106 protein-coding genes and 3 tRNA genes (2 of these 109 cut by a window edge) are annotated in these 112,716 nt (G+C 70.9%); 74 read left to right on the top strand and 35 right to left on the bottom strand.

Annotation, left to right across the window (positions count from 1 at the left end; genetic code table 11):
- From G407_RS0107325 to G407_RS0107295, 7 genes are all read right to left on the bottom strand, one after another.
- Window positions 1-438, bottom strand: the start of a protein-coding gene (locus G407_RS0107325) for a histone deacetylase family protein (RefSeq protein ID WP_245259043.1). Its footprint begins 558 nt before the window's first position; only the first 438 of its 996 coding nucleotides appear in the window; the start codon lies at window positions 436-438; the stop codon falls past the left edge of the window.
- Between the two features lie 96 nt (window positions 439-534).
- Window positions 535-2,163 (bottom strand): ABC transporter ATP-binding protein, encoded by a 1,629-nt coding sequence (locus tag G407_RS0107320; RefSeq protein WP_210163088.1) that lies wholly within the window; start codon window positions 2,161-2,163, stop codon window positions 535-537.
- Between the two features lie 11 nt (window positions 2,164-2,174).
- Entirely contained in the window at window positions 2,175-3,011 is an 837-nt protein-coding gene (locus G407_RS0107315) for an ABC transporter permease (RefSeq protein ID WP_029030292.1), read from the bottom strand.
- A 4-nt stretch (window positions 3,012-3,015) separates the two neighbouring features.
- The gene (locus G407_RS0107310; RefSeq protein WP_029030291.1) at window positions 3,016-3,993 is read right to left on the bottom strand and encodes an ABC transporter permease; all 978 of its coding nucleotides are present in this window, start codon (window positions 3,991-3,993) and stop codon (window positions 3,016-3,018) included.
- A 93-nt stretch (window positions 3,994-4,086) separates the two neighbouring features.
- A complete protein-coding gene (locus tag G407_RS0107305; RefSeq protein WP_029030290.1) occupies window positions 4,087-5,670 on the bottom strand; it encodes an ABC transporter substrate-binding protein in 1,584 nt (527 codons plus the stop codon).
- Window positions 5,671-5,792: 122 nt separating this feature from the next.
- Window positions 5,793-7,349: an acetolactate synthase large subunit gene (locus G407_RS0107300; protein WP_029030289.1), complete on the bottom strand. Its 1,557-nt coding sequence runs from the start codon at window positions 7,347-7,349 to the stop codon at window positions 5,793-5,795.
- Window positions 7,350-7,382: 33 nt separating this feature from the next.
- Window positions 7,383-8,816 (bottom strand): aldehyde dehydrogenase family protein, encoded by a 1,434-nt coding sequence (locus tag G407_RS0107295; RefSeq protein WP_029030288.1) that lies wholly within the window; start codon window positions 8,814-8,816, stop codon window positions 7,383-7,385.
- A 428-nt stretch (window positions 8,817-9,244) separates the two neighbouring features.
- Here G407_RS0107295 and G407_RS0107290 point away from each other — a divergent pair, with 428 nt between their 5' ends.
- The 4 genes from G407_RS0107290 (at window position 9,245) to G407_RS26275 (ending at window position 13,127) form a co-directional block, all read left to right on the top strand.
- Window positions 9,245-10,174, top strand: coding sequence for a dihydrodipicolinate synthase family protein (locus tag G407_RS0107290; protein WP_029030287.1), 930 nt, complete (start codon window positions 9,245-9,247; stop codon window positions 10,172-10,174).
- Between the two features lie 13 nt (window positions 10,175-10,187).
- Complete coding sequence (locus G407_RS0107285) at window positions 10,188-11,207, top strand: 4-hydroxyproline epimerase (protein WP_029030286.1); 1,020 nt, start codon at window positions 10,188-10,190, stop codon at window positions 11,205-11,207.
- Window positions 11,208-11,263: 56 nt separating this feature from the next.
- Window positions 11,264-12,301 (top strand): Ldh family oxidoreductase, encoded by a 1,038-nt coding sequence (locus G407_RS0107280; RefSeq protein ID WP_029030285.1) that lies wholly within the window; start codon window positions 11,264-11,266, stop codon window positions 12,299-12,301.
- 91 nt (window positions 12,302-12,392) lie between these two features.
- A complete protein-coding gene (locus G407_RS26275; RefSeq protein WP_052341060.1) occupies window positions 12,393-13,127 on the top strand; it encodes a GntR family transcriptional regulator in 735 nt (244 codons plus the stop codon).
- A 61-nt stretch (window positions 13,128-13,188) separates the two neighbouring features.
- Here G407_RS26275 and G407_RS26270 read toward each other — a convergent pair whose 3' ends face one another.
- On the bottom strand, window positions 13,189-14,673 hold the full coding sequence (locus G407_RS26270) for an aldehyde dehydrogenase family protein (RefSeq protein WP_043539160.1): 1,485 nt from the start codon (window positions 14,671-14,673) through the stop codon (window positions 13,189-13,191).
- A gap of 201 nt (window positions 14,674-14,874) precedes the next feature.
- Between G407_RS26270 and G407_RS0107265 the strand changes: the two genes are divergently transcribed.
- The 32 genes from G407_RS0107265 to G407_RS26250 all read left to right on the top strand — a co-directional run bounded on the left by G407_RS0107265 (window position 14,875) and on the right by G407_RS26250 (window position 51,872).
- Entirely contained in the window at window positions 14,875-15,690 is an 816-nt protein-coding gene (locus tag G407_RS0107265; RefSeq protein ID WP_029030284.1) for an ABC transporter substrate-binding protein, read from the top strand.
- A 57-nt stretch (window positions 15,691-15,747) separates the two neighbouring features.
- Window positions 15,748-16,413, top strand: coding sequence for an amino acid ABC transporter permease (locus G407_RS0107260; RefSeq protein ID WP_029030283.1), 666 nt, complete (start codon window positions 15,748-15,750; stop codon window positions 16,411-16,413).
- A gap of 10 nt (window positions 16,414-16,423) precedes the next feature.
- Window positions 16,424-17,077: an amino acid ABC transporter permease gene (locus G407_RS0107255; RefSeq protein ID WP_029030282.1), complete on the top strand. Its 654-nt coding sequence runs from the start codon at window positions 16,424-16,426 to the stop codon at window positions 17,075-17,077.
- Window positions 17,070-17,792: an amino acid ABC transporter ATP-binding protein gene (locus tag G407_RS0107250; RefSeq protein ID WP_029030281.1), complete on the top strand. Its 723-nt coding sequence runs from the start codon at window positions 17,070-17,072 to the stop codon at window positions 17,790-17,792. The genes G407_RS0107255 and G407_RS0107250 overlap by 8 nt, the downstream gene beginning before the upstream one ends.
- Before the next feature lie 25 nt (window positions 17,793-17,817).
- On the top strand, window positions 17,818-18,924 hold the full coding sequence (locus tag G407_RS0107245) for a cis-3-hydroxy-L-proline dehydratase (RefSeq protein WP_029030280.1): 1,107 nt from the start codon (window positions 17,818-17,820) through the stop codon (window positions 18,922-18,924).
- A gap of 8 nt (window positions 18,925-18,932) precedes the next feature.
- Complete coding sequence (locus tag G407_RS0107240; RefSeq protein ID WP_029030279.1) at window positions 18,933-19,967, top strand: trans-3-hydroxy-L-proline dehydratase; 1,035 nt, start codon at window positions 18,933-18,935, stop codon at window positions 19,965-19,967.
- 15 nt (window positions 19,968-19,982) lie between these two features.
- A complete protein-coding gene (locus G407_RS0107235; RefSeq protein ID WP_029030278.1) occupies window positions 19,983-21,221 on the top strand; it encodes an NAD(P)/FAD-dependent oxidoreductase in 1,239 nt (412 codons plus the stop codon).
- Window positions 21,222-21,625: 404 nt separating this feature from the next.
- A complete protein-coding gene (locus G407_RS0107230) occupies window positions 21,626-22,858 on the top strand; it encodes a metal-dependent hydrolase family protein (RefSeq protein WP_029030277.1) in 1,233 nt (410 codons plus the stop codon).
- An 87-nt stretch (window positions 22,859-22,945) separates the two neighbouring features.
- A complete protein-coding gene (locus G407_RS0107225; protein WP_029030276.1) occupies window positions 22,946-23,770 on the top strand; it encodes an ABC transporter permease in 825 nt (274 codons plus the stop codon).
- 1 nt (window position 23,771) lies between these two features.
- Window positions 23,772-24,845, top strand: a complete 1,074-nt coding sequence (locus tag G407_RS0107220; protein WP_029030275.1) for an ABC transporter ATP-binding protein — start codon at window positions 23,772-23,774, stop codon at window positions 24,843-24,845.
- Window positions 24,846-24,871: 26 nt separating this feature from the next.
- Window positions 24,872-25,915, top strand: coding sequence for an ABC transporter substrate-binding protein (locus G407_RS26265; protein ID WP_052341059.1), 1,044 nt, complete (start codon window positions 24,872-24,874; stop codon window positions 25,913-25,915).
- A gap of 22 nt (window positions 25,916-25,937) precedes the next feature.
- On the top strand, window positions 25,938-26,792 hold the full coding sequence (locus tag G407_RS26260; RefSeq protein ID WP_043539159.1) for an ABC transporter permease: 855 nt from the start codon (window positions 25,938-25,940) through the stop codon (window positions 26,790-26,792).
- A 27-nt stretch (window positions 26,793-26,819) separates the two neighbouring features.
- On the top strand, window positions 26,820-27,446 hold the full coding sequence (locus G407_RS0107205) for an isochorismatase family protein (RefSeq protein WP_029030274.1): 627 nt from the start codon (window positions 26,820-26,822) through the stop codon (window positions 27,444-27,446).
- Window positions 27,447-27,607: 161 nt separating this feature from the next.
- A complete protein-coding gene (locus tag G407_RS0107200; RefSeq protein ID WP_029030273.1) occupies window positions 27,608-29,440 on the top strand; it encodes a gamma-glutamyltransferase family protein in 1,833 nt (610 codons plus the stop codon).
- A gap of 31 nt (window positions 29,441-29,471) precedes the next feature.
- Entirely contained in the window at window positions 29,472-30,992 is a 1,521-nt protein-coding gene (locus G407_RS0107195) for an ABC transporter substrate-binding protein (protein ID WP_029030272.1), read from the top strand.
- Window positions 30,993-31,504: 512 nt separating this feature from the next.
- Window positions 31,505-32,440 (top strand): sugar ABC transporter substrate-binding protein, encoded by a 936-nt coding sequence (locus tag G407_RS0107190; protein WP_029030271.1) that lies wholly within the window; start codon window positions 31,505-31,507, stop codon window positions 32,438-32,440.
- Between the two features lie 167 nt (window positions 32,441-32,607).
- Window positions 32,608-33,624, top strand: a complete 1,017-nt coding sequence (locus G407_RS0107185) for an ABC transporter permease (RefSeq protein ID WP_029030270.1) — start codon at window positions 32,608-32,610, stop codon at window positions 33,622-33,624.
- Window positions 33,625-33,635: 11 nt separating this feature from the next.
- Window positions 33,636-34,592, top strand: a complete 957-nt coding sequence (locus G407_RS0107180) for an ABC transporter permease (protein ID WP_029030269.1) — start codon at window positions 33,636-33,638, stop codon at window positions 34,590-34,592.
- The gene (locus G407_RS0107175) at window positions 34,589-36,124 is read left to right on the top strand and encodes a sugar ABC transporter ATP-binding protein (protein WP_052341058.1); all 1,536 of its coding nucleotides are present in this window, start codon (window positions 34,589-34,591) and stop codon (window positions 36,122-36,124) included. Before G407_RS0107180 ends, G407_RS0107175 begins: the two co-directional genes overlap by 4 nt.
- Complete coding sequence (locus G407_RS0107170; RefSeq protein WP_245259037.1) at window positions 36,121-37,011, top strand: NAD(P)-dependent oxidoreductase; 891 nt, start codon at window positions 36,121-36,123, stop codon at window positions 37,009-37,011. Before G407_RS0107175 ends, G407_RS0107170 begins: the two co-directional genes overlap by 4 nt.
- On the top strand, window positions 37,008-37,739 hold the full coding sequence (locus tag G407_RS0107165) for a ThuA domain-containing protein (RefSeq protein ID WP_029030266.1): 732 nt from the start codon (window positions 37,008-37,010) through the stop codon (window positions 37,737-37,739). The genes G407_RS0107170 and G407_RS0107165 overlap by 4 nt, the downstream gene beginning before the upstream one ends.
- Window positions 37,736-39,541, top strand: coding sequence for an extracellular solute-binding protein (locus G407_RS0107160; protein ID WP_245259036.1), 1,806 nt, complete (start codon window positions 37,736-37,738; stop codon window positions 39,539-39,541). The genes G407_RS0107165 and G407_RS0107160 overlap by 4 nt, the downstream gene beginning before the upstream one ends.
- A 26-nt stretch (window positions 39,542-39,567) precedes the next feature.
- Window positions 39,568-40,374: an SDR family NAD(P)-dependent oxidoreductase gene (locus G407_RS0107155; protein WP_029030264.1), complete on the top strand. Its 807-nt coding sequence runs from the start codon at window positions 39,568-39,570 to the stop codon at window positions 40,372-40,374.
- A gap of 111 nt (window positions 40,375-40,485) precedes the next feature.
- A complete protein-coding gene (locus tag G407_RS0107150) occupies window positions 40,486-41,790 on the top strand; it encodes a M24 family metallopeptidase (RefSeq protein ID WP_043539158.1) in 1,305 nt (434 codons plus the stop codon).
- A gap of 33 nt (window positions 41,791-41,823) precedes the next feature.
- The gene (locus G407_RS0107145; RefSeq protein WP_029030262.1) at window positions 41,824-42,840 is read left to right on the top strand and encodes a thiamine pyrophosphate-dependent dehydrogenase E1 component subunit alpha; all 1,017 of its coding nucleotides are present in this window, start codon (window positions 41,824-41,826) and stop codon (window positions 42,838-42,840) included.
- Window positions 42,833-43,828 carry an alpha-ketoacid dehydrogenase subunit beta gene (locus G407_RS0107140; RefSeq protein WP_029030261.1) on the top strand — a complete coding sequence of 332 codons (996 nt, stop codon included), beginning with the start codon at window positions 42,833-42,835 and terminating at the stop codon, window positions 43,826-43,828. The genes G407_RS0107145 and G407_RS0107140 overlap by 8 nt, the downstream gene beginning before the upstream one ends.
- Complete coding sequence (locus G407_RS0107135; RefSeq protein WP_029030260.1) at window positions 43,818-45,146, top strand: biotin/lipoyl-containing protein; 1,329 nt, start codon at window positions 43,818-43,820, stop codon at window positions 45,144-45,146. The genes G407_RS0107140 and G407_RS0107135 overlap by 11 nt, the downstream gene beginning before the upstream one ends.
- Window positions 45,147-45,162: 16 nt before the next feature.
- Window positions 45,163-46,593: an NAD-dependent succinate-semialdehyde dehydrogenase gene (locus tag G407_RS0107130; protein WP_029030259.1), complete on the top strand. Its 1,431-nt coding sequence runs from the start codon at window positions 45,163-45,165 to the stop codon at window positions 46,591-46,593.
- A gap of 11 nt (window positions 46,594-46,604) precedes the next feature.
- A complete protein-coding gene (locus tag G407_RS26255) occupies window positions 46,605-47,510 on the top strand; it encodes a 2-oxo acid dehydrogenase subunit E2 (protein WP_052341057.1) in 906 nt (301 codons plus the stop codon).
- Between the two features lie 30 nt (window positions 47,511-47,540).
- Window positions 47,541-48,311, top strand: a complete 771-nt coding sequence (locus G407_RS0107120) for an SDR family NAD(P)-dependent oxidoreductase (protein WP_029030258.1) — start codon at window positions 47,541-47,543, stop codon at window positions 48,309-48,311.
- A gap of 211 nt (window positions 48,312-48,522) precedes the next feature.
- Window positions 48,523-49,698 carry a cation:proton antiporter gene (locus tag G407_RS0107115; RefSeq protein ID WP_029030257.1) on the top strand — a complete coding sequence of 392 codons (1,176 nt, stop codon included), beginning with the start codon at window positions 48,523-48,525 and terminating at the stop codon, window positions 49,696-49,698.
- A gap of 350 nt (window positions 49,699-50,048) precedes the next feature.
- Entirely contained in the window at window positions 50,049-51,872 is a 1,824-nt protein-coding gene (locus tag G407_RS26250; protein WP_245259035.1) for a metallophosphoesterase family protein, read from the top strand.
- A gap of 445 nt (window positions 51,873-52,317) precedes the next feature.
- Here G407_RS26250 and G407_RS0107105 read toward each other — a convergent pair.
- The 3 genes from G407_RS0107105 to G407_RS0107095 all read right to left on the bottom strand — a co-directional run bounded on the left by G407_RS0107105 (window position 52,318) and on the right by G407_RS0107095 (window position 54,358).
- A tRNA-Ser gene (locus tag G407_RS0107105) sits at window positions 52,318-52,407 on the bottom strand.
- Between the two features lie 119 nt (window positions 52,408-52,526).
- Window positions 52,527-53,498: a class I SAM-dependent DNA methyltransferase gene (locus G407_RS0107100; RefSeq protein ID WP_084327370.1), complete on the bottom strand. Its 972-nt coding sequence runs from the start codon at window positions 53,496-53,498 to the stop codon at window positions 52,527-52,529.
- Window positions 53,495-54,358 carry a type 1 glutamine amidotransferase gene (locus G407_RS0107095; RefSeq protein WP_029030255.1) on the bottom strand — a complete coding sequence of 288 codons (864 nt, stop codon included), beginning with the start codon at window positions 54,356-54,358 and terminating at the stop codon, window positions 53,495-53,497. The genes G407_RS0107100 and G407_RS0107095 overlap by 4 nt, the downstream gene beginning before the upstream one ends.
- Before the next feature lie 41 nt (window positions 54,359-54,399).
- On the opposite strand from G407_RS0107095, the gene G407_RS26245 reads away from it, so the two are divergent.
- The gene (locus G407_RS26245; protein ID WP_084327369.1) at window positions 54,400-55,350 is read left to right on the top strand and encodes a DMT family transporter; all 951 of its coding nucleotides are present in this window, start codon (window positions 54,400-54,402) and stop codon (window positions 55,348-55,350) included.
- 13 nt (window positions 55,351-55,363) lie between these two features.
- Here the strand turns inward: G407_RS26245 and G407_RS0107085 are convergent, their stop codons facing one another.
- The 5 genes from G407_RS0107085 to G407_RS0107065 all read right to left on the bottom strand — a co-directional run bounded on the left by G407_RS0107085 (window position 55,364) and on the right by G407_RS0107065 (window position 58,349).
- Complete coding sequence (locus G407_RS0107085) at window positions 55,364-55,648, bottom strand: hypothetical protein (RefSeq protein ID WP_029030254.1); 285 nt, start codon at window positions 55,646-55,648, stop codon at window positions 55,364-55,366.
- Window positions 55,649-55,742: 94 nt separating this feature from the next.
- A complete protein-coding gene (locus tag G407_RS26240; RefSeq protein ID WP_043539197.1) occupies window positions 55,743-55,952 on the bottom strand; it encodes a Trm112 family protein in 210 nt (69 codons plus the stop codon).
- 40 nt (window positions 55,953-55,992) lie between these two features.
- Window positions 55,993-56,667, bottom strand: coding sequence for an LON peptidase substrate-binding domain-containing protein (locus G407_RS0107075; protein WP_029030253.1), 675 nt, complete (start codon window positions 56,665-56,667; stop codon window positions 55,993-55,995).
- An 89-nt stretch (window positions 56,668-56,756) separates the two neighbouring features.
- Window positions 56,757-57,689: a thioredoxin family protein gene (locus G407_RS0107070; RefSeq protein ID WP_029030252.1), complete on the bottom strand. Its 933-nt coding sequence runs from the start codon at window positions 57,687-57,689 to the stop codon at window positions 56,757-56,759.
- Window positions 57,690-57,791: 102 nt separating this feature from the next.
- Window positions 57,792-58,349 (bottom strand): prolyl-tRNA synthetase associated domain-containing protein, encoded by a 558-nt coding sequence (locus G407_RS0107065; RefSeq protein ID WP_084327368.1) that lies wholly within the window; start codon window positions 58,347-58,349, stop codon window positions 57,792-57,794.
- 180 nt (window positions 58,350-58,529) lie between these two features.
- On the opposite strand from G407_RS0107065, the gene G407_RS0107060 reads away from it, so the two are divergent.
- Window positions 58,530-58,604, top strand: a tRNA-Gly gene (locus tag G407_RS0107060).
- Window positions 58,605-58,798: 194 nt separating this feature from the next.
- Here G407_RS0107060 and G407_RS0107055 read toward each other — a convergent pair.
- Complete coding sequence (locus G407_RS0107055) at window positions 58,799-59,932, bottom strand: aminotransferase class V-fold PLP-dependent enzyme (RefSeq protein WP_425337487.1); 1,134 nt, start codon at window positions 59,930-59,932, stop codon at window positions 58,799-58,801.
- Between the two features lie 220 nt (window positions 59,933-60,152).
- On the opposite strand from G407_RS0107055, the gene G407_RS0107050 reads away from it, so the two are divergent.
- Window positions 60,153-60,923 carry an IclR family transcriptional regulator gene (locus G407_RS0107050; protein WP_029030249.1) on the top strand — a complete coding sequence of 257 codons (771 nt, stop codon included), beginning with the start codon at window positions 60,153-60,155 and terminating at the stop codon, window positions 60,921-60,923.
- 5 nt (window positions 60,924-60,928) lie between these two features.
- Here G407_RS0107050 and G407_RS0107045 read toward each other — a convergent pair whose 3' ends face one another.
- From G407_RS0107045 to G407_RS0107015, 7 genes are all read right to left on the bottom strand, one after another.
- The gene (locus G407_RS0107045) at window positions 60,929-61,441 is read right to left on the bottom strand and encodes a RidA family protein (protein ID WP_052341056.1); all 513 of its coding nucleotides are present in this window, start codon (window positions 61,439-61,441) and stop codon (window positions 60,929-60,931) included.
- Window positions 61,428-62,393, bottom strand: a complete 966-nt coding sequence (locus G407_RS26235) for an ABC transporter ATP-binding protein (protein ID WP_043539156.1) — start codon at window positions 62,391-62,393, stop codon at window positions 61,428-61,430. The genes G407_RS0107045 and G407_RS26235 overlap by 14 nt, the downstream gene beginning before the upstream one ends.
- Entirely contained in the window at window positions 62,386-63,408 is a 1,023-nt protein-coding gene (locus G407_RS26230) for an ABC transporter ATP-binding protein (RefSeq protein ID WP_043539155.1), read from the bottom strand. The genes G407_RS26235 and G407_RS26230 overlap by 8 nt, the downstream gene beginning before the upstream one ends.
- Entirely contained in the window at window positions 63,405-64,535 is a 1,131-nt protein-coding gene (locus tag G407_RS26225) for an amidohydrolase family protein (protein WP_043539154.1), read from the bottom strand. The genes G407_RS26230 and G407_RS26225 overlap by 4 nt, the downstream gene beginning before the upstream one ends.
- Window position 64,536: 1 nt before the next feature.
- On the bottom strand, window positions 64,537-65,394 hold the full coding sequence (locus tag G407_RS0107025; RefSeq protein WP_029030247.1) for an ABC transporter permease: 858 nt from the start codon (window positions 65,392-65,394) through the stop codon (window positions 64,537-64,539).
- A gap of 4 nt (window positions 65,395-65,398) precedes the next feature.
- Window positions 65,399-66,340: an ABC transporter permease gene (locus G407_RS0107020; RefSeq protein WP_029030246.1), complete on the bottom strand. Its 942-nt coding sequence runs from the start codon at window positions 66,338-66,340 to the stop codon at window positions 65,399-65,401.
- Between the two features lie 64 nt (window positions 66,341-66,404).
- Window positions 66,405-67,943, bottom strand: a complete 1,539-nt coding sequence (locus G407_RS0107015) for an ABC transporter substrate-binding protein (protein WP_052341055.1) — start codon at window positions 67,941-67,943, stop codon at window positions 66,405-66,407.
- A 244-nt stretch (window positions 67,944-68,187) separates the two neighbouring features.
- On the opposite strand from G407_RS0107015, the gene G407_RS0107010 reads away from it, so the two are divergent.
- The 3 genes from G407_RS0107010 (at window position 68,188) to G407_RS0107000 (ending at window position 73,598) form a co-directional block, all read left to right on the top strand.
- Window positions 68,188-69,087 (top strand): S49 family peptidase, encoded by a 900-nt coding sequence (locus G407_RS0107010; RefSeq protein ID WP_029030244.1) that lies wholly within the window; start codon window positions 68,188-68,190, stop codon window positions 69,085-69,087.
- Complete coding sequence (locus tag G407_RS0107005; protein WP_029030243.1) at window positions 69,084-70,793, top strand: glycoside hydrolase family 13 protein; 1,710 nt, start codon at window positions 69,084-69,086, stop codon at window positions 70,791-70,793. The genes G407_RS0107010 and G407_RS0107005 overlap by 4 nt, the downstream gene beginning before the upstream one ends.
- Before the next feature lie 105 nt (window positions 70,794-70,898).
- Window positions 70,899-73,598: a TIGR02302 family protein gene (locus G407_RS0107000; protein ID WP_084327367.1), complete on the top strand. Its 2,700-nt coding sequence runs from the start codon at window positions 70,899-70,901 to the stop codon at window positions 73,596-73,598.
- 27 nt (window positions 73,599-73,625) lie between these two features.
- Here G407_RS0107000 and G407_RS0106995 read toward each other — a convergent pair whose 3' ends face one another.
- From G407_RS0106995 to G407_RS0106970, 6 genes are all read right to left on the bottom strand, one after another.
- Complete coding sequence (locus tag G407_RS0106995) at window positions 73,626-74,234, bottom strand: HD domain-containing protein (RefSeq protein ID WP_029030241.1); 609 nt, start codon at window positions 74,232-74,234, stop codon at window positions 73,626-73,628.
- A 4-nt stretch (window positions 74,235-74,238) separates the two neighbouring features.
- A complete protein-coding gene (locus tag G407_RS0106990; protein WP_029030240.1) occupies window positions 74,239-74,856 on the bottom strand; it encodes a DNA-3-methyladenine glycosylase I in 618 nt (205 codons plus the stop codon).
- Window positions 74,853-75,680 carry a MipA/OmpV family protein gene (locus G407_RS0106985; protein ID WP_029030239.1) on the bottom strand — a complete coding sequence of 276 codons (828 nt, stop codon included), beginning with the start codon at window positions 75,678-75,680 and terminating at the stop codon, window positions 74,853-74,855. The genes G407_RS0106990 and G407_RS0106985 overlap by 4 nt, the downstream gene beginning before the upstream one ends.
- Before the next feature lie 70 nt (window positions 75,681-75,750).
- The gene (gene ygfZ, locus G407_RS0106980; RefSeq protein WP_029030238.1) at window positions 75,751-76,641 is read right to left on the bottom strand and encodes a CAF17-like 4Fe-4S cluster assembly/insertion protein YgfZ; all 891 of its coding nucleotides are present in this window, start codon (window positions 76,639-76,641) and stop codon (window positions 75,751-75,753) included.
- An 85-nt stretch (window positions 76,642-76,726) separates the two neighbouring features.
- Window positions 76,727-77,617, bottom strand: coding sequence for a 3-hydroxyisobutyrate dehydrogenase (gene mmsB / locus G407_RS0106975; protein WP_029030237.1), 891 nt, complete (start codon window positions 77,615-77,617; stop codon window positions 76,727-76,729).
- The gene (locus tag G407_RS0106970; protein WP_029030236.1) at window positions 77,614-77,997 is read right to left on the bottom strand and encodes a DUF5367 family protein; all 384 of its coding nucleotides are present in this window, start codon (window positions 77,995-77,997) and stop codon (window positions 77,614-77,616) included. The genes mmsB and G407_RS0106970 overlap by 4 nt, the downstream gene beginning before the upstream one ends.
- 221 nt (window positions 77,998-78,218) lie before the next feature.
- On the opposite strand from G407_RS0106970, the gene G407_RS0106965 reads away from it, so the two are divergent.
- Together G407_RS0106965 and G407_RS0106960 are read left to right on the top strand one after the other, a co-directional pair.
- The gene (locus G407_RS0106965; RefSeq protein WP_029030235.1) at window positions 78,219-78,605 is read left to right on the top strand and encodes a type II toxin-antitoxin system RelE/ParE family toxin; all 387 of its coding nucleotides are present in this window, start codon (window positions 78,219-78,221) and stop codon (window positions 78,603-78,605) included.
- A gap of 25 nt (window positions 78,606-78,630) precedes the next feature.
- A complete protein-coding gene (locus tag G407_RS0106960; protein WP_245259033.1) occupies window positions 78,631-78,900 on the top strand; it encodes a helix-turn-helix domain-containing protein in 270 nt (89 codons plus the stop codon).
- Here the strand turns inward: G407_RS0106960 and murA are convergent, their stop codons facing one another.
- Window positions 78,901-80,190, bottom strand: coding sequence for a UDP-N-acetylglucosamine 1-carboxyvinyltransferase (gene murA, locus G407_RS0106955; protein ID WP_029030233.1), 1,290 nt, complete (start codon window positions 80,188-80,190; stop codon window positions 78,901-78,903). It lies immediately after the preceding gene.
- Window positions 80,191-80,275: 85 nt separating this feature from the next.
- Entirely contained in the window at window positions 80,276-80,446 is a 171-nt protein-coding gene (locus tag G407_RS32025) for a hypothetical protein (protein WP_169728768.1), read from the bottom strand.
- 200 nt (window positions 80,447-80,646) lie between these two features.
- Between G407_RS32025 and hemA the strand changes: the two genes are divergently transcribed.
- The 8 genes from hemA to G407_RS0106910 all read left to right on the top strand — a co-directional run bounded on the left by hemA (window position 80,647) and on the right by G407_RS0106910 (window position 89,279).
- Window positions 80,647-81,876, top strand: a complete 1,230-nt coding sequence (gene hemA / locus G407_RS0106945; protein WP_029030232.1) for a 5-aminolevulinate synthase — start codon at window positions 80,647-80,649, stop codon at window positions 81,874-81,876.
- 133 nt (window positions 81,877-82,009) lie between these two features.
- Window positions 82,010-82,084, top strand: a tRNA-Thr gene (locus tag G407_RS0106940).
- 398 nt (window positions 82,085-82,482) lie between these two features.
- A complete protein-coding gene (locus G407_RS0106935) occupies window positions 82,483-83,769 on the top strand; it encodes a 3-phosphoshikimate 1-carboxyvinyltransferase (RefSeq protein WP_052341054.1) in 1,287 nt (428 codons plus the stop codon).
- Window positions 83,770-83,971: 202 nt separating this feature from the next.
- Window positions 83,972-85,072, top strand: a complete 1,101-nt coding sequence (locus G407_RS0106930) for a TRAP transporter substrate-binding protein (RefSeq protein ID WP_052341053.1) — start codon at window positions 83,972-83,974, stop codon at window positions 85,070-85,072.
- A gap of 33 nt (window positions 85,073-85,105) precedes the next feature.
- Entirely contained in the window at window positions 85,106-85,702 is a 597-nt protein-coding gene (locus G407_RS26220) for a TRAP transporter small permease subunit (RefSeq protein WP_052341052.1), read from the top strand.
- 45 nt (window positions 85,703-85,747) lie between these two features.
- Window positions 85,748-87,112 (top strand): TRAP transporter large permease, encoded by a 1,365-nt coding sequence (locus tag G407_RS0106920; RefSeq protein ID WP_029030229.1) that lies wholly within the window; start codon window positions 85,748-85,750, stop codon window positions 87,110-87,112.
- A gap of 217 nt (window positions 87,113-87,329) precedes the next feature.
- Window positions 87,330-87,881 (top strand): TRAP transporter small permease subunit, encoded by a 552-nt coding sequence (locus G407_RS0106915; RefSeq protein ID WP_043539152.1) that lies wholly within the window; start codon window positions 87,330-87,332, stop codon window positions 87,879-87,881.
- Between the two features lie 6 nt (window positions 87,882-87,887).
- Window positions 87,888-89,279 carry a TRAP transporter large permease gene (locus G407_RS0106910; protein ID WP_029030227.1) on the top strand — a complete coding sequence of 464 codons (1,392 nt, stop codon included), beginning with the start codon at window positions 87,888-87,890 and terminating at the stop codon, window positions 89,277-89,279.
- A 422-nt stretch (window positions 89,280-89,701) separates the two neighbouring features.
- Here the strand turns inward: G407_RS0106910 and G407_RS0106905 are convergent, their stop codons facing one another.
- A complete protein-coding gene (locus tag G407_RS0106905; RefSeq protein ID WP_029030226.1) occupies window positions 89,702-91,078 on the bottom strand; it encodes a PleD family two-component system response regulator in 1,377 nt (458 codons plus the stop codon).
- Between the two features lie 15 nt (window positions 91,079-91,093).
- Entirely contained in the window at window positions 91,094-91,465 is a 372-nt protein-coding gene (locus G407_RS0106900; protein WP_029030225.1) for a response regulator, read from the bottom strand.
- Window positions 91,466-91,604: 139 nt separating this feature from the next.
- On the opposite strand from G407_RS0106900, the gene G407_RS0106895 reads away from it, so the two are divergent.
- Both G407_RS0106895 and G407_RS0106890 read left to right on the top strand, forming a co-directional pair.
- Window positions 91,605-91,877: a DUF3572 family protein gene (locus G407_RS0106895; RefSeq protein WP_029030224.1), complete on the top strand. Its 273-nt coding sequence runs from the start codon at window positions 91,605-91,607 to the stop codon at window positions 91,875-91,877.
- Between the two features lie 13 nt (window positions 91,878-91,890).
- Complete coding sequence (locus G407_RS0106890) at window positions 91,891-93,171, top strand: DNA polymerase IV (protein ID WP_052341051.1); 1,281 nt, start codon at window positions 91,891-91,893, stop codon at window positions 93,169-93,171.
- Window positions 93,172-93,199: 28 nt separating this feature from the next.
- Here G407_RS0106890 and G407_RS0106885 read toward each other — a convergent pair whose 3' ends face one another.
- Window positions 93,200-93,646 (bottom strand): Fur family transcriptional regulator, encoded by a 447-nt coding sequence (locus G407_RS0106885; RefSeq protein ID WP_043539150.1) that lies wholly within the window; start codon window positions 93,644-93,646, stop codon window positions 93,200-93,202.
- A 145-nt stretch (window positions 93,647-93,791) separates the two neighbouring features.
- On the opposite strand from G407_RS0106885, the gene G407_RS0106880 reads away from it, so the two are divergent.
- From G407_RS0106880 to nuoN, 20 genes are all read left to right on the top strand, one after another.
- The gene (locus G407_RS0106880; RefSeq protein ID WP_029030221.1) at window positions 93,792-94,787 is read left to right on the top strand and encodes a metal ABC transporter solute-binding protein, Zn/Mn family; all 996 of its coding nucleotides are present in this window, start codon (window positions 93,792-93,794) and stop codon (window positions 94,785-94,787) included.
- An 8-nt stretch (window positions 94,788-94,795) separates the two neighbouring features.
- On the top strand, window positions 94,796-95,617 hold the full coding sequence (locus G407_RS0106875) for a metal ABC transporter ATP-binding protein (protein ID WP_029030220.1): 822 nt from the start codon (window positions 94,796-94,798) through the stop codon (window positions 95,615-95,617).
- 1 nt (window position 95,618) lies between these two features.
- Entirely contained in the window at window positions 95,619-96,866 is a 1,248-nt protein-coding gene (locus G407_RS0106870; protein ID WP_029030219.1) for a metal ABC transporter permease, read from the top strand.
- Window positions 96,863-97,786 carry a metal ABC transporter permease gene (locus tag G407_RS0106865; protein WP_029030218.1) on the top strand — a complete coding sequence of 308 codons (924 nt, stop codon included), beginning with the start codon at window positions 96,863-96,865 and terminating at the stop codon, window positions 97,784-97,786. The genes G407_RS0106870 and G407_RS0106865 overlap by 4 nt, the downstream gene beginning before the upstream one ends.
- Before the next feature lie 392 nt (window positions 97,787-98,178).
- The gene (locus G407_RS0106860) at window positions 98,179-98,544 is read left to right on the top strand and encodes an NADH-quinone oxidoreductase subunit A (protein WP_029030217.1); all 366 of its coding nucleotides are present in this window, start codon (window positions 98,179-98,181) and stop codon (window positions 98,542-98,544) included.
- Complete coding sequence (locus G407_RS0106855) at window positions 98,535-99,116, top strand: NuoB/complex I 20 kDa subunit family protein (protein ID WP_029030216.1); 582 nt, start codon at window positions 98,535-98,537, stop codon at window positions 99,114-99,116. The genes G407_RS0106860 and G407_RS0106855 overlap by 10 nt, the downstream gene beginning before the upstream one ends.
- 19 nt (window positions 99,117-99,135) lie before the next feature.
- Entirely contained in the window at window positions 99,136-99,762 is a 627-nt protein-coding gene (locus tag G407_RS0106850; protein WP_043539148.1) for an NADH-quinone oxidoreductase subunit C, read from the top strand.
- Window positions 99,763-99,776: 14 nt separating this feature from the next.
- Window positions 99,777-100,967, top strand: a complete 1,191-nt coding sequence (locus tag G407_RS0106845; protein WP_029030214.1) for an NADH-quinone oxidoreductase subunit D — start codon at window positions 99,777-99,779, stop codon at window positions 100,965-100,967.
- 94 nt (window positions 100,968-101,061) lie between these two features.
- The gene (nuoE, locus tag G407_RS0106840; RefSeq protein WP_029030213.1) at window positions 101,062-102,291 is read left to right on the top strand and encodes an NADH-quinone oxidoreductase subunit NuoE; all 1,230 of its coding nucleotides are present in this window, start codon (window positions 101,062-101,064) and stop codon (window positions 102,289-102,291) included.
- A gap of 15 nt (window positions 102,292-102,306) precedes the next feature.
- Window positions 102,307-103,608, top strand: coding sequence for an NADH-quinone oxidoreductase subunit NuoF (nuoF, locus tag G407_RS0106835; protein WP_029030212.1), 1,302 nt, complete (start codon window positions 102,307-102,309; stop codon window positions 103,606-103,608).
- 10 nt (window positions 103,609-103,618) lie between these two features.
- A complete protein-coding gene (locus G407_RS0106830; protein WP_342418131.1) occupies window positions 103,619-103,846 on the top strand; it encodes a hypothetical protein in 228 nt (75 codons plus the stop codon).
- 9 nt (window positions 103,847-103,855) lie between these two features.
- Window positions 103,856-105,937, top strand: a complete 2,082-nt coding sequence (gene nuoG, locus G407_RS0106825; protein WP_029030210.1) for an NADH-quinone oxidoreductase subunit NuoG — start codon at window positions 103,856-103,858, stop codon at window positions 105,935-105,937.
- A 16-nt stretch (window positions 105,938-105,953) separates the two neighbouring features.
- A complete protein-coding gene (nuoH, locus tag G407_RS0106820) occupies window positions 105,954-106,982 on the top strand; it encodes an NADH-quinone oxidoreductase subunit NuoH (RefSeq protein WP_029030209.1) in 1,029 nt (342 codons plus the stop codon).
- A 5-nt stretch (window positions 106,983-106,987) separates the two neighbouring features.
- Window positions 106,988-107,233, top strand: a complete 246-nt coding sequence (locus tag G407_RS0106815) for a hypothetical protein (protein WP_029030208.1) — start codon at window positions 106,988-106,990, stop codon at window positions 107,231-107,233.
- 40 nt (window positions 107,234-107,273) lie between these two features.
- Complete coding sequence (gene nuoI / locus G407_RS0106810) at window positions 107,274-107,762, top strand: NADH-quinone oxidoreductase subunit NuoI (RefSeq protein WP_029030207.1); 489 nt, start codon at window positions 107,274-107,276, stop codon at window positions 107,760-107,762.
- Between the two features lie 159 nt (window positions 107,763-107,921).
- Complete coding sequence (locus tag G407_RS26215; RefSeq protein WP_084327365.1) at window positions 107,922-108,611, top strand: NADH-quinone oxidoreductase subunit J; 690 nt, start codon at window positions 107,922-107,924, stop codon at window positions 108,609-108,611.
- A gap of 12 nt (window positions 108,612-108,623) precedes the next feature.
- On the top strand, window positions 108,624-108,929 hold the full coding sequence (nuoK, locus tag G407_RS0106800; RefSeq protein WP_029030206.1) for an NADH-quinone oxidoreductase subunit NuoK: 306 nt from the start codon (window positions 108,624-108,626) through the stop codon (window positions 108,927-108,929).
- 10 nt (window positions 108,930-108,939) lie between these two features.
- Window positions 108,940-110,997 (top strand): NADH-quinone oxidoreductase subunit L, encoded by a 2,058-nt coding sequence (gene nuoL / locus G407_RS0106795; RefSeq protein ID WP_029030205.1) that lies wholly within the window; start codon window positions 108,940-108,942, stop codon window positions 110,995-110,997.
- Entirely contained in the window at window positions 110,997-112,508 is a 1,512-nt protein-coding gene (locus tag G407_RS0106790) for an NADH-quinone oxidoreductase subunit M (RefSeq protein WP_029030204.1), read from the top strand. The genes nuoL and G407_RS0106790 overlap by 1 nt, the downstream gene beginning before the upstream one ends.
- A 9-nt stretch (window positions 112,509-112,517) precedes the next feature.
- Window positions 112,518-112,716: the beginning of an NADH-quinone oxidoreductase subunit NuoN gene (gene nuoN, locus G407_RS0106785; RefSeq protein WP_029030203.1), read on the top strand. Its footprint extends 1,265 nt past the window's final position; only the first 199 of its 1,464 coding nucleotides appear in the window; its start codon is at window positions 112,518-112,520; its stop codon lies beyond the right edge, outside the window.

The following is a 112,716-nucleotide window of genomic DNA, read 5'->3' as shown; positions in this document are numbered from 1 at the left end:
CGACGGGCGGCAGAGTGCATAGGCACACTTGTCGCCCGCGATCACGGCGTCCGCAGCCGCCCAGGCGCTGTGGCTCGAGGCGAGCGCGGACTGCCAGGTGTCGGGGCCGATCGGGACGGCTAGATCGCCCAGGTAGTAGCAGGCCTCGGCAACCACGGACGGGGACCGGCAGCCCGGACGCGCGTCTCGCTCCGGAGATCCGTTCCAGTAGGGAGCGGCGTTCGGAAGCACTTCCGGCCCCGCGCCCGGAATGCAGGCCCACCGCTCGTATGCGCTCTCCAGGAACCCGAGGTATCGCGCGTCGTGCACGGACGCCGCCGGCTCGAGGCCCGCCTCCGCCGGCACCTCGGGGTCCACCCCTCGGGTCCGCAACGCGCCGACGAGGGCTGCGGTCCGCGTGGGCAGGTCGTTGGGGCCGCAGATCCGGCCGACCCGCATGAATTGCTTGGGATCGTGCAGCTGCTGGTCAGGATGAAAGAACGCACGCATGGCGTCGGTGTCTCCACGGGTTTCGCGTCGGAGCGGTCTTGTCGGTCACGCGACCGCGGCGCGCGGATCCCAGTGCAGTCCGGGGATCGCGTCGACCAGCCGACGGGTGTAGGCGTGCTCGGGGGCGTCGAAGACCTGCGCGGGCGTGCCGCTCTCGACGATCCTGCCGTTCTGCATGACGGCGATCCGGTCGCAGATCTGGGCGGCAACCCGCAGATCGTGCGTGATGAAGATGATCCCGATGTCGAGGCGCACCTGCAGCTCCTTCAGCAGCTCGAGGACCTGAGCCTGCACCGAGACGTCGAGCGCGGAGACGCTCTCGTCCGCGACGAGGAGGGAGGGGTCGAGCGCCAGTGCGCGGGCGATGCCGATGCGCTGGCGCTGGCCGCCCGAGAACTCCCCGGGGTACCGGTCGATCGCCGAGGCATCCAGCCCGACCAGCTCCAGGAGCTCTCGCGCGCGTGCGACGGCTGCCGTCGCCGACACGCCGTTGGCGCGCGGCCCGTCGCTGAGGATGCGGCCGACGGTCTGTCGCGGGTTGAGCGAGGCGAACGGGTCCTGGAAGACCATCTGGAGATGACGCCGCAGCGGGCGAAACTGCCTCGGGCTCAGCGGGACGATGTCGCGCCCCTGGAACCGGATCTCGCCGGCGTCGGCCGAAAGCAGCTTGAGGATGCAGCGGCCCAGCGTCGATTTTCCCGACCCGGATTCGCCCACGACGCCGAGCGTCTCGCCGCGACGGAGCGTGAAGCTGACGTCGTCGAGCGCGCGGACGACGCGCGGCCGCGTGAAGAGGCCGCCGCCGGGCCTGTAGGTCTTCGACAGGTTGCGGACCTCCAGCAGGCTCGGTCCGGACGGAGGCGCCTTCGTCGCCGCGTCCTCGCGGTGAGGAACCGCGGCGATCAGCCGGCGTGTATAGGGATGACGGGGGCGATCGAGCACGTCCGCGGCGCGGCCTTGCTCCACCACGCGGCCCTTCTCCATGACCGCGACCCGATCGGCGATGTCCGCCACGACGCCGAAGTCGTGGGTGATGAACAGCACTCCCATCCCCTTCGCGCGCTGGATGCGGCGGATCAGCTCGAGGATCTGCGCCTGCGTGGTCACGTCGAGAGCCGTCGTCGGCTCGTCGGCGACGAGGATCGCCGGCTCCAGCGCGAGCGCCATGGCGATCATCACCCGCTGGCGCTGCCCGCCGGACAGGCGGAAAGGGTACGCGTCCCGCAGCAGGGCGGGATCGGGCAGCCCGACGAAGTCGAGCAGCTCCGCGACCCGGCGCTCACGCGTCGCCCTGTCCCCTTCGCCGTGCACCTCCAGAACCTCGGCGATCTGGTCGCCGATCCGCATCAACGGGTTGAGAGCGGACAGGGGCTCCTGGAAGATCATCGCGATCGACCGCCCGCGCTCGCGAGACAGCTCCGCTTCGGACAGCGTGAGCAGGTCGCGCCCGCGAAACAGGATGCGGCCGCGCGTCGGGGTCAGGTGCTCGGGGAGCAGCCCCATGATGGCGTTCGCCGTCATGGACTTGCCGGAGCCCGACTCCCCGACGAGGCACAGGATCTCCCCGTTCGCGAGGGTGTAGGAGGCGTCCTCGACCGCATACGTGCGCTCGGATCCGCCGGGGAGCGGGATGTGCAGGCCCTCCACCTGCAGCAGCGGCGCGTCTGTCGGCATGTGCGGTTCCCTCATGCTCGCCGGCCGCGCAGGTGCGGGTTCATCGCGTCGTTCAGCCCCTCGCCGACGAGGTTGATCGCGAGCACCGTCAGGAGGATCGCCAGCCCGGGAAACACGCTCATCCACCAGGCGTCGCGCAGCATCGTGCGAGCCGCCCCGATCATGAATCCCCAGCTCATCATGTTCCGGTCCCCGAGACCGAGGAAGGAGAGGGAGCTCTCCGTCAGGATGGCGGTGGCGACCATCAGCGATCCGGCGACGATGATCGGCGACATGGCGTTCGGCAGGATCTGCGAGAACATGATCCGCGGACCGCTCTGCCCGATCACCACGGCGGCCTGCACGAACTCGCGCGACCTCAAGGTGAGGAACTCGCCGCGGACGAGGCGCGCGACCGGTGGCCAGGAGACGACGGCGATGGCGAGGATGATCGAGGCGATGCTCGGCGTGAAGATCGCGACGAGGAGGATCGCCATCGCGAAGGCCGGGATGGTCTGGAAGAACTCGGTGAAGCGCATCAGCAGGTCGTCCAGCCGCCCTCCGAGGAAGCCGGCGACGGCACCCAGCCCGACCCCGATCAGGACCGCCACGCTCGTCGAGACGAGCCCGATGAGCAGCGAGACCCGCGCGCCGTGGGCGATGCCCGCGGCGATATCGCGCCCGAGCATGTCGGTCCCGAGCGGGAAGCGCAGGTTCTCGAACGGCGGGAGCAGGGGACGACCGACGCTCCTCCACGGGTCCTCCGGGTAGAGGAGCGGGGCAGCCGCAGCGATCGCAACGACCGTGCCGAGGATGACGAGGCCGATCACGGCCCCCTTGTTTCGGGCGAAAAGCCGGAGAAAGGACATGTCGCTATGCCGCCGTTTCGATTCGCGGATCGACGATCCTGTAGAGGAGATCGGCCGCGAGATTGACGAGGACGACCATGATCGCCGTGACGAGGAAGACGCCGAGCAGCACCGGGTAGTCGCGCTGGAACAGGGCATCGAACATCAGCCGTCCGATGCCCGGCCACGCGAATACCGTCTCCGTCAGCACCGCTCCGCCGACGAGCTGGCCGGCCTGGACGCTCGCGAGCGTGAATACCGGCAGGATCGCGTTCCGGAGCACGTGCCTGCGGATGATCCGTCCCTGCTGGACGCCCTTCGCCCGGGCGGTCTTGACGAAGTCGAGGCTCATCACCTCCAGCATCGAGGCGCGCGTGATGCGGGCGTAGGTCGCCGTGAAGAAGAGCCCCAGCGTGACGGTCGGCAGGACGAGGTGATGTGCGATGTCGAGCGCACGTCGCCAGCCCGTGTAGCCGGCGCCGATGGTCTCCATGTCGAAGGGCGGCAGCCACGGCAGGTAGATCGAGAAGACCAGCACGGCCATCAGGGCGATCCAGAAGAGAGGGGTCGCGTAGAAGACCAGTGCACCGGTCATGATGACCGTGTCGGCGGCAGTCCCGCGACGGCTGGCCGCGAGAATCCCGAGCAGCACGCCGAGCACCAGGGAGAACACGAAGGCGCTGCCGGTCAGGAGCAGGGTGGCGGGAAGCCGGTCGGCGATCAGCTCGAGCACGGGCACCTGGTTCCGGTAGGAATACCCGAGGTCCCCGGACAGGACGTTGCCGAGGTAGCTCAGCAGCTGCACGTGGAGCGGGCGATCGAGCCCGAACTGTTCGCGCAGCTGCGCCAGGTAGAGCTCGTCCCCGGCTCCGGCCTCGCCCGCGAGGACCGCGGCGGGATCGCCCGGTGCGAGCTGGATGAGCAGGAAGTTGAGGACGACGACGCCGATCACGACGAGCACCGCCTTTCCCAGCCGCGACGCCAGGAACTCGAGTGTTCTCACCCGTACCTCCAGCCGAATCTCGAGTGAGGAGGGAAGGGCCGGCCGGATCGCCGGCCGGCCGGCGGAGCGCCTGCGTCGGCGCTCGAGGACGCCTCAGCGGTCGAGCCAGACCTCGTCCATCGCCTCGTTGACGCCGATCCCGGTTCGAACCAGGTTCCGAACGTCGTCGCGCATGATCGTCACGTTGCGCATCTCGAAGAGCCACCCGAGCGCCACCTCGTCGGTGAGGATCGTCTGCGCCTCGGCATAGGCGTCCGCCGCCTCCTGGAGATCGACGGCCCCGGCCGCCTCCAGGAAGAGCTCGTCCACCCTCGGATTGTCGTAGCCCTGGTTGTTGCCGAAGGGCGTCCCCTTGATGATGTTCGACGACAGGTAATGGCGCGCGACGCCGAGCGCGGGATCGCCGTACTGGTAGGTGAAGTTGAAGGTGACGTCGAAATCCCATTCCGAGAGCGCCTGGGACCAGCCGCCGGGATCGACGCCTCGGATGTCGACGACCAGCCCGATGTCCTCGAGCTGCTGCTTCACGTACTCGGCCAGGCGATCCCATTGGGATCCGTAGGGCAGCGGCATGAGCCGGACCGGATGGGCCTGGGCGTCGAGGCCCGCTTCCTCGACGAGGCGCTTGGCCTCGTCGAGATCGTAGGGATAGGCGACGGTGTCTTCGCTGTGGAAGCGGGTCGTCGAGGCGATCGGGCTCGTCGCCGGCTCGCCGAGGCCGAAGAAGACGTTCTCGACGATGAAGTCGCGATCGAGCGCGTGCATCACCGCCTTGCGGATGCGCACGTCGTCGAACGGAGGCTCCCGGAGGTTCATCTGCAGGAAGACGACGGGCGAGTACATCTCCCAGCCCTCGGTCGTCGTCTGCGCATCCGGCAGGCCGGACAGCCGTCGCACCTCGAATCCCTCGACGTCGCCGCCCCGCAGCACGTCCACGCTCCCGCGCTCGAACGCGACGGCGCGGGAGGCCGAATCGGGAATGATCCGGAAGTAGAGCTCGTCGAGAAGCGGCAGCCCCTCCTTCCAGTAGTCCTCGTTGCGCACGAGGTGGATATACGAGCCGCGACGCCATTCCTGCAGCTTGAACGGGCCGGTCCCGATCGGGGTCTGGTTGGCCGGATTGGTCCGATAGTCCGTGCCCTCGTAGATGTGGCGCGGCACGACCGGGAACGAGCTCAGCTCGAACGCATAGATGAACGCGGAAAACGGTTTGCTCAGCCGGAAGACGACGGTCTGCTCGTCCGGAGCCTCGATCGAGTCGACGTAGGTCGTCGCGATATGCCGCCAGCGGGGATGGGCCTCACGAAGGAACGCGTCGGCCGTGAACACCACGTCGGCCGAGGTGAAGGGCTCTCCGTCGTGCCAGCGAACGTCGTCCTCCAGCGTGAACGTGTAGGTGAGACCGTCGTCGGACACGGTCCAGGCCTTCGCCAGGGAGGGCAGCACCTCGAGGTTCTGCCCGTAGGTGAGCAGGCTCTGGTAGATCTGGCCGCCGACATACAGCGTGGGGCCCTGCGTGTTCAGCCCGACCATCAGCATGGGCGGTTCGGGCTGGGCGATCATGTTGAGCACCCCGCCGGCCCGCGGCTCCTCCGCGGACCCCTGTGCGGCGGCCGGCACCAGGCCGAGCGCGAGGATCGCGGTTGCGGCGAGCAACCTTTTGGTGGTATCCCTCATGGCTTCCTTCCCGTCGTTGCCGTGTCCGCCTTGTTGGCGGCCGTATTTGTTGTTTGATGCATCATACGCTGAGAGCGTAGGCCGATGCGGCGCCCTCCGTCAAGACCATCTCGGCGGAGGCGTCAGATCCGTGCCTCGATGAGGAACGGGCCCCTGCCTCCGACGGCGGTGCTCAGGAGATCGGCGAACCGCTCCGTCGTGTCGGCACGTGCGGCCTCGACGCCCATGCCGTTCGCGAGCGACACCCAATCCAGCGCGGGGTCGTCGATGTTCAGCATGCGCGTGGCATTCCGCCCGAACTGCTCGACGCCGACATTCGTCATCTCGCCATGGAGGATGCCGTAGGTGCGGTTCGCGAAGACGATCGTCACGACGTCGAGGCGTTCGCGCGCCTGCGTCCACAAGCCCTGGACCGTGTACATCCCGCTGCCGTCGGCCTGCAGCGAGATCACCTTGCGGTCCGGGCATGCGATGGCCGCGCCGGTGGCGAGCGGGATGCCGATGCCGATGGCTCCACCCGTGATCCGAAGGTAGTCGTGAGGCGCCGATGTGCGGGACTGCTCGAAGAACCGGGCGCCGGCCGAGATCGTCTCGTCTGCGACGATCGCGGCATCGGGCAGCGCTCGTGCGGTCATCCAGGTGACGGCATCGGCCGTCAGGCGTCCCCGAGGCATCGCCGTGTCGGCCCCCTGCGTCCTCGCGACCCCTGCAGGGCGGCGGGTCGAGACCCCGAGCTCCTCGGCGAGCGCGTCGAGAGCGCCGTCGAGATCGGCGCCGTGGCGGGCGAGCTCGATGATCTCGCAGCCCGGGGGAAGAAGAACGCCCGGCTTGCCGGGATAGGCGAAGAACGCCACGGGGACCTTCGCGCCCACCACGATCACGGCATCGATGTCCGCCAGCGCCGCGACCGCGGCGTCGACCGCGTAGGGTACCGGGTCGATCTCGACCCGTCCGGCTCCGCGCTCGACCCGGCCGTTGGACGTCTGCATCAGCAGGCGCGCGCCCATGGCGTCCCCGATCCGCCCGGCCGTCGCCAGCGGCCCGGCCCTCAGGGCCGATCCGGTGAGGAGAAGGGCGACACGGGCTTCGGACCGCAGGCGTGCGGCCGCCTCCCGCACCCGATGCGGCTCGACCGGACGCAAGGGGGGCAGGACCACCGGGGCGGGCGCGGCCGCAGGCGCCAGCTCGCCCCAGGCCGCATCGGCCGACAGGACGAGCGTCGAGACCCCGGGCAGGCGCATGGACGCCGCATAGGCCTCTTCCGTCAGGCGCTGCACGTCGCCGGCCGCCCCGGCGCGCCCGAGCCAGTCCGACATCGGCCGGGCGAGGCTGTCGATGTCGCTCGTGAGCGGCGCATCGTGATGGAGGAAGTAGGTCGCATGATCGCCGACGACGTTGACCATCGGGGTCCGCGCGCGCCTGGCGTTGTGGAGGTTGGCCAGCCCGTTGGCGAGCCCGGGTCCCAGGTGCAGCAGCGTTGCCGCGGGCCGGTCGGTCATCCGTGCGTAGCCGTCCGCGGCGCCGGTGACGACCCCCTCGAAGAGCCCCAGCACGCAGCGCATCTGCGGGCGCTCGTCCAGCGCCGCGACGAAATGCATCTCCGACGTTCCCGGGTTGGCGAAGCAGACGTCCACCCCGTTGGCCAGGAGCGTGTCGCAGAGCCTGTCTGCACCGTTCATCGATCGTGTCCTCCTCGACGCATGCGATCGCATCTAGCCGGCCGGACGGAAGCCGAAGATGGACTTCGTCTCGAGATAGTCTTCCAGGCCGAAGCGGCCCCATTCGCGGCCGTTGCCCGACTGCTTGTAGCCGCCGAAGGGAGCCGGCAGCTCGGCCGGGGCGCCGTCGAGGTGGACCATTCCGGACCGCAGGCGTCGTGCGACCCGTCGCGCCCGGTCGAGGTCGCCGGAGCTGACGTAGCTCGCGAGGCCGTAGATCGTGTCGTTGGCGATCGCGATCGCCTCTTCCTCGTCGCCGTACGGGATCATCGCCAGCACAGGACCGAAGATCTCCTCGCGGGCGATCGTCATGTCGTTGTGGACGTCCGCGAAGATGGTCGGTCGGACGTAGTATCCCCGGTTCAGCCCGTCCGGCTGGCCGGGCCCCCCCGCCACCAGGCGTGCGCCTTCCGCGATGCCGATCTCGATCAGGGACTGGATCCTGTCGAACTGGCGCCGGCTGACGACCGGCCCGATCGTGGTCGCAGGAGAGCGCGGATCGCCGACACGCGTTTCCTCCGCGACCCGGCGGGCGATCGCGATGGCCTCCTCCTGGCGATCGCGCGGGACCAGCATCCGGGTGGGCGCGTTGCACGACTGACCGCTGTTCGAGAAGCACTGGCGCGCTCCATGCGAAACGGCGCGCGCCAGATCGGCGTCGGGCAGGAGGATGTTCGCCGACTTCCCGCCGAGTTCCTGCGCCACGCGCTTGACCGTCGGTGCGGCGGTCAGGGCGACCGCGATCCCGCCGCGGGTGGATCCGGTGAACGAGACCATGTCCACGTCGCGGTGGCCGGCCAGAGCCTGCCCGACGGTCTCGCCGTCGCCGTGGATCATGTTGTAGACGCCCGCCGGAACACCCGCCTCGTGCAGCACCTCGCTGAAGACGATCGCCGAGATCGGCGCGATCTCGCTGGGCTTCAGCACCATCGTGCAGCCTGCAGCGAGAGCGGGCCCGACCTTGCAGGCGATCTGGTTCATGGGCCAGTTCCAGGGCGTGATCAGGGCGCACACGCCGATCGGCTCGCGCGCGACCAGCGTATCGCCGATGGCCTCATCGAAACGGTAGGCACGCAGCGCCTCCAGAGCTTGCCCGAGGTGCCCGAGGCCCGCAGCGGCCTGAGCCTCCCGGGAAAACGAAAGGGGCGCTCCCATCTCGCGCGTGATCGCCTCGACGATGTCGTCGTAACGGCGTTCGTAGGTCGCGACGACGCTCTCCAGAAGGTCTTCGCGCTCCCGGCGGCTGCTGCGCATCTGCCCGGCGAAGGCATGCTTCGCCGCGGCGACGGCCGCGTCGACATCGATCGAGTCGCCCATGGCGATGCGGGCGAACGATTCCTCGCTGGCCGGATCGACGACCTCGAGCATGGTCCGTCCGTGGGCCGGCGTCCAGGCACCGTTCACGTAGAAGTTGGGAAAGTCCCGCATCGCTGCCTCCGAGCTCGCGCTTGGCTCCATGGTTCCGCGGACGGTATACTTTCGGCAAAGCGCAACCGCGTCGACGGTGGATCCAGGGAGGGCAGGCCGAACACCTATGGGGATTCGGGCGCGGGAGCCGTTCGGAAGTTCGTGCTGCGTTCCTCTTGCGGACCGATGCGGCCATGGTCGCTCGCCGCGTCCAGGCGGGACCGGGACCTCTATCCTCCGCCTCGTCCCGTGAGCGAGCGTGGTCGCGCCGTCGGCGACGCCCGGAATGCGCCGCGCGGCGCGGGAGGCTCCGTCGGGCGCTCCGCCGGTCGCAGGGGCATATGTCGCAGGTCGGGTATGCGGGCACGGCGATCCTGCACGCTTGACAATGTAGATTTTATACAATCATTGTCGGCTCATCCGCCGACACCGAGAAAGGCTCGCAGATCATGGCGAAGACGGTAAGCTGGCAGGGCGTGTTCCCCGCCGTGACCACCCAGTTCCACGAGGATCTCTCGCTCGACCGGGACGGCACGCACCGCGTCGTCGACGCGCTCGTGAACGACGGCGTCTCGGGGCTGATCATCGGCGGGACCGTGGGCGAGAACTGCTCCCTCACCTTCGCCGAGAAGCGCGAGATCATGGAGATCGCCAAGGACGCGGCGCGCGGTCGCGTTCCGGTCGTCGCCGGCGTCGCCGAGTTCACGACGCCGTTCGCGGTCGAGGTCGCCCGTGAAGCGCAGCGCATCGGCGTCGACGGCATCATGGTCATGCCGGCGCTCGTGTACTCGTCGAAGCCGCACGAGACTGCGGCGCATTTCCGCGGCGTGGCGACCGCCGTCGACCTGCCGGTGATGGTCTACAACAACCCGCCGATCTACAAGAACGACGTCACGCCGGAAATCCTGGCATCGCTCGCGGATTGCGAGACCATCGTCTGCTTCAAGGAATCGTCCGGCGACACGCGCCGCTTCGTCGACGTGCGCAACCTCGTCGGCGACCGCTTCACGCTCTTCGCGGGGCTCGACGACACGGTGCTCGAGAGCGTCATGCTCGGCGCGGCGGGCTGGGTCTCGGGCATGTCGAATGCTTTCCCACGCGAGGGAGAGACGCTGTTCCGCCTCGCGCGCGACGGCCGTTACGAGGAGGCCATGCCGATCTACGAGTGGTTCATGCCGCTCCTTCACCTCGACGCGCGGCCGGATCTCGTCCAGTGCATCAAGCTCTGCGAGCATCTCGTGGGCCGCGGCACTCATCGTACGCGGCCGCCGCGCCTGGCGCTGTCGGACGCCGAGCGCGCCGAGGTCGAGAGCATGATGAAGAAGGCCCTGGCCAACCGTCCGACCCTGCCGGACGTCGGTCTCGGCGCAGCGGCCTGACCGGAGGAAGGCGATGGCGCGGCACACCTTCTACTGCATCGACGGGCATACCTGCGGCAATCCCGTGCGGGTCGTCGCCGGCGGCAGCGTGCCGCGCCTCGAGGGCGCCACGATGTTCGAACGCCGCCGGCACTTCCTGGCGGAGTTCGACTTCATCCGCACCGGGCTGATGTTCGAGCCGCGCGGGCACGACATGATGTCGGGCGCGATCCTCTACCCGCCGACGCGGGCGGATTGCGACGTCGGCATCCTCTTCATCGAGACCTCCGGCTGCCTGCCGATGTGCGGCCACGGCACGATCGGCACCGTGACGACCATCGTCGAGCACGGGCTCGTGACGCCCCGCGAGCCCGGTGTGCTGCGGCTCGACACGCCCGCCGGCCTGGTCGAGGCCCGCTACACGATGGACGGGCCCTTCGTCGCCTCGGTGCGGCTGACGAACATCCCGTCGTTCCTGCTCGGGCGTGACTACGAGGTGGAGGTCGAGGGATTCGGGACGATCCGCGTCGATGTCGCCTACGGCGGCAACTTCTACGCCATCGTCGAGCCGCAGCCCGGCTACGGCGACCTCTCCGATCTCCAGCCCTCCGACATCCTTCGGCTGAGCCCGCGCCTGCGCACGGCCTTCAACGCCCGCCATGCCATCGCCCATCCCGAGAACCCGGCGATCGACCGGCTCACCCACGTGCTCTGGACCGGGGCGGCGCGCACGCCGGAAGGCAGCGCGCGCAATGCCGTCTTCTACGGCGACAAGGCGATCGACCGCTCGCCCTGCGGCACCGGTACCTCGGCGCGCATGGCGCAACTCGCCGCGACGGGGCGGCTCGCCGAGGGCGAGGACTTCGTCCACGAGAGCATCATCGGCTCGACCTTCGTGGGCCGGATCGAGGGGCGCACCCGCGTCGGCGATCTCGAGGCGATCGTGCCCTCGATCGAGGGCTGGGCGCGGGTGACGGGGCAGAACGCGATCACGCTCGACGACCGCGACCCGTTCGTCGCGGGCTTCTCCGTCGCCGACGCGCAGCCGGAATAGCGGTTCGGCCGTGCCGCGTCGGCGGCGGCCTCTTCGAGTCTACTGCAGGAAAACCGATGAACGCCCCCGACGACAGGATCAGGCTCTCCCTCGACGAGGTCCTGGCGCTTTGCCACGAGGTGCTGCGCGCGGCGGGCCTCTCCCCGGAGCAGACCGAGAGCGTGGCCCGTGTCGTCTGGGCCGCGCAGCGCGACGAGTGCCAGTCGCACGGCGTCTGGCGCCTGCTCGGCTGCGTGCGAACGATCCGGTCCGGCAAGCTCGACGCCGACGCGAGGCCGGAGGTCTTCGACCATTCCCCCGCCATCGTCCGGGTCGATGCGAAGAGGGCCTTCTCCAACCTCGCCTTCGATCGGGGCCTCCCGCTGCTCGTGAGCAAGGCCAGGAGCGTCGGCATCGCGGCGATGGCCATCAACAACTGCTTCCACTTCGCCGCGCTCTGGCCGGAGGTCGAGGCCCTCGCGGAACAGGGGCTCGCCGCGATCGCGATGTCCCCGAGCCATTCCTGGGTCGCGCCCGCGGGTGGTGCGAAGCCGGTCTTCGGCACCAACCCCTTCGCCTTCGCCTGGCCGCGGCCCTCCGGCGAACCGTTCGTGTTCGATTTCGCGACGAGCGTCGTCGCGCGTGGGGAGATCCAGCTCGCGGAACGCAACGGGCAGCCGATCCCGGAGGGGTGGGCGCTCGACCACGCTGGCCACCCGACCACCGATCCGTCGGCGGCTCTGGAGGGAGCGATGCTCACGTTCGGCGGACACAAGGGATCCGCGCTGTCGGCGATGATCGAGCTGATGGCGGGTCCTCTCGTCGGCGACCTGATGAGCAGCGAGTCGATGGCCTTCGACGGCGGTGCAGGTGCCGCGCCGTTCCACGGCGAGCTCGTCGTCGCCTTCGATCCGCGGACCTTCCTGGGAGGCTCGGTGGACGACCACCTGGCGCGTACGGAGGCGCTCTTCGAGCGCATCGTCGACTCGGGCGCGCGCCTGCCGTCGCAACGGCGCTTCGAGGCGCGCGCCCGCAGCGAGCGGGAGGGCGTCCTCGTCCCGCGCAGCCTGTACGCCGAGCTCGACGCCCTGCGCGCGGGAGAGATCGGCAGGTGACCTGCGCACTGGCGTACGAGCCGGATCGTCGCTACCTTCCGAACTGCGTTTCCGGTGCGGCGATGGCTCCGGCACCGGGTGAGGAAGGTCTATGGACGTGAAGGAACGCGGGTCGCAGCTGGTCGCCCGGCGCAAGGTGCTCGGTCACCGCACGATCGCCTTGAGCGCCGCCGAGGAACTGCGGCGGCGGATCCTCGAAGGCGAGTTCCCGGGCGGCTTCCAGCTCAGGCAGGACGCCCTGGCGAGCGAGTTCGGCGTGAGCCGCATCCCGATCCGCGAGGCTCTGGTCCAGCTCGAAAGCGAGGGTCTCGTCAAGATCCATCCGCATCGCGGTGCGGTCGTCTCCGAGCTGTCGGTCTCGGAGGTCGAGGAGCTCTTCGACCTGCGCGCACTGCTCGAGCCGAGGCTGCTCAAGCTCTCCGCACCGCGGCTGACCCAGGCCGACTTCGCCGACCTCGACGCCATCCTCTCGGAATACAGCGCGGAGATGCGGGCCGAGAACCCGAGCCGCTGGGGAGCGCTGAACACCGAGCTCCACATGCTCCTCTACAAGCACGCCGACCAGCCTCGAACGGCGGTCATCGTGGCGACGCTCCTGCAGAACACCGATCGCTACACAAGGATCCAGCTGGCGTTCACGGACGGCCGCGTGCGCGCGGAGGAGGAGCACGCCGTTCTCGTCGATCTCTGCAGGCAGCGGGACATACGGGGAGCTTGTGCGCTCCTGAAGGAGCACATTCAGAACGTGCGACGCACGCTCGTCTCGTTCCTCTCCGATACGCGCTCCGCGCGGACGGAGGGCGGCGGGGGCGCCGGGCGCGCGTAGCGCAGAGCCGTCCGGTGGGCCGCAACGCTGTTGCGGCCCACGCGTGCTCATTCGCTCGCGCTCATTCGCTCGCGACGGTCCCGGGGACCGGCGGCGCGACGTCGTCGAAGGAGTAGGCGGTCTTCACCGTGGTATAGAACTCCACGGCATAGCGTCCCTGCTCGCGTGGTCCGTAGCTGGAGCCCTTCCGTCCGCCGAACGGCACGTGATAGTCCACGCCCGCAGTCGGAAGATTGACCATCACCATTCCCGCTTCGACGTTCCGCTTGTAGTGTGACGCATACTTCAGGCTGCTCGTGCAGATCCCGGCGGAGAGGCCGAACTCCGTTTCGTTGGCGATCGAGAGCGCCTCCTCGTAGTCCGCGGCCACGGTGACCGTCGCGACCGGCCCGAAGATCTCCTCCCGCGCGATCCGCATGCGGTTGTCGACGTCGGCGAACAAGGCGGGCGACAGGAAGAAGCCGGGCGTCCCGCGCTCGAGGCGCTCTCCACCGAGGACGAGCCGGGCTCCCTCGTCGCGACCGAGGGCGACATAGGAGAGATCCTGCTCGAGCTGACGGCCATCGACCACGGGCCCGATCTGCGTCGCCGGGTCGAGGGCGTCGCCGACCACCAGCGTCCGCATGCGCTCGGCCATCGCGTCGACGAAGCGATCGTGGACGCCCTTCGTGACGATCAGGCGCGACGAGGCGGTGCAGCGCTGTCCCGTCGAGTAGAAGGCGCCGTTGATCGCGCACTCGACGGCGACGGACAGGTCGGCGTCGTCGAGGACGACGAGCGGGTTCTTCCCGCCCATCTCGATCTGCGCCTTCTTCATCGGGTCTGCCGCGACGCACGCCGCGGCGACCCGCCGGCCGGTGGCGACGGAGCCGGTGAACGAGACCGCATCGACCCCGTTCGAGCGCAGGATGGCCTCGCCGACGACGCGCCCGGGGCCCATGACCAGATTGAAGACCCCGGCCGGAAGCCCGGCGCGGGACAGGACGTCGGCGATCATCCAGGCGGTGCCGGGAACCAGCTCCGCGGGCTTGAACACGACGCAATTGCCGTACGCCAGGGCCGGCGCGATCTTCCAGGCGGGGATCGCCGCGGGGAAGTTCCACGGCGCGATCAGGCCGACGACGCCGATCGGCTCGCGCGTGACCTCGACGCCGACGCCGGGCCTGACCGACGGGATCAGCTCGCCGGCGGACCGCAGGCACTCTCCGGCGAAGAACCCGAAGATCTGGCCGGCGCGCGCCGTCTCGGCGATGCCCTCGGCGAGCGTCTTGCCCTCCTCGCGGGAGAGCATGCGGCCGATCTCCTCCTTCCGGGCCAGGATCTCGTCGCCGACGCGCCTCAGCACGTCGTGCCGCTGCTGCGGCGTGGTCCGCGACCAGCGAGGGAAGGCGTCGCGTGCCGCCGCGACGGCGCTCGCGACATCGGCCTCGGTCGAGACCGCGAACGACCCGATCACGTCCTCGGTGTTGGACGGGTTGATGTTCGGGGCGCTGTCGGCACCGTCGCGCCACTCGCCGCCGATGTAGTTCTTGCCGGTGATCTGCATGCATCCTCCGTGAGAGCAGGCGCGCGCCGATGGCGCGAGGTCCGGATTGTATACGATCGATCGGCGGATCCGTGAACCCGGCGGGGGCCTCACCTCGGCTGAAAAAAGCCGATTGCAAACTTTATACAATCCGCTACGGTCGCCTGGCCGTCGCTCGAGGCGTCCCCTCGCGGCGGCCACAAAGGCCAGAGGAGAGACTGGATGATCAAGCCCACCGCCCTCGTCGCCGGCATGGCGATCGCACTGACCAGCTTCGGCAGCACGGCCCAGGCCGACAAGCTCGACGACATCATCGCGTCCGGCACGCTCAAGTGTGCGGTCACGCTCGACTTCCCGCCCATGGGCTTCCGCGACGAGAGCAATCAGCCCGCCGGCTTCGACGTCGACACCTGCCGCGATCTCGCCGCCGCGCTCGGTGTCGAAGCCGAGATCGTCGAGACGCCCTTCCCCGACCGCATCCCCGCGCTGGTTTCCGGTCGCGCGGACGTCGGCGTCGCCTCGACGTCGGACACGCTCGAGCGCGCCAAGACGATCGGGTTCTCCATCCCCTACTTCGCCTTCCAGATGGTGGTCCTCACCCGCGAGGACACGGGCATCGACGCCTACGAGGATCTCGCCGACAAGCGCGTGGGCTCCGTCGCCGGCACCTACGAGGCGATCGCGCTCGAGGACGACATCGACGAGTGGGACGCCGGCGGCTCCTTCCGGCCGTATCAGACGCAGGCCGACGTGTTCCTGGCCCTGTCCCAGGGGCAGATCGACGCGACCGTCGTGACCAACACCGTCGCCCAGGCGACGATCGACACCGGCAATTTCGACGGGTTCGTCGTCCAGGGTGACGCCCCCTACATCACGGACTACGTGTCCCTGATCGCCCCGCGCATGGAGCAGGGGCTGATCAACTACCTGAACCTCTTCGTCAATCAGCAGGTCCGCACCGGCCGCTACGAGGAGCTGTTCGAGAAGTGGGTCGGCGGCGAGGCGCCGAAGCTCTCCGTCAACGGCGTCTACTACTGATGCTCCGAGGGGCCGGAGAGGTTCTCCGGCCCTGCATCACGCCAGGGAACGGGGCCCATGCTCGACTACACTTTCCACTGGCGACCAGCGCTGCGGGCGTTGCCCGAGATGCTGTCCGGCGCGCTGGTCACCCTCGAGATCGCCGTGCTCTCGATGATCCTCGGCACGATCGCCGGCGTGCTCCTCGCGCTCGCCAGGCAATCCGGCAACCGGCTGCTCTCGGGCTTCGCGACCGGCTGGATCGAGCTCGCCCGCAACACGCCGGCGCTGCTGCAGGTCTACATGGCCTATTTCGGGCTGGGCTCGATCGGGATCTTCCTCGATTCCTACCTGTCGGTCCTTCTCGGCATCGCCTTCAACAATGCGGGCTACCTCGCCGAGACCTTCCGCGGTGCCATGCGGGCGATACCGCACACGCAGGTGAGAGCAGCCCGCTCGCTCGGCATGGGCAGCGCCAAGGCGTTCCGGCTGATCGTTCTCCCGCAGATGTTCCGGATCGCCTTCTATCCCATGACCAATCAGATGGTCTGGGCGATCCTCATGACCTCCATCGGCGTCATCGTGGGCCTCGATACGGATCTGACCGGTGTCACCCAGGAACTGAACGTGCGGACGTTCCGTACCTTCGAGTACTTCGCCATAGCCGCAGTGCTGTACTATCTGATCGCGAAGCTCGTCACCGTCTCGGCCCGGCTGATGGCCTGGCGTCTGTTCCGGTACTGAGGGCGGCGCAATGTTGGAAACCAATCTTTCCTGGAACGACATCCTGTTCCTCCTGGAGGGGACCGGCGTCACGCTTGCGATCACCTTCTGGGCCGTGCTCGGCGGCACGGTGTTGGGAATAGGTCTCGGCCTTCTCCGAGCCACGGCGCCCTGGTGGCTCAACGCACCGCTCGGCGCAGTGCTCGACGTGCTCAGATCGGTCCCCCTCATCATCCAGCTGGTGCTGGCGAACTCGTTCAAGTCGATCATCGGGATTCAGGCGTCCCCGTTCGTCGTCGCCTGCGTGGTCCTGTCGCTCTACACGTGCGCCTACTGCACGGAGATCGTCCGCGGCGGAATCCTCGCGGTCCCGTCCACCACGCGTCGCGCCGCGCGTTCCCTCGGCATGACCTACGGTCAGGACCTCGCCAACGTGGTCTTCCCGATCGCGCTGCGGGTCTCCCTGCCGAGCTGGATCGGCCTCACCCTCGGCGTCATGAAGGACACGGCGCTGGTTCTCTGGATCGGCATCATCGAGCTTCTTCGCGCCTCGCAGATCATCGTGACCCGCATCCAGGAACCGCTGTTCGTGCTCGCGGTCGCGGGGCTGATCTACTTCATCATCGGCTTTCCAATCTCGCGGCTCGGCGCCCGGCTCGAGCGGAAGTGGCGTGAACATGATTGAGATCGAGAACGTTCGAAAGAGCTTCGGCTCGCTCGAGATCCTCAAGGGCGTGAGCCTGAACGTGGAGAAAGGCGAGGTCGTCTCGGTGATCGGGGGATCCGGCTCCGGGAAATCCACGCTGCTGATGTGCATCAACGGGCTGGAGCCCATACAGGGCGGGCGGATCGTGGTCGACGGCGTCGACGTCCACGATCGCCGGACCGACATCAACAAGCTCCGGCAGAAGATCGGCATCGTCTTCCAGCAGTGGAACGCCTTCCCGCACCTGACCGTGCTCGAGAACGTGACCCTCGCGCCGCGCAAGGTCCTCGGCATCGGTCGCCGGGAGGCGGAGGAGGTCGCGGTTCGGCACCTCGCGCATGTGGGGCTCGGCGACAAGCTCGGCGTCTTTCCGTCGAAGCTCTCGGGTGGGCAGCAGCAGCGCATGGCCATCGCCCGGGCGCTCGCGATGTCGCCGGACTACATGCTGTTCGACGAGGTGACGTCCGCGCTGGATCCGCAGCTCGTCGGCGAGGTGCTGGCCACGCTGCGGATGCTGTCGGAGGAGGGTATGACCATGATCATCGTCACGCACGAGATCCGGTTCGCCCGGGACGTGTCGGACCGCGTCGCCTTCTTCCGCGAAGGCGTGATCCACGAGATCGGCCCACCGGAGCAGGTGATCGGCAACCCGCAACGGCCGGAGACCGTGGAGTTCCTGAACTCGGTTCTCTGAGACACGAAACGCAGAGGAGCTGCACATGCGGATCACTCGGATCCTCGCCTACGCCGTCCGCCTTCCGCTCGCGGAGGGGCGATACGGCTGGTCGAACGACAACTACATGGAAGTGTTCGACTCGACGGTCGTCGCCGTCGAGACGGATGCGGGATACACCGGCTATGCGGAATGCTGCCCGCTCGGCTCCGCCTATCTTCCGGCCTACGCCAACGGCGTCAGAGCCGGAATCGCGGAGATCGGTCCCGAGCTCATCGGCCTCGATCCTCGTGATCTCGCCTCGGTCAACCGCCGCATGGACGCGGCCCTGCGGGGCCATCCGTACGTGAAGGCGCCGCTCGATATCGCCTGCTGGGACATTCTGGGGAAGGCGACCGGTCTGCCGGTCTACCGCCTGCTCGGCGGCGCCGAGCAGGACGAGGTCGCGCTGTACCGGGCCATCTCTCAGGACACGCCCGAGGCCATGGCCAGCTCGATCGCGGCCTACCGGTCCCAGGGCTACACCAAGTTCCAGCTGAAGGTGGGCGGGGACGTGGACGCGGACATCGCGCGCATCCGGGCCTGCCGCGACGCCGCCGCGAGCGGGGAGCTTCTCGTGGCCGATGCCAATACCGGCTGGACGAGACCGGAGGCGGCGCGGGTCGTCGCCGCGGTCGCGGACCTGGACGTCGCGATCGAGCAGCCCTGCGCGACCTACGAGGACTGCCTGTCGATCCGGCGGCGGACCGCTCGCCCGTTCGTGCTCGACGAGGTCGTCACCGGCTTCGACACCCTCGTGCGTCTCCTCGCCGACGACGCCGCGGATGCGATCAACCTGAAGATCTCGAAGGTCGGCGGCCTCACGCGCGCGCGGCTCATCCGCGATGCCTGCGTCGCCGCGAACATGCCGATGACGATCGAGGACACGTGGGGCGGCGACATCGTCACCGCGACGATCGCGCATCTCGCCCGCTCGACGCCGGCCGAGTTCACCTACTCCGCGACGGACTTCAACAGCTACGTCACCGTCTCGATCGCGGAGGGTGCCCCGCAGCGCACGGGCGGCGTCATGACCGCCCCGGACCGGCCCGGTCTCGGCATAGAGCCGCGGTTCGACGTTCTGGGCGCCCCCTGCCTCGAGATCGACGGATAGGTGACGTCGTGCGCACATCGAAGCTCGTTCACGTCGTCCACTGCCACGCCGAGGGCGAGGTCGGCGACGTCATCGTCGGCGGTGTCGCGCCGCCTCCCGGGCAGACGGTCTGGGAGCAGTCGCGCTTCATCGCGCAGGACGACGCGCTTCGGCGCTTCGTCCTCAACGAGCCGCGCGGCGGTGTCTTCCGCCACGTCAGCCTGCTCGTGCCCGCGAAGGACGCGCGTGCGGCGAGCGGCTGGATCGTGATGGAGCCCGAGGACACACCGCCGATGTCGGGGTCGAACTCGATGTGCGTCGCGACGGTGCTCCTGGACACGGGCCTCGTGCCGATGGAGGAGCCGATCACGCGCCTCGCCATCGAGGCACCGGGCGGCCTCGTCGAGGTCGAGGCGGAGTGCCGCGCGGGCAAGGCGGAGCGGGTGACGGTCCGCAACCTCCCGTCCTTCGTCGACCGGCTCGACGCACCGCTCGAGGTGGAGGGGCTCGGCACGCTGACGGTGGACGTCGCGTACGGCGGCGACAGCTTCGTCATCGCCGACGCGCGGGCGCTCGGCTTCGCGATCACGCCGGACGAGGCACGCGACCTCGCCGTCGCCGGCATTCGGATCACGAAGGCGGCGAACGAGCAGCTCGGCTTTCGGCACCCGGGCGAAACCGGTTGGGACCACGTGTCCTTCTGCCAGATCGCGGCGCCGGTCGAAGCGCGAGACGGCGTGCTCACCGGCCTCAACACCGTCGCGATCCAGCCGGGCAAGCTCGATCGCTCCCCGTGCGGGACCGGGTGCTCGGCGCGCATGGCCACCCTTCACGCACGCGGCCTGCTGAAGGTCGGCGACCGGTTCGTCGGCCTCTCGATCATCGGGTCGCGGTTCGACTGCCGCGTCGAGGCCGAGACGGAGGTCGCCGGACGCGCAGCGATCGTCCCCTCGATCTCCGGGCGTGCCTGGATCACCGGCACCTCGCAGCTGATGCTCGATCCGTCGGACCCGTACCCCGACGGCTATCGGCTGTCCGACACCTGGCCGCGCCTGACGACCTGAGCCGAAGGGCCTCCCATGCGAATCGTCATCATCGGAGCCGGCGTCGTCGGCGTGGCGGCCGCGCACGCGCTGCTCGCGGAGGGGCATTCGGTCACCTTCGTGGATCCCGCAGGGTTCGGAGAGGGCGCTTCGAAAGGCAACGCCGGCTGGATCGCGCACATGGACGTGATGCCGCTCGCCTCGCCGAAAGCCTGGCGCAACCTCCCGCGCTGGCTCGTCGATCCGCTCGGCCCCCTCGCGATCCGTCCCGGCTATCTTCCGCGGCTCGCGCCCTGGTTCCTGCGCTTCGCGCTCGCCAGCCGCCCGGCGCGCATCCGGGCGAGCATCGAGGCGATCGGGGCCCTGAACTGCGCCGCGCTGCCGGCCTGGCATCGGCTGCTGACGGCGGTCGGCGAGCAGGGCCGGCTGAGGCCGTCCGGCATCCTGTCGGTGTTCGGAAGCGAGCGCGCCCTCGCCGCCGCGGCGCCGGTTCTCGCGACGCAGGAGCGCTTCGGCATTCCGCACGAGAGGCTCGACCGGGCCCGCCTCGCCGCCCTGGAGCCCGCTCTCGGCGAGGCGGCGCAGGCCGGGGTGCTCTATCCGACCGGCTGCCACGTGGACGACCCGTTCGGGCTGGCGACGGCGCTCGGGGAGGCGGCGCTGGCGCGCGGGGCCCGGCTGACCCGGGGCGAGGCGGTGGCGATCTCGACCGCCGGGAGCCTCGGCGTCCGGCTGGCGGGCGGCGATACGCTCCCGGCCGATCGCGTCGTCCTCGCCGCCGGGGCCTGGTCGCGCGGGCTCGCCCTCCAGGCCGGAGACGCGGTGCCGCTGGACACGGAACGGGGCTACAACGTCACGTTCGCGCCGGGCGCCCTCGGGCTGTCGAGGCCCGTGATGTTCGAGGGCGAGGGCTTCGTCACGAGCCCGCTGTCGGGCGGCGATCGCGTGGGCGGCGCGGTCGAGTTCGCCGGCTTGGCGGCGGCGCCGAACTACGCCCGCGTCGACGCGATCCTGTCTCGGCTCGCCCGTTTCCTGCCCGAGGCCGACCTCGCCGGCGGGACGCGCTGGATGGGCTTTCGTCCGTCGATCCCCGATTCGCTCCCCGTCATCGGTCCCGCCCGGCGCGACGCGCGCATTCTCTACGCCTTCGGCCACGGCCATCACGGCCTGACGCAGGCCGCGGTCACGGCCGAGATCCTGGCCGCCCTCGTCGCGGAGCGCGCTCACGCCGTCTCCGCGAAGCCGTTCTCGGCGCAGCGCTTCGGCAGATCGTAGGGGCGACCGCCGACCGGATGGAGCCGGCGGACTCCGGCTCGGGACGGTGAGAGCAGTCCGCGACGCGATGGAATCGCGAGAAGCATCCCTCGCCGAACCGGCTCGGAATGCGCTCGAAACCGCTCGTGGACGTCGACCGGGACTGGACGAGCGGGTCGCACCGTGCGCAAACGCCGATGCCGGATAACGTGCGTCGCCGGTGCATCGTATAAAATCTACATTGACAGCCCCACCGGCGCGACGGACGATCGGCCTCGGGCGAGCCCTCCCAGACCGCCCCCACTTCGGAAGTCGCCCCGCACGGCGGTGGCCGAGCTCGGAGCCGTGCACGGTCCTTGCTCGGCTCCCGGGCCCTGCTCGCGCCGGGGCGTGGCGGCACGGTGCAGAACGAAACGAGGGGTGCGATGACCAGCTATCTCTTCACCGGCGGCAGGTTTCTCGATCCGCGCCATGACCGGCTCCGCGGCGGCGTGGACGTCCTCGTCGAGGACGGGCGCGTCAAGGAGGTCTCCGAGACGCCGATCCGCGCGAGCGCGGCCCAGACGATCGACCTCGGTGGACGCACCCTGATGCCGGGCCTCGTCGATGCCCATGTCCACGTGATCGCGTCCCTCGTCGACGTCGCGGCGAACGCGGCCCTCCCGTCCTCGCTCGCGGCGCTCCGCGCGGCGCGGATCATGAACGCGATGCTCATGCGGGGCTTCACGACGGTTCGCGATGTCGGCGGAGCGGACTACGGGCTGGTGCGCGCGGTCGATGAGGGGCTGATCGACGGCCCCCGCCTCGTGATCTCGGGCAAGGCGCTGGGCCAGACCGGCGGGCACTCGGATTTCAGGATCCGCTCGGACGACCGACCCTCGGTGTTCGCCGACCGCGTCGGGGCGCTGGGCCGGCTCTGCGACGGCGTCACCGAAGTGCGGCGCGCGGCTCGCGAGGAGATCAAGGCGGGGGCCCACTTCATCAAGATCATGGCCAATGGCGGCGTCGCGTCGCCCAACGACCCGATCCACGCGCTCGGCTTCTCACGCGAGGAAATCTCCGCCGTGGTCGAGGAGGCGCGCAACGCCGGCACCTACGTCGCAGCCCATCTCTACACCGACGAGGCCATCCGCAGGGCGGTCGAGCTCGGCGTCCACTCGCTCGAGCACTGCAACCTCATCCAGACGGAAACGGCGGAGCTGGCCGCTCGCGCGGGCGCTGTCGCTGTACCCACGCTCGTCGCCTACGAAGGGCTCGCGCTGGAAGGCTCGGCTTTCGGCCTGTCCGCCGAGTCCCAGGCCAAGATCGATACGGTACGCCGCGCCGGCCTCGAGTCGCTCGACATCATGCGCCGGGCGGGCTTGCCCATGGCGTTCGGGTCGGACCTTCTCGGCCAGCTGCAGAAGTACCAGTCGATGGAGTTCGCCATCCGCGAGCGCGTGCTGCCGCGCAACGAGATCATCGCGTCGGCGACGACCGTGGCGGCGGATCTGTGCATGCTCGGCGGCCAGGTCGGCGAGCTCTCGCCGGGGGCGCATGCCGACCTGCTGGTCGTCGACGGCGATCCCTACGCCGACCTCGGTGTCCTCCAGAACGACGGCGCTCGCATTCTCGCGATCATGAAGGACGGCCGGTTCCACAAGAACCAGCTCGCGTGAGGACCGCGGCGACCCCGCTCCCGCCCGCTTCGTCTTGCCCTCGCACCGCCCCCGGCCTGGATCGGGGGCGAACGAAGGAGCGCCTGCATGGTGAAAGGCAACTCCCCCTCCGAGCTCGTCGGGCGCATCGCGTTCCATGCGCTCGTGATCGGCGGCTTCGCCGTGATCGTGCTGCCGCTGGTGCTGGTGGTGTGGTTGTCGTTCGTGTCGGACGCGATCCTCACCGTTCCGCCGGACGGCTACTCGTTCCGCTGGTACGCGGAGATGTTCCGGCAGCCGCAGTTCATGGATGGGTTCGCGACGAGCCTGATCGTCGCCCTGGTGGCCACGCTCGCCGGACTGGCACTGACGATCCCGGCCAGCTTCGTTCTCGCCCGCATGGCGTTTCGCGGGCGCGACGCGATCCTGCATCTGCTCATGTCGCCGCTGATCGTGCCCGCGATCGTCATCGGCTCGGCGCTGTACATGATGTTCGTCGAGGTCGAGATCCGGACCGGCCTGCCGATCACCGGATCGGTCTGGGGACTCGCCGCGGGGCACGTCCTGCTCACGATCCCCTGGAGCATCCGCCTCGTGAGCGCGAACCTCGTCGGCGTGAACCCGTCGGTCGAGGAAGCGGCGCTCAGCCTCGGGGCGACGCCCCTCGCGACGGCCCTGCGGATCACCCTCCCCATCGTCTGGCCCGGCGTCGTCGCGGCGGCTCTGTTCAGCTTCGTCGTCAGCTTCGGCAACCTCGAGGTTTCGCTGTTCCTCGTCTCCGCCGGCGAGACGACCCTCCCGATCGCGGTGCTGCAGTACCTGCAATGGAAGATCAACCCGACGGTCGCTGCGGTGTCGGTGCTGCAGATCGTCGTGGTGGGCACCGGCCTGCTGCTCACAAGCCGCTTCGTGAACCTGGCGAGGACCGTCTGACATGGCATCCGTGACGCTGACCTCCGTGACGAAGGCCTACGGCACGTTCAAGGCCGTCGACGACGTGACGCTCACCGTGGAAGACGGCGAGTTCCTGGTCCTGCTGGGACCGTCGGGGTGCGGAAAGACGACGACGTTGCGCATCGTCGCGGGGTTCGTCGAGGCTACGGGAGGCCGGGTTTCCATCGCCGGCCGTGACGTGACGCGGGAGCCTCCGTACCGGCGCAATCTCGGGCTCGTCTTCCAGAACTACGCTCTTTTTCCTCACTTGAGCGTCTTCGAGAACGTCGCATTCGGCCTGCGCCGGCGCCGGATCGCCGCCAGCGAGATCGGGCCGCGGGTCGAGCGGGCGCTGGGCCTCGTCAAGCTGTCGGATCTCGCCGGGCGCCTGCCGAAGCAGCTCTCCGGCGGCCAGCAGCAGCGCGTGGCGATCGCGCGGGCCATCGCGATCGAGCCGGACGTCCTGCTGCTCGACGAGCCGCTGTCGAACCTCGACGCGAAGCTCCGGGTCGACGTCCGGCGCGAACTGAAGCGGCTCCAGGCGGAGCTGGGGATCACCACGATCATGGTGACCCACGACCAGGACGAGGCGATGAGCATGGGCGACCGGCTCGTCGTCATGAACCAGGGGCGTGTCCAGCAGATCGGCGAGCCGAAGGAGCTCTACCGGTCGCCCGCCAATCGCTTCGTCGGGTCCTTCATCGGCCAGGCGAACGCCCTCCAGGGCCGGATGGTCGACGGCTTCTTCCATACCGATTGCGGGCTGCGGTTCGCCTGCGAGCGGGCGGTCCCGGGTGCGGATCTGCTGATGATCCGGCCCGAGGCGATCGACATCGCCCTCGAGCCGCCGGAGCAGGACGCATCCCATCATGCGGGCGTGGTCGACGGCCTCGTCTATCTCGGCCCGCACTACGAACTCAGCGTGCAGCTTCCCGGCGGCCAGGCCCTGTCGGTCCAGCTGCCGCAGAGCTCGGCGGCGGTATCGGCGCTGCGCCGCGGCGCACCCGTCTATCTGTCCGTCGATCCGCGGAACGCGATCGGCATCCGCGACGGCGACGCCGTGCTGCCGGCCTGACAGAAACCAAACCAGAGGAGAGGACAATGCCCATCGAACTCGACAGACGCCTATTCACCCTCGGGCTCGGCACGTCGCTGGTGGCGGGTGCCGCCGGAATGGGTCGCGCGCGGGCCGCATCGGGCCGTGTGGTGGTCGGTACCTGGGGCGGAGACTACCAGGGGCTCCAGCAGCGCCATATCGTCGATCCGCTGCTCACGCCGCAGGGCGTGGACGTCGTCTTCGACACGGCGAACGACACGGTCCGTCGCACGAAGCTCATGTCCGAGCGGCGCCTGCCGCGAGGATCGATGGACGTCGCCTGCCTGACCAACGCCGGTTCGTACCAGATGGCGGCGAACGGGGTCTTCGACGAGATCGACGAGGATCGCGTTCCGAACCTGAAGCACGTGCTGCCCAAGCTCCGGACGTCTTACTCTGCGCCGCACATCTACACCGGTCGCGTGATTCTCTACAATCCGGAGATCATCACCAAGGCCCCGACCTCGTACGCCGACCTCTGGAACCCCGAATACGCCGGCAAGGTCGGCGTGATCGACATCCAGTACCAGACCACGATCGAATCCGCCGCCATGATCGCCGGAGGCAGCCTTTCCGACTACGAGCCGGGCAAGGACAAGCTGCTCGAGCTGAAGGAGATGGGCGTTCGGATCTACCCGACCAACGAGGCGATGGCGCAGGCGCTCGCCTCGGGCGAGTGCGCCATGTGCATCATGTGGCAGGCCCGCGGCAACATGTGGAAGCGGGCCGGTCTCCCGATCGAGATCGCGATCCCCGAGGAAGGCGTCGTCCTCTACGTCTCGGACATGTCCGTTCCGAAGAACGCCCGGAACAAGGACGCCGCCTACGCCTACCTGAACGCGATGCTGGACCCCGGTCCGCAGCGCGCCTTCGCGGAGGCGATGGGCTACGCGCCGACGATCGACAACGCCGATCTGCCGCCCGAGCTCGCCAAGGAAGTCGCCCTGCCGCCCGAGGTGCAGGACAGCTTCCTCGTGCAGGACCAGGAATACCTCCTGGAGAACGATGCGCAGCTCCAGGATTGGTGGAACCGCGTCTTCAAGGCGTGAGGCAAGGGGAGGTACGGACCCGATGATCAGCAGCCAGAAGCAAGCTGGAGCCCTCATTCTCCCGGCCACGGCGATGGTCGTCCTGTTCCTGTGCCTCCCCCTGGTTCTCCTGTTCAGGTTCAGCCTGAACAGGTTCGTTCCGGGCGAGTTCATGGTCGAGGCGCTCACGCTCGAGAACTATGCTCGCTTCGTCAGCGATCCCTACTACACGTCCGCCCTGCTCACCACGGTCGTCATGGCGATCGGCGTGACGGCGCTGTGCCTCGTCCTGACGTTCCCCATCGCGATGTACATGAAACGGGCGAGCGCCCGGACGAAGTCGCTGCTCGTCCTGCTCGTCTTCCTCCCGCTCTTCGTCGGAAACGCCGTGCGTGCGGCCGGCTGGATGGTGGCGTTCGGCCAGCAGGGCGTCGTCAACTACGTCCTCGTCGGCCTCGGGATCGTCGACGCTCCGTTGACGATCATGTACTCGCCCACGGCGGTGTTCTTCGGCATTCTGTCGATCAACCTGCCGTTCGCGGTCCTGACGCTCCAGAGCGTGCTGGAAGGGATCGACGACAACGCGTCGGACGCCGCGATGTCGCTCGGCGCGACGCCGTTCGAGGCCTGGCGCCTCGTCGTCCTCCCGTTGGCCATGCCGGGCGTCCTGGCGGCCGGCGTCCTGTCGTTCATCTTGACCATGAACGCCTACGCGACACCCGTTCTCCTCGGCGGCCCGCAGTTCCGAATGATGGCCCCGATCGTGGCATCCGAGGTTCTCGACCAGGCGAACTGGCCGTCGGGCGCCGCAGTATCGTTCAGCCTGATGGGAACGACGCTCATCCTGACAATCCTGATCAACGGCTACGTTGCGCGGCGGTACGCCTACCAGCGTTGATCGATTCCCCGAGAAGAGGAGTTCACAATGGACGAGTACGCCCAGGCCGGCTACGGCGATGTGGAGATCGGCTTCGGATCGAAGCCCGCAATCCTCGTTATCGACTTCCAGCTGTCGCATACCTCCGGGGATTATCCCTTCGGCGGCCGCCCGCTCGCCCTGCGCGCGCTCGACAACACGCTGCGGCTGCTCGAGCGGGCTCGGCCGATGGGGGTTCCCGTGGCGGTCTGCTACACCTCCTATCAGAACCCGAGCGAGATGCCGTACTGGAAGATCAAGGCCGTCCGCGAACACTACCTGCCAGGCGACCCCGCGGGAGATCTCGATCCCCGGGTGGCGGATCCGGCGCACGACCTCGTCGTCCGCAAGACCGGTCCGAGCATGTTCTTCGAGACGAAGGTGCAGCCGTATCTGGTCAAGCACGCCGTCGACACCGTCATCGTGACGGGCGTCAACACGAGCGGGTGCGTTCGCGCGACGGTGATCGACAGTTTCCAGCGCGGCTACCGCACGATCGTGCCGGAGGATTGCGTCGGGGACGTAGAGGACGGTCCGCACCGCGACAACCTTCGCGACGTCGGGCGCCGCTACGCCGACATCGTCGACGCCGATCGCGTGCTCGCCTACCTCGCGCGGAACCGGGCCGTCGCCTGACGGAGGTCCGCGCCACCTGTGCGGAATTACCAAGAGCCCCTGCAACACCGCGCCGTTGTCCAACGCTTCGAACCCGCGCATCCTCGTATACGGTATCCACGGCCGCCCGCCGGCGGAGACCGGTGGCGAGCCTGCATGTGCGCGTAGGAAGGGCCGACAGGTTGAGCGAGTTCACGACCCGCCCGGAGCTGCGCGGCACGTTCGGAGCCGTCTCCTCGACACATTGGCTCGCCTCCAGCGCCGGCATGGCGCTGCTCGAGGCCGGACATACGGCGTTCGATGCGGCGGTCGCCGCGGGCTTCGTGCTTCAGGTCGTCGAGCCACACCTCAACGGCCCGGGAGGCGAGGTTCCGATCATGGTCACGCCGGCCGGTGCCGACGAGCCGGTCGTGATCTGCGGCCAGGGGGGCTCCCCGCGACGGGCGACGCCGGAGGCCATGCGCGCCCTCGGCATCGATGCGATTCCGGGAACCGGCCTCCTCCCCGCGTGCGTACCGGGCGCGTTCGGCGCCTGGCTGACGCTGCTGCGGGATTACGGGACTGCGGAGCTCGACGAGGTGCTCGCGCCCGCGATCCACTACGCCGAGCTCGGTCATCCCATCGTGCCCCGCATCGCGCGCACGATCGAGACGATGCGCGACCTCTTCACCACGCGCTGGCACAGCTCGGCGGAGGTCTACCTGCCGGGCGGCTCGGCCCCGGAAGCCGGTCGGCTGCTGCGCAACCCCCAGATCGCCGCCCTGTACCGCGAGATCGTGCGCGTGGCCGGCACGGCCGAGACCCGCGAACAGCGCATCGAGGCCGCTCTCGGCTACTGGTACGAGGGGCCGGTCGCGGAGCGCATCGGCGCCTTCTGCGCGAACGAGGCGGTGTGGGACGTGTCCGGTCGGCACCATCGGGGCTTTCTCGACGCCGACGACCTGGCCGGCTGGCGGCCGGCGATCGAGCGCCCCGTCTCGGCCAGCTTCGCCGGGCACGTGATCCACAAATGCGGACCCTGGTCGCAGGGACCGGCGCTGCTCCAGGCCCTCCAGATCCTCGAGGGCACCGATGTGGCATCCTGTGAGCCCGCGGGGGAGCGTGTCGTCCATCTGGCCGTGGAGGCGTCCAAGCTCGCGCTGGCCGATCGCGACGCCTGGTACGGCGACGATCCGCACGTTCCGCTCGAAGAGCTTCTCGACGCGGATTATGCCGAGCGGCGGCGCGCGCTGATCGGCGAGAGTGCATCCCTGGAGCTTCGTCCCGGTGGGCTGCCCGACCGGCCGACCCGCTTTCCGTCCTGGGCCGGATCGGGCTCGCGGCCGTCGCCGCAGGCCGGCATCGGCGAGCCGACGGCGCCGCGCAGTCCCCTCGCCGCCGATCCCGCCGGCGAGCCCCGTCTCGATGCGAGCGGCACCCAGCGCGGGGACACGTGCCAGGTGAGCGCCGTGGACAGGTTCGGGAACATGGTGACCGCGACGCCTTCAGGCGGCTGGTTCCAGTCGTCTCCGGTCATCCCCGGTCTCGGCTTCTCGTTGACCACCCGCGGCCAGATGTTCTGGCTGGAGCCGGGGCTGGCATCGTCGCTGCGTCCGGGCACGCGACCGCGCACGACGCTGACGCCGACCACCGTCTTCCGCGACGGCACGCCGTATCTCGCGCTCGGCACGCCGGGAGGTGACCAGCAGGAGCAATGGCAGCTCCTCTTCCTGCTGCGGCACCTGCACCATGGCATCGACCTTCAGGCGGCCATCGACATGCCGGCCTTCCACACGGACCACCTCGTGAGCTCCTTCTGGCCGCGCGAGGTCGCGCTCGGGTCCGTCACCGTCGAGGGCCGGTTCGCGCCGGACGCCATCGACGCGCTGCGGCGCAGAGGGCACGAGATCACGATCGCCGACCCCTGGTCGGAGGGGCGGCTCTCGGTCGTCGGCAGGAGACTGGACGGCGGAACGCAGGTCGTCATGGCGGCCGCCAACCCGAGAGGCATGCAGGGCTACGCCGTAGCCCGCTGATGCGCGAACGAGAAGAACGAGAGGAACGCCGATGAACACGCTTCGAAGCCTGCTGCTGGCCGGAATCGCGACCGCAGCCCTGATCTCGGCGCCTGCTGCGGCTCAGGACCGGCAGGTTCTCAGCATCGGCCTGCAGGACTACCCCGATACGCTCGATCCCGCGACGAACTGGAGCTTCGTGGGCCGCCACGTGCTGCAGCAGCTCTGCGACAAGCTGGTCGACATCGACGGTGAGGGCGAGATCGTGCCCATGCTCGCCGAGAGCTGGACGTTCGACGAGACCGGCACCGTGCTGACGATGACGTTGCGCGGCGACGCGGTCTTCCATGACGGCACGCCGGTCGATGCCGAGGCGGTCGCGTACAATCTCGAGCGTGCGCTCACCATGCCGACGTCCCGGCGGGCCGCCGAGATCAAGGCCATCGACACCGTCGAGGCCGTCGACACGCGGACGGTGCGCATCACGCTTACGGAGCCTTCGGTGCCTCTCCTCGCGGCGCTCGCCGACAGGGCCGGCATGATCGTCAGCCCTGCGGCTGCCGAAGAGCTCGGCGACCGGTTCACGAGCGAGCCCGTCTGCTCGGGGCCGTATCGCTTCGTCGAGCACGTGGCGCAGGACCGCATCGTGCTCGAGAAGTTCGCCGACCATTACGATGCCGGTCGGTACGCCTTCGACGAGGTCGTCTTCCGAGGCGCCCCCGACAGCAGCGTCCGCCTCCTGAACCTGCGCTCGGGCCAGCTCGATCTCATCGAGCGCCTGTCGGCCACCGATGTCGCCTCGGTGGAGGCGGATCCCGCATTGACCGTCGCCCCCGTGATCGGTCTGGGCTACTACGGGCTCACCGTGAGCATCGGCGGAGACGGCGCGCACCCGACGCTGAGCCAGCAGCAGGCGGTGCGGGAGGCGATCAGCCTCGCCATCGATCGCGAGGTCCTGAACCAGGTCGTCTTCGACGGCCAGTTCGCCGCCGGCAATCAGCCGTTTCCCCCGACCAGCCCCTTCTACAGCGACGAAAAGCCGGTGCAGGGGCGCGACGTCGAGGCGGCGCGGGCGAAGCTGGCGGAGGCCGGAGTCGAGAATCTCGGCTTCGAGCTCCTGGTGCCCACGGACGCCGAACGCCAGCAGGTCGCGCAGATCATCCAGTCGATGCTCTCCGAGATCGGGATCACGATGGAGATCCGCCCGACCGAGCTGATGACGCTTCTCGACGTCGCGCGCCAGGGCGACTTCCAGATGCACCTCGTCGGCTGGTCGGGGCGGGTCGATCCGGACCTGAACATCACGCCGATGCTCGCCTGCGGTGCGGCCGGCAACGACGCGCAGTATTGCAGCGAGGAGCTCGACGCCGTTCTCGCCGATGCGCGCGCGACCTCGGACCTGGCGACGCGTCGGGCCGCCTACGAGGACGCCGTGGACATCCTTCTGCACGATCTGCCGATCATCTACCTCTATCACGCCCAGTGGATCTTCGCACACGATGCCGATCTGCAGGGGTTCGATCCCTTCCCCGACGGGATCATCCGGCTCGGCGGCGTGACGCGAGCCCCGTGAAGCGGCCGGCACGACGGACGTGCGAGCCGCTGCCCGCGGCGCTCCTCGAGCGCCGCGGGCAGCACCTCGTGATCTGCCGGAGCCGAGGCGGCGAGATCGCCTTCCGGCCGGCATCGGAGGCGCCCGGCCGGATCTCGGCCCGACGCCGATAGATCCCGTCCGCGAGAACGCCCGACAGGACCTCGGCCGTGAGCGCTTTCGCGGCCGCCCGAGTTCGTGGCGATGCGAGGGCCCGGCCACGAAGCCGGGGAAGACGAACGATCGTCGATTCCTGCGTGGCGGCGAGGATCGCGATCCGGTGCGCCGGGCGCGGCGACGCAGTCGCGAGCCCCGCAGGCGCCACGGGAACGAACGGGCGTTCTCCGCGATCGCCTCCCCCGCGCTGCGTCCGGATGTCCACAATGGATAAACCAGTCGAACGCGCCGGACCGCATTCCTGTATCGTCCTCCCATCGGCCCACGCGGATCGCCAGACGAAGACCGCACGAGGCATCGATCAGGGAGGAAACAACATGAAACGTGCTCTCATCACGTCGCTCGTCGGCTCCGTCGCGCTCGTCGGCGCCGCCGCCGCGCAGGAGCCCATCCGCATCGGCATCACCCAGAACAACGTCGGCGTCGACAGCTACCAGACCACCTACGAGAAGGCCTTCATCGAGGCGGCCGAGGCCGATCCGCAGGTCGAGGCCGTCGTGCTCGACGCCGGCGGCGACGTCGCGCGCCAGATCGGACAGATGCAGGACCTCATCCAGCAGGGCGTCGACGCGATCATCATCTGGCCGACCAACGGCCAGGCCGTAGTGCCGGTCGTGCGCCAGGCCCACCAGGCGGGGATCCCGGTCGTCGTCACCAACAGCCAGATCGCCGAGGCGGGCTTCGACTTCATCGCCTCCTTCTCCGGACCGGACAACATCACCCAGGGCCGGTACGCCGCCGAGATGATGTGCGATGCGCTCGACGACGCGGGCCGCGTCGTGCAGATCGCCGGCCAGCCCGGCTACACGACCGCCATCGAGCGCCAGAAGGGCTTCGAGGACGCGCTCGCCGAGCAGTGCCCCGACGTCGAGATCGTCGAGACGCAGCCGGGCGACTGGAACCGCGAGAAGGCCCAGCGGGTGATGGAGAACTTCCTCACCAAGTACGACGACATCGACGGCGTCTATTCGGGCGACGACAACATGGGCGTCGGCGCGCTGAACGCCGCCAAGGCGGCCGGCCGCGACGACCTCGTCTTCATCGGCGCCACCAACTTCGCGGTCGGCTACGAGGCGATGGGCCGGGGCGAATACTGGGGCTCGGTCTACCAGTCCCCGGTCGAGGACGCGCGCAACGCGCTCGCCACCGCCAAGGCCGTGGTGATGGGCGAGGAAGTTCCGTTCCTGAACTACTTCGATACGCCCAAGATCACCCAGGACAACATGGGCGAGTTCGACAAGCCGGTCTTCTGATCGAACTCCGGGGCGCGATGCGGACGCCGGCCGGGCCGGCGTCCGCCACGGATCCATATCGGATATCATCGCTGATCGAGCGGCGGGACGGGGCGCAGATCCCGGTCGTCGCGAGGCGCGCCGCCGGGCCGGATCCTCGGCCGGCCGCGCGCCGGAGGAAACGCATCATGGCGAAGACAGACGTCGAGCTCGCCGTCCCCGTACGGCGCGACCCCTGGATCACGCGCGACAAGGTCGTGCATCTCCTGCAGACGAAGGGCCTGCTCATCGCCTTCGCGCTGTTCCTCGTCGCCTTCTCGCTGGCGAGCGATCGCTTCGCGAGCGTGGACAACATCTCCACCGTGCTGCGCCAGGTGGCGATCGTCGGCACGATCGCGGTGGGCGTGACCATCGTCGTCATCGGCGGCAACCTCGATCTCTCGGTCGGCTCGCTGCTCTCGTTCTCGACGGTGCTCGTCGTCGACCTGCACGACAAGATCGGCCCCGGGCCGGCCATCCTGATCATGTTCGCCGCCGCGCTCGCGGTGGGCTGCGTCAACGGCCTGCTGGTCGGCTTCGCACGGCTCAACTCGCTGATCGTCACGCTGGGCATGCTGTCGGCCATCCAGGGGCTGACGCTGATCTATTCCGGCGGGCAGAACGTCGACATCGCCGACCAGGAGGGCACCTGGTTCGCCTTCTTCGGGCGCGACTTCCTGCTCGGCGTCGCCGTGCCGACCTGGATCTTCCTCGGGCTCGCGGTGATCCTCCACGTCGTGCTGACGCGCACCACCTTCGGGCGCAAGGTCTTCGCGGTCGGCGGAAACCCGACCGCGGCGGCCTTCTCCGGCGTCCGCCGGGCCCGGGTCGTGTTCTCGACGTACCTGATCTCCGCCTTCTGCACCGCCTGCGCGGCGGTGATCCTGGGCAGCCGTGTGATGGGCAGCCAGAACAATGTCGGGCAAGGCTACGAGCTCGTCGTGCTCGCCGGCGTGATCCTGGGCGGCACCTCGCTGCTCGGCGGCTCGGGCTCGATCCCCAAGACCGTGGTGGGCGTGCTGATCCTGGGCTTCATCCAGAACGGCCTCCTGCTGCTCGGCTATCCCTACTACGCGCAGTGGCTCGTCACCTGGGTCGTCATCATCCTCGCGGTCTGGCTCGACGTGGCGTCGAAGCGCGGCCGCCTGTTCACCACCACGAGCTGAGGGAGGCCGAGATGACCAAGAGCCCGCTCCGCCACCTCTCCCGCATCCCGCCGATCTGGATGATCCTGATCGCCTGCGTGGCCTTCTTCTCGGTCTTCGCCGACAGCTTCTTCGCCATCGGCAACTTCACCAACATCCTGATCCAGACCTCGACCATCGGGCTGATCGCGCTCGGCATGACGGTGGTGATGATCAACGGCAACATCGACCTCTCCGTCGGCGCCGTGGTGGCGCTCGCGGCGAGCCTCGCGGTGGGGCTCCAGGCGGATCTCGGCATCGTCCCCGCCGTGCTGGTGGGGCTCGGCGCGGGAGTCGCGCTCGGCTTCCTCAACGGCATGGTGGTGTGGAAGACCGGCGTCGACGCCTTCATCGTCACGCTCGGCGCGATGATGGGCGTGCGCGGGCTGGTGTTCCTCTACACCGGCGAGCAGTCCTTCTTCTCGATGAACTTCGCCTATGCCGACTTCGGCATGTCCTCGATCGCGGGCGTGCCGACGCTGGCCTGGGTCTTCCTCGCGCTCACGGTGATCATGCACGTCGTGATGACGCGCACGACCCACGGCCGCAACGCCTATGCGGTGGGCGGCAATCGCGAGGCGGCGGAGAACGCCGGCATCCGCGTCGGCCGCCACATGGTCGCGAACTTCATGCTGGTCGGCTTCTTCGCGGCGCTCGCGGGGATCACGCTCTCGACCCAGATGGGCGCCTCGACGCCCAATCTCGGCACGAACTACGAGCTGTGGGTCATCACCGCGGTCGTGCTCGGCGGCACCAAGCTCACCGGCGGGGTGGGCACGATCCTCGGCACGCTCGGCGGCGTGCTCACCATCGGCGTGCTGCGCAACGGCATGAACCTGATGCAGGTGCCCGCCTTCTACGTCCTCGTCGTGATGGGCGCGATCCTGATCGCGGTCCTGCTCGTCGACGCGCGCGTCAACCGCCGTGTGGCGGGGGAGGTGAAGCTGTGAGAACGCTCGCGCACCACACCGCCGCCGAGCTCGCGGAGCTCGCCCCGCGCGCCCCGCTGCTCCACATCGACGGCGTCACCAAGACGTTCCCCGGCGTGAAGGCGCTCGACGACGTCTCGCTCGAGGTGCGCGCCGGCGAGGTCCACGCGCTGCTGGGCGAGAACGGGGCCGGCAAGTCGACCCTGATGAAGGTGCTCGCCGGCAACCACCAGGCCGATCGCGGCCAGATCCATCTCGAGGGCGAGCCGATCCGGGTGTCCGGCCCGCACGAGGCCAAGCACCTCGGCATCGTGCTGATCCACCAGGAGCTCTCGCTCGCGCCCGAGATGACGGTGGCGGAGAACATCTTCCTCGGATCGCTGCCGCGGCGTGCGCTCGGCTTCGTCGACTTCCGCAAGCTCTACGCCGACGCCGGGCGCATCCTCGACCGGCTCGGCTGCCGCTTCGCGGCTTCCGACAAGGTGGAGACGCTCTCGATCGCCAACCGGCAGATGGTCGAGATCGGACGCGCGCTCGTGTTCACGCCCAAGATCGTCGTGTTCGACGAGCCGACCGCCTCGCTCACCGACGCCGAGAAGGTGGTGCTCTTCGACGTGATCCGCTCGCTCCAGGACGAGAACGTCGGCATCGTCTACATCTCGCACCGGATGGACGAGATCTTCACGCTGTCGGACCGCATCACGGTCCTGCGCGACGGCGCCGTGCGCGGCACGCTCGAGACGGCACGGACCAACGAGGACGAGGTCACCCGCCTGATGATCGGCCGCGCGCTGGAGCCGCGCAGCCACGCGCGGGCCCGCGAGCCGGGCCCGGTCGCGCTCGAGGTGAAGGGCCTCTCCTGCGCCGACCTGTTCCGCGACGTGTCCTTCAGCGTGCGCGCCGGCGAGGTGGTGGGCATGTACGGCCTGATCGGCGCCGGGCGCACCGAGATCGCCGAGACGATCTTCGGCCTGCGCGCGCCCGACGCCGGCGAGATCCGCCGCGACGGTGAAGTCGTCTCGATCACGTCCCCGCCGGACGCCATCGCCCACGGCATCGCCCTCGCCCCCGAGAGCCGCAAGGAGCAGGGCCTCGTGCTCGGCATGAGCTGCCGGGACAACATGTCCCTCTCCCAGCTCGGCGAGGTCTCCCGCGTGGGCTGGCTCGACCGCTCCGCCGAGCAGGCGATCTACGACCGCTACGCCGTGCGGCTCTCGCTGAAGTCGCCGAGCTGGCGCACGCCCGTGGTCAATCTCTCCGGCGGCAACCAGCAGAAGGTCGTGCTCGGCAAGTGGCTCGGCACCGCGCCGAAGGTGCTGATAATCGACGAGCCCACGCGCGGCATCGACGTCGGCTCCAAGGCGGAGATCCACGGGCTGATCCGCGAGCTCGCGGCGGCCGGGATGGCGGTGCTGATGATCTCCTCCGAGATGCCGGAGGTGCTCGGCGTCTCGGACCGGATCCTGGCTCTCTACCACGGGCGCCTCGCCGCCGAGTTCGATGCCGACAGCGTGACGGAGGACGCCCTCGTGCAGGCGATATCCGGGCTATGAGCGCGACGATCCGCATCGGCTTCGCGGGGCTGGGCCGCATGGGTGCGCCGATGGCGGCGCGGCTGGCGGACGCGGGCTTCCCGCTCGCGGTCTGGAACCGCACGGCGCAGACGGCGGAGGCGTTCGCCCGCGCGAACGGCGCCCGCGTCGCGACGAGCCCCGCGGCGCTCGCCGCCGGGAGCGACGTCGTGATCGCCATGGTCGCCGACGACGCCGCATCGCAGGCGCTCCATGCGGGCCCGGACGGGCTCGCCGAGGCGGCGGACGGGCGTCTCTTCGTCGAGATGTCCACGGTCTCGCCCGATCACGTGCGCCGGCTCGGCGCGATGCTGGCGCAGCGCGGCGGGGCGCTGATCGACGCGCCGGTCTCCGGCAGCGTCGATGCGGCGCGGGCGGGAACGCTCGCCATCATGGCCGGCGGCGCGCCCGAGGACATCGCCCGCGCCCGCCCGGCGCTCGCGGTCGTGGGCCGCGTGGTGCTCGAGACCGGCGCGCTCGGGACCGGCGCCACGATGAAGATCGTCGTCAACAGCCTGATTCACGGCCTCAACCAGGCCCTGGCCGAGGCGCTGGCGCTGGCCGAGAGCGCCGGCATCGCGACGAGCGACGCCTTCGCCGTGATCGAGAATTCCGCCGCGGCGGCGCCGATGCTCGGCTACCGCAAGCCGCTCTACCTCGAGCCGCAGGCGCACCCCGTGACCTTCGCGCTCGACCTCGCCCTCAAGGACATGGGCCTCGCGCTCGCCCTCGCCGAGGCGGGCGGCGTGGCCACCCCGCAGGCACGCGTCACCCGCGCGGTGCTCGAGCAGGCCTCCGCCGCCGGCCTCGGCCGGGAGGACATGGCCGCCGTCGTTCCCTTCATGCGTAGCCTGGGGAGGCAATCATGAAAGCCATGCTCTTCGTCGGCGGATGGGAGGGGCACGCGCCCGAGACCTTCCGCAAGTGGGCGGACGATCTCCTCACCGCGAACGGCTTCACGGTCGAGAGCCACGACAGCCTCGATCCGCTGGAGGACGCCGACGCCATGCGCGACGTCGACCTCGTCGTGCCGATCTGGTCCTCCGCGCGCTCGGCGCACCGGCCCGAGTTCGGCAACATGACGAAGGCCCAGGAGGACGGCCTCCTCGCCGCGATCGCGAGCGGGACCGGCATCGCCGGCTGGCACGGCCACATGGGCGACGCCTTCCGCGACCGGCCGACCTACCATTTCCTGATCGGCGGGCAGTTCGTGGCCCATCCGCCGGGCTGGCCCGACAACCCCGTGCCCTCCGACGACTTCGTCGACTACGACGTGACCATCGTGCGGCCCGACCACCCGATCGTGGAGGGCATCAACAGCTTCCGCCTCCATTCCGAGCAGTACTACATGCTGGTCGACCCCTCGAACGAGGTGCTCGCCACGACGACGTTCTCCGGCGAGCACCTCTGGTGGATCGAGGGCGCGACCATCCCCGTGGCCTGGACGCGGCGCTGGGACAAGGGCCGGGTGTTCTACTGCTCGATCGGCCACACGGTGGCCGACCTCGAGACGCCGCAGGTGACGGAGATCATCCGCCGCGGGATGATCTGGGCCGCCAGGACACCCGCCAGGACGCCCTCGAGGGCGCGCGCATGAGCACGATGCGCCGCAGCACGCGCCAGGAGGACGGCTTCGGCGCGCAGCCGCCGCGGCTGCGCCGGCCGGCCGGGGCGCTGCCGTCGAGCGAGCGGCAGGCCTTCACGCCCGACGAGATGCTCGCCTTCATGGACTTCCTCGAGGAGATCGAGGCCGAGGGCGCGAGCGTGCTGCCGTTGTTCACGCCCGATCCGTACCTGAGCATGAGCCTGTTCCTCATGCGCAACCACATCGAGGGCAAGCTCACCACGGTGTCGTCCCTCGCCGCCGCCTCGGGTGCGCCCTACGCCACCGCCATGCGGCGGATCGGCGACATGACCGAGCGCGGCCTCCTCGACCAGCGCCCGCGCTCGGCCTCGGGCAAGACCTTCTCGCTGCACCCGAGCCCGGCCCTGATCGAGGCCTTCGGCGACTACGCGCACCGCATCAAGCTCTCGATCGGCCGGGCGCTGGGGCTCGCGGCGAAGGGCGACGTGGCGGACTACTACTTCGGCGGCTCGTACCTGAAGGCGCAGGTGATCCCGCTGCCGGCGGCGCGCACCGAGCCGCTCGGCATCACCGGGCCCTTGCGCATCCTGGTCCACGCCGACCCGACCTTCATGGCGATGGACAGTCTCAAGCGCCAGTTCGAGCATCTGCTCGGGGTCTCGATCCGCAACCGCGCACTCTCCATCGACCGGCTGCGGCTGGAAGCGCTCGCCAATGCCGAGCGGGCCTCCTCCGCCTACGACATCGTCGCCGTCGACCTGCCCTGGATCGGGGAGTTCGCCGAGAAGGGCGTCCTCGCGCCGCTGGAGGACTGCGTCGCGCGCGAGGATTTCGACCTCGCCGACTTCCACCAGGCCGGCTGGCACGGCTGCCTGCACCGCGGCAGGCCCTACGGCATGCCGATCCAGACGACGCCCGAGCTCCTGTTCTACCGCCGCGACCTGTTCGACGAGGCGGGGCTCGAGGCGCCGCGCACCACCGTCGACCTGCTCGCCGCGGCGCGGGCGCTGCACCGGCCGTCGCGCAACCTGCGCGGCATCGCCTGGAACGGCGCGCGGGGGACGCCGCTCGGCCACAGCTTCATCTTCGCCATGGCCGATTTCGGCCAGCCGGTGGTGGACCTGCGCCGGCGCGGCGACGGCTTCGACCCGTTCGACCTCACCGGCGAGCGGCTGCGCCCGATGATCGACAGCGAGGGCGGGCGACGCGCGGCGGACTTCCTGATGGAGCTCCTCGACGTCTCCGCGCCGGGCGTGCTCGGCATGTCCTGGTTCGAGCGCGTGAAGGCCTACGCGTCGGGCGAGGTGGCGATGGCCTACGGCTACTCGCTGCTCGCGCCCTATTTCGAGCTCGACGCGACTTCCCCGGCCCACGGCACGACGGAATACGTGCCCCACCCGGCCGCGCCGGGCCGCCGTCCGATCGCGCCTGTGGGCGGCTACGTGCTCGGCATTCCCGCCAATCTCTCGCAGGAGCGGCGGCTGGCCACCGAGAGCGCGGTGCGCCTGCTCACCTCGGCGGAGGCCTGCAAGCTCTACATCACCAACGGCTCGCGGGTATGCCCGCGCTTCAGCGTCTGCGCCGACCCGGACGTGCGCGCGCTCTCGCCCATCGTCGGCGCCGTCGACGACCTGGCCCGCACCGGCGCGCTGCAGCTCTGGCCGCGTCCGCCGGCCCCCGAATTCGCCGAGATCACCGCGATCCTCGGCGAGGAGATCCACGACATGCTCTGTCGGCGCAAGACGCCGTCGGCGGCGCTCGAAGACGCCCAGGCCCGTGCCGACGCGCTGATGCGTGCGGCCGGGCGCTACTGAGGCAACGACACGGGAGGAGAACGACCATGGATCGCGAAAGACTGAAGGGCAAGAACGTGCTGATCACCGGCGCCGCCCAGGGCATGGGCGCGGCGATCGCCGAGCACTACGCGGCCCAGGGCGCCAACGTCTGCCTCGGCGACGTCAACGAGGCCGGCGCGCATGCGGTGGCCGAGCGGATCAATGCCGCCGGCAACGGCCGCGCCATCGCGCTGAAGCTCGACGTGACCAAGCGCGCCGACAATGCCGCCGCCGTCGCCGCGGCGGTCGAGGCCTTCGGCTCGCTCAACGTCGCCCTCCTCAACGCCGGCCTCAACAAGCCGAAGTTCTTCATGGACATCGACGAGGAGAACTGGGACCTGATCATGAACGTCAACGCCAAGGGCGTGCTGCTCGGTATGCAGGAGGCGGCGCGCCAGATGATCGCGCAAGGGCCGGAGCAGGGGCCCTACAAGATCATCAACGTCGGCTCCATCGCCTCCCGCACCACCTTCGACGACGTCGTGCCCTATTGCTGCTCGAAGCACGCGGTGCTCGCCATGATCACCGGCGGCGCGCGCGCCCTCGTCGACCACAACATCACGGTGAACGGCTACGGGCCGGGCGTGGTGCGCACCGAGCTCTGGGAGCAGCTCGACAAGGACCTCGTCGAGATCGGCAAGTTCGACAAGCCCGGCGAGTCGATGGACAGCCTCGCGCGCAACATGATCCTGATGAAGCGCTACTCCTATCCGCAGGACGTGGTGGGCACCGCCGCGTTCCTGGCGAGCTCGGACTCCGACTACATGACGGGCCAGCTCATCCTCATCGACGGCGGCATGGTCATGCAGTGACCCGCGCCCCGCGCCGCGCCCGCTAGCACGCGCGGCGCCCGTCCGACACCCGGAACACGTCCGCGCCGGCGGACGCCGCGCCGCCCGCGAGGGGGCGCGAAGGAGATCCCCATGCCCGAAGCCACCGCCCTCAGCCCGCGCATCCTCAGGCCCGCGGACCTCGACCCGAACTGGCGCTGGGATCGCCACATCCCCGCGCTCGGCCACACCGCCGTCGACTTCGAGCGGCGCGTCGACCACGACCGGCTGCGCCGCTACCGGCTCTCGCGCGCCCGCCAGGCCTTGAAGAACTCGCCCTGCGGCGCGCTGATCCTCTTCGACGTCAACAACATCCGCTACGTCTCCGGCACCAAGATCGGCGAGTGGGAGCGCGACAAGATGTGCCGCTTCGCGCTGCTCGCCGGCGACGAGGAGCCGTATGTCTGGGACTTCGGCTCGGCCGCGGTTCACCATCGCGAGAGCTGCGACTGGCTCGACCCGGAGCATTGCCTCGCCGGCGTCGTCGGCATGCGCGGCACCATCCCGCCCTCCTTCGGGCTGATGAAGCGCTACGCGGAGGAGATCGCGAGCCTGATCCGCAAGGCGGGCGTCGGCGACATGCCGGTGGGGCTCGACTACGCCGAGACGGCGATGATGTTCGAGCTGCAGAAGGCGGGCCTGAACATCGTCGACGGCCAGCAGGTCATGCTCGACGCGCGCGAGATCAAGAACGTCGACGAGATCCACCTGCTCAACCAGGCGGCGTCGATGGTCGACGGCGTGTATCACATGATCTGGGAGGAGATGAAGCCGGGCGTGCGCGAGAACGACATCGTCGCGATGGCCAACAAGATGCTCTACGAGATGGGCTCGGACGATGTCGAGGCGATCAACGCCATCTCCGGCGAGCGCTGCAACCCGCATCCGCACAATTTCACCGACCGCTACTTCCGCCCCGGCGACCAGGCCTTCTTCGACATCCTGCAGAGCTACCAGGGCTATCGCACCTGCTACTACCGCACCTTCAACGTCGGCCGCTCCACGCCCGCGCAGCGCGACGCCTACGTCAAGTGCCGGGACTGGCTCGATGCCGCCATCGCCCTGATCAAGCCGGGGGTGGGCACCGACGTCGTCGCCCGCGCCTTCCCCGAGGCGCACGAGTTCGGCTTCCCCGACGAGCTCTCCGCCTTCGGCCTGCAGTTCGGCCACGGGCTCGGGCTCGCGCTCCACGAGCGCCCGATCATCAGCCGCGTCGTCTCGCTGGAGAACCCGATGGAGATCCGCACCGGCATGGTCTTCGCGCTGGAGACCTACTGCCCGGCCACCGACGGCTACTCCGCCGCGCGCATCGAGGAGGAGGTCGTCGTCACCGACAGGGGCTGCCAGGTGATCAGCCTGTTCCCGGCCGAGGAGCTGCCGATCGCCAACCGCTACTGAAGGCCCGGAGCGCCCGAGAACCCGAGGACGACGATGAACGCCAGCGACAACACGGCCGAGTACCTGCGCCTCTACGAGCAGATGGCGCGGATCCGCGCCTTCGAGGACAACGCCAACCAGCTCTACCTCTCGGCCAAGATGCCGGGCCTGACCCACATGTACACCGGCCAGGAGGCCGTGGCCGTGGGGCTGTGCGAGGCGCTGGAGACGACCGACCACATCACCTCGACCCATCGCGGCCACGGCCACTGCGTGGCCAAGGGCGCGCATTTCAAGGAGATGTTCTGCGAGCTGCTCGGCAAGGCGGAGGGCTATTGCCGAGGCAAGGGCGGCTCGATGCACATCGCCGACCAGGCCAACGGCAACCTCGGCGCCAACGCCATCGTCGGCGGCTCGGCCGGCATCGCCACCGGCGCGGCGCTCTCGGCCAAGCGGCTGGGCACCGGCGCGGTGACGGTGTGCTTCTTCGGCGACGGGGCGCTCGGCCAGGGGCTGCTCTACGAGGTGATGAACATGGCGGCGCTCTGGAAGCTGCCGGTCGTCTACGCCTGCGAGAACAATCACTACGGCGAGTATACCCGCACCGAGGAGATGGCGGCGGGCGACCTCTGCGCCCGCGCCGCCGCCTTCGGCATCGAGACGCACCAGGTCGACGGGCAGGACGTGCTCGCGGTCAACCGTCTCGCCCGCGATCTCGTGGCGCGCGCCCGCAAGGGCGAGGGGCCGTTCTTCGTGCTGCTCGACACCTATCGCTGGCACGGCCACCACGTCGGCGACATCAACCGCGCCTACTATCGGCCCAAGGACGAGGAGGCGCTCTGGAAGGAGACGCGCGACCCGATCCTCAATTTCGGCAAGTGGCTCGAGGGCGAGGGCATCGCCGACGCGGACGCCCTCGTGGAGATCGGCGAGCGCGTGCGCCGGGAGGCGGCCGAGGCCGTCGCCTATGCCGAGGCCGCGGCCTACCCGCCGGCCCACGAGGTCGACATGCACGTCTACGCCACCCCCGGGACGGCGGACCGTGGGCGCAAGGAGCTGGATCATGCGTGAGATCACCCTGGCCAAGGCCGTCAACGAAGCGATCGCGGAGGAGATGCGCCGCGACCCGACGATCTTCCTCCTGGGCGAGGACGTCGCCGAGGCCGGCACGCCCTTCAAGGTGCTCTCCGGGCTCGTCGAGGAGTTCGGCCCCGAGCGCATCGTCGACACGCCGATCTCCGAGCCCGGATTCGTCGGGATCGCGGTGGGGGCGGCGCTGACCGGCTCGCGCCCGATCGTCGACCTGATGTTCGGCGACTTCCTGTTCCTGGTGATGGACCAGCTCTGCAACCAGGCGGCCAAGGCCCGCTACATGTCCGGCGGCAAGCTCAACGTGCCGATGGTGCTGCGGACCAATCTCGGCGCCACCCGCCGCTCCGCCGCCCAGCATTCGCAGTCGCTCCACGCGCTCGTCGCCCACATCCCCGGGCTGAAGGTCGCGCTGCCGTCCTCGGCCTACGAGGCCAAGGGGCTGATGAAGACCGCCATCCGGGACAACGATCCGGTGGTGATCTTCGAGGACAAGCTGATGTACCAGGACAAGGCCCCGGTGCCCGAGGAGGAATACCTCATTCCCTTCGGCGAGGCCGCAATCCTGCGCGCCGGGCGCGACGTGACGCTGGTCGCCACCTCCTCGATGGTGCAGGTCTCGCTGGCCGCCGCCGAGATCCTGGCGCGCGAGGGCGTCTCGGCGGAAGTCGTCGACCCGCGCACCATCGTGCCGCTCGACGAGGACACGATCCTCGCCTCGGTGCGCAAGACGAGCCGCGCCATCGTCGTCGACGAGGGCCACCGCAGCTACGGCGTCTCGGCGGAGATCGCCGCGCGCATCTCCGAGAAGGCCTTCTACCACCTCGACGCGCCGGTCGCCCGGCTCGCCGCCATGGACGTGCCCGTGCCTTTCTCGCCGGCGCTCGAGGACCTCACCGTCCCCACCGCCGACGACGTCGTCGCCGCCGCGCGCCGGATGCTGCGCGGGGAGGTCCGTGATGCCGCATGAGGTGATCATGCCCGCGCTCGGCATGGCGCAGGATACGGGCCACCTCGTCGCCTGGCGCAAGGAAGCGGGCGACAGGGTCTGCGCGGGCGACGTGCTGATGGAGATCGAGACCGACAAGTCCACGGTCGAGGTCGAGGCCGGCGCCGACGGCTGGGTGACGGAGCTGCGCGCGCGCGCCGGCGACGACGTGCCCGTCGGGCGCGTCGTCGCGGTGATCGGCGAGACGCCCGAGGCGCAAGCGACCGCCCCTGCGGCGACGTCCGGGCCCGCGCCCGCGGGCGAGGCCGCCCCGGAGGGCGACCCGGTGATCATGCCGGCGCTCGGCATGGCGCAGGACACCGGGCTGATCGTCGCCTGGGCCAAGGCGCCGGGCGACCCGGTCGCCGCGGGCGAGGTGCTGCTCGAGGTCGAGACCGACAAGTCGACATTGGAAATCGAGGCGCAGTCGAGCGGCTTCGTCGCCGAGATCCGCGCCGCGGCGGGGGCGAGCGTGCCTGTCGGGGAGGTCATTGCGGTGATCTCCGCAGAGAAGCCCACAGCGCCGAGAGGACCGGGCGAGGCGTCCGCCACGCCGAAGGCGGAGCCGGCGGCGAAGCCCGCGCCCACGCCGGCGCCGGCGCCCGCCGCCGCCCCCGTCCCCGCGGCCTTCGACGGCCGCGTCCTCGCCTCGCCGAAGGCGCGGCGGCTCGCGTCGGAGCGCGGGCTCGACCTCGCCCGCCTCGTCGCCGAGGGCGCGGGCCAGCCGATCCACGTGCGCGACCTCGACGCGCTCGCCGCGCGGGCCGCGGCGGCCCGCTCGACGGTCCCCGCCGCCTCCCCGGCCGCGGCACCCGCGGCCGTCTCCCAAGCCGCGCGTCTCGAAGCGCGCGCGCCGGCGGCGGGGCTCGAGGCCTTCACGGCCTGGCTCGCCGCGGAAAACGGCGGCGCGAGCCGGCGCACGGCCGTGCTCGCCGCCTTTGCCACCGCCGGGCTGCGGGCCGGACGCGACGACGCGCAGCCGCTCGTCGTCGCCGTCGAGACAGCCGACGGCGCGGACCCCGTCCGCTATGCCGACGCCGACCGTGCCCGCCTCGGCACGCTCGCGCCGAGTACCGATGCCTCCGCGCCCGTGCTCGTCGTGCGCGACCTCCTCGGCACGCCGATCGTCGCGGCCAGAGCGGGTGGGCTCGCCGCGCCCGTGCTCACCCTCGTCCCCGCGGGAGGCGAGATCGCGCTGTCCCTCGACTACGCCGCCGACGCGCTCGACGACCGCGCGGCGGTCGCGCTCGTGACGGCGCTCGCCGCCCGGCTCGCCGAGCCGCTGCACCACCTCCTCTGACAGTCCGGAGCGCATCATGGATCACACCGACCTCTACATCGACGGCGCCTGGCGCCCCGGCTCCGAGGGCGAGCGCTTCGACGTGATCAACCCCGCCGACGAGCACGTGCTCGCCTCCGTCGCCTCGGCCACGGTCGACGACGCCGACGCCGCGCTCGACGCCGCGGCGCGCGCCTTCGGGCCCTGGGCCGCGCGCAGCCCGCGCGAGCGCGCGGAAATCCTGCGCAGGGCCTTCGAGCTGATGAGCGCCCGGCGCGACGAGTTCGCCCGGCTGATCACGCGCGAGAACGGCAAGGCGGGCGCGGACGCGCGCGGCGAGGCGACCTACGCGGCCGAGTTCTTCCGCTGGTTCTCGGAGGAGGCCGTGCGCGCCGACGGGCTCGTCTCCCGCGCCCCGGCCTCGGGCGCGCGCATCCTCGTCCAGCACAAGCCCGCGGGCATCGCGGTGCTGGTCACGCCCTGGAACTACCCGGCGGCGATGGGCACCCGCAAGATCGCGCCGGCGCTCGCCGCCGGCTGCCCGGTGGTCATCAAGCCCGCCTCCGAGACGCCGCTGACCATGCTCGCGCTGATGCCGCTGCTCGAGGAAGCGGGCGTGCCGCCGGGCGTCGTCAACGTGCTGCCCTCGCGCCGCACGGGGGCGATCGTCGACCGCATGCTGCACGATTCCAGGGTGCGGGTCGTGTCCTTCACGGGCTCGACCGGGGTCGGGCGCACGCTCTTGCGCAGCGCCGCCGACCAGGTGCTCAAGCCCGCGATGGAGCTCGGCGGCAACGCGCCGCTCCTCGTGCTGCACGACGCCGACATCGAGGTCGCTGTGGAGGGCGCCATGCTGGCCAAGATGCGCAATCTCGGCGAGGCCTGCACGGCGGCGAACCGGTTCTACGTCCACGAGAGCGTCGCCGAGCCCTTCGTCGCGCGCTTCACCGAGCGAATGGCGGCCTTGCGGGTCGGCAACGGGCTCGACCCGGACGTCGACGTCGGCCCGCTCGTCAATGCCGACACCCGCGACAAGGTCGCCGCCTTCGTCGACGACGCGGTCGCCAAGGGCGCGCAGGTGCGCCTCGGCGGGCGGCGCCCCGACGGGCCGGGCTTCTTCTACCCGCCGACCGTGCTCACCGACGTGCCCGACGACGCCGACTGCCTCACCGACGAGATCTTCGGCCCCGTCGCCGCGATCCAGACCTTCACGGACGAGGAGGACGCCATCCGCCGGGCGAACGACACCGAATACGGCCTCGTCGCCTACGTCTTCACCCGCGACATGGCCCGCGGCCTCTCGGTCTGCGAGCGGCTCGACTACGGCATGGTGGGGCTCAACCGCGGCCTCGTCTCGGACCCGGCGGCGCCCTTCGGCGGGGTCAAGCAGTCCGGGCTCGGCCGCGAGGGCGGGCACGAGGGCATGCTGGAGTTCATGGAAAGCCAGTACATCTCGGCGAGCTGGTGAGGAGGACCGCCATGACCGACGTGATCGCCAGCCCCTCCGTACGGGCCCATGCCGGGCGCAACGGCGTCGACATCGACGCGCTCGGCCTCGAGCTCGGCCGCGGCAGCATCGCCCGCGAGGACGTCGACCGGAAGCTGTCGGGCGCAACGGCGCCCGCTGCGCCGACGGCGCGGCCAGCCGCGGACGCGCACGCCCGCCACTGGTCCGTGGAGCACGAGGCCTACGGCCCGGTGACCCGCGAGCCGCTCTCGCGTTTCGCCAAGGTCTCGGCGGCGGCGATGGCGGCCGCGCAGGCGCGCATCCCGGCGGTGACCCACCACGACCGCGCCGACGTCGGCGCGCTCGAGACCTTCCGCACCGCGATGAAGGGTGACGCCGCGGCCCGCGGCGTCCGGCTCACGGCGCTCGCCTTCCACGTCAAGGCGCTGGCGCGCGCGCTCGAGGACTTCCCGCGCTTCAACGCATCCCTCTCCGAGGACGGCGAGACGCTGGTCCTGAAGCACTGGATCGACATCGGCATCGCGGTGGACGCGCCCCACGGGCTGAGCGTCCCCGTCGTCCGCGGTGTCGACCGCAAGGGCCTGTGGCGCATCGCCGAGGAGATCGCGGACCTCGCCGCCCGCGCGCAGGCGCGCAAGCTGCGCCCGGCCGAGATGGGCGGCGCGGGGATGACGATCTCGAACCTCGGCGGCATCGGCGGGAGCGCCTTCACGCCCATCGTCAACCCGCCGGAGGTGGCGATCCTCGGGCTCACCCGCACGGAGATCGTGCCCGTCTGGGACGGCGAGCGATTCCTGCCGCGCCCGATGGTCCCGCTCGATCTCAGCTACGACCACCGCGTGATCGACGGCGCGGACGCGGCGCGCTTTCTCGCACACTATGCGCGCCTGATCGAGGACCCCCGCCGGCTGCTCTGAGCCGGCGCCCGCGCACGAAAGGCCGACGCCATGACGATCTCCACGCTGTTCGACCTCGGCGGCAAGACGGCCCTCGTCACCGGCTGCCGGCGCGGGATCGGCCGCGCCATGGCGCTGGCGCTCGCCGAGGCCGGCGCCGACATCGTGGGGGTGAGTTCCGGCCTCGAGCCCGACGGCGGCGCGGTGGGGGCGGACGTCGCCGCGACCGGCCGGCGCTTCACCGCCGAGCGCTGCGATCTCGGCGACCGCGCCGCGCTCGACGCACTGGTGGAGCGCCTCGATGTCGGCCCGCCCATCGACATCCTCGTCAACAACGCCGGCATCATTTGCCGCGCGCCGGCCGCCGAGCATGCGGACGCGGACTGGGATGCGGTGCTCGACGTGAACCTCACCGCCCCCTTCCGGCTGGCGCGGGCGCTGGGGAGCCGGATGATCGCGCGGGGGCAGGGCGGCAAGATCGTCTTCACCGCCTCTGTCCTGTCGTTCCAGGGCGGCATCCTGGTGCCCGGTTACGCCGCGTCGAAGGGCGCGATCGCGCAGCTGACGAAGGCGCTCGCCAACGAATGGGCGGGCCACGGCGTCAACGTCAACGCCATCGCGCCGGGCTACATCGCCACCGACAACACCGCCGCGCTCCAGGCCGACGCGGCGCGCACGGCGGCGCTTCTCGCGCGCGTCCCCGCCGGCCGCTGGGGCGTGCCGCGCGATCTCGCGGGCGTCACCGTCTTCCTCTGCTCGCAGGCCGCCGATTTCGTGCACGGCGCCGTCATCCCGGTCGACGGCGGCTGGCTGGCGCGTTGAGGCGGGGAGCGAGCGGCACGGGGCCGCTCTCCGACGCCCGAACCCTCCGGGCAGCCACGGCTCGGCGCCCGGCGCACCCGGGTGCGGCGAGACGATCGCCTCGCCCGCCGTCGCCCGATCGCTGGCGCCGCTCCCAGGAACCATCGCCACGCTGCGCCGCTTGACGAGGCGCCCTGCGCGACCTCCTGCCGCGCACCCTCGAGGAGGCCGGATGCTCGAATCCCTCACGGTCGGCGATGTGCTCGTGCAGTTCACGATCGTGGTGTCGATCGCCCTCGTCATCCAGCTCACGCTCGAGCATTCGCGCGTCCCCGCGGTCGTCGGTCTCCTCCTCGTCGGGATGCTGGTCGGGCCGGATGCGCTCGCGCTCCTGCCCGAGGAGCCGGTCGTCGACCTCCTGGGCACGCTGGGCCTCCTCTTCATCATGTTCATGGCCGGCCTCGAGATCGACATGGAGGTGGTGCGCCGGCACAAGCGGGAGACGATCGCCTTCGGGCTGCTCGCGTCCGGCTTCTCGCTCGCCCCGGCCGTCGGCGTCGGCCTCCTCGCCGGCCTCGGCTGGACCGGGGCCTTCCTGCTCGGCGCGGCGCTCGCCTCGCACACGCTCGTCGCCTATCCGATGCTCGAGCGCCTCGGCATCGTCGACCGAAGGCCGATCGTCGCGGCGATCGGAGGAACCCTGATCACCGACACGCTCGCGCTCGTCCTCCTCGCGATCCTCGTCCAGCAGCCCGACGGGGAGGGCGGCGGCTCCGGATCCTGGTGGCTCCCGCTCCTGCTGCTCGCGCTCGTCGCGGCCGTCTCCCTCGCGGTCGTTCCGCGGATCGCCGCGAGGCTCCTCGACGACGAAGAGACGACGCTCGCCGAGAAAGCGCTCTTCCTGCTCGTCGTGCTGGTGGTGCTCGCGACGGCCGCGAAGGCGATCGGCACGGAGGACATCCTCGGTGCCTTCCTGGCGGGCCTGTGCCTGAACCAGCCGATCAAGCGGCGTCCCGAGCTGCACGAGCACGTGCGGTTCGCCGGGCGCATGCTGTTCGTGCCGTTCTTCTACGTGAAGACGGGCATGCGTCTCGATCTCGCGGTCTTCGGCCAGGCGGCCACCTGGGGGCTCGCGGCCGCCCTGCTCGGGGTCGTCGCCTTCGGCAAGACCGCCGCATCGCTGATCTCCGGCCGCCTGTTCGGCTACGACGCCCTGGAACGGACCGCCGTCATCGGGCTGACCCTGCCGCAGGCCGCCGCGACGCTCGCCGTGATCGTGATCGGCGCCGAGATGGACCTGATCGGCGACCGGGTCGAGGACGCCGTCATCCTCGTGATCTTTCTCACCTGCCTGATCGGCCCGCTGCTGACGCGCTATTCCGGCAGGCGGATCGGCGAGCGTCCGTGAGCCGACGGCAATCCAGTCGGCAGGATCGACGCCGCCCTGGGTCCGCGCGTCGGTCGCGCGCGGGTTCCGCCGGCGGATAGCCCGGCCCCGCGCCGCGCAGCGCGGCGTGACGTCGCGTACGGCGAGGGCGGGCAAGACGGTCGTCGCCGACCGGGCGCCGGTCTTGCCGCGGTCGGTTGCGGGCATGATCGGAGACCCGCGTCGGCGCGCCCTCGTCGAGGAGACGCGTTGCGGCGATGCGTCCCCGCGCCTATCGGTGAGCCGAGCCGCGTTTGGCCCTAGAGTGCACCGGTTGCGGGCTACGGGGGCGGTGGTGCGGTGCAGGGCGCTCCTGCGGACGGGAGAGACATGTGGCCGAAGCCGAGGAGCGTAGGAACGACCCGATCCTCGACCCGCGCAAGGGCGACGTGGAGGACGACGCGGCGAGCCCGCACGGGCGCTCCCTCGTCGCGCTGGCCGGCAGCATGCTCGTCGAGATCAACCTGTTCAAGCTCGCGCTCGTGACCGGCATCATGATCGTGCTGCCGGCGCTGCTGCTGGGCGTGGCACCCCTTCTCGCCACCGGTTGGCTGCGGCTGCTGCCGCGGCAATCGGCCGAGCTCGTCTCCGACCTCGCCGCGGGCCTCACGCTGATCGCGGCGCTGGGGGCCGCGCTGCTCGGCGGGCGCGCGCTCTACCGGACGACGGAGCGCAGCTTCTGGTCCCTCGTCTCCGTCGTCGTCCAGCCGGCCTACGTCCTCGTGCGCGAGAGCCTGCGCCACCTCGTCGAGCGGCACGCGCCCCGCCGGCTCGATCCGGCGGCGCGCCGCAAGGCGACCGCGGCCGCGACGCTCGCCGCGGGGCTGCTGCTCTCGGCGCTGGCGAGCCTCGCGGTCGTCGAGGCCTGGCCGGCGACGCGCTGGGCGGGGAACGTGGCGGACCTGCGCACCCCGCAGCGCCTGATCGCGCCGACCCTGGCCAACAGCGTCGTCATCGTCGGCGTGTTCCTCGCGCTGGCCGCGCTGGCCTGGAGCATCGCCGACGCCGTGATGGAAACCCCGCGCGGCCTCGATGGCTTCGACGCGCCGGAGCCGGGCGCGCCGATCTGGCGCGTCGCCCACGTCTCCGACCTTCACACGGTCGGCGGTCCCTACGAGCCGCGGCTCGAGAGCGGCCGAGCCGGCCCGCGCGGCAACCAGGCGCTGGAGCGGACCCTCGACGCGCTGGCGCGCGCGGACGCCGAGGCGCCGCTCGACCTGATCCTCGTGAGCGGGGACATGACCGATGCCGGCCGCGCCACGGAGTGGGCCGCCTTCCTCGACGCGGTGGAACGTCGCCCGGACCTCGCCCCGCGGCTGCTGCTGCTGCCGGGCAACCACGATCTCAACATCGTCGACCGGGCGAACCCCGCGCGGCTCGAGCTGCCCGGGGCGGGCGGGCGGACGCTGCGCGAGATGCGCGTCCTGTCCGCCCTCGACAGCCTGCAGGGGGAGCGCGTGCGCGTGCCGGACGGCGCGAGCGGGCGGCCCGGCCCGACCTTGCGCGCGGCGCTTCGTCCGCACGAGGACATGATCCGCAGCTTCGGCGATCGCGGCGACCTGCGCTCCGCACGGGCGCTGGGCCGGCTCTGGGGCGACATGTTCCCCATGGTCGCGCCGCCCGCCACGCCGGGCGGCCTGGGCGTCGTCCTCCTGAACTCGAACGTGGAAGCGAGCTTCTCCTTCACCAACGCCCTCGGCCTCGTCTCGCACGAGCAGGCGCGCGCCATGAGCGCCGCGTTCCGGGCCTATCCCCACGCGCGCTGGATCGTGGCGCTGCACCACCACGTGATCGAGTATCCCGGGCGTCCGCGGTTCGCCTCGCGGATCGGCACGGCGCTCCTCAACGGCAGCGCCTTCGTACGCCGGCTGCGGCCCGAGGCGGAGCGGATCGTGGTGATGCACGGGCATCGCCACCTCGACTGGATCGGCTCGTCGGGCCCGCTGCGCATCGTATCGGCACCCTCGCCGGTGATGACCGGCGGCGATGACGGCTACTTCTATCTGCACCGGCTGGCCGCCGGCGCGGGCGCGACGCTGCGCCTGCTCGCCCCGGAGCGGATCGCTCTCGCCGGGTCGGGCTCGGCGGGCCGCGCGGCCACCGGCCCGATCGGGCAGGAGGCCGGCGCCGACAGATTCACGGGCAGAGCCGGCTGACGCCCTCGCGGGACGCCGTCCCTTCGGCGCCGATCTCGAGCCGTCCGAGGCGCGCCTGCGCCCCGGTCGTGCCGATCGAGGCGCCTCTGCGAATGCCGTGCGAGCGAGGAGGCTCGAAAGGGCGGGGTGATCCGGAGGGCGTCATGGTCGCTCGGCCGGGACGCGTTCGCCTGCGAGCTGGTCACCAACGCCCTCGAGCACGCCTTTCCCGACGGGCGGGGACGCATTGCCGTCGCGCGGCGGGCGCGGGGCTCGGGGCGCTTCTCGTACGCTCGATGGTCGCGGCGCTCGCAGGGCGTGTCTGCGGCTGCAGATGCCTCCGCGGCCGCGCTGGGCCTGACCCCAAAGGGATGGACAAGCCGTCGTGGCGGACTTAGGGGGAGCCCCGGTGCGCGATCCCGTGTTCGAGATGGCCGAAGGCGCCCTTCCCTTTTCGGGGTCGTCGTGGCGGAGAGGGGGGGATTCGAACCCCCGATACGGTTGCCCGTATGCCGCATTTCGAGTGCGGTGCATTCAACCACTCTGCCACCTCTCCGAACCGAGGTGGGACGCGGGCGCGAGCGCGCCTGTCCCGTATCGAGCGACGGGCGGTGCGATAGCACGGGGCGGCGGGGGCGGCAAGCGGGAAACGCGGGGCGCAAGGCCGCCGGCGGCTCAGCGGGTCAGCACGACGAGATGGCCGGGCACCGGGCGTCCGGCGTCGCGGCGGGTGACGACGGGCTCGAGCCGCGCAACGCGCAGGCCCGCGCCGGCCGCGCGCGCGCCCAGGAAGCGGGCGCCGTGGGCGAAGCGCGCGTCCGCGCCGATGGCGTAGCCCTCGCCGGCGATCGCCTCGTCGAGCGCCTGGACGGTGAAGGCGAAGAGCCCGCCCTCGGCGAGGGCGCCGCGGGCGGCGGCCAGCACGTGGACCGGGTCGCCCACGTAGACGAGCACGTCGGCGGCGAGGATCAGGTCCGCCCCGCCCGTCGGCGCGGCGTCGAGCCAGTCGGTCAGCTCGGCCACCGCGAGCGCGTCGTAGACGCCCTTCTCGCGCGCCTTCTCTACCATCGCCGGCGCGAGATCGCAGCCCTCCAGCCGCTCCACGCGGTCGCGGATCGCCTCGCCCATCAGCCCGGTGCCGCAGCCGAGATCGAGGGCGCGGGCGAAGCGGCGCCCCGGCGCCTGGCGATCGAGCGCGTCGCGCAGGCATTGCGGGCCGCGATAGCCGAGATCGCCGGTGAGATGCTCGTCGAAACGCTCGGCGTAGGTGTCGAAGAGCGCACGCACGTAGCCCGCGCTCATCGCGTCCGCGGCGGGCAGCGCGCCGAGCCGGGCGAGCGTCACGCCGACGCCGAGCGGGTCGTCGGGCTCGAGCGCCCGCGCCCGCTCCAGCGCGGCGATCGCGCCGGGCGCGTCGCCCTGCGCGGCGAGCGCCTCGCCGAGCAGCGCCCAGGCCGGCGCGAATCCGGGCGCGCGCTCGAGCGCCTGCGCCGCGAGGTCGGCGGCGGCGGCGGCGTCGCCGTCCTCGAGCCAGCCGGCGGCCCAGGCATAGCGGCGGTCCGCCAGGAGATCGCCCGAGGAGCGGTGGACGACGAGGGGCCGGGCCGCGGGGCGCGCCGCCGCCTGCAGCGGGATCGGCGGGCTCATGCCCGGCCCCGCGCGGCCTTGGCCGGCACCACCGCATGCGCGACGAAGCGGGCGATCTCGGCGGTGCGGCGCGTCGGGTCGAGCACCTCGGCGTCGATCCCGTGGCGCCAGGCGAGGTCGCCGCGGCCGGGATCGGCGTCGAGCGCGCGCAGGTCCGCCGCGAAGGCGCTCACGCCGGCGACGTCGGCGAAGAAGCCCTCGCGGGTCAGCGGCTCGGCCAGGCGGTCGACGATCGCGGCGAGCTCCGAGAGCGAGAACTCGGGATGATACTGGACGCCCCAGAACAGGCCGCCGTCGTGGCGGATCTCGGCGGCCTGGATCGGCGCGAGGCGGTTGCCGGCGAGCACGGTCGTCCCCTCGGGCGCCGTCTCGACGATGTCGAGGTGCACGGCGGGCGCCTCGAAGGCCGCGGGCCTGTCGGCGAGCATGGGATGCTCCCGGCCCGCCGGCGTCGGCACGATGCGCCGGGCGAAGCCGACCTCGCGGCCGGCGGGGTTGCGCACCACCGTCCCGCCCGCGGCGGCGGCGCCGACCTGCAGGCCCCAGCACGAGCCGAAGGCGGGCGTGCCCGCGGCGTAGACCGCGCGCATCAGGTCGATCTGGCGCGCCACCGCCGGCCCGCCGTCGTAGAGGTTGAGCGCCGAGCCGGTGAGGAAGACGCCGTCCCAGCCCTCGAGCCCGCCGGCATCGGGCAGCCGCGCATCCTCGTCCGCCGGGCAGACGATGTCGCAGGCACAGCCCGGCACGAGCGCGCTCAGGAGCGCGGCCCAGCCCTCGGCATAGGTGGTTCCGAAATGCCGCCTGTGCGTCTCGCGCTCGGCGCGCGCGTTGCCCTCGACGACGAGAAACCGTAGAGCCATGGATCGACGAACGCTCCCGTGAGACGCGGTGACATAGCGCAATGGCGGACGCCCGCAAGCGAAATGAGGCGCAGACGCCTGCGGCGAGGACGTCCCGTCTCCCCGCGGGCGCCTCCGGCCGGGCCTACCTGCTCCTGACGATCACCGCCCTGTCCTGGGGCGGCAACGCCGTCGCCGGGCGGCTCGCGGTGGGCGAGATCTCGCCCATGGCGCTCACCGCCCTGCGCTGGCTGCTGGTGGTGGCGATCCTCGCCCCGCTCGCCCGGCGCGACCTGGTCGCGCATTGGCCGACGATCCGGGCGCATTGGCGGCGCATCGCGCTGATGGCGGCGGTCGGCTTCACGGCGTTCAACTCGCTCATGTACGTCGCGGCGCACTACACGAGCGCGGTGAACCTCACCATCATCCAGGGCGGCATCCCGGTCGTCGTGCTCGTGGGCGCGCTGGTCGTCTACGGCACGCGCATCACCGGCCTCCAGGTCGCGGGCATGGTGGTGACGCTGGCCGGCGTCGCGGTGGTGGCGGCGCAGGGAAGCCTCGCCGCGCTGATGGCGCTCTCGTTCAACCCGGGCGACGTGCTGATGATGATCGCGGGCCTCGCCTACGCGGGCTACACGCTGGCGCTGCGGTCGCGCCCGGCGATGCCGCAGCTCGCCTTCTTCACGGCCATGGCCGCGATCGCCTTCCTCACCTCGCTGCCGCTGCTCGGCTTCGAGATCGCCACCGGGCGCGTGCTCTGGCCCGGGCCGGAGGGCTGGCTCATCCTCGCCTACGTCTCGCTGTTCCCCTCGCTGATCGCGCAGCTGTGCTTCATGCGCGGCGTCGAACTGATCGGGCCGGGGCGCGCGGGGCTGTTCGTCAACCTCGTGCCGGTCTTCGGCGCGATGCTGGCGGTGGCGATCCTGTCGGAGCCCTTCCGGCTCTACCACGCGGCGGCGCTCGCCCTGGTGCTGGGCGGCATCGCGCTCGCGGAGCGCGGGAAGGGGGCCTGACGGGCTCGGAGGCTCAGGCCCCGTCGTGCGGGCGCAGCGCCGCCTCGGGGTGCTCGGCCAGGAAATGCCGCAGCGCGCCCATCAGCTGGTGCGCGTGGGCGATGTCCCTGCGGTGGATGGCGGCGCGCACGTCGTCGAGGATCATGTCGCGGATGCGCTCGGGGCCGTGGGCCTCGTGCAGCAGGTAGGCGCCGAGAGTGGCGGCGACCATCTCCGGCACGTGCTCGTGCTCGGCGAGCGCGGCGATCTCCTCCTCCGTGAGGTCGGACAGGCCGATGGCGTCGATCAGGCTGATCATGGGCGTCTCCTCGCAGCGTCGGTTCTTCGCTTTTCGAGAAGCATACACCCGCCGGCGGCGTGCGCATTGACGAGACGCAAAGCCGGCGAAGGACTCACCCGAGCGGGCGGGCCTCCTCGGGAAGCATGATCGGGATGCCGTCACGGATCGGGTAGGCGAGCTTGGCCTGGCGGGAGACCAGCTCCTGGGCCGCCTTGTCGTACTCGAGCGGCCCCTTGGTCAGCGGGCAGACCAGGATCTCGAGGAGCTTGGGGTCGATGGCGAGCGGCTCGGCGGCGGCGGGCGGCGCGTTCTCGGACGGCATCGGGGTCTCGTCGGTCATGGCCTGGCTCTCGTCGTACGGGTCATTGCAGGGTCGGCTCGCCGTCGTCGTCGCCGGAGCGGGCGATCTCGATCTCGGTGAGCGCGATCAGCGCCTCGGCGCGGCTCTTGAGGTCGGGGGCCTCGAGCAGCGCCTGCTTCTCGCGCACGCCGAAGGGCGTCATCATGCACAGGGCGTTGACGAGCGCCTCGTTGGGCGCCTGCTCGACCCCGCGCCAGTCGACCTCCACCTCCATCGCGTCGACGAACTGCCGCAGCGTGCGCAGCACGCCCTCGCGGTCGACCTCGTCCTCGCCCGCGCGGGCGGTGAAGTCCCTGGCGAAGGGGGCGAAGTCCGCCTCCACCTGGCGATAGGGCGTCATCGCGGAGAGCTCGGCCACGACGCGGAAGCGCGCGATGCCGGTGAGCGTGACCAGGTAGCGGCCGTCGCCGGTCTCGGCGAGCTGCGTGATCCGGCCGGCGCAGCCGATGCCGTAGAGCCGCGGCGCGCCGCCCTGCCCGCCGGCCTCGGCGTCCGGCTGGACCATGCCGATGATGCGGTCGGTGCGCATCGCATCGTCGATCATGGCGAGGTAACGCTGCTCGAAGATGTTGAGCGGCATCTGCCCGCGCGGGAGCAGCAGCGCCCCGGGCAGCGGGAACACGGGGATCGTGCCCGGGCAGTCCTGCGGCCCGCGATAGGTGGCGTTCATCGCCATGTCCGCATACCCATGTCCGGTTACCCCGCGCTCTGGTGTCCCGCCGGTCGGCGCCGGCCGCCTCCGCCGCGATCGCCTCGCCCGCGATCTCAGCGGAAGAGGACCGAGGAGAGCTTGCGCCGACCCGCCACCGTGGCCTCGTCCTTGGGACCCCACGCCTCGAAGAACTCCACGAGCTGCTTGCGGGCCCCGTCCTCGTTCCAACTACGGTCGCGGCGCACGATTTCAACCAGCGCCTCGGCGGCCTGCACACGCGCGTTGCGGGCGTTGAGCGCGAGCGCCAGGTCGAAGCGTGCCTGGTGGTCGTCCGGGTCGGCGGCGACGCGGGCCTCGAGCTCGGCGACGTCGCCGAGCGCCGCCGCCTGGCGGGCGAGCTCGATCGCCTTGCGGGCGGGCGCGAGCGCCGGGTCCTGCGCCTTCTCCGGCGGGGCCATCGCGAGCACGCGCTCGGCGCCGTCGAGGTCGCCGGTGTCGACATGGAGCTTCGCCATGCCGCCGAGCGCGACCATGTTGTCGGGCTCGCGCTGGAGCACGGCGCCGAAGAGCTCGGCCGCGCCCTGCGCGTCGCCAGCCGCCGCGCGGGTCGCGGCCTCCTCGAGCGCCTGCTCGATCGGCGAGGGGCCGGCGGCGCCGGACAGCTTGTCGATGAAGGCCTTGATCTGGCTCTCGGGCTGGGCGCCCATGAAGCCGTCGACCGGCTGGCCCTGGACGAAGGCGATGACGGCGGGAATCGACTGCACGCCGAGCGCCTGGCTGATCTGCTGGAAGTAGGCCGGGTGCTCGTCGATGTTCATCTTCACGAGCTTCACCTTGCCCTTGGCGGCGCGCACCGCCTTCTCGAGCACGGGGCCGAGCTGCTTGCAGGGGCCGCACCAGGGCGCCCAGAAATCGACGAGCACGGGCGTGCGCATGGACGCGGCGATCACGTCCTCGCGGAAGCTCGCCGTCGTCGCGTCCTTGATCAGGTCCGCCGGGGCGCTCTCGGGCAGGGCGCCGCCCGGGTTCATCGCGTCTGAGAGCATGTGGCTTCGGCTCCGGTTCGGGTCTGCGGGCGCGCCTCGCGCGGCCCGCGTGTCTGCGGCTCAAGATGGGGTGCCGGGCGCGGGCGTGCCAGAGGAATTTCCCTAGGGTGCGCCCGTCTCCCCGGCTTCGGGCGGCGCCGGGAGGTCGACGAGCGTCGGCGCGTGGCCGACCGCGGCGAGGAAGGCGACGAGCGCCGGCGTCGGGATCGCCGTCGTCATGGTGTTGACGAGCGGGTGGACGTTGATCGTGTCGAGGCCCGCCAGCATGCGGTCGAGGAAGAAGCGCACCCGCCCCGCCCGGTCGTTGGCGAGCGCGAGCGGCGTCACCGAGCCCGGCTCGACGCCGAGCGTCTCGCGCAGGAGATCCGCCGAGCCGAAGGAGAGCCGGCTCGCGGCCCCGAGCGGCACGTGCAGGCGCTTGAGGTCCACCGCCGCGTGCGCCTCCGCCGTGACCAGGAAGAGGCTGCCCTTCTTGTCCTTGAGGAAGAGGTTCTTGGTGTGCCCGCCGGGCAGGTCGCGCTCGATCGCCCGCGACTGCGCCACCGTGAAGACGGCCTCGTGCTCCACCGTCCGGTGGGGCGTGCCGTGGCGGTCGAGGAGCGCGAACAGCGCCTGCGGATCGAGGGGAGCGGCGGGGGAGGGCGGGGCGGTGTCGTCCATGGCGCCGGTTCTACGCGATCCGGGGGGACGGGCTCAAGGGCGCGCGCGGGCGAAGGGGGGGGGGCCGGAGGCTCCGCGACGGGCGCCTCGTGCGGCCCGCATTTTTCCGCTTGCAATCCGTTTTCGGCTGGTCCATATCACCGGCCTCGACGGCGGGCGACGCCCCGCGGTCCGGAGCGAGCGGGTGTAGCTCAGGGGTAGAGCACAACCTTGCCAAGGTTGGGGTCGAGGGTTCGAATCCCTTCGCCCGCTCCAATTCTCCCATCTCGAGTGTCGGTGCAAGGACGCGAGCGGCGCGAGAGCGCCGCCGTCCGCGTTGCCGTCGGCCCATCTCCCTCGCGCTGCAAATCTCCCTCGCGCGACTCACTCCCTCGCGTGGACGACCGCGCGCGCCTGCGGGCTCCCGCGGCGCGCTTGCCTCGGCGCGCGCCGCGTCGGCGATCGTGCCGTCACGCCAGCCAGGCGAGATAGCCGTCCACGCCGCCGTTGCGGGCGCGCGCGCGGTCTCCGGGGCGCTCGGGATGCGCGGCGCCCGCGCGCAGCACCGCGGCGAGCGTCTCGGCGACGATCCGGTCCTGGCCCGGCAGCAGGTTGCAGGGATCGAGCTGGAAGTAGCCGAGCTCGATCTCGTGGTCGCGTACGATCAGCGCCGGGTCCTGCTCGGCGAGGGCCCGGGCGAAGGCCGCGGCGGTGGTGCCGGCCCGCGCCGGGTCGACCTCCACCTGGAGGCGCGAGAGCGGGTTGCCGGTCGGGTCGGGGACGATGCGCGGCTCGATGCCGGGAATGCCGGCGATCGCCGAGGCCCACAGGGCGAGCGTCGCCTCCTCGGCGGCGCGCATGGCCGCGTGGTCGCGCACCATCCACGCCTCCATCGCCGCGATGGCGCCGGCGATGCTCTCCTTGCCGATCTTCATGCCCCGCCCGATCCCCACGTTCTGGAGATAGGCGGCGCGCACGAGGTCGCGCCGCCCGGCGACGATGCCGCCGGTGGGCCCGCCCAGGAACTTGTGGGCGGAATAGACCACGAGATCGGCGCCGGCCTCGATGAAGCCGGTGAGGTCGTATTCCGACGCCGCGTCCACGATCACCGGCACCCCCCGCTCGCGGGCGATCGCGGCGAAGGTCGCAAACGGGATCTGGCCGTAGTGGACCACGTGGTGCGAGACGACGTAGAGCGCCGCCGCCGTCGCCTCGCCGAGCGCGCCGCGCAGCTGGTGGTCCATGGCGAGCGTGGACTGGCCGACGGGGCGGGTGCGCGCGCCCGCGAGCGCCATCGCGGTCTCGACCGGCGCGCCGTAGCCGCACAGGTGGCCGAGCTGCACGGCGACCTCGAAGCGCGGACCGGGATGCGCCGGCAGCGCCTCCGCGCGCGCGGGATCGAGGCCCGTCATGCAGCCGGCGATCGACAGCGTCATGCCGGCGCTGGCGGAGGCGGTGAGGAAGCCGGCCTCCGCGCCCGTGAGCCGCGCGATCGTCGCGCTCGCGCGCGCCTGGAGCTCGTGCATGCGCACGAAGCGGCCCATGGCCGCCGCGGTCGCCTCGCGCACCGCGGGCGACGCCACCGAGGCGCCGAGCCCCGTCATCGTGCCCGAGACGTTGACGATGCGCCGGAAGCCGTGCCGATCGTGCCAGGACCAGAGATCCTCGCCCGCCGGGGGCTCGTCGTCGCGTGCGGGCGCTCCGTGGGGTGCCATGACGTCATCCATGACGCGATCCTTGTGCCGAGGGATGGTTTTCCATAGTAAGGGAATAGGGCCCGATCATCCCGGCGGACGACCCGACCCGGAGAGCAAGACCGACAGCATGACCGACGAACCTCGCAAGCGCACGAGCGGCATCGACCGCTCCCTGCAGATCCTCGACGCGCTGACCGAGCGCAAGCGGGCGATGACGGCCTACGAGCTGGCGAAGGCGGCCGGCGCCCCGGTCTCCACGATCTATCGGCTGATCGACGAGCTGGTCGAGCGCGAGATGCTCTCGCGCACCGAGACCGGGGCGATCTGGCTCGGCCCGCGGCTGATGCGCTACGGGCTCGTCTACCGCGCGCACATGGATCTCTACGCCGAGGCGCGGCGCGAGATGAACCGGCTCTCGCAGCGCACCGGCGAGACCGTGCAGGTCTGCGGCCGCGACGGCGACATGATGGTGGTGCTCGCGATGGCGGACGGCGGCGGGCATTTCCGCGTGACCTCCGACGTGGGCACCCGCGTGCCGCTGAACTGGACGGCGTCGGGACGCCTGCTGCTCGGGCACCTGCCGGAGGCCGAGCGGCTCGCCGCCTTCGCCACCTCCGCGCGCCCCTCCGAGACCGGCATGGCGGAGACGGACCCCGGGCGGCTCGCCGATCTGTCGCGACGAGACTTCGAGGACAATCTCGCGATCCAGATCAGCAACTCCGAATACTCGGTCGCCTGCATCGCCGCGCCGATCCGCGACGTCTCGGGCGCGTGCGTGCTGACGATGTCGCTCGTCCTCTCCGAGCAGCGCGCGCGCGACCGTCGCGACGTGCTCGTCGAGGAGGTCCGCGCCGCCGCCCGCGCCGTCGAGCGGGCGATGGGGCGCAAGGCGGCCTGAGCGCGTCATCGGGGCTGCGGCGAAAGCTCGAGCACGGCGTCGATCTCGACGGTGATCTGGTTGGGCAGCGAGCCGACGCCGTAGGACGTGCGCGCGTGCGTGCCACCCACGCCGAAGACGTCGGCGATCAGGGTGGATGCGGCGTCGATCACGGCGGGATGGTCCGCGAAGTCGGGCGTCGCGTTGACGAGGCCGGTGAGCTTCACCACCCCGGAGATCCGGTCGAGGCTGCCGAGCTGCGTGCGAACCGCGGCGAGGATGTTGAGCGCGACGAGGCGCGCGTCGGCGCAGGCCGCCTGGAGGGTGACGTCGGCGCCGACCTTGCCCGTGCGCAGCCGCCCGCACGCCTCGACCGGCCCCTGGCCCGAGACCCAGGCGAGGCCGCCCGAGACACGCACGTTGCAGAAGGCGCCGATCGGCGACGGCGGCCGTTCCGGCAGGCGCAGGCCGAGCCGCTCGAGCCGCTGCTCGGGCGTGCTCGTCTCGGGCGTCGTCGTGCTGGCGTCATACGAGATCATGCGCGGCCTCGATCTTCTTGCAGTAGGCGATGTGGTCGGGGCCGGCGCGGACGGCGACCGGCGGGTCCTCGGCGCAGACGTCCGCGGCGATCGGGCAGCGCGTGCGGAAGACGCAGCCGGACGGGGGCGAGAGCGGGCTCGGGATGTCGCCGCGCAGGATCGTGCGCGCACCGGCGCCGCCGGGCTCGGGGACCGGGATCGCCGAGACGAGCGCGCGGGTGTAGGGATGCGCCGGCGCGGTATAGAGATCCCGCGAGGGGCCGACCTCGACGACCCGGCCGAGATACATCACCACGGTCTGATCGCAGAGGTATTCCACGACCGAGAGGTCGTGGGCGATGAAGAGCATGGTGAGGTCGCGCCGTGCGCGCAGGTCGAGGAGCAGGTTGAGCACCTGGGCCTGGATCGACACGTCGAGCGCCGACACGCTCTCGTCGGCGACGATGAAGTCGGGCTCCAGCGCCAGCGCCCGGGCGATGCCGATGCGCTGGCGCTGCCCGCCGGAGAACTCGTGCGGGAAGCGGCTCATGTGGTCGGGCGAGAGCCCCACCTCCTCGAGCAGCGCCGCCACCCGCTCGCGCCGCTCGCGGGCCGTGCCGATGCCGTGGGCGACGAGGCCTTCGGCCACGATCGCACCGACCGTCAGGCGCGGGTTGAGCGAGGAGACCGGGTCCTGGAAGATGATCTGCATGCGCCGGCGCATGCGGCGCATGCCCGCCGCGTCGAGCGCGTTCAGGTCCGTCCCGTCGAAGATGGTGTGGCCGGAGGTCGGCTCGACGAGGCGCAAGAGCGTGCGTCCGAGCGTGGTCTTGCCCGATCCGCTCTCGCCGACGAGCCCGGTGATCGAGCCGCGCGGGATGTCGAAGCTCACCCGGTCGACCGCACGCACGGTGCCGCGCGGGGTGACGAAGGTCTTCGTCAGGTCGCGGATCTGGAGAAGCGGCTCAGCCATGGGCGGCCACCGTCTCGTGCGCGTGCGCCAGGTGGCAGGCGACGCGGTGGTCGCCCTCGAGCGGCGCGAGGGCCACGGGCTCGCGGCAGGCCTCGACGGCGATCGGGCAGCGCGGGGCGAAGGCGCAGCCGGGCGGCATCGCCGAAAGCGCGGGCACGCTCCCCGGGATCGGCACGAGACGCTCGCCGCGCGGGCGGCCCGGCCGGGGAATCGTGGCGAGGAGCCCGCGCGTGTAGGGGTGGCTCGGGCGGGCGAACAGCGTCGCCACCGGCGCGGCCTCGACGACGGCGCCCGCGTACATCACCGCCACGTCGTCGGCCATCTCGGCGACCACGCCCATGTCGTGGGTGATGAACAGGATCGCCATCCGCAGCTCGCGCTGGAGCCGGCGCATCAGGTCGAGGATCTGCGCCTGGATCGTGACGTCGAGCGCCGTCGTCGGCTCGTCGGCGATGAGCAGCGCGGGCTCGCACACGAGCGCGAGCGCGATCATCACCCGCTGGCGCATGCCGCCGGAGAGCTCGTGCGGGTAGGCGTTCATGCGCGAGGCGGCGGCCGGGATCTCGACGAGCTCCAGCATCTCGATCACCCGGCGGCGCCGGGCGCGCGCGTCGAGATCCGTGTGCAGGAGCAGCATCTCGCCGATCTGGTCCCCCACGGTGAAGAGCGGGTTGAGCGACGACATCGGCTCCTGGAAGATCATCGCGATCTCGCGCCCGCGGATCGCGCGAAAGCGCGTCTCGTCGAGCCGGGCGAGATCGACCCGCGTCCCGTCGCGGCGCCGGTAGAGGATGCGGCCGGCCTCGACCGCGCCGTTGCGCGGCAGGAGCCCCATCACCGAGAGCGAGGTCACGGACTTGCCCGAGCCCGATTCGCCGACGAGCGCGAGGGTGCGGCCCGCGCCGAGCGCGACGCCGACGTCGCGCAAGGCCGTGACCGCGCTGCGCCTGGCGCGGAACGCCACCCGCAGTCCCTCGATCTCGAGAACGGGCTCGCTCGCCGCCGTCGCGCTCATGACGTCCCCGCCGGCGCCCGCCGCCGCGCCGCCGGCTCAAGGGAGGCGCCGATCACGGTCAGCGCGGGCGCGAGGACGCGCTCGAGCACGAGGGTCGCGCCCATGCTGTCGACGGCGACCTCGCCGCTCTCCTCGAGCCCGAAGACGGTGAAGTCGGCCCGCGCGCCCGGCGCCGCCGCGTCGGCCTCGGCGATCTTCAGGATGCCCCGCGGGCGCGCGGTGATCGCGGCGATGCAGGCCTCGAAGCCCATGCCGACCGCGAGCAGCTTCGAGGCGGTCAGCGCGAGGTCGTGCACCGGCCCGGCGATGTTGCGCAGGTGCAGGTCCGTCGAGATCGTGTCGGGCAGGAAGCCGCGCTCGATCGCGCGGCGGGCGGTGGCGAAGTCGAAGGAGGCGACCCCGTGGCCCACGTCCATGACGACGCCCTCGCCGGCGAGGCGCACCGCCTGGTCGAACAGGGCCTGCGTGTCGGAGATCGAGCCCGCCTTCTTTCCGTTGAAGCAATGGGTGACGATGTCGCCGGGCCCCAGGATGTCGAAGACCTCGTCGATCAGGGGTGGCGGCTCGCCGACGTGGACCATCAGCGGCAGCCCGGCGATCTCGGCGACCCGCTTGGCGATCTTGGCGGGCGTGATGCCCCAGGCGCCGACGATGACGCCCGACGCGCGCACCTTGATGCCGCAGATCACGTCGCGGTTGGCCTCGACCACGGCGAGCGTGCGGTCGATGTCGATCGAGCGCATGTCGATGAGCTCGGGCACGCGGTTGCAGGCGACGAGCCCGATCGAGCCGATGTTCAGGAAGGCGCGCACCGTCTCGGCGGCGGGGTCGATGACGTACTCGCGCAGGCCGTGGAAGCTCGCCTCGCCCGCCGATCCGGCGTCGGCCATGGCCGTCACGCCGGTGGCGCGCCCGGCCTCGGCGGCGCGGATCGAGATGTCGGTGCCGCCGTGCCAGACGTGGACGTGCAGGTCGCACCAGCCCGGCGAGAGATAGCGCCCGCCGCAATCGACGACGCGCGCGCCCACGGGCGCCTGCGCCACGACGCGGCCGTCGTCGCCGACGTGGATCGTGGCGGGCGTGCTCCCGAGCCCGACGGGAGTGAAGTTGGTCAGCGTCAGAGCCACGTCAGAGGTCCTTTGCGAGTCGTGGGTCCATGGCGTCGCGCAGCCCGTCGCCGATGATCTGCAGCGACAGGACCGAGACCGAGATCGCGATGCCGGGAAACAGGATGAGGAACGAGGCCTGGTCGATGTACTGGCGCCCCTCGGCGATCATCGTCCCCCAGGTCGGTGTCGCGGGGTCGACGCCGACGCCGAGGAAGGACAGCCCCGCCTCCGCCAGCATGGCATAGGCGAAGATGAAGGTGCTCTGCACCACGATCGGCGAGACGATGTTGCGCAGGACGTGCGTCGTCATGATCGTGCGCGTCGAGGAGCCGAGCGCGCGGGCGGCCTCGACGTAGGGCAGCTCGCGCACGACGAGGGTCGAGGCGCGCACGATGCGCGCGATCCGCGGCGCATAGACGATCGACAGCGCCGCCACGACGTTGACGATCGAGCCGCCCAGGATCGAGACGAGCGCGATCGCGAGCAGGATGTCGGGGAAGGCCATCATCGCGTCGATCAGGCGCGAGAGGGCGCCGTCGAGCCGCCGGTAGAAGCCGGCGAGGAGGCCGATCACGATGCCGATCGCCGAGGAGATCAGCGCGACGCCGAGCCCGATCGTGAGCGACACGCGCCCGGCGTGGAGGAGGCGCGAGAGCACGTCGCGCCCGAACGCATCCGCGCCGAGCCAGTAGGCGTCGCCCGGCGGCGTCAGGCGGGCGCGCACCGACATCCGCGCCGGATCGGCGGGCGCGACGACGTCGGCGAGGACGCAGGCGACGAGCACGACGACGAACACCCCGAGCGCGACGGCGACGGAGCGCCGGGCGAACAGGAGCTCGAGGAAGCGCGGCTCGCGCGAGAGGGCGCCGGCGGCCATGGCGTCAGTACCTCACGCGCTTGTCGACCACGAGGTAGAGCAGGTCGGTCAGGAGGTTGATGAGGACGTAGAGGCTCGCCACCACGATCAGCGTGCCCTGGATCACGGGGTAGTCCCGCCGCAGCACCGCCGAGACGACGAGGTTGCCGAGCCCCGGGATGTTGAACACCCGCTCGGTCACGACGGCGCCCGAGACGAGGAGCGCGAAGGTGAGGCCGACGATGGTGATGATCGGGATCGCGGCGTTCTTGAGCGCATGGCGCAGCACCACGCGCCTCTCCGGCATGCCCTTCGAGCGCGCCGTGCGGATGTAGTCCTCGCCGAGGATGTCGAGCATCGAGGCGCGGGTGAAGCGCAGGATCAGCGCGGAATTGACGATGCCGAGCACGATCGCAGGCAGGATCAAGTGGCGCATGCGCTCGAGGAAGTCGGCGTCCGGCCCGCCGTAGCCGGCGGCGGGGAACCAGCCGAGCTCGGTGGCGAGCCAGCGCTGGAGCATCAGCCCCGTCCAGAAGCTCGGCACCGAGGCGGCGAGCATCGCCGTCGAGATCGCCCCCTGGTCGAGCCAGGATCCGCGCCGGTAGGCGGCCCAGATGCCGATGGGGGTGGCGATGACGAGGGCGATCGCGAGCGACATCAGGGCGAGGAAGATCGTCGGCTCGGCCCGGCCCGCCAGGACCTCGGTCACCGGGCGATTGAAGAAGATCGAGGTGCCGAGATCCCCGCGCAGCGCGTTGCCGGCGAAGGTGAGGTACTGGACCAGGATCGGGCGGTCGAGCCCGAGCCGCGCCCGCAGCTCCACGGCGTCCTGCGGGGTGGCCTCCGGCCCGAGCATGAGCGCCGCCGGGTCGCCCGGGGCGAGCCGCACGATGACGAAGGCGATCGTCAGCACCAGGAGGATGACGACGACCATGCCGACGATCCGCCGGACGAGATAGGAGGTCATGCGAGCCGCTCGCGTGGGTGGGTCGCGACGGCCGGCTCGGAGCCGGCCGTCGCGCGCAGGGCGTTCAGTCGAGCGTCACGTTCCAGAAGAACGGCCACGGCGTCGCGGTGACGCCCTCGAGCCCGGCGGCGTGGCCCATCAGCGCGTTGAAGCCGCCGATCTTGATGAAGCCGACGTCCTCGTAGAGCTTCTCCTGGAGCTGCCCGAACAGCTCCCGGCGGGTCTCCTCGTCGGTCTCGGTGGTGAAGCGGGCGAGGATCGCGTCCTTCTCCGGCTCCGACCAGCCGAGCCGCGACGTCGGCGCGTAGAGGTCGGTCAGCGCGGGCTCCGGCAGGAAGGGCGAATGGGTGATGTAGATGTCCCACAGGGCGGGGTCGTTGCGCTGCTGGCCGAGCGTCGCCCAGTCGACCACGTTCATCTCGACCGTGAAGCCCGCGGCCTCGAGCGCCATCTTGGCGACCTCGGCCATCTTGAAGTGGAACTCGTACTGGCGCGAGGTGAGGATGCGCAGCGGCGTGCCGTCGTAGCCCGCCTCCACCAGCAGGTCCGCCGCCTTCTCCTGGTCGTTCTGGTTGTAGAGCTCCGTGCCCGCCTCGCTGCGCCAGGCCCAGCCCTCGGGGTACATCGGGCCGTCGACGACGAAGAAATTGTCGTCGCCGAAGGCGGCGTAGAGCATGTCGTCCATGGGCAGCGCGGCTTGAAGCGCCTTGCGGATCGTCAGGTCGGTGAGGAGCCCGTCCTTGTGGTTGATCGCGAAGACCGGCCAGCCGAACGGGCGCAGCAGCATCGGCTCGACGCCCTCCGCTCCCTCGATGCGGTCGTAGGACTCGGCCGGCAGGCCGTCGGCGAAGTGGTACTGTCCCGCCAGCAGGCCCTCGACGCGGGTGTTCGCATCCGGCACGGGAAGGAAGCGGATCTCGTCGGGCGCCTGCGTGCGCGCGCCCGCGGCGCCGTCCGACGGCTCGGAGCGCGACGCGTAGTCCTCGAAGCGGGCGAGCTGGAGGTACTGGTCCGGCACGTGCTCGACGATGCGGTAGGGGCCGGTGCCGACGATGTCGGTCATAGTCTCGGCGATCGTCTCCTGCGGGTAGATCACCGCGGCGGAGTTGGAGAAGGCGAGCAGCGACAGGAGCGGCGCATAGGCCTCCTTCATGCGGATCTCGACGGTGAGCGGCCCCGTCGCCTCCACCGCCTCGACCTTGTCGGCCACGCCCTTGCCGCGCGAGGCGACGGCGAGCCAGCGCTCGAGCGAGGCGACGACGTCGGCCGAGTCCATCGCCGAGCCGTCGTGGAAGGTGACGCCGTCGCGGAGCGCGATCGTGTAGGTCAGGCCGTCGTCGGAGATCTCCGGCATGTCGGCGGCGAGCAGCGGCGCCACCGCCCAGGAGCCGTCGAACGTGTAGAGCGTCTCGAGGAAATGCTGCGTGACGATGCTGACCACGTCCTTGGTGGACATCATCGGGTCGAACGTGTCCGCCTCGCCGACGATGGCGACGTTGACCGTGTCGGCGAAGGCCGGGCCGGCGAGCGCGGTCCCCGCCACGAGGGCGGCGAGCAGCCGCGGGGCAGCGAAGCGCAGAGTGGCCTTGGATGCGTGCTTCATGGCGTTCCTCCCTTATAGTGGAATAGATTTCCTTACAAGGAAGATTGGCCGAGTCCTTCCCTAGTGTCAAGCATCCCGTCCGCCGCGGTCGAGGCCCTCCGGAGAACCGCGCGGCGTCGCCGGCGCTTGTCCCCCCGCGGCGCGACCCCTACCTTTCGCGAGGCCTCGCCCGCGGCCGCGCCGGCGACTGCGCCGGAGATCCCGTCCTCTTCCCCGCCCGTTCACCCGGACCCGGAGACCGCCCGTGCCCTCCCTCGCCGAACGCCTGCGCTTCCTCGTCTCGCCGCGCTTCCGCGCCGAGCATCCGCTCGTGCCGGTGGTGCGGCTCGCCGGCGCGATCGGCGTCGGTGTGGGGCTGCGGCAGGGGTTGAGCTTCCAGGGCGTCGCCTCGGCGCTGGAGAAGGCCTTCTCCATGCCCGGCGCCAAGGCGGTGGCGCTCCTCGTCAACTCGCCGGGCGGCTCGCCCACGCAGTCGCACCTGATCTTCCGGCGCATCCGGCTGCTGGCGGCGGAGAAGAAGCTGCCCGTCTACGCCTTCTGCGAGGACGCGGCGGCGTCGGGCGGCTACATGGTCGCCTGCGCGGCTGACGAGATCTGGGCGGACCCGAACTCGATCGTCGGCTCGATCGGCGTCGTCTCCGGCGGCTTCGGCTTCCACGAGCTGATCGGGCGCTGGGGCATCGAGCGGCGGCTCTACACGACCGGCGAGAACAAGGCGATCCTCGACCCGTTCGAGCCCGAGGACCCCGCCGACGTCGCCCGCCTGCGCACGATCCAGGAGCGGATCTTCACGGGGTTCAAGGATCTCGTGCGCGAGCGCCGAGGGGACAGGCTCGACCTGGCGCAGGAGGAGGAGCTGTTCTCCGGCGCCTTCTGGGCCGGGGAGGACGCCCGCGCGCTCGGCCTCGTGGACGGTCTCGGCGAGATCCGCACGATCATGCGCGAGAAGCTCGGGGAGAAAGTGCGGCTGCGTCTCGTCCAGCCGCCGCGGCCGGGCATCCTCGCCCAGGTCCTGCGGCGCGGGCCGCAGCAGGAGGCGCCGCTCGAGGGGCTGGCGAGCGCGCTGGGGAGCGGCCTCGTCGATCCCCGCTCGGCGCTCGCCGCACTGGAAGAGCGCGCGCTCTGGTCGAGGCTCGGGCTGTGACGGCGGGCGAGACCGTCGACGGCCACGTCCGCCACTGGTGGAAGGAGGCGGTGGTCTACCAGGTCTGGCCGCGCTCCTTCCAGGATTCGAACGGCGACGGCATCGGCGACATCCCCGGCCTGATCGCGCGCCTCGACCACATCGCCGCGCTCGGCGTCGACGCGATCTGGCTCTCGCCGCACTACGACAGCCCCAACGTCGACAACGGCTACGACGTGCGGGACTACCGCGCGGTGGGCGCGGAGTTCGGCACGATGGCGGACTTCGACGCGCTGCTCGCCGCCGTGAAGGCACGGGGCATGCGGCTCGTCGTCGACATGGTGGTGAACCATTCGAGCGACGAGCACGCCTGGTTCGTCGAGAGCCGCGCCTCGAAGGAGAGCCCGAAGCGGGACTGGTACGTCTGGCGTCCCGGCCGCGAGGGCGGCGCCGCGCCGCCCAACGACTGGCGCTCCTTCTTCGGCGGCTCGGCCTGGGCGCGCGACGAGGCGACCGGCGAATGGTACATGCACCTTTTCCACGAGAAGCAGCCGGACCTGAACTGGGAGAGCGAGCCGGCGCGCGCGGCGATCTTCGAGGCCATGCGCTTCTGGCTCGACAAGGGAGTCGACGGCTTTCGCCTCGACGTGATCGCCTTCGTCTCGAAGGACCACGCCTTCCCCGACTACCCGCCCGAGCACCGCGACGCGCCGGAATACTATCATGCGAGCGGCCCGCGCCTGTTCGAGCACCTCTCGCAGATGCGACGGGAGGTCTACCGGGGCGCCGACAAGGTCGCGCTGGGCGAGGCGTTCGGCGTGACGCTGCCGGAGGCCGCCCGCCTCGTGGCCGAGGGGTCGGGGCCGCTCGACATGCTCATCCACTTCGACGCCGTGCGCATCGACCGCGCGGGCATGTGGCGCTGGAAGCCCGTGGAGCTGCCCGCGTTCAAGCGCGTCTTCTCCGACATGGAACGGCACCTCGGCCGTACCGCCTGGCGGGCGGTGTCGCTGTCGAACCACGACAACCCGCGCCTCGTCTCGCATTTCGGCGACGACGGGCCGCGCTGGCGCGTGCGCTCGGCCTGCCTGCTGGCGACCTTGACGCTCACGCTCAAGGGCACGCCGATCGTCTACCAGGGAGACGAGATCGGCATGACGAACTATCCGTTCGCCCGCATCGAGGACTACGACGACGTCGAGGGCAAGGGCGCCTGGAGGGACTGGGTCGAGACCGGAAAGGTCGACGCGGCGGAGTTCCTCGACAATCTCCGGCGGACCTCGCGCGACCATGCGCGCACCGCGATGCAGTGGGACGCCGGGCCCAACGCCGGCTTCACCACGGGCACGCCCTGGTTCCACGTCCACCAGAACCACCGCGAGGTCAACGCGGCGGCCGCGCGGGACGACGACGCGTCCGTCTACCACGCCTACTGCCGGCTGATCGCGCTGCGCAAGGCGCGGCCCGAGCTCGTCTACGGCGACTTCCGCGACCATCTGCCCGACGACCCGCGCCTGTTCGTCTACGAGCGGCGGATCGGTGCCGACGCCTGCCTCGTGGCGCTCGCCATGTCGGGGGAGGACGCGTCCTTTGCGGTGCCGGACGGGTTCGCGGGCGCCGACCTCGTCCTCGTCGATGGCTGCGTGCCGGCGCAGGGCGAGCGGCTGGGCGCGACGGTCGCGCTCGGCCCCTGGGAATCGCGGATCTGGCGCCTCGCGGGGTCGTGAGGGGCGCGCGCATTCGTCCCGCTTTGCGCGGGAACGATGCCGGCCTAAGCTCCTTCATGCGGGGGTGACGCGCGCCTCGCGGCGCGCGCGGGAACTGAGGTGCGCATGAGCGACGAGCGCGAGCCGGTCCGGCTCGGCAAGAAGCCCGGCTCGGAGCCCGCGGCCGCGGCGCCTCGCACGCGCGCGAGCCGCTCGGGCGGCGCGGGGTCCCTCCGCCTGTTCTCCCGCGCTCGCCCCGACCGCGATCCCGCCGATCCCCGCGCGCGGCTCGACCGGCTCGTGCGCCGCGCCGGCCTCGCGCTCCTGTGGGAGCGGGCCTGGCCAGCGCTGTGGGCGCCGCTCGCGGTCGCCATCGCCTTCCTCTCCGTCTCATGGCTCGGTCTCTGGATCGGCGTGCCGCCGACCTGGCGCATGGCGGGGGCGGGGCTGTTCGGGCTCGCCTTCCTCGTCTCGCTCGTGCCGCTCGCACGGCTCGCCCTGCCCGGCGGGCGCATCGGGCGCGCCGCGGCGCTGGCGCGGCTCGACCGCTCCTCGGGTCTTCCGCACCGCCCCGCCTCGACCTTCGAGGACAGCCTCGCCATCGGCGCCGGCGACGAGGGCTCGCGGGCGCTCTGGGCGCTGCATCGCGCCCGCGCCGAGCGTGCGCTCGGCGCGCTCAGGGCCGGCACGCCGCGGCCGGGAATGGCGCGGCGCGACCGCTACGCCCTGCGCGGGGCGGGCGTGCTCGTGCTCGCCGCGAGCGCCTTCGTCGCGGGTCCCGAGATCGGCGCGCGCGTCGGCGCGGCGTTCGACTGGCGCGCGCCCCTGCCGGCGGCGCCGGACTACCGGATCGACGGCTGGATCGACCCGCCGCTCTATACCCGCCGCCCGCCGCTGATGATCGACCTCGCCTCGGGCGGCGCCCACGTGCGCGTGCCCGCGGGCTCGCGGGTGGTGGTGCGCGTCGCCGGGCGCGCGGACGCGCAGATCGAGGCGGTGGGCGGCCTCGTCGCGATCGAGGACGACAAGCCGGCCCGCACGCCCGTCGCCGTCGGCGATGCGCCGGCCGGGGCCGCGCTCGCCGCGCCGGCGATCGTCGAGAGCCGCTTCCGGCTCGACGGCGACGGCGAGCTGTCGGTGCGCACGGGGCTCGTGCCCGACGGGATCCTCTCGCTCGAGGCGATCCCCGACACGCCGCCGACGATCCGCTTCGCCGGGCCGCCGGAGCCGGGCCAACGGGGCGTGATGACCCTGCGCTACGAGGGCGGCGACGACTACGGCATCGCCCGCGTCGTCGGCGACGTGCGGCGGGGCGACATGAGGCGGGGGGACGTGCGGCGCGGCGAGGGTGCGCCGGTCGGGCGCACGCTGGTGCCGCCGCCGACGCTCGACCTCCCGGTCCCGTCCGCCGCCGCCGACGGCCCGGTCGCCGAGGAGATCGACCTCACGGAGCACTACTGGGCCGGTGCGCCGATCGACCTCGCGCTCGTCGCCACCGACGACGCCGGCCAGGAGGGGCGCAGCGAGACCGTGTCGACGACGCTGCCGCAGCGCCCGTTCTTCGACCCGCTGGCGCGCGCGCTCGTGGAGCAGCGCCGCAACCTCGTCTTCGCCCCGGACGATCGCCGCCGGGTCCAGGTCGCGCTCGACGCACTCCTGATCGAGCCGGCGCGCTTCACGCCGGAATGGGGCGTCTTCCTCGGCCTGCGCGCGGCGTCGAGCCGCCTGCGCGAGGCCGAGGACGACGCGGATCTCGTGGCGCTCGCCGACTGGCTGTGGGAGATGGCGGTCCAGATCGAGGACGGCGACCTCAGCCAGGCCCAGCGCGACGCGATCGCCGCCGCCGAGCGGCTCGAGGAGGCGATGGAGCGCGACGCGCCCCAGGACGAGATCGACCAGCTGATGGCCGAGCTGCGCGAGGCGATGGACCGGATGCTGCGCGAGCTCGCCGAGCAGATGATGCGCGAGGAGCAGAACCGCGAGCAGGCGGACCTGCCGCCGGACGCCGAGACGCAGACGCTCTCGCGCCAGGACCTCGACCGCATGATGGAGGCGCTCGAGGAGGCGATGCGCGAGGGCGATACGGCGCGTGCCGAGGAGCTGATGAACCAGCTGCGCGATATCATGCGCAACCTCCAGACGGCGCGCCCCGACAGCCGCATGTCGGACCCGATGGCGCGCGAGATGGACCGCCAGATGAACGAGCTCGACGAGCTGATGCGCGGCCAGAGCGAATTGCGCGACGAGACGTTCCAGGACGGGCAGCAGGGGCAGCAAGGCCAGGAGCGGCAACAGGGGCAGCAGGGACAAGAGGGACAGCAGGGCGGCTCGTTGTCCGAGCGCCAGCAGGCGCTGCGCGAGCGGCTGCAGGATCTCCAGCGCTCCATGCGCGAGCTCGGCATGGAGGGCGAAGAGGGCCTCTCCGATGCCGAGCAGGCGATGCGCGACGCCGAGGGGGCGCTCGGCGAGGGCGACCAGGGCCAGGCGGTCGACGACCAGGGCCGGGCGCTCGAGGGTCTCCAGCGCGGCATGCAGGGCATGGCCCAGCAGATGCAGGAGATGATGGGCGAGGGCCAGGGCGAGCAGGCCGGCCAGCCGGGCCGCCCCGGCCAGCGCGGCCGCGCCGACGCCAGGGCCGACGACCCCCTCGGCCGCCCGACCCGCGGGCGCGACTTCTCCGACGGCGACGTGCGCGTGCCCGAGGCCGGCGAGAGCGCGGCCCAGCGCGCCCGGCGCATCATGGAGGAGCTGCGCGACAAGCTCGGCGACCCGACGCGCCCCCGGGACGAGCTCGACTATTTCGAGCGGCTGCTGCGGCAGAATTGAGGGGGCGGCGTCACCCGCGCCCCCAAGCTACGCGCAGCGCGCCGCCAGCTCGGCGCAGCGCGCCGCGAAGCGCGCCTGCGCTTCGCTCGCCGGCCAGGGCTCGAGCCAGGCGGCGACGTCCCTCGGCGCGCCCTCGGGCGTGCCGAAGAAGGTGCGGGCCTCCGCGTCGGCGAAGCCGGCGAGGCGTGTCGCCTCGAGGTAGGCGGCGGTGCGGTCGGCACGCTTGGTGAGCTTGACGAGCGCCTGCGGAGGGGTCGCGCGCAGGCCGAAGCGCAGGCGGATCGCCGCCAGCAGCCTAGCCTCGACCTCCTTGTAGACGTCGCCGATCACCGCCTTGAAGGGCGAGATCATGTCGCCGATGACGTATTCCGGTGCGTCGTGCAGGAGCACGCCGAGCCGCTCGTCGTCGCGCGCGTCGGGCGCGAGGCGGCGCGCGACGTCCTCGACCAGCAGCGAGTGCTGCGCGACCGAGAAGATGTGGCCGCCGCGGGTCTGACCGTTCCAGCGCGCCACGCGGGCGAGGCCGTGGGCGATGTCGTCGAGCTCGACGTCGAGCGGGGACGGGTCGAGCAGGTCGAGGCGCCGGCCCGAGAGCATGCGCTGCCACGCGCGCGGGGCCGTCTCCCTCCGCGCCATGATCTCAGCGCGGCGGCTGCGCCAGCGCTGCGCAGGCCGCGTGGCGGCAGCAGCCGACGAGGTGGTCGTTGGTCATGCCCGTCGCCTGCATGAAGGCGTAGACGATGGTGGGGCCGCAGAAGCCGAAACCCTCGGCCTTGAGCGCCTTGGCCATGCGCTCGGCCGCGGGCGTCTTGGTGGGCGCCTCGGCGCGCGTGCCCAGGTTCGGCTGCACTGGGCGCCCGTCGACGAAGTCCCACAGGAAGGCGGAGAAGGAGCCGCGCTCCTGGATCGCCAGCCAGGCCCGCGCGCCGCGGATCGTCGCCTCGATCTTGGCGCGGTTGCGCACGATGCCCGGGTCCGCCATCAGCGCGGCGACCTTCGCCTCGTCCCAGCGGGCGATGGCGTCCGGCGCGAACCCGTCGAAGGCCTCGCGGAAGTGCGGGCGCTTGCGCAGGATCGTGATCCAGGACAGGCCCGCCTGGAAGCCGTCGAGGATCAGCTTCTCGAACAGGGCGCGGTCGTCGTATTCCGGCACGCCCCATTCGCTGTCGTGGTAGGCGACGTAGAGCGGGTCGGTGCCCGGCCACCAGCAGCGGTCGTGCCCGTCCGCGTGGCGGACGAGCGACCCGTCGGCCGTCACGAGCGCGGCCCGAAGGGCGAGACGTCGAAGGAATAGGACAGGCCGACGCCGGCCCCGAACTGGTCGCGCGAGCCGCGGAAGCGCACCAGCGGCGCATCGGCGACGTCGCCCATCAGGCGGTCGTAGCGGGCGTAGCCGAGCGCCGTCCAGGACTGCGTCAGCTGCACCTGCGCCGAGCCGAGCAGGCCGATGGAGCGCAGGCCCGCGTCGGGATCGTAGACCGGCAGCCCCGAGCGGACGGACTGCGCCTGCGTGACGCCGAAATAGGTATCCATGTAGTCGTCGCTCGCGAGCCGCACGCGCGGGCCCACCGAGAGCGTCCAGGCGGGCTCGGGGCGCGCCACCCAGTCGATGCCGAGATCGGCCAGGATGCCGTCGTGCCCGTTGAAGCCCTGGCGCACGTCGACCGACAGGCGCAGCACGTCGGAGGCCCAGATCTCGGCGAAGACGCCGATCTCGCCCGCCCACTCGACGTCGCCGAGCCCGCGCAGATCGTTCGACTGGTCATCGTCGCGCGCGCCCCGGAAGCCGCCGGAGACGCCGACGCGAAGGCGATCGTGCTGGAGAAGGCCAAGCCGCAGGCCGTCGTCGGGCGCCTTCCAGCTCGACCGCGTGCCGGCGCGGCGCACGGAGAAGATCGGCAGCGGCCGGAAGCGCATCTCGTCCGAGCCCTCGAACACCGGCACGGCCGCCCCGCGCGCGCCGATCGTCACGGTCCAGTCCCCGCGCAGGAATTCCAGCGCGGACGCGGGCGTGGCGGCGAGGCCGACGAGTGCCGCGGAGAGGGCGGTCGCGGCGAGGAGCGCGAGCGGGCGTACGGGCATGGGTGCGGGTCTCCGGAAACGCGACGCTGGGAGAGATCAAGAGGATTGGCGCGGATCCGTCAAGGATTCGTTAAGTGGCCGCCCCGCCCGCCGGCGCCTCGATTTCCGGCGTCTCGAAGGAGATCCAGCCCGGCCGCTCCGGCGTGAGCGCTTGCCCGCCGGCGGTCAGCGGCGTGCCGGCGGCGATCGCGTCGGCGGCGCGGTCGAGGCGCACCATCACGAGCCCGCGACCACCGGCCGCGCTTCCCGTCGTGCCGATCGTGCGCTCGCCGGCGCGGATCTCCGTCCCCGGTGCCGCCGCGACGCCGCCCGCATAGCGGGCCGGCAGGATGCGGGTGCGCGCCGTTCCGCGGTGCTGCATGCGCGAGACGACCTCCTGGCCGACGTAGCAGCCCTTGGCGAAGTCGACGCCGGCGAGCTGGTCCATCAGCGCCTCGTGGGGGAAGGTCTCGCCGAAGGCGAAGTCCCGCCCGCCCTCCGGCACGCCGAGCGCGATGCGCCGGGCGTGGAAGGCGTCCGGGTCCGCGTCCGCGAGGGCCGACGCCTCCGCGACGGTGACGACGGCGCGCCAGCCCAGCGCGGCCAGGCGCGGGTCGGGACCCGCGACGACGTCCGCGCCGGTGGGCGGCGCGACGTCCCAGCCGGCGATCACGGCGCGCTCCGCGGAGCGGTCGGCGATCGCGACCTTGGCCCGCAGCCTGTAGAAGCCGAGCCGCTTGGCGAGATCGGCCGCCCCCGCGGCGGGTGTATCGAGGAGCAGCGTCGGCCCCTCGGCGCCGGGTGCGCGGTGGATCACGAAGTCGAACAGGATCTTGCCCTGGGGCGTCAGCAGCGCGCCGAACAGCGGCGGCCCGTCCGACCGCTCGTCGATGTCGCAGGTCACGAGCCCGTCGAGGAAGGGCGCCGCCTGCGGTCCCGAGACCTCGATCGGGGCGCGGTCGGCGAGATGGACGACGGGCATGGGCGACGCTCCAGGGCGAGGAGCTGCGGCGCAGCTCGGGCAGTCCCGATCTAGGCGCGCGGGTGTCCCGTCTCAAGGCGTCGCGTCACGCGCGGTCGCCCATCCCCCGCAGCCATTCGACGATCGCCGAGAAGTCGCGCCCGCCGTTCCCCTGCCCGGCGAAGAGCGCGTAGAGCTGCGCGGCCTCCGCCCCCAGCGGCGTCGCGGCACCCGCGGCATTGGCCGCGGCCTGGGCGAGGCGCAGGTCCTTGAGCATCAGGTCGGCGGCGAAGCCCGGCGCGTAGCCCTTGTTCGCCGGCGAGGTCGGCACCGGCCCGGGCACCGGGCAGTAGGTCGTCAGCGACCAGCATTGCCCCGACGAGGTCGAGGCCACGTCGAACAGCGCCTGGTGCGAGAGGCCGAGCTTCTCGCCGAGCGCGAAGGCCTCGGCCACGCCGATCATCGAGATGCCGAGGATCATGTTGTTGCAGATCTTCGCCGCCTGGCCGGCGCCGGGCCCGCCGCAATGGACGACCTTCTTGCCCATCGCGTCCAGCACCGGTTTCGCCCGCGCGAACGCCGCCTCCGAGCCGCCGGCCATGAAGGTGAGCGTCCCCGCGCTCGCGCCGCCGACCCCGCCGGAGACCGGCGCATCGAGCGAGAGGCAGCCCGCCGCCTCGGCCAGCGCGTGCGCGGCGCGCGCGCTGTCGACGTCGATCGTCGAGCAGTCGATCAGCAGCGCGCCCTTCGCGCAGGCCGGCAGGATCGCCTCCCAGACCGCCCGCACATGGCGGCCGGCCGGCAGCATCGTGACGACGACCTGGGCCTCCGCGACCGCCTCCTCCGCGCTCGCGGCGATCGTGGCGCCGGCGGCACGGGCCGCCTCCTGCGCCGCCGGCGCGAGGTCGAACCCGACGACGGCGTGCCCGGCGCCCACGAGGTTTCCGGCCATCGGCGCGCCCATGTTGCCGAGCCCGATGAAGGCGATCGTGGTCATGTCGTCTCTCCCCGTGTGCGTCTCGTCTCGACGGCGAGCGCCCCGAGGAGCGCGAAGCCGGCCACCCACAGCATCCACGAGCCGAAGACCTTGTCGAGGGCCGGATCGAGCGCGGGAAAGAACACCGCGAAATGCGAGGTCACCGCCGCCATCACGAGCAGAAGAGGCACGAGGATCAAGGCCGCCGCGCGCACGGCCCGCGTGCGCGGACGCCCGGCGAGGAGGGGCGTCGCCAGCCCGAGCCCGAGGCCGAGCACGCCACCGGCGACGAAGTTCGCCTGGAAGGCCGCTGTCGTGTCGAGGAAGAACAGCGGGCCGGCATAATGGAAGACGGCGAAGAGGGCGGCGGTGAGGAGGAGGCCGAGGAAGAGGGGGCGCATGGATCGTGGCTCCTGTTCCGAGTGAAATCTGGATACCTTGCCACGGCAGTGGCTCGCGATGGACCCTTGCAGTATACCCCCTGGTGTCATAGTTTGATGGTGTTGCCGCTCGGAATGAGCGTGGCCCCGGAGATCCGGAATCAGACCCATGAGAACCATGGAGGCCGGAATGGCACTGGTTGGTGGAAGGGCGCAACGCCCGACGCTACGGGACTTCAGACATGCGGATCTTCAAGACGAAGGAGTTCGCTCGCCTCGCACGTAAGGCGAGGCTGACCGACGGTGACCTGCGCGGTGTGATTCGCCGGGCGGAAGCGGGGCAGATCGACGCCAGGATCGGAAAGTTCCTGATCAAGCAGCGCGTCGCCTCGGAGAGCAAGGGGAAAGCGAAGGCGTATCGCACGATCGTCTGCCATATGATCGGCACGCGCGCCGTATTCCTCGACCTGTTCTCGAAGAGTGAGACGGCGAGCCTGACGAAGCTTGAGACCGAGGCCTACCGCGACGCCGCCAAGGAGATGGCGGCGCTTTCGAACGAGACCGTCGACCGGCTCATGGATGAACTCGAATGGATCGAGATCGACAATGACGAAGACTTATCGGAGTGACCGGCTCCGCTCGGTGCACAAGGCGATGGAGGCGATCCATCGCGTCGGCGGGATCGACAAGGCGACCATGCGTCGCTTCGACCTCGCATGCCTGACGCCGGTCGGCGAGCTGGAACCGACGGACATCAAGCGCATTCGCGAAACAGCCAACATGAGCCAGGCCACGTTCGCGCTGGCGCTGAACGTGAAGACCTCCGTCATCAGCAAGTGGGAGCGGGGCGAGAAGCGGCCGAGTGGCCCCTCCCTTAAGCTCCTCGCGCTGGCGGACAAGAAGGGGATCGACGCGATCCTCTGATCACCCCCGCACCCGCTCCACCTGCGCCCCGCAGCGCGTCAGCTTCGCCTCCAGCGCCTCGAAGCCGCGGTCGAGGTGGTAGACGCGGTTGATCGTGGTCTCGCCCTCGGCGGCGAGGCCGGCGATGACGAGGGAGACGGAGGCGCGCAGGTCGGTCGCCATCACCGGCGCGCCGCGCAGGCGCTCGACGCCCTCGACCGTCGCGAGGTCGCCGTCGAGGCGGATCCGTGCGCCGAGCCGGGCGAGCTCCTGCACGTGCATGAAGCGGTTCTCGAAGATCGTCTCGCGGATGCGCGAGGTGCCCTTGGCGCGGGTCATCAGCGCCATCAGCTGCGCCTGGAGGTCCGTCGGGAAGCCGGGGAACGGTTCCGTCGTCACGTCGACGGGATCGAGGCCCGCGCCGTTGCGCGCGACGCGGATGCCCGCGTTCGTCGGATCGATCGTCACCCCGGCCTGGACGAGCGTGTCGAGGGCGCTCTGGAGCAGCGGCGCGCGGGCGTTCTCGAGCAGCACGTCGCCCCCGGCCATGGCCACCGCCATGGCGTAGGTGCCGGTTTCGATCCGGTCGGGCAGGACCTCGTGGCGGGCGCCGCCGAGGCGCGGCACGCCCTCGATCACGATCGTGGGCGTGCCGGCGCCGGAGACCTTGGCGCCCATCTTGTTCAGGCAATCGGCGACGTCGACGATCTCCGGCTCGCGCGCGGCGTTCTCGATCACCGTCGTGCCGTTGGCGAGCACGGCCGCCATCATCGCGACGTGGGTGCCCGACACCGTCACCTTCGGGAAGACGATCTCGGCGCCCTTGAGGCCCTTGGGCGTGCGCGCCACGACGTCGCCCGCCTCGATCTCGATCTGCGCGCCGAGCCGCTCGAGCGCGAGGATCAGGAGGTCGACCGGCCGCGTGCCGATGGCGCAGCCGCCCGGCAGCGACACCCGCGCCTCGCCGAAGCGCGCGACGAGCGGCGCGATCACCCAGAACGAGGCGCGCATGCGCGAGACGAGCTCGTAGGGCGCGGTCGTGTCGATGATCGTGGACGCGCACAGGCGCAGCGTCTGCCCGGTCTCGGCCGATTCGCCGGGGCGGCGGCCCACCACCGTGTGGTCGACGCCGTGGTTGCCGAGGATGCGCAGGAGGAGCTGGACGTCCGCGAGGCGCGGCACGTTGGCGAGCTCCAGCGTGTCACCCGTGAGCAGGCTCGCGATCATCAGGGGCAGCGCCGCGTTCTTCGCGCCGGAGATCGGCAGGACGCCGGTGAGCGGGGCGCCGCCCGTGATGACGATACGATCCATTGATTGTCTCTTCCCACATGCGGGTGCGCGGCTGCGCACGGGAGAACCTGGGGCGGATGGTTGAAGGAAAGGTAACACGACCGTGTCAATTTTCGGACCGGGGGTCCCGGTCGGGCTCCCGGTCCGGCGCGGGCGGCGCGCCGGCATCGTCCCGCCCGGCGTCGTCGGACGCGCGGGCGCGGCTCTGCGCCTTGCGGCGCTTGAGGTTCTCTCGCAGCGCCGCCTTGAGGCGCGCGGCGCGCTCGTCGTCGGCCATGCTCGTCCTCCGTCGGCGACCACATCCGCGGGCGGGGCCGAGGAGGGGGCGGTCACGGCGCCGCACCGGCCGTGCATCGGCGCGTCCTGCGGCTATATTAGCCCTGGACGGTTTGATCAACGTCAAGGCAGATAGGTGCATTCTGAGGCTCAATCGTGCCGGCTCGCATCCCCCGCGCCCGTTCGTCCCCCGGTGAGATCATGGACTACACGCACTATTTCGAGAGCGCCGTCGCCTCCCTGAAGACCGAGCGGCGCTACCGCGTCTTCGCCGATCTCGAGCGCATCGCCGGCCGCTTCCCGCGCGCGACCTGGCACGGCGCGCCGGGCGGCCCGCGCGAGATCACCGTGTGGTGCTCCAACGACTACCTCGGCATGGGCCAGCACCCGGACGTGATCGCCACGATGACGGCGACGGCGCAGCGCTGCGGCACCGGTGCCGGCGGCACCCGCAACATCTCCGGCACGAGCCATCCGATCGTCGGGCTCGAGCGCGAGCTGGCCGACCTGCACGGCAAGGAGGCCGCGCTCGTCTTCACCTCGGGCTACGTCTCGAACCAGACCGGCATCGCCACCATCGCGAGGCTCATTCCCGACTGCCTGATCCTGTCGGACGCGCTCAACCACAATTCCATGATCGAGGGCGTGCGCGGGTCGGGCTGCGAGAAGCGCATCTGGCGCCACAACGACCTCGCCCACCTCGAGGAGCTGCTGCGCGAGGCCGGGGATCGGCCCAAGCTCGTCGTCTTCGAGAGCGTCTACTCGATGGACGGCGACGTCGCCCCGATCGGCCGCATCTGCGACCTCGCGGAGCGCTGGGGCGCGATGACCTACCTCGACGAGGTCCACGCGGTGGGCATGTACGGCCCGCGCGGCGCCGGCATCGCCGAGCGCGACGGGGTGATGGACCGCATCGACGTGATCGAGGGCACGCTCGGCAAGGCCTTCGGCGTGCTGGGCGGCTACATCGCCGGCCGCAGCGCCGTGATCGACGCGGTGCGCTCGCATGCGCCGGGCTTCATCTTCACCACCGCGCTGCCGCCGGCGATCTGCGCGGCGGCCGCCACGTCGGTGCGCCACCTCAAGCAGTCGCGCTCGGAGCGCGAGGGCCAGCAGCGCCAGGCGGCGCGCACCAAGGCGGTCCTGGTCGAGGCCGGCCTGCCGGTGATGCCGACGCCGACCCACATCGTCCCGGTGATGGTGCGCGACGCCGAGGCCTGCAAGGCGGCCTCCGACCGCCTGCTGGAGCGCCACGGCATCTACATCCAGCCGATCAACTACCCGACCGTGCCGCGCGGCACCGAGCGGCTGCGCATCACGCCGACGCCGCTCCACGCCGAGGCCGACATCCGCCACCTCCGCGACGCGCTCGTCGAGGTCTGGTCGGCGCTCGGGCTCGCCTTCGAGATGCGGGCGCAGGCGGCCGAATAGCGGCTTCGGACGGGGGTTAACGGTCGGGAGGGCACCGGGATCGGACGGCGATTTCCGCCTTGCGTCCCCCTCCGCGATCCTCTATGCACCCCACGACGCCGCCACGCCCCTCGCGGGCGCACGCGCCGCGTTCGCTGCCGTAGCTCAGTGGTAGAGCACTCCCTTGGTAAGGGAGAGGTCGAGAGTTCAATCCTCTCCGGCAGCACCAGCGCCTCTGCTTCTCTTTGGTCAGCATCGCCCGCCCGGCACATGCGCGGCTCGCGGACACGTGCAAGCGAGGCGCGTCGCTCGGACCCGTTGGAGCCCGCGGAGCGGTCGGCATCCCTGCGGCTGCCCCCGGTCCTTCGTCGGCGTCATCCCGCGAGGGGACACGATCCGTGGCCGGGGCGAGCGGCGAGAACCACCGAAGCCGATCCGTGGTGTGGCGCCCGATCGTCCGGTCCGACCCGCCGACCATCCGACCGCCGGGCACGGAGCGGAACCGGCGAGCCGGAGCCCAGGCTTGACGCGCCGGCGCTTCGGCGCCAAAGCCCCTCCTCCGGATGCCGTCCGCCCTCCCGCCCGCGCGCGGGCGGCGGCCGCCCCCGCTGCGCTAGGAGGACCGCCATGGAGTCGTCTCGGGATGTCGCGAACGCGCCCGCCGTCGCGATCGTGCCTCCCGGCCGGCCGCTCGTCGGGCGCGTCGTGCCGCCGGGGTCGAAGTCGATCACCAATCGCGCGCTCCTCCTCGCCGGCCTCGCTCGCGGCGAGAGCGTCCTGCGGAACGCGCTCGCCAGCGACGACACGGGACACATGGCGCAGGCGCTGCGCCGCATGGGCGTGCCCGTGCGCCAGGACGAGGACGACGGCGCCACGACCTTCGTCGTGTCCGGCACCGGCCGCCTCGCCCCTCCCGACGGGCCGCTCCTCCTCGGCAACGCCGGCACCGCCATGCGCTTCCTCACCGCCGCCGCGGCGCTCGTCGACGGCACGGTCGTGCTCGACGGCGACGCCCACATGCGCAAGCGGCCGATCGGGCCGCTCACGGCGGCGCTCGGCGCGCTCGGCGTCGAGGCGCGCGACACCGAGGGCCGCCCGCCGGTGACCGTGCGCGGGCGCGGCGCCTTCGGGGCGAGCGCGGTGACGATCGACGCGGGCCTCTCGAGCCAGTACGTCTCGGCGCTCCTCATGGCGGCCGCCTGCAACGACCGGCCCGTGACCGTGGCGCTCGCGGGCGCCGCGATCGGCGCGCGCGGCTACGTCGACCTCACGCTCGCCGCCATGCGGGCCTTCGGCGCACAGGTCCTGCAGGAGGACGTCGGCCGCTGGCGTCTCTCTCCCACGGGCTACCGCGCCTGCGCCTACCGGGTCGAGCCCGACGCCTCCGCCGCGACCTATCTCTGGGCCGCCGAGCAGCTCACCGGCGGGGCGATCGACCTCGGCGTCGCCCCCGCCGACATGACCCAGCCGGACGCCGCCGCGCACGACCTGATCGCGCGCTTCCCCCGGCTCCCGGAGACGATCGACGGCTCCCAGATCCAGGACGCCGTTCCCACGCTGGCCGCGCTCGCCGCCTTCAACGAGACGCCGGTGCGGTTCGTCGGCATCGCCAACCTGCGCGTGAAGGAGTGCGACCGCATCCGCGCCATGGCGACCGAGCTCGCCCGCGTGCGGCCGGGCCTCGCCCGCGAGGAGGGCGACGATCTCGTGGTCGCCGGCGATCCCGATCTCGCCGCGACCGCGCGGCCGGCGCGGATCGAGACCTACGCCGACCACCGCATCGCCATGAGCATGGCCCTGGTCGGCCTGCGCGTGCCCGGCGTCACCATCCTCGACCCCGCCTGCACGGCAAAAACCTATCCCCGCTACTGGCGCGACCTCGCCCGGCTCGGCGTCGTGCTGCGGCCGGAATGACGCGGCGGCGGGCTCCTTAGACTTTCGGCTAGGGTAGGCGCAGCGGAATGCGCCTTGAATCCCATGCATGGCTGGGGCTAGCATAGTGCACGTCCGGCCCTCGGGGGGTCGGCCGGGACCCGTGCGCGCGCCCGAACGCCACAAGAGCATCCGCCGGCCATCGGCGGCGGCGACGTGCATCCACGAATGGGAGAACGCCTTCATGACGAAGAAAGCCGGACTGCGCACGACCGCGCTCGTCACCACGCTCGCCGCGACCGCTCTGCTGGCCGCCCCGCGCGACGCCGCAGCGGAATTCGACAGCGTCCGCTGGCAGATCCCGATGTCCTTCGCCTCGACGCTGACCGCGCTCGGCGACACGATGCCGTGGGTGTCCGAGGCGGTGTCGAAGGTCTCGGGCGGCGAGGTGACGCTGCAGGTCATGGAGCCGGGCACCCTGATCCCGCCGCTGACGATCTTCGAGAACGCCTCGCTCGGCAACATCGACGCGGGCTATTCCTGGATGGGCTACGAGCGCGGCCAGGTGCCGGCCTCGGCGCTGTTCGGCGCGACGCCTTTCGGCCTCGACAGCCCCGGCTTCATCGCCTGGATGTATTTCGGCGAGGGCGACCAGCTCCTCAAGGAGACCTTCGAGCCCCATGGCGTCTACCCGATCCTGTGCGGCTCGATCAGCCCGGAGGCGTCCGGCTGGTTCCGCAACGAGATCACCGCCGTCTCCGACCTGCAGGGCCTCAAGTTCCGCGCCGCCGGCGTCGGCGGCGAGATCATGCAGGAGCTCCAGATGTCGGTGACGCTGCTGCCCGGCGGCGAGCTCTACCAGGCGCTCGAGACCGGCGTCCTCGACGCGACCGAGTTCTCGCTGCCCACCGTCGACGAGCAGCTCGGCTTCTTCCAGGTCGCGAAGTACTACTACCTGCCCGGCTGGCACCAGCCCTCCACGAACCAGTTCCTCTACGTGAACCTGGACGCCTGGAACGAGCTGAACGACCAGACCAAGGCCCTCATCGAGACGACCTGCACCGCCGGCGTCACCATGGCGATGGCCAAGGCCGAGGCGCTGCAGGGCGCGGTGCTGTCGCGCTTCCAGGAGCAGGGCGTCAACCTCGTCACCTGGTCGGACGACTTCCTCGACACGTTCTGGGACGCCACGCAGACCGTGATGGCGCGTCTCTCCGAGCAGGACGCGCAGTTCGGCAAGGTGCACGACTCGATGCGCGCCTTCCAGCGCGAGCACGCCGAGTGGTACGCCAAGGGCTACCTGCCGCGCGACTGGGCCTACAACAACATCGTCCAGGACCAGTGATCGCGTCCTCGACCTGATCGAGAGGTCCTTCCCGTGGCCAATCTCCACGTGACGCCCGAGGGGGCGGCGGCCGGGGCCGCCGCCTTCTCCCTGCCCGAGACGGCGATCTCCCGCCCGCTCGACGCGCTCGTGCGCGTCATCGGGGAAGCCTTCTCGTGGATCTGGGCGATCCTGATCGTGCTCATCGTGGGCAACGTCGTCCTGCGCTACGCGATCGGCACGAACTTCGTCGCGCTGGAGGAGCTGCAATGGCACCTCTATGCGATCGGCTTCATGATGGGCCTGTCCTACACGCTGCTCATGGACGGGCACGTGCGGGTCGACGTGGTCGCCGAGCACTGGTCGCACCGGCGTCGCGCCTGGGTCGAGCTCGGCGGGCTCCTCCTGTTCGTCGGCCCCTTCATCTACGTGGTGATCGCCTACGGGCTCCCGTTCGTCGAGCGCTCGTGGGACCTCGCCGAGACCTCCCCGGCTCCCGGGGGGCTTCCCGCACGCTGGTTCATCAAGTCCTTCATCATCACGGCGTTCGCCTTCCTGGGGCTCGCGGCGTTCTCGCGCCTGACGCGGGTGACCGCCTTCCTCTTCGGCACACCGCGGCCGGTCGACGGCGGCCGCGCGACCGAGACCTGACCCATCACACTGGCGCGGGCCCGCGGGCCCCGGAGGACGCAGGGCGTGCTCGAGACCTACGAGTTCCTGGTCATCGCGATGTTGGGATCCTTCATCGCCCTGATCTTCACCGGCTTCCCGATCGCGTGGCTGCTCGGCGGCATCTCGGTGATCTTCGCCGTCCTGGCGATCCTGCTCAACGAGCATCTCGGCATCGACACGTTCAACCTGCGCAGCGACCGCGTGTTCGCCTTCTTCGCGCAGCGCATCTACGCGCAGATGGCGAACTGGGTGCTCGTCGCCCTGCCGATGTTCATCTTCATGGGGTTGATGCTCGAGCGCTCGGGCGTCGCCGACAAGCTGATGACGAACTTCGTCAAGCTGTTCGGGCGCTTCCGCGGCGGGCTCGCGGTCGGCGTGATCCTGATCGGCATCCTGCTCGCCGCCTCGACCGGCATCGTCGGCGCCTCGGTGACGCTCCTCGCCATGCTCGCCATGCCGGTGATGCTGGCGCAGAACTACTCGAAGTCGCTCGCCTCCGGCGTGATCGCCTCGGCCGGCACGCTCGGCATCCTCATCCCGCCGTCCGTCATGCTCATCCTGATGGCCGACCAGCTCTCGCTGTCGGTGGGCGAGCTGTTCATGGGCGCGCTGATCCCCGGCGTCCTGCTCGGCGTCGCCTACATCGTCTATGTCGTCATCGCGGCGCAGATCTTCCCGAAGCTCGCGCCGGCGCCGAAGGGGCTGGAGCCGGTGAGCGCCAGGCTGGTCTTCGACACCCTGCTCGCCGTCGTGCCTCCGATCCTGCTGATCCTCGCGGTGCTCGGCTCGATCTTCTTCGGCATCGCGACGCCGACGGAAGCCTCGGGCGTCGGCGCGGCGGGCGCGACGCTGCTCGCCATCGCCAACCGGCGCTTCTCCTACGCCGTGCTGCGGGACGTCTGCTACAAGACCACGCTGACGACGGCGTTCATCTTCGGCATCTTCCTCGGAGCGACCGCCTTCGCCGTGGTGCTGCGCCAGCTCGGCGGCGACGAGTTCATCGCCCACATGCTGAACTCGATCCCGCTTCCGGCGGGCGGCATTGTGCTGGTGATCCTGTTCATCGCCTTCCTGGCCGGGTTCTTCCTCGACTGGCTCGAGATCACGCTGATCCTGCTGCCGCTCGTCGGTCCGGTCGTGGTGGGGCTCGGCTTCGAGCTCACCTGGTTCGTGGTCCTGTTCGCGGTGACGCTGCAGACCTCGTTCCTCACGCCACCGGTCGGGTTCTCGCTGTTCTACCTGAAGGGCGTGGTCCCGCCCGAGGTGAAGACGACCGACATCTACAAGGGCGTCATCCCCTTCGTGGCGATCCAGGTGCTCGTGGTCGCGACCGTGTTCGGCTTCGAGGACCTCGTCCTCTGGCTGCCCGCGCAGATGTACGGCGGCTGAGAGGCGGCGCGCCGGGCGAGCGGCCGCCGGCCCGATCGGGTGGGCCGATTGGCCGTTGACCTGGGGGAATATCCGTATCATACGGCCTTCACATGCGGGCGTGCGCGAATGCGCAGGCCCGCGGCCCGCGCGAGGCCCGCCGTCGACCGGCCGCGGGCGTCCGGGGACAAAGTCGAGGACGCGCGACAACGCGCGCCGCCGGGGTGGGAGGAGCCGAGTGCAGATCGTCGCGTGGGTGATGCGCGCCTTCAGCGGTGTGAACCGCGTGGTGGGCAACGTCTTCTCCTGGCTCGCCCTGGCCATCGTCGTCGTCTGCTTCACCGTCGTGCTGCAGCGCTACGTGCTGTCGACGACGCAGGTGTGGATGCAGGACCTCTACGTCTGGCTGAACGGCGCCATGTTCACCGCGGTCGCCGGCTTCGCGCTCCTGCGCGACGACCACGTGCGGGTGGACATCTTCTACCGGCCCGCCACGGTGCGCACGAAGGCGTTGATCGACATGATCGGCGTCGTGATCTTCATCGTCCCCTTCTGCTGGGTGATGTACGCCTACGGCATGCCCTGGGTCGCGCGCTCCTGGGGCCTCGCCGAGGCATCGCCCAACGTCGGCGGCATGCCCGGCTACTTCGTCCTCAAGACCTTCATCCTCGTCTTCGCCGCGCTGATCCTGCTCCAGGGCCTCGCCATGATCGCCCGCAGCATCCTGATCCTCGGCGGGCGCGAGGATCTCGTGCCCGAGAACCTGCGCTACGGCCACGGCAAGGAGTAAGCCGGCATGGATCCCGTCCTCATCGGCGAGATTCTCGCCGGCTCGATGTTCTTCGGCATCATCGGCCTGCTGATGCTCGGCTTCCCCGTCGCCTTCACGCTGGCGGGCGTGTCGCTGATCTTCGGTCTCGTGGGAATGTGGCTCGGCGTGTTCGACCCGTCGAACTACGCGGCGCTGCCGTCCCGCTACATCGGCTTCATGACGAACGAGGTGCTGGTCGCGGTGCCCTTGTTCATCTTCATGGGCGTGATGCTCGAGCGCTCGGGCATCGCCGAGCAATTGCTGCTGACGATGGGCAAGCTGTTCGGCAGCCTGCGCGGCGGGCTCGGCATCTCGGTCGTCGTCGTGGGCGCGCTGCTCGCCGCTTCGACGGGCGTCGTCGGCGCCACCGTCGTCACGATGGGCCTGATCTCGCTGCCGGCGATGCTGCGGGCGGGCTACGATCCGCGGCTCGCCTGCGGCGTGATCTGCGCCTCGGGAACGCTCGGGCAGATCATCCCGCCCTCGACGGTGCTCATCTTCATGGGCGACATGCTGTCGGGCATCAACGCCCAGGTGCAGATGGCGAAGGGCAACTTCGCGCCGGCGCCGGTCTCGGTCGGCGATCTCTTCGCGGGCGCCTTCTTCCCGGGCCTGATGCTGGTGGGCCTCTACCTCGTCTGGATGGTGATCAAGGCGGCGGTGTCCCCGAAGAGCTGCCCGGCCATGCCGGTGCCCCCCGAGGAGCGCCGGCATCTGCCGCGCGAGGTGGTCGTCGCGCTCGTGCCGCCGCTCCTCCTCATCATCGCCGTGCTCGGCTCGATCCTCGGCGGCATCGCCACGCCGACGGAGGCCGCCTCGGTGGGCGCGGTCGGCGCCTCGCTGCTCGCGGCGCTGCGCTGGAAGCTGAGCCCGCGGACGCTCCGGGAGGTGGTGATCGCGACCGCGACGATCACCTCGATGATCTTCATCATCCTCTTCGGCGCCTCGGTCTTCTCGATCGTCTTCCGCCTGATGGGCGGCGACGCGCTCGTGCACGACCTCCTGTCGGGCCTGCCCGGCGGCGTGTTCGGCGCGGTCGTCGCGGTCATGGCGATGATGTTCGTGCTGGGCTTCATCCTCGACACGTTCGAGATCATCTTCATCGTCCTGCCGATCACGGCGCCGGTCCTGCTCGGGCTCGACGTCAGCCCGGTCTGGCTCGGGGTGATCGTCGGCATGAACCTGCAGACCTCGTTCCTGACGCCGCCCTTCGGCTTCGCGCTGTTCTACCTGCGCGGGGTCGCGCCCTCGAAGGTGACGACGGGGATGATCTACCAGGGCGTCATACCCTTCGTTGTCCTGCAGGTGATGGCGATCGCGCTGCTCTTCATCTTCCCGCAGATCGCGACCTGGCTGCCGAGCGTGCTCTACGGCTGAGCGGGCGCCCGGCCGCGCCCCTCGGCGGGGGCGGCCGGCGCTTCGGCAACGGCAAGAGCGCGGGCAACGGCACGAACGCGGGCACCCCGGCGCCGGGCGGCGACGGGGTGCTGGCGTTCTACCGAAGACGGGGTTCTACCGGAGATGGGGAGGAGGTGGCCGGCCGGAAGCGGTCATGAGGAGGCCATTGTCCGCTTCCGAGCCGGCCGTGCCCTGCGAAAACCCAGGAGATGCGGCGGACCTGGACATCGAGGGCGTCTCGTGGGCGGGAGGGGGCTGGCCCGCTCCGCCGTTGCCGTGCACCCTACAGGAACCCGTATGCGGTGCAACAGGAGACGCGCCACCGCACCGATTCAGTCTTCGTAAAGGTTAAGATGCGTGCGGTCGGGACTTCGGGGGACGGGCTCCGTGCCGGAATCGCCTCAGGCCGCGGCCGCGACGACGCGGTTGCGGCCCTCCTCCTTCGCCCGGTAGAGCGCGACGTCGGCGCGCTTGAGGATGTCGGCGGGGCTGCGGTCGTCGAGGTTGCGCGCGGCCACGCCGATCGAGACCGTGACCGGGATCGCGCGCGTGCCCTGATGGATGGCGAAGGGCTCGGATTCGATGCGCTCGCAGATGCGCTGCGCCACCGCCCGCGCGCCCTCGAGGCCGGTGTCGGGCACCACGACCACGATCTCCTCGCCGCCGAAGCGGGCGACGACGTCGATGCCGCGGGTCAGCGAGCGGATGCGGTTGGCGAACTCGCGCAGCACCTCGTCGCCGGCGTCGTGGCCGAAGCTGTCGTTGACCGACTTGAAGCGATCGATGTCGAGCACGAGGAGCGAGAGCGGGCGGGCCCTGAGGCTCGCTTCGTCGAAGAGCGCGGCGAGGTGGCTGTCGAGATAGCGGCGATTGTGCAGGCCGGTGAGCGCGTCGGTGACGGCGAGCTCGAGCGAGACCTGGACGCTCTCGCGCAGCCGCTCGGCGAAGCGCTTGCGGCGAACCTGGGTGCGCACGCGCGCGACGAGCTCGTTGCGGTCGACGGGCCTCACCAGGAAGTCGTGCACGCCGATGTCGAGGCCGCGCAGGATGCGCCCGCGGTCCTCGGCCTCGGCGATCATCAGGACGGCGAGGTCGCGCGTGCGCTCGAGCGAGCGCAGCTGCGAGCACAGACGCAGGCCGTCGAAATCCCGCAGGTCGAGGGAGACGAGCACCGTGTCGTAGGCGCCCTCGGCGGCCCGGATCAGCGCCTGGTGCGGATCGGGCTCGACATCGACCCTGTGCACCTGGGAGAGCGTCGCCGCGAGCCGCTCGTGCGAGGACCGGCGGTCGTCGACGATGAGGATCTTGGCGTTCTGCCCGTCCTCTGCGGCGGCGGCGGCGAGGGGGTCGCCGACGAGGCCGTACTCGCGCGAGGCCATGGCCCGGGTGCGCAGCTCGTCGGTGACGGACTTGAGCCGTACCAGCGAGCGCACGCGGGCGAACAGCGAGGCGTCGTCCACGGGCTTCGTGAGGAAGTCGTCGGCGCCGGCGTCGAGCCCCTTGAGGCGGTCGCTCGGCTGGTCGAGCGCGGTGACCATGACGACGGGCAGATGCGCGGTCGTCGGCGCGTTCTTGAGCCGCCGGCAGACCTCGAACCCGTCCATGCCCGGCATCATCACGTCGAGCAGGACGATGTCGCACTGGCCCTGCTCGCAGATCGCCAGCGCGTCCGGGCCGTTCATGGCGGTGACGACGTCGAAGTACTCGGCCGAGAGCTTGGCCTCGAGCAGCTTCACGTTCGGGAAGATGTCGTCGACGACGAGGACTCGGGCTGTCATCGCAGGGTCACTCCGTCACGCGTCGCCGACGTAGGTGCGGACGGTCTCCAGGAACTTGGCGACCGAGATCGGCTTCGACAGGTAGGCCTCGCAGCCGCCCTCGCGGATGCGCTCCTCGTCCCCCTTCATGGCGAAGGCGGTGACCGCGACGACGGGGATCGCCTTGAGGTCGTCGTCCTCCTTCAGCCACTTCGTCACCTCGAGGCCGGAGACCTCGGGAAGCTGGATGTCCATCAGGATCAGGTCGGGGCGGTGCGAGCGCGCGAGCTCCATCGCCTCGAATCCGCTCGCGGTCTTGAGGGTCGCGAAGCCGTGCGCCTCGAGCAGGTCGTTGAAGAGCTTCATGTTGAGCTCGTTGTCCTCGACGATGAGCACGGTCTTCTTCATCCCAGACCTCTCGTGGCGCGAGCGGTGCGATCACGCCCGCCGCTCGCGTTTGCTCGGATGACGCCTTGTACCGTACACCTATTGACGAATGGTCAAATCGGAAGCCGAGCCGGTGAGAACCGAACGCCGCACAGCAAGCATGAACGCCGCACGCGCGGAGGCGATCGCCGTCGTCGCCCTGGGGTCGATCGCCGCGGACGAGGAGCGGCTCGCGCGCTTCCTCGCGCTGACGGGGCTCGATCTCGGCGGCCTGCGGGCGGCGGCGGCGGAGCCGGGCTTCCTCGCGGCGATCCTCGACCACGTCGTGGCCGAGGAGGCGCTGCTGCTGGCGGTCGCCGAGGCCGCCGGCGAGAGCCCCGAGGCGGTGATGCGGGCGCAGATGCTGCTCTCGCCCCCCGCCTTCGACGCCTGACGGGAGCCTCGTCGTGCCCGCGGCGGCCGCCCTGTGCCGGGACTGCCTGCACCTCGCGCCTGCGGCGCCGGGCGCGCGGCCGCGCTGCCGCGCCTGCGGCTCGCCCCGGCTCGTGGCCCATCCCGAGCTGACCGCGCTCGCGATCGCCCACGTCGACTGCGACGCCTTCTTCGCCACGATCGAGAAGCGCGACGACCCCTCGCTCGCCGACAAGCCGGTGATCGTCGGCGGCGGACGGCGCGGCGTGGTGTCGACCTGCTGCTACGTCGCGCGCACCTACGGCGTGCGCTCGGCGATGCCGATGTTCAAGGCGCTCGACGCCTGCCCCGACGCCGTCGTCATCCGCCCCGACATCGCCAGGTACGCCGCCGTCGGGCGACAGGTGCGGGCGATGATGCGCGACCTCACGCCCCTCGTGGAGCCGTTGTCGATCGACGAGGCCTTTCTCGACCTCTCCGGCACCGAGCGCCTCCACGGCGCGCCGCCGGCGGTGACGCTCGCGCGCTTCGCCGCACGGGTGGAGCGCGAGCTCGGGATCACGGTGTCGGTGGGGCTCGCGCCCAACAAGTTCCTGGCGAAGATCGCCTCGGACCTCGACAAGCCCCGCGGCTTCGCCGTGATCGGAGCCGCCGAGGCGGCCGCGTTCCTGGACGGCAAGCCCGTCGGCATCCTGCCCGGCATCGGCGCCGTCGCGCAGCGCAGGCTCGCCCAGGCGGGCTTCGCCACGGTCGGCCGGATCGCCCGCGCCGATCCCGCGCGCCTCGTCGCCGTGGCGGGCCGGGACGGGCTGCGGCTCAAGGCGCTCGCCGAGGGGCGGGACGCACGCCGCGTCGAGCCCGAGCGCGAGACGAAGAGCGTCTCCGCGGAGACGACGTTCCAGCGCGACATCGCCGTGCGCGGCGAGCTCGAGCCGATCCTGTGGCGCCTGTGCGAGAAGGTCGCCGCGCGCATGGCGGCGGACGGGCACGCGACCCGCAGCGTCGTGCTCAAGCTGAAGACGGCCGACTTCAAGCTGCGTACCCGCACCGTCTCGGGCCTGCCCCCGACGCAGCTCGCCACCCGCCTCTACGAGGCCGGCCGGCGCCTGCTCGCCGAGGAATGCGACGGCACCGCCTTCCGCCTGATCGGCATCGGCGCCGGCGACCTGTGCGACCCCGCGCTCGCCGACCGCGGCGACCTCGCCGACCCCGACGCCCCCCGCGAGAAGAGCCGCGCCGACGCCATCGCGGCGCTGCGCAAGCGCTACGGGCAGGGAGTGGTGCAGCGGGGGATCGTGCTGCGCGAGGGGAAGTAGGCGAGCGGAGGGCGTCGATGCCGCCCCTTCACCCCTTGCGCTTGCGGCAGTACAGCTCGAGCCGGTGCCGGACGACCTCGTAGCCCAGCTCGGCGGCGATCTCGGCCTGCAGCTTCTCGATCCGCTCGTTGTGGAACTCGAGCACGTCGCCGGTCTCGACGTCGATGATGTGGTCGTGGTGCGGGGCGTCCGCCGGCTCGAAGCGGGCGGGGGCGCCCTCGAAGGCGTGGCGGTGGACGACGTTCTGCTGCTCCAGCACGGAGAGCGTGCGATACACCGTGGAGAGCGAGACGGAGGCGTCGAGATCCTGCGCGCGGCGGTGGAGCTCGTTGGCGTCCGGGTGATCCTCCGCGCGGGAGAGAACCTCGATCAGCGCGGCGCGTTGCCGCGTGATGCGAACGCCCTTCTCGCGCAGAGCCTCCTCCAGCTCCCGCGCGCGCCCCTCGATCAGGCTCTCGGAATCACGTGTCGTCATCCGCGGCACGCTAGCCAAGTGCGACGCATTTGCAAGAGCCAGATGCAAATGGCTCGCAAGTGCGTTGACATATGCAAATCGTTCCCATATGCGTCTACACGAGAGCGGTGCGAAGGCCGCGGTCGGCAGGCAGGAGACGAGGCGCATGAGGACGACGAGGCGGGTGCTTCTGGGGCTCGCGGCCGGCGTGATCGCCGCGGCAGGGCTCCTCGGGACGCCGGCGGCGCGGGCGCAGGGCGGTGGGACGAGCGACGAACAGACGATCGACGTCGTGGCCACGACAGGCATGATCGCGGACGCGGCGCGGGCCGTCGGCGGCGATCGCATCGCGGTCCGCGCGCTGATGGGTCCGGGCGTCGACCCGCACGCCTATCGCCAGACCCGCACGGACATCCTCGCGCTCGCCAACGCCGACCTCGTGCTGTGGAACGGCCTCTACCTCGAGGCCCAGATGGAGGACTTCCTCCTCGATCTCGCCGAGACGACGACCGTCGTCGCGGTGGCGGAGGCGCTGCCGGAGGACCGGCTCGTCGCCCACGACGACTACGAGGGCCGCTTCGACCCGCACGTCTGGATGGACCCGCGCCTGTGGTCGGGCGTCGTCGAGGCGGTGCGCGACGCGATGATCGCCGTCGCGCCGCAGCACGAGGCCGCCTTCGCGGCGAATGCCGAGGCCCATCTCGCCGAGATCGCCCGCCTCGCGGACTACGCGGACGACGTCCTCGGCTCGGTTCCCGAGGGCGGCCGCGTGCTGCTCTCAGCCCACGACGCCTTCAACTACTTCGGTCGCGCCTACGGCTACGAGGTCGTCGGCATCCAGGGCATCTCGACGGAGAGCGAGGCGGGCCTCGCGCGGATCGAGGAGCTCGTCGACATGCTCGTCTCGCGCGGCATCGGCGCGGTCTTCGTCGAGAGCTCGGTCTCGGATCGCAACATCCGCGCCCTGATCGAGGGCGCGGCCGCCCGCGGGCACGAGGTGGTCGTCGGCGGCGAGCTGTTCTCCGACGCCATGGGCGAGCCGGGGAGCTGGGAGGGCACGTATATCGGGATGATCGACCACAACGCCACGACCATCGCCCGCGCCCTCGGCGGTGCGGCGCCGGAGCGCGGCATGGACGGCCGCCTCGCGGCCGGGATGTGAAGGACGCCATGACGATGCCCAGCGCCGAGGTTCGTCTCGCAGCCGAGGACGGCCGGGCCATGCGCCCGGCCGCGCCCGTCGACAGTCCCTTCGCGGTGCAGGAGACGACCGTGTCCTACGGGGGCAAGCCGGTCGTCTTCAACGTCGACTTCGTGGCGCCGCCGAACAGCATGGTCGCGATCGTGGGGCCGAACGGGGCGGGAAAGTCGAGCCTGCTCAAGGCCGCGCTCGGCATCGTGCCGTCCGTCTCCGGCCGCGTCACGGTCTTCGGCGAGCCGCTGGCGAAGGCGCGCCGACGCATCGCCTACGTGCCCCAGCGCGCCAGCGTGGACTGGGACTTCCCCACGCGGGTGATCGACGTCGTGCTGATGGGGATGTACCGCGAGCTCGGCCTCCTCAAGCTCGTGCGCCGAGCCCATCGCGAGCACGCGACGGCCTGCCTCGCGCGGGTAGGCATGGCGGATTTCGCCGATCGCCAGATCGGCCAGCTCTCCGGCGGCCAGCAGCAGCGCGTCTTCCTCGCCCGCGCGCTGGCGCAGGGCGCCGACCTCTACCTCCTCGACGAGCCCTTCGCCGGCGTCGACGCGGCCACCGAGAAAGCGATCATCGACGTGCTCAAGAGCCTGAAGGCCGAGCGCAAGACCGTCATCGCCGTCCACCACGACCTCGCCACCGTGGCCGACTATTTCGACCACGTGCTGCTCGTCAACGTCCGCAAGATCGCCGACGGGCCGGTGGCCACCACCTTCACCGGCGAGAACCTGCAGGCGACGTACGGCGGGCGCCTCGCGACCGCGCACATCGACCAGCTGAAGCTCGCGAGCGCCTGAGATGGACACGGGCTTCTGGCAGGCCTTCCTCGCGGCGCTGGCCCTCCAGGCGGGCTACAATTCCGCCCTCGTCGCGGTCGGCGCGGGGCTCCTCGGCGCCGCCGCCGGCGCGGGCGGGACGTTCCTCTTCCTGCGCAAGCGCGCGCTCGTGTCCGACGCCGTCGCCCATGCGACCCTGCCGGGGATCGGCATCGCCTTCATCCTGATGGTGATGCTCGGCGGCGAGGGGCGCAGCCTGCCCGGGCTGCTGCTCGGCTCGGCCGTGTCGGCGACGGTGGGGCTCTTCCTCGTCGAGTGGATCGCCCGGCGCACGCGGCTCCCCGAGGATGCGGCGATCGGGGCGGTGCTCTCCGTGTTCTTCGGCTTCGGCATCGTGCTGCTCACCGTGATCCAGACCATGTCGAGCGGTCGCCAGGCGGGGCTCGAGAGCTTCCTCCTCGGCTCGACCGCCGGCATGCTCTATGCCGATGCGGTCACCATCGCCGTCGGCGGCGCGCTGTGCGTCGGGGTCGTCCTGCTGCTGCGGCGGCCGATGACGATCGTCTCCTTCGATCCCGACTGGGCGGCGGCCTCGGGCGTGAGCGTGCGCGGCGTCGACCTCGCGATCATGGGGCTCGTGATGGCGGTGACGGTGATCGGGCTCAAGATCGTCGGGCTCATCCTCGTCGTCGCGCTGCTCATCATCCCGCCGGTGACGGCGCGGTTCTGGACGGAGCGGACCGAGCGGGTCGTCTGGATCGCGGGCGCGCTCGGCGGCGCCGCCGGCTATCTCGGCGCGGCGCTCTCGGCGTCGGCGCCCGACCTGCCGACGGGGCCGCTCATCGTGCTCGTCTCCTTCGGGCTGTTCATGCTCTCCCTCCTCCTCGCGCCGGTGCGCGGCGTCGCGGCGGCGCTGTGGCGGCATCGCCGCTTCCAGCACGACGTCCACCGCCGCCAGGGCCTGCTCGCGCTGGCGCGCCGCGAGGCGATCTTCGACCGGCTGACGCTCAAGGTCCTCCGGCGCGAGGGGCTGATCCGCCCCGACGGCGTCGAGACGCCGGACGGCGCGGCGCAGGCGGCGAAGGTGCTGCGCGACGAGAAGCGCTGGGACGTCGCGCGCCGGGTCTACCGGGACGAGACCATCGCCGGGCGCTACGACGGGCTCACCTCGATCGAGGCGGTGCTCACCCGCGACGAGATCGCCGAGCTCGATCGCAGGCTCGGGCCGCCGGTTTCCGTCGGGCCGCGAATCGCGGGAGCCGTGCCGTGAACGCCTTCGTCCAGCTCGACCTCACGCCGCTCCTCATCGGCGTCCTCGCGGCGATCGCCTGCGCGCTGCCGGGCAACTTCCTCCTCCTGCGCCGCCAGGCGCTGATCGGCGACGCGATCTCGCACGTGGTGCTGCCGGGCATCGTCGTCGCCTTCCTGGTCACGGGGACGATCACGACCTGGCCGATGATGCTCGGCGCCGGCGGCGCCGCGATCGTCGCCGTCGTGCTGATCGAGGCGGTGCGGCGGCTCGGGCGCATCGAGCCGGGCGCCGCGATGGGCGTCGTCTTCACGGCGATGTTCGCGGCGGGCGTGCTGCTCCTGGAGCAGACGGACACGTCGGGCGTCCACATCGACGTCGAGCACGCGCTCTACGGCAGCCTGGAGAGCCTGATCTGGCTCTCCGCCGACGGCTGGGGCTCGCTGCTCGACCCCGTGGCGCTCGCGGGCCTGCCGCCGGAGCTGCCGCGCATGGCGGCCGCGGCGGCGCTGATCGCGCTGCTCACGGGGGTGTTCTGGCGCCCCCTGAAGCTCTCGACCTTCGACGAGGGCTTCGCGGCGACGCTGGGGCTCCCCGTCGCGGCGATCTCGCTCGGCCTCGTCGTCGCCGCGGCGGTGGCGGCGGTCGCGGCCTTCGACGCGGTGGGCTCGATCATCGTCATCGCCATGTTCATCTGCCCGCCGGCGGCGGCGCGGCTGATGACGAACCGGCTCGAGCGCCAGGTCGCCTGGAGCGTCGCCTTCGCCACGCTCTCCGCCGTCCTCGGCTACGTGCTGGCGGGCTGGGGCCCGCTCTGGCTCGGCGGCACGCACGCGGTGAGCGCGGCCGGCATGATCGCCACCGTGTCGGGGGTGATCCTCGCGCTCGCCTGCCTGCTCGGCCCGCACCGGGCGCGGGTGGGCGCGGCGCGGGAGGCGTGACGGAGCGTCAGGCGGGTGACGTGTCGGGCGCGCCGGGTGGCCGCACATCGCACGGCTCCACCGCCCGCACCGAGGCGCGGAGGCCTCGTCTCCGGGGAGGACGCGGCCCGAGGATGCGGCCCCCTCCCCGCGTCGGACCGTAGCACCCCCTCCCAGCCGCCGGGCGCGTTCTCCATCTACAGGGCATCGACGTGGTGTTCATGCCCGCGCCACGGGCCGGCGCCCGCGCGAAAGCCGCCGTTTCGGGACCGTTCTCGGCATCCGTGCGACCCCTCGGGGCCTTGCCACCCGCCGGGGCGTGGGCTAAGCGTCGCCCGGCGCAGCGCCGTCCAGAGTCCGCCTCTTCCAGGGCGGAGCCGTCGGCGTTGCGGGCCACGTGAGAAGGGAGCGTCATGACCGCGCTTTTGGCCGACTACCTGCCGCTCGTCATCTTCATGGGCGTGGCGCTCTTCATCGGCGCCATCCTGCTCGCCGCACCCTTCGTCGTGGCCTACAAGAGCCCGGATTCCGAGAAGCTCTCGGCCTACGAGTGCGGGTTCAACGCCTTCGACGACTCGCGCATGAAGTTCGACGTCCGCTTCTACCTGGTGGCCATCCTGTTCATCATCTTCGACCTCGAGGTCGCCTTCCTGTTCCCCTGGGCGGTGACCTTCGGCGGCATCGGCTGGTTCGGCTTCTGGTCGATGATGATCTTCCTCGGCGTGCTCACCGTCGGCTTCGTCTACGAGTGGAAGAAGGGAGCCCTGGAATGGGACTGATCGATCCCGGCAAGACGCGTCCCGACGCGCCCCGGACGGAGGACACGTTCGGCCTGCAGCACGGCGCGCCGCGCGGCGAGGACCCGTTCTTCGCCGACGTCTCGGCCGAGCTCGCCGACAAGGGCTTTCTCGTCACCTCGGTCGACGACCTGATCACCTGGGCGCGCACCGGCTCGCTGATGTGGATGACGTTCGGGCTCGCCTGCTGCGCCGTCGAGATGATGCAGATGTCGATGCCGCGCTACGACGCGGAGCGGTTCGGCTTCGCCCCGCGCGCCTCGCCGCGCCAGTCGGACGTGATCATCGTCGCCGGCACGCTGACCAACAAGATGGCCCCCGCCTTCCGCAAGGTCTACGACCAGATGCCGGAGCCGCGCTACGTCATCTCGATGGGCTCGTGCGCCAATGGCGGCGGCTACTATCACTACTCGTACTCGGTGGTGCGCGGCTGCGATCGCATCGTGCCGGTCGACGTCTACGTGCCGGGCTGCCCGCCGACGGCCGAGGCGCTGCTCTACGGCGTGCTGCTCCTGCAGAAGAAGATCCGCCGCACCGGCACGATCGAGCGCTGAGGAGGGCTCGCGAGGGATCATGGCCATCCAGCCCCACATCGACACCGACGCGCTGCTGGCGCTCGGCAACCACGTCCGGGACGCGCTGCCGACGGCGGTGACCGGCGTCGCGGTGGCCGCCCACGGCGACCTCGCGCTCGAGGTCGAGGCCGCGGCGATCCGCGACGTCGTCGCCTTCCTGCGCGACGACCCGCGCTGCCGCTTCGTGTCGTTCATCGACATCTGCGGCGTCGACTACCCCGAGCGCGCGCAGCGCTTCGACGTCGTCTACCACTTCCTGTCGCCCGAGCACAACACGCGCGTGCGTGTGAAGGTCCGCACCGACGAGCGCACGCCGGTGCCGTCCATCATCGACGACTTCCCGGCGGCGAACTGGTTCGAGCGCGAGGCCTACGACCTCTACGGCATCCTGTTCTCCGGCCATCCGGACCTGCGCCGGCTCCTGACCGACTACGGCTTCGAGGGCCATCCGCTGCGCAAGGACTTCCCGCTCACCGGCTTCGTCGAGGTGCGCTACGACGAGGCGCAGGGGCGAGTGATTTACGAGCCGGTGAAGCTCACCCAGGAGTTCCGCAACTTCGACTTCCTGTCGCCCTGGGAAGGGACGGACTACGTCCTGCCCGGCGACGAGAAGGCGAAAGGCTGATCGAGGAGAGCGCCATGGGCGAGCACGACATCCGCAACTTCTCGATCAACTTCGGCCCGCAGCATCCGGCCGCGCACGGCGTGCTGCGCCTCGTGCTCGAGCTCGACGGCGAGGTCGTGGAGCGCGTCGACCCGCACGTGGGCCTGCTCCACCGCGGCACCGAGAAGCTGCTCGAGTACAAGACCTACCTCCAGGGCACGCCCTATTTCGACCGGCTCGACTACGTCGCGCCGATGAACCAGGAGCACGCCTTCTGCCTCGCCGCCGAGCGCCTGCTCGGGATCACCGTGCCACGCCGCGCGCAGCTCATCCGCGTGCTCTACTGCGAGATCGGCCGCATCCTCTCGCACCTCCTCAACATCACCACGCAGGCGATGGACGTGGGCGCGCTCACCCCGCCGCTGTGGGGCTTCGAGGAGCGCGAGCGGCTGATGGTGTTCTACGAGCGCGCGTCCGGCGCGCGGCTGCACGCCAACTACTTCCGCTTCGGCGGTGTCCACCAGGACCTGCCGGAGGACCTGATCGACGACATCGAGGCCTGGTGCGACCCGTTCCTGAAGACGGTCGACGACCTCGACGCGCTCGTCATGGGCAACCGCATCTTCAAGCAGCGCAACGTCGACATCGCCGTCGTGTCGCTGGAGGATTGCTGGAAGTGGGGCTTCTCCGGCGTGATGGTGCGCGGCTCCGGCGCACCGTGGGACCTGCGCAAGGCGCAGCCCTACGAGTGCTACGACGAGATGGAGTTCGACGTCCCCGTGGGGAAGAACGGCGACAACTACGATCGCCAGCTCATCCGCATGGAGGAGATGCGCCAGTCGGTGCGCATCATGCGCCAGTGCATCGCCAAGCTCCGCAAGCCGGACGGCAAGGGTCCGATCGCGACCAAGGACGGCAAGGTCGCGCCGCCCAAGCGGGGCGAGATGAAGCGCTCGATGGAGGCGCTCATCCACCACTTCAAGCTCTACACCGAGGGCTTCCACGTCCCCGAGGGCGAGATCTACGCGGCGGTCGAGGCGCCCAAGGGCGAGTTCGGCGTCTATCTCGTCTCGGACGGCGGCAACAAGCCCTACCGGGTGAAGATCCGCGCGCCGGGATTCGCCCATCTCCAGGCGATGGATTTCCTGTGCCGCGGGCACATGCTGGCCGACGTGTCGGCCATCCTGGGGTCGATCGACATCGTCTTCGGCGAGGTCGATCGCTGATCTGAAGCCGGCGCGGGGGAGACCGTCCTCCGCGCGGGCACGAGGAACGCGCGCGGCGCGCACGAGCCGGCCGCGCCAGAGCGAGTAGAGGCAGATGGCCGTTCGCAGGCTCGCACCCGACGCGGTGCAACCGAAATCCTTCGCGTTCACGCCCCAGACCGAGGCGTGGCTCGTCGAGCAGGTGCGCAAGTACCCGGTGGGCCGGCAGGCCTCCGCGGTGATCCCGCTCCTGTGGCGCGTGCAGAAGGATTGCGGGAACTGGCTGCCGCAGAAGGCCATCGAGGCCGTCGCGGAGCGGCTCGCCATGCCCTATATCCGCGTGTTCGAGGTCGCGACCTTCTACACGATGTTCAACCTCGAGCCGGTCGGCAAGTTCTACATCCAGATGTGCGGGACGACGCCCTGCCAGCTGCGCGGCTCGGACGCCGTGAAGAAGGTGCTCGAGCGCCGCATCGGCGCGCCGCAGCACGTCACGGACGACGGGCTGTTCTCCTGGCTCGAGGTCGAGTGCCTGGGCGCCTGCTGCAACGCGCCGATGGTGCAGATCAACGACGATTACTACGAGGACCTGACCGAGGAGAATTTCGACAAGCTCCTCGACGACCTCGCCGCCGGGCGCGAGGTCCGCACGGGCTCGCAGCAGGGCCGTACGTCGTCCGAGCCGACGGACAACGTCCAGACCCTGCAGGACCCCGGCCTCTACGACGGCTCGCGCGTCGGCGCCTGGAAGAAGCGCTTCGAGGAGGAGGCCATCCGCAAGGCCGCCGAGGAGAAGGCGAAGGAGGACGAGGCGAAGGCCGAGGCGGCGTCCGCCGCCAAGGAGGCCGCCGTCGAGCCCAAGCCGGGCAAGCCCGATTCCGGCCGCGCCACGGAGAGCCCCGTCGCCGACGCCCCCGCCCAGCGCGCCGCCGCCGGCGAGCGGCCCGTCGACCCGGGCGCGCGGGTGACGGCGTCCGAGGAGGGCTCCCGCAAGACGGTGGACGCCCAGGCCGTCGCCGAGGAGGAGGAGGTCGCCTCCCGCCTCGCCACGCTGCCGAAGGACGCCTCCGCCGAGGACAAGGCGAACGCCGTCGGCGAGCGGCCCGCCGGCCTCGACGCCCCGCGCGGCGGGACGGCCGACGACCTCAAGAAGATCCTCGGCATCGGCCCCGCCAACGAGAAGAAGCTCAACGGGCTCGGCATCTGGCACTTCGACCAGATCGCCGCCTGGGAGCGCCCGCAGATCCGCTGGGTCGGCACCTACCTCGCCTTCCCCGGCCGGATCGACCGGGAGAACTGGGTCGAGCAGGCGCGCGCGCTCGCCGACGGCAACACCCCGTCCTGAGAGGAGACCGGCGCCATGCTTCAGGACAAGGATCGCATCTTCACCAACCTCTACGGCTTCCATTCGCCGGGGCTCGAGGCGGCGCGCAAGCGCGGTGCGTGGGACGAGACCAAGTTCCTCGTCGACCAGGGCCGCGAGTGGATCATCGACGAGATGAAGAAGTCGAACCTGCGCGGCCGCGGCGGCGCGGGCTTCCCGACGGGCCTGAAGTGGTCGTTCATGCCCAAGCAGAGCGACGGGCGCCCGCACTACCTCGTCGTCAACGCCGACGAATCCGAGCCCGGCACCTGCAAGGACCGGGAGATCATGCGGCACGACCCGCATCTCCTGATCGAGGGGTGCCTGCTCGCCTGCGTCGCCATGGGCGCGCACGCGGCCTACATCTACATCCGCGGCGAGTACATCGCCGAGCGCGAGGCGCTCCAGCGCGCGATCGACGAGGCCTACGAGGCCAACCTGATCGGCAAGGACAACGTCCACGGCTGGCCGTTCGACTGCTACCTCGCCCACGGGGCGGGCGCCTACATCTGCGGCGAGGAGACGGCGCTGCTCGAGAGCCTCGAGGGCAAGAAGGGCATGCCGCGCCTGAAGCCGCCCTTCCCGGCCAACATGGGCCTGTGGGGCTGCCCGACGACGGTGAACAACGTCGAATCCATCGCTGTGGCGGGCACGATCCTGCGCCGAGGCGGCGCCTGGTTCGCCGGGCTCGGCCGGCCGAACAACCACGGCACCAAGCTGTTCTGCGTGTCCGGCCACGTCGACAAGCCGTGCAACGTCGAGGAGGAGATGGGCATCCCCTTCCGGGAGCTCATCGACAAGCACTGCGGCGGCATCCGCGGCGGCTGGGACAACCTGAAGTGCGTCATCCCCGGCGGCTCCTCGGTGCCGCTGGTCCCGGGCGCCGAGATCGCCGACGCGCCCATGGACTTCGACACGCTGCGCGGGCTCGGATCCGGCCTCGGCACCGCGGCGGTGATCGTGATGGACCAGTCCACCGACATCATCCGGGCGATCGCGCGGATCTCGTACTTCTACAAGCACGAGTCCTGCGGCCAGTGCACGCCCTGCCGCGAGGGCACCGGCTGGATGTGGCGCGTGGTCTCGCGCATGGCGGAGGGCCGCGCCCAGAAGCGCGAGATCGACATGCTGCTCGAGGTGACGAAGCAGGTCGAGGGCCACACGATCTGCGCGCTCGGCGACGCGGCCGCCTGGCCGATCCAGGGCCTGATCCGGCATTATCGCCACGAGATCGAGCAGCGCATCGACGAGTACGCCGCCAACCCGCACGGTGATCCCGTGCGCGTCGCGGCGGAGTGAGGACAGGATGATGAGCGAGCCCGAAAACCTCGTGCTGGTCTACCTCCGGCGCATCGATGAAAAGGTCGACCGTATCGCGGAGGACGTGCGTGATCTCAAGGTCCGCATGACCGACGTCGAGGAGGGGCTCGCCAAGACCAACGTCGCGATCGCTGGAATCAACCGCCGCCTCGATCGCGTCGAGGACCGGCTGGATCGGATCGAGCGCAGGCTCGATCTCGTCGAACAGCCGCACTGAGAGACCGTCATGCCGAAGATCATCGTCGACGACATCGAGGTCGACGTCCCCGCCGAGTACACGCTGCTCCAGGCCTGCGAGGCCGCGGGGGCCGAGATCCCGCGCTTCTGCTTCCACGAGCGGCTGTCCATCGCCGGCAATTGCCGCATGTGCCTGGTCGAGCTCAAGGGCGCGCCCAAGCCCGTGGCGTCCTGCGCCTGGGGCGTGAAGGACTGCCGGCCCGGCCCCAACGGCGAGCCGCCGACGGTCTACACCAAGTCGGCGAGCACCAAGAAGGCGCGCGAGGGGGTGATGGAGTTCCTCCTCATCAACCACCCGCTGGATTGCCCGATCTGCGACCAGGGCGGCGAGTGCGACCTGCAGGACCAGGCGATGGCCTACGGGGTCGATTCGACGCGCTTCCACGAGAACAAGCGCGCGGTCGAGGACAAGTACATCGGCCCGCTCGTCAAGACGTGGATGAACCGCTGCATCCACTGCACCCGCTGCGTGCGCTTCGCCACCGAGGTGGCCGGCGTGCCGGATCTCGGCGCCATCGGGCGCGGCGAGGACATGGAGATCACCACCTATCTCGAGAAGGCGATGGGCTCGGAGCTCCAGTCCTGCGTGGCGGATCTCTGCCCCGTCGGCGCGCTGACCTCGAAGCCCTACGCCTACAACGCCCGGCCCTGGGAGCTGACCAAGACCGAATCGATCGACGTCATGGACGCGGTCGGGTCCGCGATCCGCGTCGACACCCGCGGGCGTGAGGTGATGCGCATCCTGCCGCGGGTCAACGAGGCGATCAACGAGGAGTGGATCACCGACAAGACCCGCCACATCGTCGACGGCCTGCGCCGCCAGCGGCTCGATCGCCCCTACGTGCGCGGCGCCGACGGCCGGCTGAAGCCCGCCTCGTGGAGCGAGGCCTTCGCGGCGATCGCCGGCGCGGTGAAGGGCAAGGACCCGAGCCGCATCGGCGCCGTCGCCGGCGACCTCTGCGCCGTCGAGGACATGTGGGCCCTGAAGGGCCTGATGCAGGGCCTCGGCTCGGCGAATCTCGACTGCCGCCAGGACGGCGCGGCGCTCGATCCGGCGCTCGGGCGCGCGGGCTACGTCTTCAACCCGACGATCCAGGGCATCGAGGAGGCGGACGCGATCCTGATCGTGGGTGCGAACCCGCGCATCGAGGCCTCGCTGGTCAACGTGCGCATCCGCAAGCGCTGGCGCCAGGGCCCGGTCGCCATCGGGCTGATCGGCGAGGCGGCGAACCTCACCTACGACCACGCCTATCTCGGCGCCGGCCCGCAGACGCTGCAGGACCTCGTCGACTGCAGGCACGCCTTCGCCGAGACGCTGAAGGCGGCCGAGCGCCCGATCGTCATCGTCGGCCAGGGCGCGCTCGCGCGGCCGGACGGCGCGGCGGTGCTGTCGCTCGCGGCGAAGGCGGCGCAGACCTTCGGCGCGATCGCGGACGGCTGGAACGGCTTCGCCGTGCTCCACACGGCGGCGGCGCGCGTCGGCGGCCTCGACATCGGCTTCGTGCCGGGGGAGGGCGGCAAGACGGCGGCCGAGATGTGCGCCCCCGGCGCGATGGACGTCGTCTGGCTGCTGGGTGCCGACGAGATCGAGGTCGCCCCGGGTGCCTTCGTCGTCTATCAGGGCACGCACGGCGACCGCGGCGCGCATCGCGCCGACGTGATCCTGCCGGGCGCGGCCTACACGGAGAAGAACGGGCTCTACGTCAACACCGAGGGGCGCCCGCAATTCGGCTACCGCGCCGCCTTCCCGCCGGGCGACGCCCGTGAGGACTGGGCCATCCTGCGTGCGGTCTCGGACGTCCTCGGTGCGCGCCTGCCGTTCGACACGCTGGCGCAGCTGCGCCAGGGGCTGTTCGCGGCGCATCCGCATCTGGCCGAGGACGAGCGGATCACGCCCGCCGACCCGGCGGCGATCGGCGCGCTCGCGGCCCGCGGCGGGGAGATCGGGAACGCGGCGTTCACGAGCCCGATCGCGGACTTCTACCTGACGAACCCGATCGCCCGCGCATCGGCGATCATGGCGGAATGCTCGGCGCTCGCCCAAGGCGCCCGGCAGGAAGCGGCCGAGTGAGGACGGGACGGATACGATGACCTTCTGGGAAGCCTCCCTCGACGTCGCGCTCATCGCGCTGGCCAGCCTCACGCTGATGTCGGTGCTGATGATCTACATCGCCTACATCCTCTACGCCGACCGCAAGATCTGGGCGGCGGTGCAGCTGCGCCGCGGGCCGAACGTGGTCGGGCCGTGGGGGCTCCTGCAGAGCTTCGCGGACCTGCTCAAGTTCGTGCTGAAGGAGCCGGTGATCCCGGCCTCGGCGAACAAGGGCCTGTTCCTGCTCGCCCCGCTCGTGCTCGTCTTCCTGGCGCTCACCGCCTGGGCGGTGATCCCGGTCGACGCGGGCTGGGTGATCGCGGACCTCAACGTCGGCATCCTGTTCGTCTTCGCCGTGTCCTCGCTGCAGGTCTACGGCGTGATCATGGCGGGCTGGGCCTCGAACTCGAAATACGCCTTCCTCGGCGCCCTGCGCTCGGCGGCGCAGATGATCTCCTACGAGGTCTCGATCGGCTTCGTGATCATCACGGTGCTGCTCTGCGTCGGCTCGCTGAACCTGACCGCGATCGTCGAATCGCAGAACTCGGAATGGGGCATCTTCGGCTGGTATTGGCTGTGGCTGTTCCCGATGTTCGTGATCTTCCTGATCTCGGCGCTGGCGGAGACGAACCGCCCGCCCTTCGACCTGCCGGAGGCGGAATCGGAGCTCGTGGCCGGGTTCATGGTGGAGTACTCCTCCACCCCCTACCTGCTGTTCATGCTGGGCGAGTACGTGGCCATCATGACCATGTGCGCCTTGATGACGATCATGTTCTTCGGCGGCTGGCTGCCGCCGTTCCCGATCGCGCCCTTCACCTGGGTGCCGGGGATCGTCTGGTTCGTCCTCAAGATGTCGCTCGTCTTCTTCATCTTCGCGATGGTGAAGGCGTTCGTGCCGCGCTACCGCTACGACCAGCTGATGCGGCTGGGCTGGAAGGTGTTCCTGCCCCTGTCGCTGGCGGCCGTGGTGATCGTGGCTTTCGTGCTCAAGCTCACCGGGCTCGCCCCCGGGGTCGGGGCCTGAGGACGATGGACTGGCTCTCACCCGCCGGCCTGATCGGGGCCTTCATCGGCCTCGTCATCGGCTGGGTGGACTACAGGATCGTCGCCGGCGTGGTGGAAGGCCGGCTGCGCCGTCTCGACGACAGCGAGACGGCGGCGGACAAGGCGGATTTCGAGCGGCGCATCAAGCTGTTGCGCGTGCTGCTCCTCGCCGCGACCGTGGTGGCCTTCCCCATCGTCGGCTATTTCGCCGGGCGCGCGCTCGGCGGCTGAGACGCGAGACGTACGAGAACCTTCCGGAGGAGGTTTCGCCATGAAGCTCGACCAGAGCGCCAAGTCCCTGTTCCTGAAGGAGTTCGCGGCCGCCTTCGTGCTGTCGCTGCGCTACTTCTTCAAGCCCAAGGCGACGCTGAACTACCCCTTCGAGATGAACCCGCGCTCGCCCCGGTTCCGCGGCGAGCACGCCCTGCGCCGCTATCCCAACGGCGAGGAGCGCTGCATCGCCTGCAAGCTGTGCGAGGCGGTGTGCCCGGCCCAGGCGATCACCATCGAGGCGGGGCCGCGGCGCAACGACGGCACGCGCCGCACGACGCGCTACGACATCGATATGGTGAAGTGCATCTACTGCGGATTCTGCGCCGAGGCCTGCCCCGTCGACGCCATCGTCGAGGGTCCCGGCATGGAGTTCTCCGTGGAGACGCGCGAGGAGCTGCTCTACGACAAGCAGAAGCTGCTCGAGAACGGCGAGCGTTACGAGCGGGCGATCGCGAAGAACATCGCGCTCGACGCGCCTTACCGCTAAGGACGAAGCCGGACGCGGGCGCATCGGGTTGTGCGCCTCGGATACCGGGTCTATAGACGAGCCGCCCGGACCCCCGGGCGGCTTCCTCCAGAGCCTCCCGCGACGCGCCGGCGCCAACCTCGCCCGCGGACCGGCTCGACGGGCTTCGAGCGAGCGAGCATGAGCGTCACGGCAGCCTTCTTCTACCTCTTCGCCGGCATCACGGTGGCCTCGGCCTTCCTCGTGATCGCCTCCCGCAATCCCGTGCACGCCGTGCTCTTCCTCATCCTCGCCTTCGTGAACGCGGCGGGGCTGTTCGTGCTGCTCGGGGCCGAGTTCCTGGCGATGATCCTGGTCGTCGTCTACGTCGGCGCGGTGGCGGTGCTGTTCCTGTTCGTGATCATGCTGCTCGACATCGACTTCGCCAGCCTGCGCCAGGGGGTGCTGCAGTACCTGCCCATCGGCGCCACCGTCGGGGTGATCTTCCTCGTCGAGCTGATCCTCGTCGTGACCACCTACGCCGTCGATCCGGCGCTGCTCGCCGCCGAGCCGGTGGTCGGCGAGGTGCCGGTGATGACGAACACGGCCGCGCTCGGCTCGGTGCTCTACACCCGCTACGTCTACTTCTTCCAGCTCGCGGGGCTGATCCTGCTCGTCGCCATGATCGGCGCGATCGTGCTCACCCTGCGCGAGCGGGTCGGCACCAAGCGCCAGGACGCGGTGCGCCAGGGCCTGCGCACGAAGGAGGAGGCGATCGGCATGACCTCCCCGCCGATCGGCAAGGGATTGGGCAAGGGACTCGGGTCGGGGCTCGGCTCGGGGCTCGGCTCGGGATCCCCCGCGCCCGCCCGCCCCCGCGAAGACGCCTGAGGAGGACGCGCGATGATCGGCCTGACCCACTTCCTCACCGTCGCCGCGATCCTGTTCACGCTCGGCGTGGTCGGCATCTTCCTCAACCGGCGCAACGTGATCGTCATCCTGATGTCGATCGAGCTGATCCTGCTCGCGGTGAACATCAACCTCGTCGCCTTCTCGGCCTTCCTCAACGACATCGTCGGGCAGGTCTTCGCGCTGTTCGTGCTGACGGTCGCGGCGGCGGAGGCGGCGATCGGCCTCGCGATCCTGGTCATCTTCTTCCGCAACCGCGGCACCATCGCGGTGGAAGACATCAACACGATGAAGGGCTGAAGGCCGCGCCATGTACCAAGCGATCGTCTTCCTGCCGCTCGTCGGCTTCCTCGTCGCCGGTATCTTCGGCCGCTTCATCGGCGCGCGCCCGAGCGAGATCGTCACGACCGCGCTCCTCGTCGTCTCGGCGGCCCTGTCCTGGGTCGCCTTCTTCGACGTGGCGATGGGCGAGGGGCCGGACGTCTTCCGCGTCCAGGTGGCGACCTGGATGGTGTCGGGCGGGCTCGCGGTCGATTGGGCGTTCCGCATCGACACGCTGACCGTGGTGATGCTCGTCGTCGTCAACACCGTCTCGGCGCTCGTGCACCTCTACTCGATCGGCTACATGCACGAGGACCCGTCGCGGCCGCGGTTCTTCGCCTACCTGTCGCTGTTCACCTTCGCCATGCTGATGCTGGTGACGTCGGACAACCTCGTCCAGATGTTCTTCGGCTGGGAGGGCGTGGGCCTCGCCTCCTACCTGCTGATTGGCTTCTGGTACCAGAAGCCCTCCGCCAACGCCGCCGCGATCAAGGCCTTCGTGGTCAACCGCGTCGGCGACTTCGGCTTTGCGCTCGGCATCTTCGCCGTGTTCTTCCTGTTCGGCTCGGTGCAGTTCGAGGAGATCTTCGCCCAGATCCCGGCCTATGCCGAGGGCGGGGAGGGGCCGGTGCTGCTCGGCCTGTCGAACGTCGGCGCGCTCGAGCTCGCGGCGCTGCTGCTGTTCATGGGCGCGATGGGCAAGTCGGCGCAGTTCCTGCTGCACACCTGGCTGCCGGACGCGATGGAGGGCCCGACCCCGGTCTCCGCGCTGATCCACGCCGCCACCATGGTGACGGCCGGCGTGTTCCTGGTGGCGCGCATGTCGCCGCTCTACGAGTTCACGCCCACCGCGCTCACGGTCGTCACCTACATCGGCGCGCTGACCGCGTTCTTCGCGGCCACCGTCGGCCTCGTGCAGAACGACATCAAGCGCGTGATCGCCTACTCGACCTGCTCGCAGCTCGGCTACATGTTCGTCGCGCTCGGCGTCGGCGCCTACGGGGTGGGCATCTTCCACCTGTTCACGCACGCCTTCTTCAAGGCGCTGCTCTTCCTGGGCGCGGGCTCCGTCATCCACGCGCTGCACCACGAGCAGGACCTGCGCAACATGGGCGGGCTTCGCCGCCACATCCCGTTCACCGCCGCGATGATGGCGATCGGGACGCTGGCGCTGACCGGCTTCCCGTTCACGGCGGGCTACTACTCGAAGGACGCGGTGATCGAGGCGGCCTACGCCTCGCCGACGACGGCGGGTGACGTCGCCTTCGTGGCGACCGTGATCGCGGCGCTGTTCACCTCCTTCTATTCCTGGCGGCTGTTCTTCATGGCCTTCACCGGCGCGCCGCGCTGGGCCGGGCACGGCGATGCGGTCCACGCGTCGGGCGGGCACGACGACCACGAGGGCGTGGCGCACGGGGCGCACGACCAGGATCTCGAGCCCGCGACCGCCGCGCCGCACGAGCATCACGGCCATGCGCATCAGCCGCACGAGAGCCCGCTCGTGATGACGATCCCCCTCGGCATCCTCGCGGTCGGCGCGCTCGCCGCGGGCTTCCTGTTCAAGGAGAGCTTCGTCGGCCACGACTGGAGCCACTTCTGGGAAGGTGCGATCTACACCCGTGAGGGCAACACGATCATGGAGGACTTCCACTACGTCCCCGCCTGGGTCGTGTGGTCGCCCTTCGTGGCGATGGTGATCGGCTTCGCGCTCGCGTTCTGGATGTACGTGCGCGACAAGGCCGTGCCGGCGCGCCTGGCCGCGCGCCACCCGGTGATCTACCGCTTCCTGCTCAACAAGTGGTACATCGACGAGCTCTACGACCTGATCTTCGTGCGTCCCGCCAAGCGCCTGGGCCGCTTCCTGTGGCGCACGGGCGACGGCAAGATCATCGACGGGCTCGGGCCGGACGGCGTCTCCGCCCGCGTGCTCGACGCGACCTCCTGGGTCGTGAGGCTGCAGACCGGGTACGTCTACCACTATGCCTTCGTCATGATGATCGGCGTCGCGGCGCTGGTCACCTGGTACCTCGTCACGGGAGCCCGTTGATGTTCGGCTTCGGCATACTCTTCGGGCTCCTCGTCCTCCCGCTCGTCGGCGCGGCCTTCATCCTGGTCCAGCGCGGCGAGGACGAGGCGACGATCGGCAACGTGCGCTGGGCGGCGCTGGCGACGACGATCGTCACCTTCCTGCTGGCGCTCGTCGCCTGGGCGCGCTTCGACACCGGCGTGCCCGGCTTCCAGCTCGTCGAGACGCATGCCTGGATCTCGCCCGAGATCGCCTTCAAGCTCGGCGTCGACGGCTTCTCGATGCCGTTCGTGCTGCTCACCGCCTTCCTGATGCCGTTCTGCATCCTCGCCTCGTGGGAGACGATCACGACGCGGGTGAAGGAGTACATGGTCGCCTTCCTGGTGCTCGAGACGCTGATGATCGGCGTCTTCGTGGCCCTCGACCTGTTCCTGTTCTACATCTTCTTCGAGGCGGTCCTGATCCCGATGTTCCTCATCATCGGCATCTGGGGCGGCAAGCGGCGCATCTACGCCTCGTTCAAGTTCTTCCTCTACACGCTCCTCGGCTCCGTCCTGATGCTCATCGCGATGATCGCGATGTACTGGACCGCTGGCACCTCCGACATCGAGCGCCTCCTCGCCTTCGGCTTCGACCCGTCGCTGCAATGGTGGCTGTGGCTCGCCTTCTTCGCCTCCTTCGCGGTGAAGATGCCGATGTGGCCGGTCCACACCTGGCTGCCGGACGCGCACGTCGAGGCCCCGACCGCGGGCTCGGTGATCCTGGCCGGCATCCTCCTGAAGATGGGCGGCTACGGCTTCGTGCGCTTCTCGCTGCCGATGTTCCCGGACGCGTCGGTGGAGTTCGCGCCGCTCGTGTTCACGCTCTCCGTGATCGCGATCATCTACACCTCGCTGGTCGCGCTGATGCAGGAGGACATGAAGAAGCTCATCGCCTACTCGTCGGTGGCGCACATGGGCTTCGTCACGATGGGCCTGTTCACGATGACCCCCCAGGGCATCGAGGGCGCCATGTTCCAGATGGTCTCGCACGGGCTCATCTCGGGGGCGCTGTTCCTGTGCGTCGGCGTGATCTACGACCGCATGCACACCCGCGAGATCTCCGCTTTCGGGGGCCTGACGAGCCGCATGCCGCTCTACGCCATCGTCTTCCTGACGCTGACCATGGCGAACGTAGGCCTGCCCGGCACGTCCGGGTTCGTCGGCGAGTTCCTGACCATGTTGGGCGCCTTCCAGGCGAACTTCTGGGTCGCGTTCTTCGCCGCCTTCGGCGTCATCCTTTCGGCCGCCTACGCGCTGTGGCTCTACTGGCGGGTGATGAACGGCCCGCTGGAGAAGCCGGCGCTCGCCGTCCTGCCGGACCTGACGCGCCGCGAGATCGTGATGCTCGCCCCGCTCGTCCTGCTCGTCATCTATTACGGCGTCCAGCCGCAGCCGATCCTCGACGCCTTCGCGGCGCCGACGGAAGCCGTTCTGCGCGCCGCGGCGCCCGCGCTCGAGGGGGCGGCCACCGCCCTCGCCGGCGCGCAGTGAGGACCTGACATGCTGCCCGAATCGGCCGTTCCGCTCCCCGTCTTCCCCGTCCCCGCGCTCGGCCCGGCCCTGCCGGAGATCGTGCTGGCGGCGGGCGCGCTCGTCCTCGTCCTGGTGGGCGCCATCCGCGGCGAGCGCTCGACGGCGCTCGTCTCGGCGGGCGCCATCGGGCTGATGCTGGTGGCGCTGGCGCTGGTCTTCCTCGCCC

This window comes from Salinarimonas rosea DSM 21201, from assembly GCF_000429045.1.
GTDB lineage: Bacteria > Pseudomonadota > Alphaproteobacteria > Rhizobiales > Beijerinckiaceae > Salinarimonas > Salinarimonas rosea.
This window is presented reverse-complemented; position numbering and strand designations above follow the sequence as displayed.

Bases quoted from the DNA above. Each gene is read 5' to 3' on its own strand.
- G407_RS26215 (WP_084327365.1), top strand. From the start codon at position 107,922: ATGAGCGTCACGGCAGCCTTCTTCTACCTCTTCGCCGGCATCACGGTG.
- G407_RS0107195 (WP_029030272.1), top strand. From the start codon at position 29,472: ATGAACACGCTTCGAAGCCTGCTGCTGGCCGGAATCGCGACCGCAGCC.
- G407_RS0107100 (WP_084327370.1), bottom strand. From the start codon at position 53,498: ATGAGCCCGCCGATCCCGCTGCAGGCGGCGGCGCGCCCCGCGGCCCGG.
- G407_RS0107265 (WP_029030284.1), top strand. From the start codon at position 14,875: ATGATCAAGCCCACCGCCCTCGTCGCCGGCATGGCGATCGCACTGACC.
- G407_RS0106985 (WP_029030239.1), bottom strand. From the start codon at position 75,680: ATGCCCGTACGCCCGCTCGCGCTCCTCGCCGCGACCGCCCTCTCCGCG.
- ygfZ (WP_029030238.1), bottom strand. From the start codon at position 76,641: ATGCCCGTCGTCCATCTCGCCGACCGCGCCCCGATCGAGGTCTCGGGA.
- G407_RS0107230 (WP_029030277.1), top strand. From the start codon at position 21,626: ATGACCAGCTATCTCTTCACCGGCGGCAGGTTTCTCGATCCGCGCCAT.
- G407_RS0107025 (WP_029030247.1), bottom strand. From the start codon at position 65,394: ATGGCCGCCGGCGCCCTCTCGCGCGAGCCGCGCTTCCTCGAGCTCCTG.
- nuoH (WP_029030209.1), top strand. From the start codon at position 105,954: ATGACCTTCTGGGAAGCCTCCCTCGACGTCGCGCTCATCGCGCTGGCC.
- G407_RS0106855 (WP_029030216.1), top strand. From the start codon at position 98,535: ATGGGACTGATCGATCCCGGCAAGACGCGTCCCGACGCGCCCCGGACG.
- hemA (WP_029030232.1), top strand. From the start codon at position 80,647: ATGGACTACACGCACTATTTCGAGAGCGCCGTCGCCTCCCTGAAGACC.
- G407_RS0107015 (WP_052341055.1), bottom strand. From the start codon at position 67,943: ATGAAGCACGCATCCAAGGCCACTCTGCGCTTCGCTGCCCCGCGGCTG.
- mmsB (WP_029030237.1), bottom strand. From the start codon at position 77,617: ATGACCACGATCGCCTTCATCGGGCTCGGCAACATGGGCGCGCCGATG.
- G407_RS26260 (WP_043539159.1), top strand. From the start codon at position 25,938: ATGATCAGCAGCCAGAAGCAAGCTGGAGCCCTCATTCTCCCGGCCACG.
- G407_RS0106900 (WP_029030225.1), bottom strand. From the start codon at position 91,465: ATGAAGAAGACCGTGCTCATCGTCGAGGACAACGAGCTCAACATGAAG.
- G407_RS0107055 (WP_425337487.1), bottom strand. From the start codon at position 59,932: ATGACGGGGCTCGGCGCCTCGGTGGCGTCGCCCGCGGTGCGCGAGGCG.
- nuoL (WP_029030205.1), top strand. From the start codon at position 108,940: ATGTACCAAGCGATCGTCTTCCTGCCGCTCGTCGGCTTCCTCGTCGCC.
- G407_RS0107295 (WP_029030288.1), bottom strand. From the start codon at position 8,816: ATGCGGGACTTTCCCAACTTCTACGTGAACGGTGCCTGGACGCCGGCC.
- nuoF (WP_029030212.1), top strand. From the start codon at position 102,307: ATGCTTCAGGACAAGGATCGCATCTTCACCAACCTCTACGGCTTCCAT.
- nuoI (WP_029030207.1), top strand. From the start codon at position 107,274: ATGAAGCTCGACCAGAGCGCCAAGTCCCTGTTCCTGAAGGAGTTCGCG.
- G407_RS0107185 (WP_029030270.1), top strand. From the start codon at position 32,608: ATGGCGAAGACAGACGTCGAGCTCGCCGTCCCCGTACGGCGCGACCCC.
- G407_RS0107305 (WP_029030290.1), bottom strand. From the start codon at position 5,670: ATGAGGGATACCACCAAAAGGTTGCTCGCCGCAACCGCGATCCTCGCG.
- G407_RS0107190 (WP_029030271.1), top strand. From the start codon at position 31,505: ATGAAACGTGCTCTCATCACGTCGCTCGTCGGCTCCGTCGCGCTCGTC.
- G407_RS0106880 (WP_029030221.1), top strand. From the start codon at position 93,792: ATGAGGACGACGAGGCGGGTGCTTCTGGGGCTCGCGGCCGGCGTGATC.
- G407_RS26265 (WP_052341059.1), top strand. From the start codon at position 24,872: ATGCCCATCGAACTCGACAGACGCCTATTCACCCTCGGGCTCGGCACG.
- G407_RS26270 (WP_043539160.1), bottom strand. From the start codon at position 14,673: ATGCAGATCACCGGCAAGAACTACATCGGCGGCGAGTGGCGCGACGGT.
- G407_RS0107155 (WP_029030264.1), top strand. From the start codon at position 39,568: ATGGATCGCGAAAGACTGAAGGGCAAGAACGTGCTGATCACCGGCGCC.
- G407_RS0106935 (WP_052341054.1), top strand. From the start codon at position 82,483: ATGGAGTCGTCTCGGGATGTCGCGAACGCGCCCGCCGTCGCGATCGTG.
- G407_RS0107205 (WP_029030274.1), top strand. From the start codon at position 26,820: ATGGACGAGTACGCCCAGGCCGGCTACGGCGATGTGGAGATCGGCTTC.
- G407_RS0107250 (WP_029030281.1), top strand. From the start codon at position 17,070: ATGATTGAGATCGAGAACGTTCGAAAGAGCTTCGGCTCGCTCGAGATC.
- G407_RS0107285 (WP_029030286.1), top strand. From the start codon at position 10,188: ATGGCGCGGCACACCTTCTACTGCATCGACGGGCATACCTGCGGCAAT.
- G407_RS0107235 (WP_029030278.1), top strand. From the start codon at position 19,983: ATGCGAATCGTCATCATCGGAGCCGGCGTCGTCGGCGTGGCGGCCGCG.
- G407_RS0107300 (WP_029030289.1), bottom strand. From the start codon at position 7,349: ATGAACGGTGCAGACAGGCTCTGCGACACGCTCCTGGCCAACGGGGTG.
- G407_RS0107280 (WP_029030285.1), top strand. From the start codon at position 11,264: ATGAACGCCCCCGACGACAGGATCAGGCTCTCCCTCGACGAGGTCCTG.
- G407_RS0106790 (WP_029030204.1), top strand. From the start codon at position 110,997: ATGTTCGGCTTCGGCATACTCTTCGGGCTCCTCGTCCTCCCGCTCGTC.
- G407_RS32025 (WP_169728768.1), bottom strand. From the start codon at position 80,446: ATGGCCGACGACGAGCGCGCCGCGCGCCTCAAGGCGGCGCTGCGAGAG.
- G407_RS26235 (WP_043539156.1), bottom strand. From the start codon at position 62,393: ATGGCTGAGCCGCTTCTCCAGATCCGCGACCTGACGAAGACCTTCGTC.
- murA (WP_029030233.1), bottom strand. From the start codon at position 80,190: ATGGATCGTATCGTCATCACGGGCGGCGCCCCGCTCACCGGCGTCCTG.
- G407_RS0106850 (WP_043539148.1), top strand. From the start codon at position 99,136: ATGGCCATCCAGCCCCACATCGACACCGACGCGCTGCTGGCGCTCGGC.
- G407_RS26255 (WP_052341057.1), top strand. From the start codon at position 46,605: ATGACCGACGTGATCGCCAGCCCCTCCGTACGGGCCCATGCCGGGCGC.
- G407_RS0107315 (WP_029030292.1), bottom strand. From the start codon at position 3,011: ATGTCCTTTCTCCGGCTTTTCGCCCGAAACAAGGGGGCCGTGATCGGC.
- G407_RS0107130 (WP_029030259.1), top strand. From the start codon at position 45,163: ATGGATCACACCGACCTCTACATCGACGGCGCCTGGCGCCCCGGCTCC.
- G407_RS0106845 (WP_029030214.1), top strand. From the start codon at position 99,777: ATGGGCGAGCACGACATCCGCAACTTCTCGATCAACTTCGGCCCGCAG.
- G407_RS0107095 (WP_029030255.1), bottom strand. From the start codon at position 54,358: ATGGCTCTACGGTTTCTCGTCGTCGAGGGCAACGCGCGCGCCGAGCGC.
- G407_RS0107075 (WP_029030253.1), bottom strand. From the start codon at position 56,667: ATGGCGATGAACGCCACCTATCGCGGGCCGCAGGACTGCCCGGGCACG.
- G407_RS0107320 (WP_210163088.1), bottom strand. From the start codon at position 2,163: ATGCCGACAGACGCGCCGCTGCTGCAGGTGGAGGGCCTGCACATCCCG.
- G407_RS26275 (WP_052341060.1), top strand. From the start codon at position 12,393: ATGGACGTGAAGGAACGCGGGTCGCAGCTGGTCGCCCGGCGCAAGGTG.
- G407_RS0106895 (WP_029030224.1), top strand. From the start codon at position 91,605: ATGAACGCCGCACGCGCGGAGGCGATCGCCGTCGTCGCCCTGGGGTCG.
- nuoK (WP_029030206.1), top strand. From the start codon at position 108,624: ATGATCGGCCTGACCCACTTCCTCACCGTCGCCGCGATCCTGTTCACG.
- G407_RS0106830 (WP_342418131.1), top strand. From the start codon at position 103,619: ATGAGCGAGCCCGAAAACCTCGTGCTGGTCTACCTCCGGCGCATCGAT.
- G407_RS0107120 (WP_029030258.1), top strand. From the start codon at position 47,541: ATGACGATCTCCACGCTGTTCGACCTCGGCGGCAAGACGGCCCTCGTC.
- G407_RS0106875 (WP_029030220.1), top strand. From the start codon at position 94,796: ATGACGATGCCCAGCGCCGAGGTTCGTCTCGCAGCCGAGGACGGCCGG.
- G407_RS0107255 (WP_029030282.1), top strand. From the start codon at position 16,424: ATGTTGGAAACCAATCTTTCCTGGAACGACATCCTGTTCCTCCTGGAG.
- G407_RS0106815 (WP_029030208.1), top strand. From the start codon at position 106,988: ATGGACTGGCTCTCACCCGCCGGCCTGATCGGGGCCTTCATCGGCCTC.
- G407_RS0107045 (WP_052341056.1), bottom strand. From the start codon at position 61,441: ATGATCTCGTATGACGCCAGCACGACGACGCCCGAGACGAGCACGCCC.
- G407_RS0106970 (WP_029030236.1), bottom strand. From the start codon at position 77,997: ATGCGCCCCCTCTTCCTCGGCCTCCTCCTCACCGCCGCCCTCTTCGCC.
- G407_RS0107220 (WP_029030275.1), top strand. From the start codon at position 23,772: ATGGCATCCGTGACGCTGACCTCCGTGACGAAGGCCTACGGCACGTTC.
- G407_RS0107165 (WP_029030266.1), top strand. From the start codon at position 37,008: ATGAAAGCCATGCTCTTCGTCGGCGGATGGGAGGGGCACGCGCCCGAG.
- G407_RS0107070 (WP_029030252.1), bottom strand. From the start codon at position 57,689: ATGCTCTCAGACGCGATGAACCCGGGCGGCGCCCTGCCCGAGAGCGCC.
- G407_RS26245 (WP_084327369.1), top strand. From the start codon at position 54,400: ATGGCGGACGCCCGCAAGCGAAATGAGGCGCAGACGCCTGCGGCGAGG.
- G407_RS0107135 (WP_029030260.1), top strand. From the start codon at position 43,818: ATGCCGCATGAGGTGATCATGCCCGCGCTCGGCATGGCGCAGGATACG.
- G407_RS0106960 (WP_245259033.1), top strand. From the start codon at position 78,631: ATGGAGGCGATCCATCGCGTCGGCGGGATCGACAAGGCGACCATGCGT.
- G407_RS0106930 (WP_052341053.1), top strand. From the start codon at position 83,972: ATGACGAAGAAAGCCGGACTGCGCACGACCGCGCTCGTCACCACGCTC.
- G407_RS0107050 (WP_029030249.1), top strand. From the start codon at position 60,153: ATGACCGACGAACCTCGCAAGCGCACGAGCGGCATCGACCGCTCCCTG.
- G407_RS0106965 (WP_029030235.1), top strand. From the start codon at position 78,219: ATGCGGATCTTCAAGACGAAGGAGTTCGCTCGCCTCGCACGTAAGGCG.
- G407_RS0107020 (WP_029030246.1), bottom strand. From the start codon at position 66,340: ATGACCTCCTATCTCGTCCGGCGGATCGTCGGCATGGTCGTCGTCATC.
- G407_RS0107160 (WP_245259036.1), top strand. From the start codon at position 37,736: ATGAGCACGATGCGCCGCAGCACGCGCCAGGAGGACGGCTTCGGCGCG.
- G407_RS26240 (WP_043539197.1), bottom strand. From the start codon at position 55,952: ATGCCGTCCGAGAACGCGCCGCCCGCCGCCGCCGAGCCGCTCGCCATC.
- G407_RS0107115 (WP_029030257.1), top strand. From the start codon at position 48,523: ATGCTCGAATCCCTCACGGTCGGCGATGTGCTCGTGCAGTTCACGATC.
- G407_RS26230 (WP_043539155.1), bottom strand. From the start codon at position 63,408: ATGAGCGCGACGGCGGCGAGCGAGCCCGTTCTCGAGATCGAGGGACTG.
- G407_RS0107145 (WP_029030262.1), top strand. From the start codon at position 41,824: ATGAACGCCAGCGACAACACGGCCGAGTACCTGCGCCTCTACGAGCAG.
- G407_RS0107150 (WP_043539158.1), top strand. From the start codon at position 40,486: ATGCCCGAAGCCACCGCCCTCAGCCCGCGCATCCTCAGGCCCGCGGAC.
- G407_RS0107260 (WP_029030283.1), top strand. From the start codon at position 15,748: ATGCTCGACTACACTTTCCACTGGCGACCAGCGCTGCGGGCGTTGCCC.
- G407_RS0107170 (WP_245259037.1), top strand. From the start codon at position 36,121: ATGAGCGCGACGATCCGCATCGGCTTCGCGGGGCTGGGCCGCATGGGT.
- G407_RS0107085 (WP_029030254.1), bottom strand. From the start codon at position 55,648: ATGATCAGCCTGATCGACGCCATCGGCCTGTCCGACCTCACGGAGGAG.
- G407_RS0106885 (WP_043539150.1), bottom strand. From the start codon at position 93,646: ATGACGACACGTGATTCCGAGAGCCTGATCGAGGGGCGCGCGCGGGAG.
- nuoG (WP_029030210.1), top strand. From the start codon at position 103,856: ATGCCGAAGATCATCGTCGACGACATCGAGGTCGACGTCCCCGCCGAG.
- G407_RS0107180 (WP_029030269.1), top strand. From the start codon at position 33,636: ATGACCAAGAGCCCGCTCCGCCACCTCTCCCGCATCCCGCCGATCTGG.
- G407_RS0107290 (WP_029030287.1), top strand. From the start codon at position 9,245: ATGGCGAAGACGGTAAGCTGGCAGGGCGTGTTCCCCGCCGTGACCACC.
- G407_RS0106995 (WP_029030241.1), bottom strand. From the start codon at position 74,234: ATGGCGCGGAGGGAGACGGCCCCGCGCGCGTGGCAGCGCATGCTCTCG.
- G407_RS0107245 (WP_029030280.1), top strand. From the start codon at position 17,818: ATGCGGATCACTCGGATCCTCGCCTACGCCGTCCGCCTTCCGCTCGCG.
- G407_RS0107000 (WP_084327367.1), top strand. From the start codon at position 70,899: ATGAGCGACGAGCGCGAGCCGGTCCGGCTCGGCAAGAAGCCCGGCTCG.
- G407_RS0106905 (WP_029030226.1), bottom strand. From the start codon at position 91,078: ATGACAGCCCGAGTCCTCGTCGTCGACGACATCTTCCCGAACGTGAAG.
- G407_RS0106860 (WP_029030217.1), top strand. From the start codon at position 98,179: ATGACCGCGCTTTTGGCCGACTACCTGCCGCTCGTCATCTTCATGGGC.
- G407_RS0106870 (WP_029030219.1), top strand. From the start codon at position 95,619: ATGGACACGGGCTTCTGGCAGGCCTTCCTCGCGGCGCTGGCCCTCCAG.
- G407_RS0107065 (WP_084327368.1), bottom strand. From the start codon at position 58,349: ATGGACGACACCGCCCCGCCCTCCCCCGCCGCTCCCCTCGATCCGCAG.
- G407_RS0107225 (WP_029030276.1), top strand. From the start codon at position 22,946: ATGGTGAAAGGCAACTCCCCCTCCGAGCTCGTCGGGCGCATCGCGTTC.
- G407_RS0106910 (WP_029030227.1), top strand. From the start codon at position 87,888: ATGGATCCCGTCCTCATCGGCGAGATTCTCGCCGGCTCGATGTTCTTC.
- nuoE (WP_029030213.1), top strand. From the start codon at position 101,062: ATGGCCGTTCGCAGGCTCGCACCCGACGCGGTGCAACCGAAATCCTTC.
- G407_RS0107140 (WP_029030261.1), top strand. From the start codon at position 42,833: ATGCGTGAGATCACCCTGGCCAAGGCCGTCAACGAAGCGATCGCGGAG.